The sequence below is a fragment of the Streptomyces paradoxus genome (assembly GCF_014202475.1).
GTDB lineage: Bacteria > Actinomycetota > Actinomycetes > Streptomycetales > Streptomycetaceae > Streptomyces > Streptomyces paradoxus.
In genome coordinates, this window is record NZ_JACHGV010000009.1 from 282,337 (window position 1) to 396,406 (window position 114,070).

A 114,070-nucleotide genomic window follows, 5' to 3' on the forward strand; every position below is an offset into this window, starting at 1 on the left:
ATCGACCTCACCTGGAACGCCATCGCCTGCGAGGTCGCCGCCGCGACGGAGCGCGCGCCCGAGACCGAGTCCGCCGTCCTCCCCCTGCGCGCCCGCATCTCCGTCCGCGCCGGCCTCGGCAACCTAGCCACCGGCCTGCGCCCGCCCGCCACGGGCCACGACAACCCGCACTACTTCGACGACGCCGCCTGCGTACGCGCCTGCGTCCTGGCCGTGGCCCACCCCGGAGACCCCCGGCGCGCCGCCGACCTCGCCGAGTTCGACGCCCGCTACACCCAGGACGGCGACGGCGTGCACGGCGCCCGCGCGATGGCGGCGGCTCTCGCCCTCGCCCTGGCCGGCGCGCACGTCGACGCCTGTGTCACCGCCGCGCTCGCCGAACTCCCCGAGGAGACGGAGATCGGCCGCAACGCCCGGCACGCCCTGCGGCTCGCCGCCGACGCGGACAGCGCCTTCGCCCTGGTGCCGCCCCTGGAGCACCAGATCGTCGACCACGTCTACAGCTACGGCATCGCCGCCGCCGAGACGGTCCCGGTCGCCCTCGCCCTGGCCACCGCGGCCCGCGGCCGCATCGCGGAGGCGATCCCCGCGGCGGCCTGCCTGTCCCGGGTCGCCGACTCCGCCCCGGCCCTGGCGGGCGCCCTCACCGGCGCCCTGGGCGGCGGCGCGTCGATCCCCGCCTCCTGGCGGGAGAGCTGCCGCACCCTCTCCGGCTGTGCCCTCCCCCGCCTCACCGGCACGGACCTCGTGGAACTCGCCGGACTGCTGGAAGCCGTACAACCGGCCTGCCCGGGTGGATGATGCGGCCATGCAGCCCAAAACACACCAAAGTACCCTCCTGGACGAGCGGATCAGCGGCGCCCTGGTCGGGGCCGCCGTCGGCGACGCTCTCGGCGGCCCCGTCGAGGGCTACTCGCCCGAGCAGATCCTCGAACGCCACGGCGGCCGCGTCCACGGCATCGTCGGCCCCTGGCACGGCGACGACTGGCGCACGGCCCGCCCCCTCGCCCCGTACCACAAGGGCGACGGCCACGTCACCGACGACACCTTGATGACACACGCCCTGGTCCGCGTCTACGCCCGGGTCCGCGACCACCTCGACGCCTACGCGATCGCCGGCCACCTGGTCCCGGACCTGATGACCGAGCCGCGCTGGATCCCGGAACTGGAGTCCGAGGCCCTCCCCCTCCAGCGGATCTTCCTGGCGGAGAAGTGGCTGGTGACGAGGATCCACTACGGCCACGCCGATCCGCGCGAGGCCGGCACCGGCAACATCGTCAACTGCGGGGCGGCGATGTACATGGCCCCGGTCGGCCTGGTCAACGCGGCGGATCCGCGGGCCGCGTACGCCGAGGCCCTCGACATCGCCGGCGCGCACCAGTCGTCGTACGGCCGTGAGGCGGCGGGCGTCCTGGCCGCGGCGGTGGCGGCGGCGTGCACGCCGGGCGCGACCCCCGACTCGGTCGTCGCGGCCTGCCTGTCCCTCGCGAAGGACGGCACCCGGGCCGCGATCGAGCGGGTCTGTGAGGAGGCGTCCCGCCACACGGACTTCGAGTCGGCCCTGCGCCCCTTGCGCGAGGCCGTGGCCCCCTACGACACGGTGGGCCCCGACTACCGCGCCCCCTCGCTCGGCGCCCGCCGCCCCTCCCGCCTGCACGCGATCGAGGAACTCCCGGTCGCGCTCGGCATGATGGTGGTGGCGCGGGGCGACTACCGGCACGCGGTCCTCGGCGCGGTGAACTACGGCCGGGACTGCGACTCCATCGCCACCATGGCCGGCGCTCTGGCGGGGGCCCTGGGCTCACCGGTCCCGGAGGACTGGGCCAAGACGGTCGCGGAAGCCAGCCGCCTGGATCTCTGGGAACCGGCGGCAAGCCTCACCACCGTGACCCGCGAGATCTTCGCCCGGGACGTGGCCCGCCGGCGCACCCACGAGCAGGCCTTCGCGTCCCTCGGAGGCCGGGAATGCTCCGACTGACCTGGGTCCAGCCGGAGGACCTGATCGGCCACGAACTGCGCCAGGCGGCCCAGGACGGCCGGCAGCCGAAGGCCGTCGCGGCCCGCTGGCGAGCGGCGGGCGGCCCGCAGGCTCCGGCCACCGCGGGCGCCTCCCCCACCCCGGCCTCCCGCTACCTGCGCCGGCTGGCGGAGGACCTCCTGGACGAACTGGCCGACCTGCCGAGCACACTGGCGGACGACGAACCGACGGACCTGGACCGGATCAGAGCCGCCTGCCCCGACTGGCCCGAGCACGCGGGCGCCCCGGCCACCACCACCCCGCACCGCCTCGAAGCCGCCTGGCTCGGCCGCGCCACCGGCTGCCTCCTCGGCAAACCGGTGGAAAAGCTCCCCCTCGACGCCGTCCGCCGACTCGCCCGGTCCACCGGCAACTGGCCCCTCACCACCTACTTCACCGCCCGGGGCGTCCCGCAGGAGCTTCTCGAAGAGCACCCCTGGAACCGCCGCTCGGCAGCCACCTCGCTCGCCGAGAACATCGACGGCATGCCCGAGGACGACGACCTCAACTACCCCCTGCTCAACCTCGTCCTCCTCCAGCGCCACGGCAGGGACTTCACCACCACCGACGTGGCCCGCACCTGGCTGGACGAGCTCCCCGCCGGCCGCATGTTCACCGCGGAACGCGTCGCCTACCGCAACCTGCTCAGCGGCCTGGAACCCCCGCACACCGCCCGCCACCGCAACCCGTTCCGCGAGTGGATCGGCGCCCTGATCCGCGCCGACGTCCACGGCTGGACCAACCCCGGCCACCCTGCCGAGGCGGCCGAACAGGCCCACCGGGACGCCACCCTCAGCCACACCGCCAACGGCGTCTACGCGGCCATGTTCACAGCGGCCGTCATCGCCACCGCGGCGACCGGCGCCCACGACGTCCACACCTGCCTGCGCACCGGCCTCACCGTCGTCCCGCCACGCTCCCGCCTGGCCCGGGCCGTCCGCCAGGCCCTGCGACTCGCGCACGAACACGCGGACTTCGACACGGTCGTCGACGAACTCCACGCCCTGCACGCCGGCACCCACCACTGGGTGCACGCCGTCCCCAACACCGCCCTCATCGCCGCCGCCCTCACCCACGCGGACGGCGACTTCGCCGGCTCCATCTGCCGTGCCGTGAGCGGCGGCTGGGACACCGACTCCAACGGCGCGACGGCCGGGAGCGTCGCCGGGCTCCTGGCCGGACACCCCGCGGCGCTCCCCGACCGCTGGACGGCCCCCCTGAAGAACCGGCTGTCGACGTCCGTCGGCGACTTCAACGGCACCGGCTTCGACACCCTCGCCCACCTCACGCACCGGGAGACCCTCCGCCCATGACCGCGCCCACGACCGCGCCCCTCACCGGCCTGCGCGTCCTCGACCTGGCCACCCTCTTCGCCGGCCCGATGGCCGCGACGCTGCTCGGCGACTTCGGCGCCGAGGTCGTCAAGATCGAGCACCCGGCGAAGCCGGACCCCTCCCGCGGCCACGGCCCCTCGAAGGACGGCGTGGGTCTGTGGTGGAAGATGCTCGGCCGCAACAAGCGCACCATGACCCTCGACCTGTCGAAGCCCGGCGGCCGCGCCACCCTCCTGCGCCTGGCCGCCGGAACCGACGTGATCATCGAGAACTTCCGCCCCGGCACCCTGGAGAAGTGGGACCTGGGCTGGCCGGAGCTGTCCGCCGTCAACCCCCGCCTGGTCCTGGCCCGGGTCACCGGCTTCGGCCAGTTCGGCCCCTACGCCCACCGCCCCGGCTTCGGCACCCTCGCCGAGGCGATGAGCGGCTTCGCCGCGATCACCGGCGAACCGGACGCGCCCCCGACCCTCCCGCCGTTCGGCCTGGCCGACTCCATCGCCGGCCTGACCACGGCGTACGCGGTGATGACGGCGCTCGCCGCACGCGAGCGCACCGGCGAGGGCCAGGTCGTCGACATGGCCCTGATCGAACCGATCCTGGCCGCCCTCGGCCCCCAGCCCCTCTGGTTCGACCAGCTCGGGCACGTCCAGCCCCGCACCGGCAACCGCTCCCCCAACAACGCCCCGCGCGGCGTCTACCGCACCGCGGACGGCACCTGGGTCGCCGTCTCCACCTCGGCCCAGTCGGTCGCGGAACGGGTGATGCGTCTGGTGGGCCGCCCGGAACTGATCGACGAGCCCTGGTTCGCCTCGGGCGCCGACCGCGCCCGGCACGCCGACGTCCTGGACGAGGCGGTCGGCGGCTGGATCGCCGCGCGCACCCGCACCGACGTCCTGGCCGCCTTCGAGAAGGCCGAGGCGGCGGTGGCCCCGGTCCAGGACGTCCGGGACGTGATGGCGGACCCGCAGTACCAGGCCCTGGACACCATCACCACCGTCGACGACCCCGAACTCGGCCCGCTGCGCATGCAGAACGTCCTCTTCCGGCTCTCCGCCACGCCCGGCGCGATCCGCTGGGCCGGCCGCCCGCACGGCGCCGACACCGACGAGGTCCTGACCGAACTGGGTCTCACCCCGGACGACGTCTCGGCGCTGCGCGCGGAGGGCGCCCTGTGACGGGGTTCCCGCTCACCTGGCTCTACGCCCCCGGCGACCGCCCCCACGTGGTGGCGAAGGCCCTCGCCTCCGGCGCCGACGTCGTCGTCATCGACCTGGAGGACGCGGTCGCCCCCGACCGCAAGGCCTACGCCCGCGCCGCCACTGCCGACCTGCTCGCAGCCCCGCCGGCCGTTCCCGTCCATGTCCGCGTCAACGCCCTGGACAGCCCCTGGGGCGGGCAGGACATCGCGGCACTGGCCCCGGCTCCCGGCCTCCGCGGGCTCCGACTCCCCAAGATCACCTCACCCTCCGAGGTCACCCGTGCCGCGCGCCGGGCCACGTCAGCCGATCTGTACGCCCTCCTGGAGACGGCCCTCGCCGTGGAGCAGGCGTACGCCATCGCGTCCGCCCATCCGCAGCTGCGCGGTATCGCCCTCGGCGAGGCCGACCTGCGGGCCGATCTCGGCGTGCGGGACGACACGGGCCTCGACTGGCCCCGCTCCCGGGTCGTGGTGGCGGCCCGGGCCGCCGGTCTGCCCCCGCCGCCCCAGTCCGTCCATCCGGACACCCGCGACCTGGACGGGCTGGCCGCCTCCTGCGCCCACGGCCGTGCCCTGGGCTTCCTGGGGCGCGCCGCGATCCACCCCCGCCAGCTCCCGGTGATCGAACGCGCCTACCTGCCCACCGAGGCCGACATCGAGCGGGCGGAGACGGTCCTCAAGGCGGCCGCCGCGGAGCAGGGTGCCCAGGCCCTCCCGGACGGCCGCTTCATCGACGCGGCGGTGGTGACGGCCGCCCGGCGCACCCTGTCCCTGGCGCGCCGGCGCTGACATGCCGAGAGCGCCCGGGACGACTCCCGGGCGCTCTCGGCATGTCACATGGGGCAGGCGGTCAGGTCTTCTTCCCGGACCCGGCCTCGTTCTTGGCATCGCTCTTGGCATCGCTCTCGGCCGTGTCGGCCTTGGACTCGTCCACGGCCTCGTCGTCCCGGCCGGCGTCCCCGGACTTCTCATCGCTGCCGGCGTCGTCACCGGTGGCCGCGGCGCCCGGTTCCACGACGTCCTCCCGCCCGGGCCGCTTCTTCGACGACAGCACCAGGTACGTCACCGCGAGCAGGAACACCAGGATCGCGGTCCAGACGTTCAGCCGGAGGCCCAGGATGTGGTGGGCGTCGTCGACGCGCATGTACTCGATCCACGCCCGGCCCGCGCAGTACGCGGCGACGTACAGCGCGAACGCCCGGCCGTGCCCGAGCCGGAAGCGTCGGTCCGCCCAGATGACCAGGAACGCGACGCCGATGCACCACAGCGACTCGTACAGGAACGTGGGGTGGTAGGTGCCCGGGACCCGGCCGTCCGCAGAGGAGGTGATCTCCAGGGCCCAGGGCAGATCGGTGGGCTTGCCGTACAGCTCCTGGTTGAACCAGTTGCCCCAGCGGCCGATCGCCTGGGCAAAGGCGATGCCCGGTGCGACGGCGTCGGCGTAGGCGGGCATCGGGATGCCGCGGCGCCGGCAGCCGATCCACGCGCCCAGCGCGCCCAACGCGATCGCGCCCCAGATGCCGAGGCCGCCCTCCCAGATCTTGAAGGCGTCCACCCAGTCGCGGCCCTCGCTGAAGTACAGCTCGTAGTCCGTGATCACGTGGTAGAGGCGGCCGCCGACGAGGCCGAAGGGCACGGCCCAGACAGCGATGTCGGCCACCGTGCCGGCCCGCCCGCCCCGGGCGATCCAGCGCTTGTTGCCGAGCCAGACCGCGACGAAGACGCCGATGATGATGCAGAACGCGTAGCCGCGCAGCGGAATGGGGCCGAGGTACAGCACCCCGCGCGACGGGCTGGGAATGAAGGCAAGTTCCATGGCAAGGTCGACGCTACCGTGCCGCACCGGGCCGGGGGCGGGCGGCCCGGCTACGGGTCCATAACGGGGGGCGTGAGAACGCCCTTTACCCCTGGTTCGCCTCCTGCACCATCTGCTTCAGCTTGGCCGGGGTCATCGTGCGGTCCTGGTAGATGTTCTTGCCGTCCAACAGCACGGTGGGCGTGCCCGAGAAGTCGCCCTTGTCGAAGGCCTGGTGGGACTTGGCGACCCAGCCGTTGTGCTTGCCGTCCTCGACGCACGCGCGGAAGGACGGGGTGTCCAGGCCGTCGACCTTGCCGGCCAGCTCGATCAGCTTGCCGTTGTCCGCGTAGGCGTCGTCGGCCTCCGGGGGCTGGTTGTCGAAGAGCACGTCGTGGTACGCGGGGAACTTCCCGGCGTCCTGGGCGCAGGCCGCGGCGTTGGCGGCATTGCGGGAGCCGGTGCCGCGCATGTTGCCGTCGATGAGGGTGACCAGGTGGTACTCGGCCTTCAGCTGACCGGCGTTCGTCAGCTCGTGGATCACCGGCCGGTACGCCGTCTCGAAGGACTTGCACGCGGGGCAGCGGAAGTCCTCCCAGACCGTGAGCGTGGACTTGGCGCTGTCCTTGCCGACCGGGATCGCCAGGCCGTCCTTGCCCTGCGCTCCCGAGGGGGCCACGACCGGGCCGGCGGTCTCGCTGTCGTCGTCCTTGCCGGCGTTGGCCGCGATGATGCCGATCACCGCCGCGAGTCCCAGGACGGCGACGACGGCGCCGCCCACGATCAGCGCGCGCCGGCGCTTGTCCGCGGCCCTCTGCTTCTCACGCTCGACCGCCAGCTTCTCCCGGGCGGTGCGCTTTCCCTCACGGTTCTTCTCGCTCACACCCCGGAAACGAACCGGGGAGGAGCACCGCGCCTCCCCGGCCCCAGGTCCACCCGTACGAGGGACCTGTATGACTTCCCGGCTTCTTACGCCTGTCCGCGCACGCCCTTGGCGAGGTCGCCGGCGAGCGCGCGCACGGCCTCCACACCGGCCGCGTCGTCCGGGGCGTCGAGCATCGCCTTGACGAAGGCCGAGCCGACGATCACGCCGTCGGCGAAGCCCGCGACCTCGGCGGCCTGGGCGGGGTTGGAGACGCCGAGCCCGACGCAGACCGGCAGGTCCGTCCCGGTGGAGCGGGTGCGATCCACCAGGTCCTTGGCCTGCGAGCTGACGCTGGCGCGGGTGCCGGTGACGCCCATGAGGGAGGCGGCGTAGACGAAGCCGCTGCCGGCGGCGGTGATCTGCGCGAGCCGCTCGTCCTTGCTGCTGGGCGCGACGACGAAGACGGTGGCGAGACCGTGCTTCTCGGCGTGCTCCCTCCACAGCGCCGACTCCTGCACGGGCAGGTCGGGCAGGATGCACCCGGCCCCGCCCGCCTCGGCGAGTTCGGCGGTGAACCGCTCGACGCCGTAGCGGTCGATGGGGTTCCAGTACGTCATGACGAGGATGGGCTTGCCGGTGGCGGCGTGCGCCTCACGGACCGTGCGCATCACGTCGGCGATCTTGACGCCGCCGCGCAGGGCGATGTCGTCGGCGGTCTGGATGACGGGGCCGTCCAGGACGGGGTCGCTGTGGGGCAGTCCCACCTCGACGACGTCCGCGCCGCCGTCGATGACGGCCTTGATCGCCTCGATGCCGCCGTCCACGGTCGGGAACCCGGCCGGGAGGTAGGCGATGAGGGCGGAGCGCCCCTCGGACCTCGCCGCGGCGAGGGTGTCGCTCAACAGCTGCAGGTTGCCGCTCACTTGGCGTCCCCCTCGATCTCGGCGGTGCCGGAGGCGTCCTCGGCGACCTCGGCGTCGGTGTCGTACAGGCCGAAGTAACGGGCGGCGGTGTCCATGTCCTTGTCGCCGCGGCCGGACAGGTTGACCACGATCAGCCCGTCCTTGCCCAGCTCCTTGCCGACCTCCAGGGCGCCGGCCAGCGCGTGGGCACTCTCGATGGCCGGGATGATGCCCTCGGTGCGCGACAGCAGGCGCAGGGCCTGCATCGCCGCGTCGTCCGTGACCGCGCGGTACTCGCCGCGGCCGGAATCCTTCAGGTACGAGTGCTCCGGGCCGATGCCCGGGTAGTCAAGACCGGCCGAGATCGAGTACGGCTCGGTGATCTGGCCCTCCTCGTCCTGGAGGACGTAGGAGCGTGAGCCGTGCAGGATGCCGGGCTCGCCGGCGGTGAGGGTCGCGGCGTGCTCACCGGTCTCGACGCCGTGCCCGGCCGGCTCGCAGCCGATGAGGCGGACGCCGGTGTCCGGGATGAAGGCGTGGAAGAGGCCGATGGCGTTGGAGCCGCCGCCGACGCAGGCGACCGCGGCGTCGGGCAGGCGCCCGGCCCGCTCCAGGAGCTGGCGGCGGGCCTCGACGCCGATGACCCGGTGGAAGTCGCGGACCATCGCCGGGAAGGGGTGCGGTCCGGCGACGGTGCCGAAGAGGTAGTGGGTGTGGTCGACGTTGGCGACCCAGTCGCGGAAGGCCTCGTTGATGGCGTCCTTCAGCGTGCGGCTGCCGGACTTCACGGCGATGACCTCGGCGCCGAGCATGCGCATCCGGGCCACGTTGAGGGCCTGGCGCTGGGTGTCGATCTCGCCCATGTAGATCGTGCATTCGAGGCCGAACAGCGCACAGGCGGTGGCCGTGGCGACGCCGTGCTGGCCGGCGCCGGTCTCGGCGATGACCCGGGTCTTGCCCATGCGCTTGGTGAGCAGGGCCTGGCCCAGGACGTTGTTGATCTTGTGGGAGCCGGTGTGGTTGAGGTCTTCCCGCTTCAGGAAGATCCGTGCGCCGCCCGCTTCCGCGGCGAAGCGGGGGACCTCGGTGAGCGCCGAGGGGCGGCCGGTGTAGTTGACCAGGAGGTCGTCGAGTTCCTTGGCGAACTCCGGGTCGTGCTTGGCCTTGTCGTACTCGACGGCCACCTCGTCGACGGCCGCGACGAGGGCCTCGGGGATGAACTTGCCGCCGAAGGCCCCGAAGTAGCCTTCGGGGTTGGGGGTTTGACCCTCCGGGTCGGGGATGAAGAACTGGCTGGGCATGCGAATACCTCACGGTGAGTGTGTGTGGAATGCACTAATCGCCGTGGGAGCGGGGACCTGTTGTCGGCCGCGGGCCGTCAGTGGCTTGTCGCGCAGTTCCCCGCGCCCCTGGAGGGGCGCTGCCATCGCATGCCGTTGACCTGCCCGGGTTCGTCACCGATGACGTACCGCACACGGCGGCCGTGGACCCGGCGGGCCGGGGCGCGGCAGCCGCGGGGGCGGCAGCCGCGCGCGAGGCGGGCGTACCGGTCCACGGTCGTCAGGGTGAGAGTCATCGGGGCAAGTTTAGCGGTGATCAGCTCCGGCCGTGCCGGAGTGCGGGATGCTCGCCGGCCGCGACGAGATCCGAGACGGCCGTCCTGGGGTCCTTGCCGGTGACCAGGGACTCGCCCACCAGCACCGCGTCGGCGCCGGCGTTGGCGTAGGCGATCAGGTCGTGCGGGCCGCGGACGCCGGACTCGGCGATCTTGATGATGTGGCCGGGGATCTCCGGTGCCACCCGCTCGAAGGTGCCGCGGTCGACCTCAAGGGTCTTGAGGTTGCGCGCGTTGACGCCGATCACCCGGGCGCCGGCGTCGACCGCGCGCTCGACCTCGTCCTCGTCGTGCACCTCGACGAGCGGGGTGAGCCCGATGGACTCGGCGCGCTCGATGAGCGACTCCAGGGCGGGCTGGTCGAGGGCGGCGACGATCAGCAGCACGACGTCGGCGCCGTAGGCGCGGGCCTCCCACAGCTGGTACGACGTGACGATGAAGTCCTTGCGCAGGACGGGGATGTCCACGCGGGCGCGGACCGCCTCCAGGTCGGCGAGCGAGCCGCCGAAGCGGCGCTCCTCGGTGAGGACGGAGATGACGGCCGCGCCGCCCGCCTCGTAGTCCGCGGCGAGTCCGGCCGGGTCGGCGATCGCGGCCAGCGCACCCTTGGACGGGCTGGAGCGCTTGACCTCGCAGATGACCTTGACGCCTTCGCCGCGCAGGGCGGCCGCGCCGTCCTTGGCCGCGGGAGCCTTCGCCGCGCGCTCCTTGAGCTCGTCGAGGCTGACGCGCGCCTGCCGCTCCGCGAGGTCGGCACGGACTCCGTCGATGATCTCGTCGAGCACACTCACGCGAGCGGCCCCCTTCCAGACTCTTGACAGTTCCAGCGACCGATCGGAAACCGATGGTCACTGCGATGGTATCCGCAGCGGGGCGTAGGCTTCGCATCCGGTTGACGCCGGTCCCACTACCTGGACATCAGCCCGTTGATCAAGGATGGAGCCAGCCGCCGAAGGGCAGGTTCCGGACCACTGTGAAGACCAGCAGCAACGCCCCGAGGCTCCACACCAGCCCCGGGCGCGGGTCGATCCGCAACGGTCGCCCGCGGACCGCGCGCACCACCCATACGGTCCACAGCACGGCGAAGCCCAGATAGCCGAGGGTCGCGAGCGCGTTGGCGTGCAGCGCCGCCAGGACGTCCCCGTGGACGAAGGCGTGCGCGCTGCGCAGGCCCCCGCAGCCGGGGCAGTAGAGGCCGGTGTAGCGCAGCAGCGGGCAGGCGGGGTAGTGGCCGGGTTCGTTGGGGTCCACGGCGCCCACGTAGGCGAACGCGGCGGCCACGGCCGCGAGCACCCCGGCGGGGACGGCCAGGCGGCTCGGGACGCTCGGCGTCACCCTTCGGCTCTCGGGGTTCACGGTACGCATTGTGCCCCGTACACGCGTGAGGGGCGGTTCCGGCACCCCTGTGCCGGCCGCCCCTCACGAGAGGACGTGCTGTGCCGCGGGGTCAGCTCCCGGCGCCGGCCGGCTCGCGGTCACCGGTCATCCGGTGCGGCTGGTGCGCTTCCTTGGGCTGGCCGAGGCCCATCATCCGCATGATGCCGCCGACGACACCGCCGAGCAGTACGACCACCATGCCCGCCCAGAAGCCCAGCGGCTGGTCCAGCACCATGAACGCGCCCGAGACGCAGAAACCGATGAAGGCGATCGTGACACCGGTCCAGGCGGCCGGGGTGTGACCGTGGCTGCTGCCCGCCATTGCTTGCTCCTCGTTGCTGTGTACGTGTTGAGCAGGACGCTCGGGCCCATTGTCCCGCACGGGCACCCGGGAGGTGACCGGGGGTGCTCCCTCGGATCACTCGTGCGGCTCAGGCCCCGGTCGGGTCCTCACCGCGGTCGAGTGCCTTCCACAGGTCCTCGGGCCGGTCGGGGTCGACGGCGGGGGCCCTGCGGCGCGGCTGGGGCGTGCCGGCCCGCTCGTAGCGGCCGGACATGGCGGGCCACAGCCGGCCGTAGCGCAGGGCGAGCAGCCCGGCCAGGAGGATCAGGACGCCGCCGAGGACCGCGACGTACGGCCAGGCGGTGTGACTGAGGGTGTCGACGGAGGCAGAGGTGTCGCCGGAGGCCTGCGCGGCCTGCTCGTCGAGCGCGGAGCTGTCCGAGGCGCCGAGCAGGGCCGCGGTGATGATGCCGGCACCCGAGAGCGCGAGCAGCGCGGCGACGGCGAAGCGGCCCGCTCGGCGGACGGCGAAGACGGCGACGAGCGCGGCGAGGCCCACTATGGCGAGCGCCGCGGGCACGCCCGTGACGTCGCTGCCCCTGGCGGTCAGGGGGAAGGCGCCGCCGGCCACCGTTGCGGTGCCCTGCGACCATTGCTGCCGGGTGGCGAGCAGCGCCAGGGCCGCGCCGAGCGCGCCGCTCAGCAGGGCGACGGCGAGGCTCAGGCGGCCGGCCCGGGCGGGTCCGGGGGCTTCGGAACGGGGGTGAGGTACAGCAGTCACGTACCCCACTATCGCCTGAAGCCCGGGCGAACCGTCACCCGGGGTTCATCTCAGGCCTTTCCGAGCCGGTTCGCCGTGTGGACGGCCCGCAGTACCGCGGCCGCCTTGTTGCGGCACTCGGTGTCCTCGGCGACCGGGTCGGAGTCGGCGACGATGCCCGCGCCGGCCTGGACGTAGGCGGTGCCGTCCCGCAGGAGGGCGGTGCGGATGGCGATGGCGGTGTCGGAGTCGCCGGCGAAGTCGAGGTAGCCGACGCAGCCGCCGTACAGCCCGCGCCGGGACGGTTCGAGCTCGTCGATGATCTGCATGGCGCGTGGCTTGGGGGCGCCGGAGAGGGTGCCGGCCGGGAAGCAGGCGGTGAGGACGTCGAAGGCCGTGCGGCCCTCGGCGACGCGGCCCGTCACCGTGGAGACGATGTGCATGACGTGCGAGTACCGCTCGACGGACATGAAGTCGACGACCTCGACCGAGCCGGGCTCGCACACCCGCCCCAGGTCGTTGCGGCCCAGGTCGACGAGCATGAGGTGCTCGGCGCGCTCCTTGGGGTCGGCGAGCAGTTCCTCGGCGAGGGCCTGGTCCTCCTGCGGGGTGGCGCCGCGCCAGCGGGTGCCGGCGATGGGGTGGACCATGGCCCGGCCGTCCTCGACCTTGACCAGGGCCTCGGGGGACGAGCCGACGACGTCGAACCCGTCGAAGCGGAACAGGTACATGTACGGGGACGGGTTGGTGGCCCGCAGGACCCGGTAGACGTCCAGCGCGCTTGCGGTGCAGCTCGTTTCGAAGCGCTGGGAGGGGACGACCTGGAAGGCCTCGCCCGCGCGGATGCGCTCCTTGATGTCCTCGACGGCCTCCTGGAAGTCGGGACCGCCCCAGAGCGCGGAGTACTCGGGGAGCTCGGAGGGCGGCAGGACGGCCGGGGGCTGGGCGACCGCGCGGGAGAGGTCCGCCTCCATGGCGTCGAGGCGGGCGACGGCGTCGGCGTGGGCCTCGTCGACGCCCGTGTCCAGGTCGTTGTGGTTGATCGCGTTGGCGATCAGCAGGACCGAGCCCTCCCAGTGGTCCATGACGGCCAGGTCGCTGGTGAGGAGCATGGTCAGCTCGGGCAGCTTCAGGTCGTCGCGCTCGCCGGGGCCGATCTTCTCCAGACGGCGGACGATGTCGTAGCCGAGGTAGCCGACCATGCCGCCGGTGAAGGGCGGCATGCCCTCCTGGTGGGGTGTGTGCAGGGCCTCGATGGTGGCGCGCAGGGCGGCGAGGGGGTCGCCGTCCGTGGGGACGCCGACGGGCGGGGCGCCGAGCCAGTGGGCCTGCCCGTCGCGTGCGGTCAGCGTGGCCGCGGACCGCACGCCGACGAAGGAGTACCGGGACCACGAGCGGCCGTTCTCCGCGGACTCCAGCAGGAAGGTGCCGGGGCGCTCGGCGGCGAGCTTGCGGTAGAGCGCGACCGGGGTGTCGCCGTCGGCGAGAAGCTTGCGGGTGACGGGGATGACCCGCCGGTCGGTGGCGAGCTTGCGGAAGGTCTCGAGGTCCATGGCGGCTGACCTTACTGATCCGTGGCGGAGCCGTCGGAACCGCCGTCCTTGAGCAGCACGTCGGTGTCGAAGCAGGTGCGCGCGCCGGTGTGGCAGGCGGCGCCGACTTGGTCGACCTTGACGAGCACCGTGTCGGCGTCGCAGTCCAGGGCGACGGACTTCACCCACTGGAAGTGGCCGGAGGTGTCGCCCTTGACCCAGTACTCACGGCGGCTGCGGGACCAGTACGTGCAGCGGCCGGTGGTCAGGGTGCGGTGCAGCGCCTCGTCGTCCATCCAGCCGAGCATGAGCACCTCTCCGGTGTCGTACTGCTGGGCGATGGCGGGCAGGAGGCCGTCAGGGCTGCGCTTGAGGCGCGCGGCGATCTCCGCATCGAGGCGACTGGTGCTGGTCATGGTGACCATTGTGCCGCGCGCCACTGACGCGCCTGGTGGAGTGTCCACTGGGCGGACCGGGGGGCCGGTCGTAGGCTGGGCCGCATGTCGACCCATGCCAAGCGTGAACGACTTCTCCTCGCCGACCTGTTGGAGACCGCGGGCCCGGACGCGCCCACCCTGTGCGAGGGCTGGACCACCCGGGACCTCGCCGCGCACGTGGTGGTGCGCGAACGCCGTCCGGACGCCGCCGGCGGGATGCTGATCAAGCAGCTCGCGCCGCGCCTGGACAAGGTGATGGCGGAGTACACCGACAAGCCGTACGAGGAGCTGATCCAGCTGATCCGTACGGGTCCTCCGCGTTTCTCCCCCTTCTCCCTCAAGCCGGTCGACGAGGCGTCGAACATCATCGAGTTCTACGTCCACACCGAGGACGTGCGCCGCGCCCAGCCCGACTGGTCGCCGCGCGACCTCGACCCGGTCTTCCAGGACGCCCTGTGGTCACGATTGGAGCGCACTGCCCGTCTGATGGGCCGCGGCGTCCCGACGGGCCTGGTCCTGCGCCGCCCCGACGGCCAGACGGCGGTCGCGCACCGCGGCACCCCGGTGGTCACCGTGACCGGCGAGCCGTCCGAACTGGTCCTGTTCTCCTACGGCCGGCAGAGCGCGGCCAAGGTCGGCCTGGACGGCGACGAGAACGCGATCGCGAAGCTCCACGAGACGAAGCAGCTCGGGATCTGAGGGACAGGGGAAAGCCCCGGCCGCATCGCGCGGCCGGGGCTCCCTCAGGGTGGGGTGGGTCACCGCACCGGCTGACCCGCCTCCCGCAGCGTCTCCTTGACCTGGCCGATCCGCAGGTCCCCGAAGTGGAACACCGACGCGGCCAGCACCGCGTCCGCGCCGGCCTCGACGGCCGGGGGGAAGTCGGTGAGCCGGCCGGCGCCGCCCGAGGCGATGACCGGGACCGTGACGTGCTTGCGGACGGCCCGGATCATCTCCAGGTCATAGCCGTCCTTGGTGCCGTCCGCGTCCATCGAGTTGAGCAGGATCTCGCCCGCGCCGAGTTCCGCGGCCCGGTGCGCCCATTCGACGGCGTCGATGCCGGTGCCCTTGCGGCCGCCGTGGGTGGTCACCTCGAAGGAGCCCGACCCGGTGCGGCGGGCGTCCACCGACAGGACCAGGACCTGGCGGCCGAAGCGCTCGGCGATCTCGCGGATCAGGTCGGGGCGGGCGATGGCGGCGGTGTTGACGCCGACCTTGTCCGCGCCCGCCCGCAGCAGCTTGTCCACGTCCTCGGGCGTGCGGACGCCGCCGCCGACCGTGAGCGGGATGAACACCTGCTCGGCGGTGCGGCGTACGACGTCGTACGTGGTCTCGCGGTTGCCCGACGAGGCGGTGATGTCCAGGAACGTCAGCTCGTCGGCGCCCTCGGCGTCGTACACCTTGGCCATCTCGACGGGGTCGCCCGCGTCGCGCAGGTTCTGGAAGTTGACGCCCTTGACGACCCGGCCGTTGTCCACGTCCAGGCAGGGGATGACTCGGACCGCCAGGGTCATGAATCGTGCTCCTCTAGTGTTCCTCTGAGGGTGTCCCTCTGAATGCTTCCACTTCCACCGACACCAGGACCCGGGAGTCGATGAAGCCCTGCACGACCAGCAGGGTCGTGACGGGGCGTACGGCGTCGAACAGCTCCTTGTGGGCCCGGCCCACCGCGTCGACGTCCCGGGCATGTGCCAGGCACACACGGGTGCGGATCACGGACTCGGGGCTGAGCCCGAACTCGGCGATCGCCTCCAGGGCGGTGGTGAAGGCCACCTTGGTCTGCTCGTACGGGTCGCCCTCGCCGTAGAGCACGTCGCCCTTGAAGGCGGTCGTGCCCGCCACCAGCACACGGTCGCCCGCCGCGACGGCGCGTGCAAAACCGAAGGACTCTTCCCAGGGACTTCCGCTCTGCACACGCCGTACGGTCATGACGACACAGCCTCCAAGGCCTCTTCCAGGGTGAACGCCTTCGCGTACAGCGCCTTCCCGACGATGGCGCCCTCGACACCGAGCGGAACGAGGTCGGCGATGGCCCGCAGGTCGGCGAGCGAGGAGACCCCGCCGGAGGCCACGACCGGGCGGTCGGTGGCGGCGCACACGTTGCGCAGCAGTTCCAGGTTGGGGCCCTGGAGCGTGCCGTCCTTGGCGATGTCGGTGACGACGTACCGGGCGCAGCCCTCCTTGTCGAGGCGCTCCAGCGTCTCGTAGAGGTCGCCGCCGTCGCGGGTCCAGCCGCGGCCGCGCAGGGTCGTGCCGCGGACGTCGAGACCGACGGCGATCTGGTCGCCGTGCTCGGCGATGACCTTGGCGACCCACTCCGGGGTCTCCAGGGCGGCCGTGCCCAGGTTGACGCGCTTGCAGCCGGTGGCGAGGGCGGCGGCGAGGGTGTCGTCGTCGCGGATGCCGCCGGACAGCTCCACCTTGATGTCCATCGCCCCCGCGACCTCGGCGATGAGCTCACGGTTGTTCCCGGTGCCGAACGCGGCGTCCAGGTCGACCAGGTGCAGCCACTCGGCGCCGGAGCGCTGCCAGGCGAGGGCGGCCTCCAGCGGGGAGCCGTAGGAGGTCTCCGAGCCGGACTCGCCGTGCACCAGGCGGACGGCCTGGCCGTCACGGACGTCGACGGCGGGGAGGAGTTCGAGCTTGCTCACAGTGTTCCGATCCAGTTGGTGAGGAGCTGGGCTCCGGCGTCGCCGGACTTCTCGGGGTGGAACTGCGTGGCCCACAGGGCGCCGTTCTCGACGGCCGCGACGAACGGCTTGCCGTGGGTGGACCAGGTGACCTTGGGGGCTTCGATCGCCGGGTTGAGCGTCTCCAGCGACCAGTCGTGCACGGCGTAGGAGTGCACGAAGTAGAAGCGGGCGTCCGGGTCGAGACCGGCGAACAGCTGCGAGCCGGGTGCCGCCTCGACGGTGTTCCAGCCCATGTGGGGCACGATCTCGGCCTGGAGCGGCTCGACCGAGCCGGGCCACTCGTCGAGACCCTCGCTCTCCACGCCGTGCTCGATGCCGCGCGCGAAGAGGATCTGCATGCCGACGCAGATGCCCATGACCGGGCGGCCGCCGGACAGCCGGCGGTCGACGATCCAGTCGCCGCGCGCCTCGCGCAGGCCCGTCATGCAGGAGGCGAAGGCGCCGACGCCGGGCACCAGCAGGCCGTCGGCGTTCATGGCCTTGTCGTAGTCACGCGTGATCTCGACGTCGGCTCCCGCGCGCGCGAGGGCGCGCTCGGCGGAACGGACGTTGCCGAAGCCGTAGTCGAAGACCACCACGTTCTTGCGGGGGGCGCTCAATTCCACACCTCCAGCCTCACGACACCCGCCACCAGGCACATCGCGGCGCCGATCGACAGCAGCACGATCAGGCCCTTGGGCATCTTCTGCTTGATGAAGGAGTAGATCCCGCCGACGAGGAAGAGGCCCACGACGATCAGCAGGGTGGAGATGCCGTTCACAGGGCGCCCTTCGTGGACGGGAGGATGCCGGCCGCGCGCGGGTCGCGCTCGGACGCGTACCGCAGGGCCCGGGCGAGCGCCTTGAACTGGCACTCCACGATGTGGTGCGCGTTGCGCCCGTAGGGCACGTGCACGTGCAGCGCGATCTGCGCCTGGGCCACGAAGGACTCCAGGATGTGCCGGGTCATGGTGGTGTCGTACTCGCCGATCATCGGCGCCATCTTCTCGGGCTCGGTGTGCACGAGGTAGGGGCGGCCGGACAGGTCGACGGTGACCTGGGCGAGGGACTCGTCCAGCGGGACCGTGCAGTTGCCGAAGCGGTAGATGCCCACCTTGTCGCCGAGGGCCTGCTTGAAGGCGGCGCCGAGGGCGAGGGCGGTGTCCTCGATGGTGTGGTGCGAGTCGATGTGCAGATCGCCCTCGGTCTTCACGGTGAGGTCGAACAGACCGTGCCGGCCGAGCTGGTCGAGCATGTGGTCGTAGAAGCCGACGCCGGTCTTGATGTCGGTCTTCCCGGTGCCGTCGAGGTCGATCTCGAGGAGGACCGAGGTCTCCTTGGTCACCCGCTCTATGCGGCCTACGCGGCTCATGTGCTCTGCTCCTTCATCAACTCACGTACCGCGTCGAGGAACGCGTCGTTCTCTTCGGGGGTTCCGGCGGTGACCCTCAGCCAGCCGGGCACGCCGTTGTCCCGGACCAGGACGCCCCGGTCGAGGATCTTCCGCCAGGTCTCGTGGGAGTCCTCGAACCGGCCGAACTGCACGAAGTTCGCGTCCGAGGCGGTCACCTCGTAGCCGATCGCGAGCAGTTCGGTGACCAGGCGGTCCCGTTCGGCCTTGAGCTGCTCGACGTAGCCCAGCAGCGTGCCGGTGTGCTCCAGGGCGGCCAGGGCGGTCGCCTGGGTGACGGCCGACAGGTGGTAGGGCAGCCGGACCAGCTGGACGGCGTCGACGACGGCGGGGTGCGCCGCGAGGTAGCCGAGGCGCAGGCCCGCCGCGCCGAACGCCTTCGACATCGTGCGGGAGACGACGAGGTTCGGGCGGCCCGCCAGCAGCGGCAGCAGCGAGTCGCCGTGGCTGAACTCGATGTACGCCTCGTCGACCACCACCATCGAGGGCTTCGCCGCCTGCGCGGCCTCGTACAGCGCGAGGACCGTCTCGGGCGGGACGGCGGTGCCCGTGGGGTTGTTGGGGGTCGTGATGAAGACGACGTCCGGCGGGTTCTCGGCGATGGCCTTCCGGGCGGCGGCGAGGTCGATCGTGAAGTCCTCGTTGCGGGGCCCGGAGATCCAGCCGGTGCCCGTGCCGCGCGCGATGAGGCCGTGCATCGAGTACGACGGCTCGAAGCCGATGGCGGTGCGGCCCGGTCCGCCGAAGGTCTGCAGCAGCTGCTGGATGACCTCGTTGGAGCCGTTGGCCGCCCAGACGTTGGCCACGCCGACCTCGTGGCCGGAGGTGTCGGTGAGGTACTTCGCCAGCTGCGTGCGCAGCTCGACCGCGTCCCGGTCCGGGTAGCGGTTGAGGTTGCGGGCCGCCTCGCGGACCCGCTCGGCGATCCGTTCGACCAGCGGCTCGGGCAGCGGGTAGGGGTTCTCATTGGTGTTCAGCCGTACGGGGACGTCCAGCTGGGGCGCGCCGTAGGGGGACTTGCCGCGCAGCTCGTCCCGTACGGGGAGATCATCGATGCGTACGTCGCTCACTTGCCCTCGGGAACCTTCCAGTCGAACCTCGCCTTGATCGCCGCGCCGTGCGCGGGCAGGTCCTCCGCTTCCGCCAGAGTCACCACGTGGGGCGCGACCTCGGCCAGCGCGTCGCGCGTGTAGTCGACGATGTGGATGCCGCGCAGGAAGGACTGGACGGACAGGCCCGAGGAGTGGCAGGCGCAGCCGCCGGTGGGCAGGACGTGGTTGGAGCCGGCCGCGTAGTCGCCGAGGGAGACCGGGGCCCAGGGGCCGATGAAGATCGCACCGGCGTTGCGGACCCGGTCGGCGACGGCGGCGGCGTCGGCCGTCTGGATCTCCAGGTGCTCGGCGCCGTACGCGTCGACCACCTTGAGGCCCTCCTCGACACCGTCGACCAGCACGATCGCGGACTGCCTGCCGGAGAGAGCCGGGACGATCCGGTCCTCTACGTGCTTGGTGGCCGCGACCTGCGGCTCCAGCTCCTTCTCGACCGCGTCGGCGAGTTCGACGGAGTCGGTGACGAGGACGGCGGCGGCCAGCGGGTCGTGCTCGGCCTGGCTGATCAGGTCGGAGGCGACGTGCACCGGGTCCGCGGTGTCGTCGGCGAGGACGGCGATCTCGGTCGGGCCGGCCTCGGCGTCGATGCCGATCCTGCCGGTGAAGTAGCGCTTGGCGGCGGCGACCCAGATGTTGCCGGGGCCGGTGACCATGTTCGCGGGGGCGCAGGACTCGGTGCCGTAGGCGAACATCGCGACGGCCGTGGCGCCGCCCGCGGCGTACACCTCGTCGACGCCGAGCAGCGCGCAGGCGGCGAGGATCGTGGGGTGCGGCAGGCCGCCGAAGTCGGCCTGGGCGGGTGAGGCGAGCGCGACGGACCCGACGCCGGCCTCCTGCGCGGGCACCACATTCATGATCACGGAGGACGGGTACACGGACCGGCCGCCGGGCGCGTAGAGCCCGACGCGATCGACCGGCACCCACTTCTCGGTGACGCTGCCGCCGGGCACGACCTGGGTGGTGTGCGTCCGGCGGCGCTGCTCGCGGTGGACGATCCGGGCGCGTCGGATGGACTCCTCCAGGGCCGCGCGCACGGCCGGGTCGAGCTCCTCCAGCGCGCGCTTGAGCGCTGCGGCCGGAACCCGCACCTGGTCGAGCCTGACCCCGTCGAACCGCTCGGCCGCGTCGATCAGCGCCGCGTCGCCCCGATGATGCACGTCCTCGCAGATCGGACGCACCTTCTCCAGGGCGGCCGCTACGTCGAAGTCGGCTCGGGGCAGCAGGTCGCGCAGGGCGGGGCCCTCGGGAAGGGCGTCGCCGCGCAGGTCGATTCGGGAGATCACGTGCTCAATTCTCTCAGACCCGGGTGAGGCGTCGTCCGCGCGTATCAATGGCTGATACAGAGTGTCGCCGGACCCCGGAAGATCCCCTTCACTTCGTGTGTTGGGGGCGTCACACAGCGGGAAAGAACAGGTGTACGAGGGAAGTGACCCGCGAGTATCCGGGGAGGATGAAAGAGCTGTGACCGAGGGGGCCGGCGTCCGTGCCGGGGAGCTGCCCGAGGACCTGACCGCGGCCGAGGCCGGCATGTGGCAGGCCTTCCGCAACGGCACCGTGTACGACCTGAGCAGCGGCGACGCCGTCGAGGACGATCCGCACGGCGGCCACCCCTGGGGCGAGGAGCGGACCGTCCGGGCCCGGATGGTGTGCTGGCTGCTCCTCGACGGCCCGCCCGCCCTGGCCGGCCGCGTGTCGTCACTGAAGCTGATCGGTGTGCAGGTCAGCGGCTCCCTGGACCTCGCGGGCGGCACCGTGGTGCCGTACGTCGAGATGCGCCGGTGCCGGTTCGAGCAGGACGTGCTGCTGCCGGAGGCCCGCTTCACGACCCTGCGGATGGTGGACTGCTCGGTGCCGCGGCTGGAGGCGGCCCGGGTGCACACGGAGGGCGATCTGCACCTGCCGCGCTGCCGCTTCCACCACGGCATCCGGCTCACGGACGCGCAGATCGGCACGGACCTGATGCTCAACCAGGCGATCGTGCACCGGGACCACAGCGGCCGGTCGGTCGCGGCGGACGGCCTGACCGTCGGCCAGGACTTACAGGCCGAGCTGCTGGAGTCGCACGGCGAGCTGAGCCTGCGCGCCGCCACCGTCGGCGTCTCCCTGAGCCTGCGCGGCGCGCGGCTGTCCAACCCCTACGAGCGGCTCGCGCTGAACGCCCCGCAGCTGACCGTCGAGCGCAGTCTGTATCTGACGCCCGCCGGGGTGGGCGCCCAGGCGATGAGCGGGATGACCCCGGCGCAGGGGACGCGGATCCAGCGCTTCGCGTGCGAGGGCGGGATCCGGCTGGACGACGGCCGGTTCGGCGACGCCGTCGACTTCGAGCGGGCCCGGTTCACCCTCACGGACGACCAGGAGCTGTCACTGCGCCGGGTGCAGACGCCGGAGCTGCGATTCCTCGGGGAGCAGCCGGCGCGCGGCCGGGTGGTGCTGTCCGGGGCGAAGGTCGTCAACCTGATGGACCGGGCGGAGGCCTGGCCGGGCCCCGGGCGGCTGCACATGGGCGGCTTCGCCTACGAGAACCTCGTGCCGCGCGGGCCGTTCCCGCTGGCCGAGCGGCTGGACTGGGTGGCCGCGGCGACGGCCGAGTACAACCCGGAGCCCTACGAGCGGCTCGCGGCCGTGCTGCGGGCCGGCGGCGAGGACGAGGACGCCCGGGAGGTGCTGCTCGCCAAGCAGCGCCGGCACCGCGAGAGCCTGCCGATGGCGGCCAAGCTGTGGGGGTACGCGCAGGACTGGACGGTCGCCTATGGATACCGGCCGGGCCGGGCCGCGGTGTGGATGGCGGTGCTGTGGGCGGCGGGGTCCCTCGCCTTCGCCCGGGCCGGGCATCCGCCGATGAAGCGGGGCGAGCACCCGGAGTGGAACCCAACGCTCTTCACCCTCGATCTGCTGCTGCCGGTCATCGACCTGGGCCAGGTGGGCTTCTGGCAGTTGCGCGGGGGCTGGCAGTGGCTGGCGGCGGCGATGATCCTGCTGGGCTGGATCCTGGCGACGACGGTGGCGGCGGGTGCGACGCGGCTGCTGCGGCGCAACTGATGGTGTTCGTGTGACCACAGTTATTGAACTGTCACGTTTTTACGTTCTCTTGACCATTGGATGTACAACTTTCCGTAGGTTCCATGAACAGTCTGGCGCCGTCATGACCAGCGGACTTTCAATGGTCGGCACGATGGCAATGCAGCTCCCGTTCATCCGCCCGAGCCGGATGACAAGGACCGCCCCCCACCTCGTCGGCGAGCCGTGCGCCGACGACGAGGTGCTGCTCGACGCGCCCGACGCCCGGCTGAGTCCGGCGCTGGTCGCCGCCGCCCGGGGCGATCACGGGCCGGCCGCCGCGCTGCTCCTGGCCACGCGCGCGGCCGCCGAGTGGGAGCGGCGCGACCGGTACGTGACCCGGCTGGCCGCCTTCGCGCGCTCGCGGCCCGAGTGGCTGGACGCCTGGCTCGCCACCGCCCCGCAGGACCCCGACGCGCTCCTGGTCGGGGCCCAGCTGGCGGTGGACCGCGCCTGGCAGTCGCCGGCCCGGGCCGAGCTGCTGCGCGAGGTGAGCCCGCTGATCACGGCCGCGGCCCGGGGCGACCAGCGGGACCCGGTGCCGTGGCGGCTCGCGCTCGACCACGCCCGGGGCGCACAGGCCGGGCACACCTACTTCGAGGAACTGTGGGCGGCGGCCGTCCGCCGCGCCCCGCACCACTACGGCTGCCATGTGGCGGCCCTGCGCTACCTGGCCACCTACTGGCACGGATCGCACCACGAGTGCTTCGACTTCGCCGACCGGGCCGCCCAGGACGCTCCCGCCGGCGCGCTCGTCCAGGCCCTGCCGCTGCGGGCGGCCTTCGGCTACCTCACCGACGACTGCGGACCCGAGATCCCGCGCGAGCGGCTGGACGCGGCCGCGGACAGGGCGATCGCGCTGTCCCCGCGGCTGCCGACGTCCGACCCCTGGCCGGCCCGGATGCGCAACCTGCTGATCTTCGTCCTGGTGTGCCTGGAGCGCTGGCCGGACGCCACCGAGCAGCTGCGCCTGAACGGCCCGTACGCCACCTCCTTCCCCTGGGACCGGGTGTCGGACGACCCCCTCGGGCACTTCCTGCGGGTGCGCCAGGACATCCGGGCCGGGGCGGCCGGGAGCCCGTCCGGGCATCCACGGAGTGAACGGGGCGGGCGAGTCCGTCCCGGCGACCATTAGGCTTTTGCGTCGTGACCACCGTCCGGCTCCCCCTCTTCCCCCTGAACTCGGTGCTGTTCCCGGGGCTCGTGCTCCCGCTCAACGTCTTCGAGGAGCGGTATCGCGCCATGATGCGCGAGCTGCTGAAGACGCCCGAGGACGAGCCGCGCCGGTTCGCCGTCGTGGCGATCCGCGACGGCCACGAGGTGGCCCCGAGCGCGCCCGGCATGCCCGACCCGACGGCCCTGCCCGAACGGGGACCGGCGGCCGGCTTCGGCACGGACCCGGTCAAGGCGTTCCACAAGGTGGGCTGTATCGCGGACGCGGCGACGATCCGGGAGCGCACCGACGGCTCCTTCGAGGTGCTGGCGACCGGCACGACCCGGGTGAAGCTGCTGTCGGTCGAGGCGTCCGGGCCCTTCCTGACGGCCGAGCTGGAGCCGCTGGAGGAGGAACCGGGCGACGAGGCCGCCCCGTTGGCCGAGGGGGTGCTGCGGTCCTTCCGCCAGTACCAGAAACGGCTGGCCGGGGCGCGGGAGCGGTCCCTGGCGACGGGGGCCGAACTGCCGGACGAGCCGGGCGTGGTGTCGTACCTCGTGGCGGCCGCGATGATGCTGGACACCCCGGCCAAGCAGCGTCTGCTCCAGGCCCCCGACACGGCGTCCCGCCTGCGCGACGAGCTGAAACTCCTTCGCTCCGAAACGGCGATCATCCGTAGTCTGCCGTCGTTGCCGGCGTCGGAGCTGACGCGCGGCCCGATGAGTCTCAACTGAGCGGACCGGTATGGCGAAGAAGTCGAAGAAGCAGCAGCAGCAGTCCGGCGGCACCCCCGCGACGGTGGCCCTCACGGCGGCGGGCACGGCGTACACGGTCCACTCCTACGACCACGACCCCGCGCACCCCTCCTACGGCGAGGAGGCGGCCGAGGCCATGGGCGTCTCCCCGGACCGCGTGTTCAAGACCCTGGTGGCGGACGTCGACGGCGCCCTGACGGTCGCGGTGGTCCCGGTGGCGGGCCAACTGGACCTGAAGGCCCTGGCGGCGGCCGTGGGCGGCAAGCGCGCGGCGATGGCCGACCCGGCCCTGGCGGAGCGCACGACGGGCTATGTCCGGGGCGGTATCTCGCCGCTGGGCCAGCGCAAGAAGCTGCCGACGGTCCTGGACGCCTCGGCCGCGGCGCACGCGACGATCTGTGTGTCGGCGGGCAGGAGGGGCCTGGAGGTGGAGCTCGCCCCGGAGGACCTGCGGCAGCTGACCGGGGCGGTCCTGGCGCCTATCGGCCGTTAGCGGCAGGGGACTCCTGGTAGGGCCCGGCCGCGAAGTCCGGTTCCGGATCCCGGGGTCCGAACAGCGCCATGAGCCCGAGGTGCAGCACCAGTGCGGCGAGCGGCCAGGCCAGCAACGCCCCCTTCGCGCCGAGCTTCAGGGGCGCGTCGAACGTCACGCCCCGCCCGACGGCCTGGGCGTGCGCGACCACGTCCTGGGCGGGCCCGAGCCACACCCCGACCCGCCAGGCGAGCAGCGAGCCGAGCAGCCCTCCGAGGGCCAGCCCCACCACCAGCGGCACACCTCCGCGCCGCCGCAGCAGGAAGACGACCAGCGCGCTGACGGCCCCGAAGCCCAGCCCGAGGAGCGTGAACGTGCCGTCGACCCCGATGGCCTGTTCCCCCTCGGTGTCCTTGAGGTAGACGACCCAGCTCTTTTCCACCACGTCGCCGACCAGCGGCACGTGCGGCGCGAGCCACCACCACAGCACTCCGAGCAGCACCCCGCCGAGCGCCACGGCCACCGCGATCACGGCGGCCTCCCGCAGTTCCGTCTTCATCCCGGGGCCGTCCTGTCCGTACCAGCCGTGCCCGGCGTACTCGGCGTGCTGGGACCCGGGAGCCGCGGGCCCGGCGGCCGGCGGCTGCCACGACCCCTGTGCGGAGTGATCGTGCGGCGGCGGTGGCGGAGTCAGTGGTGCGGTCACCCTGCCATCGTGCCAGGCCCGCTTGTGTGCCGCGTCACCGGACGATCCCTGCTCGCTCACCGGACGGCCGCCCGGCGGTAGGCCCAGGTCGCCACGGCCAGCGAGACGACGCCGACGACCCCGCACACGGCGAGGTCACCGAGCACGAAGGCCCAGTCGGGATGCGGTCCGAAGGTCCGCGCGAAGGCCTCCACGCCGTACGTCGACGGCAGCAGGTCCCGCGTGAAGCGCACGACCTCCGGCATCCGGTCCGCCGGCAGCACGCCCAGCAGCAGCGCCGCCGACATGCCCAGCTGCCCGAGCAGCGTGGCGAGTTCCGGCCGGGGTGCGAGCAGCCCCAGCGCGGCACCGAGCCCGGCCAGCGCGGCGCCCGCGAGCGGGATCACGGCCATGAGGATCCACAGATGGGCCATCGGCAGCCCGAACAGCACACAGCCGAACACCGCGGTCACGACGGTCCCGGGCACGGTGAACGACGCGTACGCGCCCGCCGCGCCCAGCACCACGGCCGCGGGCGGCACCGGCAGCGTGGCGTAGTGGTCGAGCCCGCCGCTGGCCCGCAGCTGCCCGAAGTACTGCGCGAGCAGGTTCAGCGCGACGAAGGCCACCACCAGGACCGAGGACCCGGCGACGACGGCCTGCGCCTCCGCCCCGTCGTCCACGACCCCGCGCATCAGGATCATGATCCCGACCGACTGGAAGGTCGCCACGAACAGCAGCGGGATCCGCGCCACCCTCGCCCGGGACAGCTGGGCCCGGTAGACGGCCGCCAGCGACGGCCACAGCCGCGCCCGAGGTCCGAGCTCGGCCGCGCACGCGGCGGGCTCCTCCACGGCCAGGGCACTGCCCGGCAGGACATCGGCGGGTACGACACTCACGTCGCGCTGCTCCCCTTCGCTCGGGTCCACTGCGGCGGTCGACTGTTCGGTACGGATGGGGCGGCCGGTCTGCTCACACCTTCACCAGCCCCTGCTGGACGGCACCGCCGAGGGCGAGGTACACGTCCTCCAGGCTCGGCGTGGCCAGGGTGAAGTCGTCCAGGGCGGCGAAGGCGGCCCCGCCGGTGACGGTCGCGACGACCGCCCGGGCCTCCTCGGGCCCGAGCCGGAGGGTCCAGCGGCGGCCCGACTCCACGACGCGGTCCTTCAGCGCGGCCACCTCGGGCACGTGCAGCGGAGCCGCCTCCCGCCACACCAGGTCGACGCGCACCTCACCGGCGACCTGCTCCTTGAGCCCGGCGGGGGTGTCGCAGGCGATCACCCGCCCCCGGTCGAGGACGGCCACCCGGTCCAGCACCGTCTCGGCCTCGATGACGTTGTGGGTGACGAGCAGCACGGTCGTCCCGCGCTCGGCCCGGCGCCGGTCGACGGCGGACCACACGGCCCGCCGCGCCACCGGGTCCATGCCGGTGGTCGGCTCGTCGAGCACGAGCAGCGGCCGCTCCCCCACCAGGGCCGCGGCGAAGCACGCCAGGCGCCGCTGGCCCCCGGAGAGTTTCTTCAGCGGCCGCCCGGCGAGCGGCGTGAGCCCCAGCTCGTCCAGGACGGCGTCCCGCTCGGCCCGCGCCCGCCGTACGTCCAGGCCGCGCAGCCGCCCGGTGGTCTCGGCGGCGAGCGACACGGTCAGCTCGTCGAGGGCGGTCGACTCCTGCCCGAGGTAGGCGAGGATCCGCGCGGCCCGCTCGGGGTGGCGCACGATGTCGTGCCCGAGGATCTCCACACCGCCGTGGTCGGGCCGCATCAGCCCGGTGAGCTGGCGTACGAGGGTGGACTTGCCGGCGCCGTTCGGCCCGAGCAGGCCGAAGATCTCGCCGCGGCGGATGTCGAGCGTCACGTCGTCCGTGGCCCGGACCTCGGGTGTTCCGGGCGTGCCGCGCCGGGCCCGGACCGCCGGGTAGGTCTTGGTCAGCCCGCGCACCGCGCACACGACGTCACCATCGTGCCGAAATGCCTGTGCCGCGCGCTTACTCACAAGGGACGAGACTACGGGGTCGGCGGCCCTGGTCCGCTCCCGGGTCCGTCCATACCGGGAAATCCGCCGGCAAAGGACTCAGAGGTCCTCAGTCGTCGAGGGGTGGGTGCTCCACGCCCGTGCGCACGCTGATCTCCCGCCAGAAGCCGGCCCGGATGGCGTAACGGTCCCGCTCGTCGATCTGGTCGTCCTTGTGGGCGAGCAGACCGAACCGGGCGGCGTAGCGCAGCAGCTCCCCGTCGACGCGGTGCGGGATGCGCGGGTACATCCCGGACAGTTTCTGCAGGTGGTTCTGGTCGCCGAGGCGCTCCACCCAGCGCCGCGCGAAGACCTGCCCCACCTCGAAGGGGTCACCGCCGACGGTGGTGATGTCCTCCTCGCGGTCGGCCCAGCGCTGTTCCGCCGTGGTCAGCTGGGCGAGCGTCGGCATCGAGGCGGCCTCGGGGGGCTCGGCCGTGGGCCGGTCGACCCAGCCTTTGTCGGAGGACCACCGGAGGGTGGCGGAGGCGGGGGGCTGGGCGGGCTGGGTGCCGGGGGCCCGCAGGGCGGCCAGGTCCTTGGGCGTGGGGACTCCTTTGGCGGCGGGCACCCGCTCCTCGGTGCCGTTCTGCCCGGGGCCGGCCACCGGGTGCCGGGGCTGCGGGGCGGGCCGTTCGGCGGCGGCGCCGAGCGCGGACTCGGGCAGCGGTGCTGAGAGGATCGCGGCGATCTCGGGCCGGGGTGCGGGCTGCGGCGCGCACGCCCCGGTGTAGTCCTTGGCGCGGACGGCCTTGGTGATCCACGTGCGGTCCAGGACGCGCCGCTCGTCGGCCTCGGCGACCAGGTCCTCGGACTGGTTGTAGTCGCCGTCGGCGGCCTGGACGGCCCACAGGTGGACGGCGACGCCGTGCTCCTTGGCGGCCATCATGCCGGGCAGCAGATCGCCGTCGCCGGTGACGAGGACGACGTCGGAGCAGGCGCGGTTGCGGGCCAGTTCGGTCAGCTCGGCGTGCATCGCCGCGTCCACGCCTTTCTGCGCCCAGCGGCCGTCGCTGCGGGTCAGCGCGCCCAGCCGGACGGTGACCCGGGGCATCACGCGCAGCCTGCGGTGCTCGGGTTGCGGGACGCGGTCGGGGGCGCCGTCGAACCAGTAGATGCGCAGCAGTGGCTGCTGTGTGTCGGATTCGGCGCGTTCGCGCAGCCCCTGGATGAGGGCGGTGTGGTCGACGGTGATCCGGGACCGCGAGGGCTCCCCGGCGAGGAGACTCGCCGCGGCTCCCAGCAGATACCCAGCGTCCACCAGGACGATGCAGCGGTCCACGCGACTCACCCTCTTCCCAGGAGGTTTGCTTCGGGCTTGCTTCGAGTCTGCCCGACGGCGCGGAGGTTAACGGCCGGAACTCGATCTTCGGCGTGGCGTTTCGGGACGTGCCGCTCCGACCACCCCTGTCACACACGGTAATTGTCCGACATGCGATCGTTGTCGGCCTGTGTGAATCTGGTCCCGGCCCTGGCCCCTAGTCCCCCACAGGAGGCATCACCATGGCCAAGAACAAGAACCGTGACCGTAAGCAGCAGCGTCCCACCGAGCGTGGCCAGCGGGCCGACCGCAGCCCCGCCTCGCAGACGGAGCCCCAGACCGAGGTCGAGGCGACCCCGGGCGAGATGGCGCCGTCCGGCAAGCGAAAGCGCAGCTTCGGCCACAACTGACGTCTGCGTGACGGGTTGTTGAGCCCACGCATACGCACGAGGGGCGTACCCGGTTCCGGGTACGCCCCTCAAGCGCATCGAGAGCCCTCCGTCATCCGGCCAGGCAGGACGGCCCGAGCAGCACCTTCAGGTCTCCGAAGAGCGCCGGGTCGGGCTTCACCCGGTGCCGGTCCAGCCGCAGCACGGTCGTCTTGGTCGGCCCCTGGAGCCTGATCCGGACCTCGCTGTCGCCCTTGTGGTGGCTGAGGACCTCGCCGAGGCGGCTGACCAGCGGCGGGGTGACCCGGGTGGCCGGGATGGTGAGGACCACCGGTGCGTTGGTGCCCGCGTTCGACAGGTCCGGCACCATCAGCTCCATCGCGACGAGCCGCGGGATGTCCTCGCGCTTGTCGAGGCGGCCCTTGACGAACACCACGGCGTCCTCGACGAGTTGGGTCGAGACGAGCTGGTAGGTCGCCGGGAAGAACATGCACTCGATCGAGCCGGCGAGGTCCTCGACGGTGGCGATGGCCCAGGCGTTGCCCTGCTTGGTCATCTTGCGCTGGAGGCCGGAGATGATGCCGCCGATGGTGACCACGGAGCCGTCGGAGTAGTCACCGCCGGTCAGCTGGGAGATGCCCGCGTCGGCCTTGTCCGACAGGATGTGCTCCAGGCCGAACAGTGGGTGGTCGGAGACGTACAGGCCGAGCATCTCCCGCTCCTGGGCGAGCAGATAGGTCTTGTCCCACTCGTCCGGGGAGAACTCCACGTCGAGCCCGAAACCCGGCTCGCTGGTCTCGGCCTCGCCCATTCCGCCGAAGAGGTCGAACTGGCCCTCGGCCTCCTTGCGCTTGACCGCGACCACGTTGTCGATCATCGGCTCGTAGTGCGCGGTGAGGCCCTTGCGGGTGTGGCCCATGGCGTCGAAGGCGCCGGCCTTGATCAGCGATTCGGTGGTGCGCTTGTTGCAGACCACCGCCTCCACCTTGTCGAGGTAGTCCGGGAAGGAGACGTACTTCCCCTTGGCCTTGCGGCACCTGATGATCGACTCGACCACGTTAGTACCGACGTTGCGGACGGCGGAGAGGCCGAAGAGGATCACGTCGTCGCCCTGGGCCGCGAAGTTGGACATCGACTCGTTGACGTCCGGCGGGAGCACCTTGATGCCCATGCGGCGGCACTCGTTGAGGTAGACGGCCGACTTGTCCTTGTCGTCCTTCACGGACGTGAGCAGCGCGGCCATGTACTCGGCGGGGTGGTTCGCCTTGAGGTACGCCGTCCAGTACGAGACGAGTCCGTACGCGGCGGAGTGCGCCTTGTTGAAGGCGTAGCCGGCGAAGGGGACCAGCACGTCCCACAGGGCCTGGATGGCCTCGTCGCTGAAGCCCTTCTTGCGGGCGCCCTCCTGGAAGAGGACGAAGTTCTTCGCCAGTTCCTCGGGCTTCTTCTTGCCCATCACGCGGCGGAGGATGTCGGCCTCGCCGAGCGAGTAGCCGGCGATGATCTGGGCGGCCTTCTGCACCTGCTCCTGGTAGACGATCAGGCCGTAGGTGACGTCCAGGACCTCCTTGAGGGGCTCTTCGAGCTCCTTGTGGATGGGCGTGATCTCCTGCTGGCCGTTCTTGCGCAGCGCGTAGTTCGTGTGGGAGTTCATGCCCATGGGGCCCGGGCGGTACAGGGCCGACACGGCGGAGATGTCTTCGAAGTTGTCCGGCTTCATCAGCCGGAGCAGGGAGCGCATGGGGCCGCCGTCGAACTGGAAGACGCCGAGGGTGTCGCCGCGCTGGAGCAGTTCGAAGGTCGTGGGGTCGTCGAGCGGGAGGCTCAGGAGATCGATGTCGATCCCCTTGTTGGACTTCACCATCTTGACGGCGTCGTCCATGATCGTCAGGTTGCGCAGGCCCAGGAAGTCCATCTTCAGCAGGCCGAGCGACTCACAGCTCGGGTAGTCCCACTGCGTGATGGTGACCTTGTCCGTGTGCCTGACCCAGACGGGGACGTGGTCGGTGATCGTCTCGCTGGACATGATCACGCCGGCGGCGTGCACGCCCATCTGCCGGACCAGGCCCTCGACGCCCTTGGCGGTGTCGATGACCTTCTTCACGTCCGGCTCGTTCTCGTACATCGCCCGGATCTCGCCGGCCTCCGAGTACCGGGGGTGCTCGGGGTTGGTGATGCCGTCGAGGTTGATGCCCTTGCCGAGGACGTCGGCGGGCATGGCCTTGGTGAGGCGGTCGCCCATCGCGTAGGGGTAGCCCAGCACGCGCGCGGAGTCCTTGATCGCGTTCTTGGCCTTGATGGTGCCGTACGTGCCGATCATGGCGACCTTGTCGGCGCCGTACTTCTCCGTCACGTAGCGGATCACCTCGACGCGCCGGCGCTCGTCGAAGTCGATGTCGACATCGGGCATGGAGATGCGCTCGGGGTTGAGGAACCGCTCGAAGATCAGGCCGTGCGGGATGGGGTCGAGGTCGGTGATGCCGAGGGCGTAGGCGACGATCGAGCCGGCCGCGGAACCACGGCCGGGGCCGACCGCGATGCCCTGCTTCTTGGCCCACATGATGAAGTCGGCGACCACGAGGAAGTAGCCCGGGAAGCCCATCGAGATGATGGTGTCCATCTCGTACTCGACCTGCTTCATGCGATCGTCCGGGATTCCGTCCGGGAAGCGGCGGTGCATGCCGCGCAGAGTCTCCTCGCGGAACCAGCTGACCTCGGTGTACCCCTCGGGGATGTCGAACTTCGGCATGAGGTCGCGCTTCTGGAACATGCCCGTGGTGTCGACCATCTCCGCGATCAGGCGGGTGTTGGCGCAGCCCTCCTGCCAGGCGTCCGAGGAGTCGATGGCGTACATCTCGTCCGTGGACTTCAGGTAGTAGCCGGTGCCGTCGAACCGGAAGCGGTCGGGGTCGGAGAGGTTCTTGCCCGTCTGGATGCACAGCAGCGCGTCGTGGGCGCTCGCCTCGTGCGAGTACGTGTAGTGCGAGTCGTTGGTGACCAGCGGGGGGATGCCGAGCTTCTTGCCGATCTCCAGGAGGCCGTCGCGGACCCGGTGCTCGATCTCGATGCCGTGGTCCATCAGCTCCAGGAAGTAGCGGTCCTTGCCGAAGATGTCCTGGTAGTCGGCGGCGGCCTTCAGGGCCTCGTCGAAGTGGCCGAGGCGCAGCCGGGTCTGGACCTCGCCGGAGGGGCAGCCGGTGGAGGCGACGATCCCCTCGGACCACTGGGCGATGGTCTCCTTGTCCATCCGGGGCCACTTCTGCAGCCAGCCCTCGGCGTACGCGTCGGAGGACAGCCGGAAGAGGTTGTGCAGGCCGGTGCTGTTGACGGCCCACATCGTCTTGTGGGTGTAACCGCCGGAGCCGGAGACGTCGTCCCGCTTCTGGTGCGGCTGGCCCCACTGGATCTTGCGCTTGTTGCGCCGGGACTCGGGCGCGACATACGCCTCGATCCCGATGATCGGGGTCACTCCGGACTTCTGGGCGGTGTGGAAGAAGTCGTAGGCGCCGTGGAGGTTGCCGTGGTCGGACATGGCGATGTGCGTCATGCCCATCTCGTTGCACGCGTTGAACATGTCCTTCAGCCGCGCGGCACCGTCCAGCAGCGAGTACTGGGTGTGGACGTGCAGGTGCGTGAACGGCGGCTTTGACACGGCTGCGGCCTCCAGAGAAAACGTACGACAAATGGGGCCCGGCAGGCTGCGGACAGTCTGGGGGACAGCGTCGAAGTCTATGCCTCGGCACTGACACCTGGAGGGCTGACCCGCGTACCTTCGTGCGAGGGTTCGCGGGCACTCCCGCGGACCGCCGCACGTTACGCAGAGGGCGGACCTGCCGCCCTGAAACGCATGCACCAGGAGGCACCCAGCGATGTCGTTCCCGCAGCTCGACGGCGAGCACCGCGGTGAGGAGATCCTCGCCGTCTTCGACACCGCCTTCGGCCAGCTCCTGGCCGCCGACCCGGCCGCGTTCCGCGTCAAGTTCCGCAAGATGGCGGCCTCGGCCTTCGCCTTCTACCGGGGCACGGCCGGCCTCTTCTACCACGACCTCGACGAGGAAAAGCGGGGCGGCCCGTACCTGGACGAGCGCACCTCGCGCGTGTGGATCCACGGCGACCTGCACGCGGAGAACTTCGGCACCTACATGGACGCCAACGGCCGCCTGATCTTCAACGTCAACGACTTCGACGAGGCCTACGTCGGCCCCTTCACCTGGGACCTCAAGCGCTTCGCCGCCTCCGTCGCGCTGATCGGCTACGCGAAGGCGCTCAGCGACGAGCAGATCTCCGAGCTGGTGACGATCTACGCGGTCGCCTACCGCGAGCGGATCCACGCCCTGGCCACGGGCGCGAAGAGCGACGAGGTGCCGCCGTTCACGCTGGACACCGCGCAGGGCCCGCTGCTGGACGCGCTGCGTGACGCCCGCTCGCTGACCCGCTTCGGCCTGCTGGACTCGATGACGGAGATCCGCGACTTCGAGCGCCGCTTCGCCTCCGGAGGCGGTTCGGTCGAGCTGGACGCGGCCACGCGCTACAAGGTCCTCGCCGCATTCGACGGCTACCTGGAGACGCTCCCGGACAGCTCGCTGGCCCGCCCGGACTCCTACCGCGTGAAGGACGTCGTGGGCCGGCGCGGCATCGGCATCGGCTCGGCGGGGCTGCCGTCGTACAACATCCTGCTGGAGGGGCACAGCGACGCCCTGGAGAACGACGTCGTGATCTACATCAAGCAGGCCCAGACCCCGGCCGTCTCCCGGCACATCACGGACCAGGCGATCCGCGGCTACTTCCAGCACGAGGGGCACCGCACGGTCATCTCCCAGCGCGCCCTGCAGGCGCACGCCGACCCCTGGCTGGGCTGGACCGAGCTGGACGGCGCGGGCCAGCTGGTCGCCGAGGTCTCGCCGTACGCGGTGGACCTCGACTGGGGCGACATCGACGACCCGGAGGAGATCGCCCAGGTGGTGGCCGACCTCGGCCGGGCGACGGCCACGATGCACTCGGCGGCGGACGACCAGTCCGGCGAGTCCCTGGTGCCGTTCTCCACGGAGCGGGCCATCGACGCGGCGATCGCGGCCGACGAGGAGGGCTTCGCCCCCCTGCTGGTCGACTTCGCGCACGCCTACGGCGCACGCGCGCGTGCCGACCACCAGACCTTCGTGGACCTGTTCCGCAACGGACGGATTCCGGGCCTGTGACGGGAAGGCCTGTGACGGGAAGGCCTCTCACAGGCATCCTTTAGGGGTCCCTTACCGGCCCTCATGACAGACTCTCCTTTCGCTATGGACATATCCGGGATCCCCCTCAGAGCCGTACGCGCGGCGCTGTTCACGGCCGTGGTCGTGACGCTCAGCACCGCGTCGCACGTGCTGCTGTCCCGGGTCCCGCTGCCGGTGGGCACGGTGGCCGCGGTCGCCGTCGGCGTGTTCGTGATCGCGTTCGCCCTGGCGGGCCGGGAGCGCTCCTTCGGGAGGATCGCGGCCCTGCTGATCCCGCTGGAACTGGCCGCCGACACGGTGTTCACCACCGGCCAGCACGCCTGTTACGGCCGCGCGGGCGGCCCGGTCGCCGGGCCCCTGCGCTCGGTCGGCCTGGACGTCCTCTGCGGCGGCGGAGAGGTCGGCACCCCCCTGGCGCGGATGGCCGGGGCCACCGGCACCGAGCGGCTGGCGGCCGCGGTCGCCCATGCCGAACCGGCCACGGCGTGGCTGCTGCTCGGCGCGCACATCGGTGTCGGGCTCCTCGCCGCCGTCTGGCTGCGCCGCGGCGAGCGGGCCCTGGCCCAGCTGCTGCGGGCGGTGACGGCGACGACGTTCCGGCCGCTACTGCTGGCGGTCGCCGCGGTCGCGGTGGAGCGGGCCCCGGCCGGGCGGCGCCTGCCGGCGCGTGCCGCCGACCGCACGCCCTCGGCGCGCGACCGGGTCCTCGCGCACTCCCTGGGGCGGCGTGGACCGCCGTGCTCGCCCGCCTTCGCGTAAGGCACGCACCGTCGCGGGAGGCTCCTGCGCCCCCCTGCGGCCCTTTCGAGCACCAGCAGTCCCTCATACGTATCCCGCACACACAGGTGTGCGCGTCCCCCACGGAGAACATCACCATGAGCAAGCGGAACAGCCAGGCGGCGAAGACGGCGGCCCGCGAGCGGCTGCGCGTCGAGCGTGAGCGCGAGGCCAAGCGGGCGAAGACCAAGCGGCAGGTCATCGTCGCCTGCTCGATCGTCGGCGTCCTGGCGATAGCCGGCGGCATCGGCTACGCCGTCGTCCAGGCCAACAAGCCCACCCACTGGGAGGCGGTCAAGGACGAGAAGGTCGTCACCCCGGCCAACACCACGGGCACCGACGGCACCACGGTCGTTATCGGCAAGGACTCGGCGAAGAAGACGCTGAAGATCTACGAGGACCCTCGCTGCCCCGTGTGCGCCCAGTTCGAGCAGACCGTCGGCCCGACCGTGAAGAAGGACATCGACGACGGCAAGTACAAGATGCAGTTCGTCGGCGCCACCTTCATCGACAACAAGGACAACGGCGAGGGCTCCAAGAACGCCATGAGCGCCCTGGGCGCCGCGCTGAACGTGAGCGACGCGGCGTTCCTCGACTACAAGGCCGCGCTGTACTCGGCGAAGTACCACCCCGAGGAGACGACCGACAAGTTCAAGGACGACAGCTACCTCATCAAGGTCGCGGACACCGTCCCCGAGCTGAAGGGCAACAAGAAGTTCCAGGACGCGGTCGAGAAGGGCACCTACGACGCCTGGGCGATGGCCATGTCGAAGACCTTCGACGACAACAAGGAGGGCGTGAAGGGCACCCCTGGCTTCGTCATGGACGGCAAGCAGCTCACCGCCGACAGCCAGGGCACACCGCTGATGACGGTGGCCGACTTCAACCGGGTCGTGGGCGAGGCCCTCAAGAAGTGACGGCAGGTCAGGCACCGGCCGGCATGTGAAGAGCGGGCGAACTTCCGGAGTTCGCCCGCTCCGCCGCATACCGACCAGTAACCTGATCGGTCGTGACCAGTCGATACAGATCATCGAATACGTCAGAGGGGCTCAACTCCCTCACCCCACGCCGCCGTACGGTCGTCAAGGCCGCGGCGGCGACCGCTGTCCTGGCCGGCCCGCTGGCGGCGACCCTGCCCGCGCGCGCCGTCGAGCAGGCTCCGGCCTTCCTGCACGGCGTCGCCTCCGGAGACCCGCTGCCGGACGGCGTCCTGCTGTGGACCCGCGTCACCCCGGTACCGGAGGCGATACCCGGCTCCGGAGCCGGCCCGGACACCGAGGTGAGCTGGGTCGTCGCCGAGGACAAGGCGTTCACCACCGTCGTCGCCAAGGGCTCGACCACCGCCACGGCCGCCTCCGACCACACCGTGAAGGCCGATGTCCGCGGCCTCAAGCCGGGCACCGACTACTGGTTCCGCTTCTCCGCCGGCGGCACCGACTCCCCCGCCGCACGCACCCGTACCGCCCCGGCCCACGACGCCGCCGTCCCGGGCCTGCGCTTCGGCGTGGTCTCCTGCGCCAACTGGGAAGCGGGCTTCTTCTCCTCGTACCGCCATCTCGCGGCCCGCGGTGACCTGGACGCCTGGCTGCACCTCGGCGACTACATCTACGAGTACGGCACCGGCGAGTACGGCACCCGCGGCAAGGTCGTCCGCCCGCACGCCCCGGCGCACGAGATCGTCACGCTGGCCGACTACCGCACCCGGCACGCGCGGTACAAGACCGACCCGGACCTCCAGGCGCTGCACGCCACGGCCCCGGTCGTCGCGATCTGGGACGACCACGAGTTCGCCAACGACGGCTGGGCGGGCGGCGCCGAGAACCACACTGAGGGCGCCGAGGGCACCTGGTCCGCCCGTCAGGCCGCCGCCAAGCAGGCCTACTTCGAGTGGATGCCGGTGCGCCCGGCGATCGCGGGCACCACCTACCGGCGGCTGCGCTTCGGCAAGCTCGCCGACCTGTCGCTGCTGGACCTGCGCTCCTTCCGCTCGCAGCAGGTCAAGGTCGGCAACGGCGAGGTCGACGACCCGGACCGCACCCTCACCGGCCGTGCCCAGCTGGACTGGCTCAAGGCGGGTCTGACGTCGTCCGACACCACCTGGCGGCTGGTCGGCAACTCGGTGATGATCTCGCCGTTCGCCATCGGCTCGCTCTCCGCCGACCTGCTGAAGCCGCTGGCCAAGCTGCTGGGCCTGCCGCAGGAGGGCCTCGCCCTCAACACCGACCAGTGGGACGGCTACACCGACGACCGCCGCGAGATCCTGGCGCACCTGCGGACGAACGCGATCCGCAACACCGTCTTCCTCACCGGCGACATCCACATGGCCTGGGCCAACGACGTGCCGGTGGACGCCGGTACGTACCCGCTGTCCCCGTCGGCCGCCACGGAATTCGTCGTCACGTCGGTGACCTCCGACAACCTCGACGACATCGTCAAGGTCCCGGAGGGCACGGTCTCCGCGGTCGCCGCGCCGGTCATCCGCGCGGCCAACCGCCATGTCCACTGGGTCGACACCGACCGGCACGGCTTCGGCGTCCTGGACATCACGGCCGAGCGCGCGCAGATGGACTACTACGTCGTCTCCGACCGCACGAAGCGCGACGCGACCGCCAAGTGGTCCCGCTCGTACCGCACCCGCAGCGGTACGCAGAAGGTCGAGCGCTCCTACGACCCGGTGTAACCGCCGCTACAGGGTTTCGAGGAAGCCGAGCGCCACCCGCCAGGTGGCCTCGGCGGCCTCCTCGTCGTAGTCCGGCAGGTCGGGGTCGGTGTAGAGGTGGCCGGCCCCGGCGTACCGGTACACCTCGACGTCGGCGCCGGTGCGGCCCATCTGGAGGTACCAGGCGCTGAGCCAGTCGTCCGTCTCGAAGGGGTCCGGCTCGGCCACGTGCAGCTGGACCGGCAGGTCCTCGGCCGTGACGTCGGGCGCGATGTCCGACGTGCCGTGCAGGAGCAGCAGGCCGCGCGCCTTGTCGTCGCCGAGGGCGAGGGTCTGGGCGATGGAGGCGCCGAGCGAGAACCCGGCGTACACCAGCCCGCGCTCGGAGTAGGGAGCGGCGGCCAGCACGGCGCGCTTCAGCAACTCCTCCTTGCCGATCTTCTCCTGCTGCTCCATGCCCTCCTCGACCGTGTCGAACGTACGCCCCTCGAAGAGGTCGGGCGTCCACACCTCGTGTCCGGCCGCGCGCAGTCTGTCAGCGGCCTGGAGCACCGCGGGCCGCAGACCCTGGGTCGAGTGGAACAGCATGATGTTCATGAGGCCATGGTGCCAGCCGGGTGTGACAAGCCGGGATCCCGGCACTACCCACGACGCAGCGGAAGTCACATGTTCATGCACCCCGATGGCCGGTTAGGTTCGGTGGCATGGAGAACCTGCTACGACCGCTGATCGTGGTCGGTGGCTCGGTCGTGCTCACGCTGGTGATCGGCTGGGCCACCGACTTCCTACTGCGCAAGGCCGACGAACGGCACCACGAGACCCCGCTGTGGGGTCTGCTCCGCCGTGGCCGCATCCCGTACATGCTCGTCTTGTTCGCGGCCCTGCTGAGAGGGTCCTACGACGAGGCGGACCTGCTGGAGAGCCGCGCCGAAGGAGTCGGCCGGACGCTGACCCTGATACTGATCGGGTCGGCCGCCTGGCTGGTCATCCGTATCGCGGCGGCGATCGTCGAGACGTCGTACAGCCGGTACGCCAACGCCCGGGCCCATCGCGACCCGGCGAGGGTCCGCCGGGTGCGCACCCAGGTGACGCTGATCATGCGGGTGGTGTCCGCGATCGTCGGCGTGGTGGCCGCGGCGTCGATGCTGCTGACCTTCCCGGCGTTCCGGGCGGCGGGCGCCTCACTGCTGGCCTCGGCCGGCATCCTCGGCATCGTCGCCGGTGTCGCCGCGCAGTCCACACTGAGCAACATGTTCGCGGGGTTCCAGATCGCCTTCGGCGACATGGTGCGCATCGGGGACACCGTGGTGGTGGACGGCGAGTGGGGCACGGTCGAGGAGATCACCCTGACCTTCCTGACCGTCCACACCTGGGACGAGCGGCGCATCACCATGCCGGTGTCGTACTTCACGTCCAAGCCGTTCGAGAACTGGTCGCGCGGCACCCCGCAGATGACGGGCATCGTCTTCTGGCACCTCGACCACTCCGCACCCGTGGAGGCGATGCGCGACAAGCTCCGCGACATCCTGCGCGAGTGCCCGGCCTGGGACGGCCGCGCCTACAACCTGTCGGTCACGGACACCACCCCGAGCACCATGCAGGTGCGCGCTCTGGTGACGGCCAAGGACGCGGACGACATCTGGACGGTGCGGGTCACGGTCCGCGAGCAGATGATCGGCTGGCTGGCCGACGAGCACCCGTACGCCCTGCCCCGGGTCAACACGGCCGACGCGATCCTTCCGCCGCTCTACAACGCCAACGGCCACCGCTCGTCCCCGGACGGCGTACCGGCCCAGCAGCGCCGCTACCACGGCAATCACGACTCGGGACGGCCGGAGCGCTGATCCCGGACACGGAAGGCAGGAGGGGCTCCCCGCGCCGCGGGGAGCCCCTCCTGCCTTCCGCCGGTCAGTGGCCGCGTTCGGCGCCTCCGTTGACCTGGATGATCTGCGAGGTGATGTGCCCGGCGCCCGGGGAGGCCAGCCAGTGCAGGGTCTCGGCGACGTCCCCCGGGGTGCCGGCCCGGCCGTTCGAGGTCTCACCGATGAGGCGCGCCCGCCGTTCCTCCGCCATCGCGTCCCCGAAGAACTCGGTGTCCTCGATGTACCCGGGCGCCACCACGTTCGCGGTGATGCCGCGCGGTCCCAGCTCCCGGGCCAGATCGTGGGCGTAGGGGTGCAGCCCCGCCTTGGCCGCCGCGTACGCCCCGCTCCCGGACCCCCGGTAGGCGGCGATGGAGCCGAGGAACAGCACCCGCCCGCCGGGCTCGGCGAGCCGCGGCTTCAGCGCCTCGGTGAGCAGTACCGCCGTCAGGGTGTTGAGCCGGAAGTTCACATTCCAGGTGTGCGCGACGGCCGCGAGCGGATCGTCCCCGGGGGCGTCCGGTTCGAGCAGCCCGTTGCCCCCGGCGCTGTGCACGAGCACGTCCACAGCCCCCAACTCCCGTTCCACGAAGGCCGCGACACCGCGCACGTCCTCCGGCTCGGCGAGATCGGCGGCGTACGTCAGCGCGCCGGGCACCCCGGCCTTCTCCAGCACGTCGGCCCGCCGCCCGAGCAGCAGCACCCGATCCCCGTCCGCGGCGAACACCCGGGCTGCCGCGAGCCCAATTCCCGTACCCCCGCCACTGATTACCACATTCCGTGCCATACGGCCGACCCTACGACTCCGCGACCACCCGCGGTCAAACCCGCAGCCGCGGCCGCCGGTGACTCACCGCAGGCTACGGACGTCGAGGTGCCGCAGAACCCGGTCGACCACCTCGGGATCCGCCCCAGGCTCGCTGCGCGCCGCCAGTACCTCGTGCCGCGCGGCGCTCAGCATCTCCTGCTGGATCCGACGCACCCGCTTCACCCGCCGGGCCCCCTCCCGGTACGCCTCCCGCCGCTCGTCCTCCGCCAGTTCGGGACTGATCCGCACCCCGATGTCGTAGGCCCGCCGCAGCATCTGCTCGGACAGCTCCTCCGGCAGTTCCTCGCTCCTCTCGATCTCCCGCAGCCGCTGCTTCGCCGCCTTGGCCGCGCGGATCGCCAGGTCCTTCGCGAACTCCTTCTCCTTGTCCGTGTCGGCCTTCACCCCGAGCCACCGCACCAGCCACGGCAGCGTCAGGCCCTGCAGCACCAGCGTCGCCATGATCACCCCGAACGCGATGAAGATGATCTCGTCCCGGCTGGGGAACGGTGTGCCCGCGTCGGTCTCCAGCGGAATGGCCAGCACCAGCGCGACCGAGGCCACCCCGCGCATCCCCGACCACCACATCACCACGGTCTCGCGCCAGCTCACCGGGATGTCCTCGTCGTAGTCCCGCCGCGCGTGCAGCCGTTTGGTCAGCCAGGTCGCCGGCAGCAGCCACAGCAGCCGGGCGAGCACGACGACGGCCACCACCACCGCCGCCCACCCCAGCAACTCGCCCCACCGCCCGGAGGCCGTGCGGATCGCGTTGTGCAGCTCCAGCCCGACCAGCCCGAACGCGACACCGGTGACGAGCGTGTCGACGATGTTCCAGAACGTGTGCCCGGCCAGCCGCGTCATGACGTCGTCGGCGTCCGAGCCGTACTCTGCGAGGAACAGCGCGGTGGTGAGCACGGCGAGCACCCCGGAGCCGTGCAACTCCTCGGCCATGACGTACGAGGCGTACGGCACCAGCAGGGTCAGCCCGATCTGCAGGGTCGCGTCGCCGAGCACCTCCATCAGCTTGTTCGCGCCCCAGCCCAGCGCGAGGCCCACGGCCACCGCCACCACGGCCGACAGCACCAGATCGAGCCCGGCCTTCCAGGGCGAGAACGTCCCGCTGACGGCCGCGGCGATCGCCACGTGGTAGAGGACGATGGCCGTCACGTCGTTGAACAGGCCCTCGCCCTCCAGGATCGACACCAGCCGGCGCGGCAGTCCCAGCTGCCCGGCCACGGCGGTCGCCGCGACCGGGTCCGGCGGCGCCACCAGCGCGCCCAGCGCGAACGCCGCGGCGAGCGGCAGCCCCGGCACGATCGCGTCGGCCACGGCGGCCACGCAGGCCATGGTGACGAACACCAGCGCCACGGCCAGCAGGAAGATCGGCCTCTTGTTCGCCGTGAACTGCCGCCAGGACGTGCGCCGCACGGCGGCGTACAGCAGGGGTGGCAACAGCAGAGGCAGGATCAGGTCCGGCGCGATCTCGACGTTCGGCACGAACGGCAGCAGCGCGAGGACTATCCCCAGGAGCGTCATCAGAACCGGCGCGGGCACCTTGAACCGGTCGCCCACGGGGACACTGATCACGGCCCCGAGCAGCAGCACGAACAGCAGGGCCAACTGATCCACGGTCAGCGCTCCGGGAGGTCAGACGTTCACACGGCTGACCTCAAGCCTGCCACGCAACTCCCGGGACAAACCGTTTCGGCACCCGGCACGCGGGGTCAAAGCGAGCGCCGCATCCCCTGGTGCGGAATGCCCGCCTCCATGTACTCGGGCCCGTACGGCTCATAGCCGAGCCGCGCGTAGAAGCCGAGCGCGTGCGTCTGCGCGTGCAGGTCCACGGCCGCGAGCCCCCGCGCGCGGGCCGCGTCCTCGACGGCCCGCACCAATGCGGCACCGACCCCGAGCCCGCGTGCGGCTCCCGTCACGGCGAGCCGGCCGAGGGAGCCCACGGACGGGCCTGCGCCGGTCTGCGCCACGGCCGCCTCCCCGTGCAGGAGCCGCCCCGTCCCGAGCGCCACGCCGTCCTGGCGGACCGCCAGCACATGGACCGCGCCGGCGTCGTACGCGTCGTACTCCAGGTCCTCCGGTACGCCCTGCTCGCCGACGAAGACCTCCTTGCGCACCGCGAAGCACGCCTCGCGGTCGGCCGGGTCCTCGGCGACCCGCACCACGTACGGGGTGCTCACGCGTACGTCTCCTCGCGGACCTGCTCCAGGGCCTTCTGCAGGTCCTCCGGGTAGTCGCAGGAGAACTCCGCCCACTGCCCGTCCCCGGGGTGCTCGAAGCCGAGCCGCACCGCGTGCAGCCACTGACGGGTCAGGCCCAGGCGCTTGGCGAGCGTCGGGTCGGCGCCGTAGGTGAGGTCGCCGACGCAGGGGTGCCGGTGGGCGGCCATGTGGACGCGGATCTGGTGCGTGCGGCCGGTCTCCAGCTTCACGTCCAGCAGGGAGGCCGCGCGGAACGCCTCGATGAGGTCGTAGTGCGTGACGGACGGCTTGCCCTCGGCGGTGACGGCCCACTTGTAGTCGTGCTGGGGGTGCCGGCCGATGGGCGCGTCGATGGTGCCGCTGGTCGGGTCGGGGTGGCCCTGGACGAGCGTGTGGTATCGCTTGTCGACCGTGCGCTCCTTGAACTGGCGCTTGAGCGAGGTGTAGGCGCGCTCCGACTTGGCGACCACCATGAGGCCCGAGGTGCCCACGTCGAGCCGGTGCACGATGCCCTGGCGCTCGGCGGCGCCGGAAGTGGAGATCCGGTACCCGGCGGCGGCCAGGCCCCCGATGACGGTGGGCCCGGTCCAGCCCGGCGAGGGGTGCGCGGCCACACCGACCGGCTTGACGATGACGACCACGTCATCGTCGTCGTGCACGATCTCCATGCCCTCGACCGGCTCGGCGACGACCTGCACCGGCGCGGGCGCCTGCGGCATCTCGACCTCCAGCCAGGCGCCGCCGTGCACGCGCTCCGACTTGCCGACCACCGACCCGTCGACCGTGACCTTCCCCGCGGCGGCGAGCTCGGCCGCCTTGGTACGGGAGAAGCCGAACATGCGGGAGATGGCGGCGTCGACGCGCTCGCCCTCCAGGCCGTCGGGCACGGGCAGGGTACGGATCTCGGGAAGCGTGCTCACCCGTCGAGTATGCCGGACGGCTCCGACAGGGCCGTACGCGCGCTCAGTCCTTGTGGACGGTCCCGTCCGGGTCGAGGCCCCTGAACGACAGCAGCACGATCAGGATGCCGCCGCACACGATCGCCGAGTCGGCCAGGTTGAAGACGGCGAAGTGCTTGGGTGCGATGAAGTCCACGACCGCGCCCTCGAAGACGCCCGGCGCCCGGAAGATCCGGTCCGTGAGGTTGCCCAGCGCACCGCCGAGCAGCAGGCCGAGCGCGATCGCCCAGGGCAGGCTGTAGAGCTTGCGGGCGAGGCGGGCGATCACCACGATCACCGCCGCCGCGATCATGGTGAAGATCACGGTGAAGGCCTCGCCGAAGCCGAAGGCCGCGCCCGCGTTGCGGATCGCCTCGAACTTCAGCCAGTCCCCGATGATCTCGATGGGCGGGTGGTGCTCCAGCTTGGCCACCACGATCATCTTGCTGATCAGGTCGAGGGCGTACGCGATCGAGGCGACGGCGAACAGCACCGCGATCCGGCGCCGGCCCCGGGGCCGCCCGGCGCCGGACTCCTCGGGCGGGGTGCCCTCGGAGTCGGGCCGTTCCCTGCCGCCCCCGGCCGCGTCCGGTGTGTCCGGCGTACCGATGATGCGCTCCGCCTCTGCCACGTGAGTCCCTCAACCTAGGTGCCTGACTGAGGACGAGGGTACGGCACACCCCGCACGTCCCACGTGCTCAGGAGACATTCGGCGGCCGGTCAGTACCGGCGCTCCTGCTTCTGCTTGCACTCCACGCAGAGCGTGGCCCGGGGGAAGGCCTGCATCCGCGCCTTGCCGATGGCGTTGCCGCAGTTCTCGCACAGGCCGTAGGTGCCCGCGTGCAGGCGTTCCAGGGCGCGCTCGGTCTGGATGAGCATTTCCCGTGCGTTGGCGGCGAGGGCCAGCTCGTGCTCACGGGTGATGTTCTTGGTGCCGGTGTCCGCCTGGTCGTCGCCCGCGCCGTCCCCGGAGTCCCGCATCAGACCGGCCAGCGACCGCTCCGACGACGTGATCTCCTCGCGCAGGCGGGTCTCCTCGGACGTCAGCTCGGACCGGGCCTCCTCGACCTCCTCCTCCGTCCAGGGGTCCTCGCCCGGGCGTACCGCCAGCTCACCGGGCTCCGCCGCGGCGATCCGCGCCTTCGGAACGGCGGTCTTCGCCGCCGTGGCCGTGCCAGGAGTCTTCTTAGCAACCACCGTCGTCGCTCCCGTCTGCCGGGCGGCCTCGGCCGCACCCGCCTTCTTGGCCGTGCTGCTCGCGGCCGTGTCCTGTGTGACCGCGCCGGTCCGGGCAGCGCCCTTGCCGGCCGCGCTCCTGGTGGTGCCCTTGCCTCCGGCGGCCTTCTGGGCCGGGGCCTTCTTGGCGCCGGCCTTCTTGGCCGCCGCCTTCCCCGCCGGGGCGGTCTTGCTGGCGGTGGCCTTTCCGGCAGTGGCCTTTCCGGCGGTGGCCTTTCCGGCCGAGGCGGTCTTCCGGACGGCCGCCTTCTTCCCCGCCGCCTTCCCGGCCGGTGCCCTGTCGGCCGATGCCTCGGCCGACTCCCCTGCGGCCTTGGCCGAAGCCTCATGGGCCGGCGCCTTGGCCCGCGCCTTCTTCCTCGCCGCCTCGGCCGGTGCCCCTTCCGCCGCCGTGGCCCGTGCCCTCTTCGCCGGTGCCTCGGCCGGTGGCCCGTCCGCCGATGTCTTGGCCCGTGCCTTCTTCGCCGGCGCCTTCACAGCTGATGCCTCATGGCCCGACGCCGTGGCCCGCGCCTTCTTCCTCGTCGCCTCCGCCGGTGCCCCGTCCGCCGAAGCCGCGGCCCGTGCCCTCTTCGCCGGTGCCTCGGCCGGTGGCCCGTCCGCCGACGCCTTCGCGCGTGCCTTCCCGGCCGGTTCCTTGGCCGTTGCCGCCCGGGTAGCGCTCTGCTGGGCCCCGGCCACTCCAGCCCCTGGCGGCTCAGGGCCGGATGACCGGGCTCCGGATGACCTGGTCCCGGATGGCTTGGCCGCGGCCTCGCGGCTCACGGCCCTCCTGCCCGCGGCCTGCCCCGTCGTGGTCCTCTCCTCGGCCGCCCTCCCCCGGCCCTCCTTCACCGCCCGCACAGCCGATCTGCCCTGCGTGGACTTCTTCCCGCCCACGTCCTTGGCCGCGCCGCCGGAGGCCTCCGCGGACCTGCCGGACGCCGGCTGCTGTACGGCGGTCTTCTTCGCCACCATGGCCGCGGCCCCTTCACATATTGTGACCTTGCACGCGAATCGTGCTGGGACGATAAATCGACTCGAGTCCCGCGGCAACGGGGCACACCGCCTGATTCGCCCACCTCGCGCACGCCGCGGCGAACCTGCATCCGTTGTGCCCAGCTCCCCGCCCGGTAATCCGCCGAGCCGGACGTCCCAGGATCCGAACACCTATACCACCCCATTAGGGTCATCAAACCCATTTCGCACTCCTCCCGGTACCCGCAGGCCCGGCGGCCCGGAAAACCGGTCGGCCGCCGTCCGCGCGGCGCCGTACACTGGGCGGAGCGAGAAGCGTGGATGGGGACGAGTAGCGACGTACGCAGCCCAGAGCGACCCGGGGACGGTGGAAGCCCGGGGGCCAGCGCGACGTGAAGATCACCCCGGAGCCGCCGGAAGAAAGCCGGAGCCACTGAGCGACGGCCGGTAGACCCGGCATCGCGACCCCAATGAGGGGGCTCACCGGCGCACACCCCGTGCCGGAGGGCCAAGGAGGGTGGTACCGCGGGAGCGCGCCGAAGGCGGCGCAGGCAGACGTAGCTCTCGTCCCTCCGGACGGAAGGCAGCAAGTCCGCCGGAGGAAGCCCGCTGATGACATCGCCGACGTACCGCCAGGTACCCGCCCAGGTCGACCTGCCCGCCCTCGAGCACGCCGTGCTCGACTTCTGGCGCGAGCAGAAGATCTTCGCCAAGAGCCTGGAGCAGTCCGAGGGCCGCCCCGAATGGGTGTTCTACGAGGGCCCGCCCACCGCCAACGGCATGCCGGGCGCCCACCACATCGAGGCCCGCGTCTTCAAGGACGTCTTCCCCCGCTTCCGCACCATGCGCGGCTACCACGTGGCCCGCAAGGCCGGCTGGGACTGCCACGGTCTCCCGGTGGAGCTCGCCGTCGAGAAGGAGCTCGGCTTCTCCGGCAAGCAGGACATCGAGGCGTACGGCATCGCGGAGTTCAACGAGAAGTGCCGCGAGTCGGTGACCCGGCACACGGACGCCTTCGAGGCGCTCACGACCCGCATGGGCTACTGGACGGACCTCCAGGACCCGTACCGCACGATGGACCCCGAGTACATCGAGTCGGTCTGGTGGTCGTTGAAGGAGATCTTCAACAAGGGCCTGCTGGTCCAGGACCACCGCGTCGCCCCCTGGTGCCCCCGCTGCGGCACGGGCCTGTCCGACCACGAGCTGGCGCAGGGCTACGAGACGGTCGTCGACCCGTCGGTCTTCGTCCGGTTCCCGCTCACCTCCGGCCCGCTGGCCGGCGAGGCAGCGCTCCTGGTGTGGACGACCACGCCCTGGACCCTGGTCTCCAACACGGCGGTCGCCGCACACCCCGAGGTCACCTACGTCGTCGCGACGAACGGCGAGGAGAAGCTCGTCGTCGCGGAGCCGCTGGTCGCCAAGGCCCTCGGCGAGGGCTGGGAGACCACCGGCCAGACCTTCACGGGCGCCGAGATGGAGCGCTGGACCTACCAGCGCCCGTTCGAGCTGGTCGAGTTCCCGGCCGAGGCCCACTTCGTCGTCAATGCCGAGTACGTCACCACCGAGGACGGCACGGGCCTGGTCCACCAGTCCCCCGCCTTCGGTGAGGACGACCTCAAGGTCTGCCGCTCCTACGGCCTGCCGGTCGTGAACCCGGTCCGCCCGGACGGGACCTTCGAGGAGGACGTCCCGCTCGTCGGCGGCGTCTTCTTCAAGAAGGCCGACGAGAAGCTCACCGCCGACCTCGACGAGCGCGGCCTGCTCTTCAAGCACATCCCCTACGAGCACAGCTACCCGCACTGCTGGCGCTGCCACACCGCGCTGCTCTACTACGCGCAGCCCTCCTGGTACATCCGCACCACGGCGCTCAAGGACCGCCTCCTCGCGGAGAACGAGCGCACCAACTGGTTCCCGGACACGGTCAAGAACGGCCGGTACGGCGACTGGCTGAACAACAACATCGACTGGGCCCTGTCCCGCAACCGCTACTGGGGTACTCCGCTGCCCATCTGGCGCTGCGAGGACGACCACCTCACCTGCGCCGGATCCCTCGCGGAGCTGACCGAGCTGACCGGCACGGACCAGTCGGGCCTGGATCCGCACCGCCCGTTCATCGACGACGTCACCTTCGCCTGCCCGCAGGGCGGCTGCGGAAAGACGGCCACGCGCGTACCCGAGGTGATCGACGCCTGGTACGACTCGGGTTCGATGCCGTTCGCGCAGTGGGGCTACCCGTACAAGAACAAGGAGCTGTTCGAGGCCCGCTACCCGGCGCAGTTCATCTGCGAGGCCATCGACCAGACCCGCGGCTGGTTCTACACGCTGATGGCGGTCGGCACGCTGGTCTTCGACAAGTCGTCCTACGAGAATGTCGTCTGCCTCGGCCACATCCTCGCCGAGGACGGCCGCAAGATGTCCAAGCACCTGGGCAACACCCTGGACCCGATCCCGCTCATGGACCGGCACGGCGCCGACGCGGTGCGCTGGTTCATGGCGGCCGGCGGCTCCCCCTGGGCGGCCCGCCGCGTGGGCCACGGCACCATCCAGGAGGTCGTCCGCAAGACCCTTCTGACGTACTGGAACACGGTCGCCTTCCAGGCCCTGTACGCCCGTACGTCGAACTGGGCCCCGTCCGGGGCCGACCCGGCCCCGGCCGACCGCCCGGTCCTGGACCGCTGGCTGCTGTCCGAACTGCACGCCCTCACCGACCAGGTCACCCAGGCGCTGGACGCCTACGACACCCAGCGCGCCGGCAAGCTGCTGTCCGCGTTCGTCGACGACCTGTCCAACTGGTACGTGCGCCGCTCGCGCCGCCGCTTCTGGCAGGGCGACAAGGCGGCGCTGCGCACCCTGCACGAGGTCGTCGAGACGGTCACGCAGCTGATGTCCCCGCTGACCCCGTTCATCACCGAGCGGGTCTGGCAGGACCTGATCGTCCCGGTCACCCCGGGCGCTCCGGAGTCGGTCCACCTGTCGTCCTGGCCGGAGGCGGACCTCACCGCCATCGACCCCGAGCTGTCGAAGCAGATGGTGCTGGTGCGCCGCCTGGTGGAGCTGGGCCGTGCCACGCGCGCGGAGTCGGGTGTCAAGACGCGCCAGCCGCTGTCCCGCGCGCTGATCGCGGCGACGGGCTTCGAGACGCTGGGCTCCGAACTGCGCACGCAGATCACGGAGGAGCTGAACGTCGAGTCGCTGGCGACCCTGAGCGAGGTCGGCGGCAGCCTGGTCGACACCACGGCGAAGGCCAACTTCCGCGCGCTGGGCAAGCGGTTCGGCAAGCGCGTCCAGGATGTGGCCAAGGCCGTCGCGAACGCGGACGCGGCCGCCCTGTCGCTGGCCCTGCGCGAGGGGACGGCGTCGGTCGAGGTGGACGGCGAGACCATCACGCTGGCCCCCGACGAGGTCATCATCACGGAGACCCCCCGCGAGGGCTGGTCGGTGGCCTCCGACTCGGGAGCGACGGTCGCCCTGGACCTGGAGATCACCGAGGAGCTCCGCCGCGCGGGTCTGGCCCGTGACGCGATCCGCCTGATCCAGGAGGCCCGCAAGAACAGCGGCCTCGACGTGGCCGACCGCATCGCACTGCGCTGGACGGCCACGGACCAGGCGACGGTGGCGGCCCTGACCGACCACGCCGGCCTGATCGCCGACGAGGTGCTGGCGACCGACTTCGCGCAGGGCGAGGCGGACGCCGGCTACGGCGCCCCGTTCACCGACGAGGGCCTCACCCTCACGTTCCGCCTGCGCAAGGCGTAACCCTCAAGCCGAAGGCCCGGACCCGCCAAAGATCTTGGTGGGTCCGGGCCTTCGGCGTTGCGTACGCACGAACGTGCGTGGCAAAAGGGCGGGGCCCCGGGTTCACACCCGGGGCCCCGCCCTGAACGCTGCCGACGTCTATGCCGTACTACTGGCCATCAGGCCGTCAGTTGTCATCCTCGTCGATCAGGAAGCCCCGCATGGGCGAGGGCGCCTGACCCATCGGCGACGGGCCCTGCGGACGCACCGGCGCCATCGGCTGGGTCATCGCCGGCGACATCTGCTGCTGGCCGCCGTAGGACGGGGCAGCCGGCGCGGGAGCGCCGCCCATCGTCGGGTTGCCGCCGCCGTAGGACGGGGCGCTCGCGCCGGCCGGAGCCATGGAGGGCGCCGGGGACGGCGGGAGGGACGCGGTCGCCGGGGTGCGCGGCGGGGCCAGCGAGTCGTCGGCCTGGGTCTCCAGCTGACGCAGCTGCGACTCCAGGTACGACTTCAGGCGCGTGCGGTACTCGCGCTCGAAGCCGCGCAGGTCCTCGACCTTGCGCTCCAGCGTGGCGCGGGCGGACTCCAGGGAGCCCATCGCGACGCGGTGCTTCTCCTGCGCGTCCCGCTCCAGGGCGTCGGCCTTGGCACGGGCGTCACGCTCCAGACCCTCGGCACGCGAACGCGCCTCGCCGACGATCTTGTTGGCCTCGGAACGGGCCTCGGCGATCGCCTGGTCGGCGGTCTGCTGGGCCAGCGAGAGGACACGGGCGGCGCTGTCGCCACCGGGGCCTCCCTGACCGGGGCCGCCCATCGGACCGCCCATGGGGCCGGGGCCGCCCATGGGGCCGCCCATCTGCTGCTGCATCGGGGGCTGGCCCATCGGACCCGGACCCTGGCCCATCGGGCCGGGACCCTGGGGTCCACCCTGACCGCCGGGACCGGCGGGCAGCTGCGGGGCACCGCTCGGCAGCTGGGGCGGACCACCCATGGGGCCACCCATCTGCTGCTGCGGCGGGCCCGATATGCCGGCGGGGACAGGACCACCCGGACCGCGCATGCCCTGCTGCTGTTGCTGCTGATCCTGCTGCGGCTCCGGAGGCTTGCGCATGTTCTGCTGGTTCTGCGCAGCAGCGCGCGTGGCCGCGGCCAGTTTGGCGCGCAGGTCCTCGTTCTCGCGGAGCAGGCGGGTCAGTTCGGCTTCGACCTCGTCGAGGAAGGCATCGACCTCGTCCTCGTCATAGCCTTCTCGGAGGCGGACGGTCGTGAACTGCTTGTTCCGCACGTCCTCGGGGGTCAACGGCATCTCTTCACCTCAACGTAGTCGTCGGCATTCGGCAAGACCGTATCTGTCACATCGCTCACATCGCGCTCCGCACGACGGTGATCAGGATGTAAACGATGATCATCAAAACGAAGAAGGACAGGTCGAGCGCCACGCCCCCGAGACGCAGCGGCGGGATGACCCGCCGCAGAAGCTTGAGCGGTGGATCAGTGGCAGTGTAGGTGGCCTCCAGAACGACCACCATCGCCTTGCCGGGTTGCCATGAGCGGGCGAACTGGAAGACGTAGTCCATGACCAACCGGAAAATGAGCACGATGAGGAAGACCATCAGCGCGATGTAGAGAACCTGCAGAACCACGCCCATGACCTGTTGCTTCCCTCTCCCCTGTGCCCTGCTGTGCACTGTTGTGCACTGTGCTTCCGGTGTTGCGTCTCAGCTCTGGTTGAAGAACCCGCCCTCTGCGATGCGGGCCTTGTCCTCCGCCGTGACATCGACGTTAGCAGGCGACAACAGGAACACCTTCTGCGTCACCCGCTCGATACTGCCGTGAAGACCAAACACCAGACCGGCCGCAAAGTCGACAAGTCGCTTCGCATCTGTGTCGTCCATCTCAGTCAAGTTCATGATCACCGGGGTGCCTTCACGGAAGTGTTCCCCGATGGTACGGGCCTCGTTGTAGGTCCGTGGGTGAAGCGTGGTGATCCGGTAAGGCTCTCGTTCGGACACGACCTTGGGCATGATCACCGGTGCGTTCTTCTCCAGACTTGCGCGTTCTTGTGTGATGGATGCCACGGGCGCGATGCGCGCCGGGCGGCTGGATTCCGCGGGGAGCGAAGCGGAGCGGGCGGCCGGTTCGCGGGGCGCGGGCGGCTGTACGACTCGTACCTCTTCGTCCCTTTGGGGCTGATGTGAGACGTGTGGCTGATGGGACGGCTCGTGCCGTCGGTGGTCCCGCTCGGGCTCCGGGTCCAGTTCGGGTTCGAAGTCGTCGTCGGGGTCGAATCCGCGGCCGTCGTACCCATCGTCCTCCACGAGGCCGAGGTAGACCGCCATCTTGCGCATCGCGCCGGCCATGCTCTGAGTCCTCCGCTCTGTGGTGGATCGGCTGACGACTGCCAAGTGCCCGCGATCCACGAGGTCCTTGAATCCGCCTATCGGCGGCAATGACCATATTTTCTGCTGTGGTCCGACTTCTTGGCGACGTTACCCGAGCCTGGGGCGGACTCCGAGTACCGCGCTGCCGACGCGCACATGTGTCGCTCCGGCCGTCACGGCCTGCTCGAGGTCCGTACTCATCCCTGCCGAGACCATGGTGGCAGCCGGATGACTCCGGCGCAGGTCGGTCGACAAAACCATCAGCCGCTCGAAGGCAGCCTGTTCGCGTCCCGCGTACTCCCCGGTGAGCGGCGCGACGGTCATCAGCCCGTCGAGCCGGAGCCCCGGGGCCCCGGCCACGAGATCGGCCAACTCCCCGATGCCGCCGGGCCCGGTCCCGCCCCGCTCGCCCCGGCCGCTCTCGCCGGCGTCGAGTGCGACCTGGAGGAGGCACCCCAGTTCCCGCCCGGCCCGGACCGCCTCCTTCGACAGGGCGGAGACGAGCCTGGAACGGTCGACGGACTGCACGAAATCCGCGTAACCGGCCACCGATCGCACCTTGTTGGTCTGGAGTTGACCCACAAAGTGCCAGGTGAGGGGCAGATCCGAGCAGGCTTCGGCCTTGGGGGCCGCGTCCTGGTCGCGATTCTCGGCGACGTGCCGCACGCCGAGTCCGGCGAGGATCCGCACGTCGCTCGCGGGGTAGGTCTTGGTGACCACGATGAGGGTCACCTCGTCGCGCGCCCGCCCCGCCGCGGTGCACGCGTCGGCGATACGCCGTTCCACTTTCGCCAGATTCGCGGCGATTTCGTCCTTACGGTCCGTCATGTCCTGTCAGTCCAGCCACACATAACCCGCGAGCCGACCGGTGGTGCGGTCGCGGCGGTACGAGAAGTGATCGCGCGACTCCAGCGTGCACACCGGCGACTGCTCCCGGTCGCGCACCCCGAGCCGTTCCAGCTGGGCGTGCACTCCGGCGCTCACGTCGACCGCCGGTGTGCCCCAACTCGTCTCGGCGTACGCCGCCGGCTCGACGGCGGACACCTCGGCGCGCATCGCCTCGGGCACTTCGTAACACCGGCCGCAGACGGTGGGCCCGGTACGGGCGACGATCCGGGACGGCTCGGCGCCCAGGTCCGTCATCGCGCGTAGCGCGGCCGGGACCACTCCGGCGATCATGCCGGGCCGGCCCGCGTGGGCCGCGGCGGCGACACCGGCGACGGGGTCGGCCAGCAGCACCGGCACGCAGTCGGCGGTGAGTACGGCAAGGGCGAGCCCCCGGCGCGTGGTGACGATCGCGTCGACCGACGGGATCGGGGCCGAAGATCCCCACGGCCCGTCCACCACCGCGACGTCGGCCCCGTGCACCTGGTTCATCCAGACCACCCGGTCCGGCTCGATGCCGAGCGACTTGGCGGCCAGGTCCCGGTTGGTGCGTACGGCGTCGGGATCGTCGCCGACCGCTCCGCCGAGGTTGAGCTCCTCATACGGAGCGGCGCTCACCCCGCCCCACCGGTCGGTGAAGCCGAAGTGCGCGCCGCTCGCGCTTTCGCGCTGTCCTATCACGACTGAAGGATCACTTGAGGAAGTCCGGTACGTCCAGTTCCTCGGCCGCGCTGTCCGAGTAGGTCCGCGGCGCCGGCGTGACCGGCGGGGCGACCGGGATGTCCTTGACCGGCTCCGGAGCGGGCTCCGGGTCCTCCTTCGGGGTCACGCTGCCGAGCGATCCGAAGGACGGGCGGCTCTCGGTCTGCCGCGCCGGGGCCGGCTCCTCGCGCTTGGCCGAGGAGGAGCCGAGGACGTTGTCCCGCTTGGCGGGCGGCTGTCCGCCGTCGAAGCCGGCCGCGATCACGGTGACCCGGACCTCGTCGCCGAGGGCGTCGTCGATCACCGCGCCGAAGATGATGTTGGCCTCGGGGTGGGCGGCCTCGCTCACCAGCTGGGCGGCCTCGTTGATCTCGAACAGACCGAGGTCGGAGCCACCGGAGATGGAGAGCAGGACACCGCGGGCGCCGTCGATGGACGCCTCCAGCAGCGGCGAGGAGATCGCCATCTCGGCCGCGGCCACCGCGCGGTCGTCGCCGCGGGCCGAGCCGATGCCCATCAGGGCCGAGCCGGCCTCGGACATGACCGACTTGACGTCGGCGAAGTCGAGGTTGATGAGGCCCGGGGTGGTGATGAGGTCGGTGATGCCCTGGACACCGGAGAGCAGTACCTGGTCGGCCGACTTGAAGGCGTCCAGCACCGAGACCTGGCGGTCGGAGATGGACAGCAGCCGGTCGTTCGGGATGACGATGAGGGTGTCGACCTCTTCGCGGAGTTCGGCGATGCCGTCCTCGGCCTGGTTCGCGCGGCGCCGTCCCTCGAAGGTGAACGGCCGCGTGACCACGCCGATGGTGAGGGCACCGAGCGAGCGGGCGATGTTGGCCACGACGGGCGCGCCGCCGGTGCCGGTGCCGCCGCCTTCACCGGCTGTCACGAAGACCATGTCGGCCCCCTTGAGGACCTCCTCGATCTCCTCGCGGTGGTCCTCGGCGGCCTTGCGGCCCACGGCCGGGTTGGCTCCGGCGCCGAGTCCGCGGGTGAGTTCACGGCCGACGTCCAGCTTGACGTCGGCGTCGCTCATCAACAGAGCTTGCGCGTCGGTGTTGATGGCGATGAACTCGACGCCCTTGAGACCGACCTCGATCATCCGGTTGATGGCATTGACACCACCGCCGCCGACACCGATGACTTTGATGACTGCGAGGTAGTTCTGCGGTGCTGCCACGTCGAAGGCCTCTCGCCTCGAGTTACGTGTCGCCGAATCACCGTGACGCTCTGCGCCCCGCGACCCGACGACTGATGCCGAATGGGACGGTCCGTATCGCCGACCCGAACCCTAACCCTGAAGTTTAGGGTTACCAGTGTGTCTGTTCCTTGGAGTCTTCTGAACAGGACACTAAGTCGACAAGTGGCGCACGTTCAACGAACACGCCGAACCTCCCGTTTTTCTTTTCACCCTATGTGATCAGCCGTAGCACTGCCCAACCAGGGTGCTGGCCTGCGCTGATGTGCGTCAACTCCCCGATGACGCCGGGGCGGTGGGCACACTCACGTCGAAGTACCCCGCATCGGGCGTTGCTTTCATCAGGGCGGTGAGGGTACGGGCCTTCGCGGCACCCTTCTCACTGCTCCCCCAGACGACCGTGCGGCCGTCCCTCAACTCCAGGGAGATGTCGTCGTAGGAACGGACCTTGACGGTCCGTGTCTCGCGCGCGACGGCGGCCGGAACCGCGCGGGCGACACCGACGGCCTCGCGCACCAGCCGGGACTCCCCGAAGCGGCGCAGGCTGGCGGCGGCGGTGCCGGACCGGGAGAGCGTCAATTCCAGTGCCGGGACGCCTTTCGGGGCTTCAGAAACCGTGGCGAAGCGGACACCTTCATCGTCCACTTCGACGAACTTTCCGCCCTTGTGGACAATCAGAACCGGAGTCCGCTCCACCACTTTCAGGTCGATTCCATGAGGCCAGGAACGGACCACGTCAACCGCGTCAATTCGGGGCAATTTCTGGCGCAATCGTGTCTCGATCGCACCGGTGTCGACGGAAATCAGCGGCTTCCCGAGCGGAACCTCCGCGGCGGACTCGACCTGAGCGGATGTCAGAACCCGGGTGCCGGACACGGAGACGCTCTCGGCGCGCAGCCAGTCGGAGCCGTAGAAGAGCCAGACCGTGGGGATGCCGAGGAAGACCAGGGCGAGGCCCAGGAGGGCGATCGCGCGGAGCCTGGCCCGCCTCGACCGCAGGCGGGGCGGCGGGCCGGACGACTCCTGCTGGCGTTCACCGCGTTCGGCGGTGGTCGATCCGGCCACGCTCCCTGCCTTCCGTCATACAGTCCTATCGGTGTGCACGACTGGCGGCGATCGCCTCGTACACCATGCCGACGAGCAGCTCGTCGGCGTCCCGGCGGCCGAACTCGGCGGCGGCCCGGGACATCTGGTACAGCCGGTGCGGGTCGGCGAGCACGGGCAGGACGTTCTGCTGGACCCACTCGGGGGTCAGCTCCGCGTCGTCGACCAGCAGTCCGCCGCCGGCCTTGACCACCGGCTGGGCGTTGAGCCGCTGTTCACCGTTGCCGATGGGCAGCGGGACGTAGGCGGCCGGAAGCCCGACGGCGGAGAGTTCGGCGACGGTCATCGCGCCCGCGCGGCAGAGCATCATGTCGGCCGCGGCGTATGCGAGGTCCATCCGGTCCAGGTAACTTACCGGGATGTAGGGGGGCATTCCCGGCATCTGGTGGACCTGCGGCAGTTCGTTCTTCGGGCCGACCGCGTGCAGGATCTGGATCCCGGCCTGCTGGAGCCAGGGCGCGACCTGCTGGACGACCTCGTTGAGTCTGCGGGCGCCCTGGGAGCCGCCGGTGACCAGCAGGGTGGGCAGGTTCGGGTCGAGGCCGAACGCGGCCCGGGCCTCGGGACGTACGGCGGCCCGGTCGAGCGTGGCGATGGAGCGGCGCAGCGGGATGCCGATGTAGCGGGCCCCCCGCAGCTTGCTGTCGGGCGTGGAGACGGCGACCTGACTGGCGTACCGCGAGCCGATCTTGTTGGCCAGGCCCGGTCGGGCGTTGGCCTCGTGGATCACGATCGGCACGCCCAGGCGCTTGGCGGCGAGGTAGCCGGGCAGGGCGACGTAGCCGCCGAAGCCGACCACGGCGTCCGCCCGGGTGCGCTCCAGGATCTGCTCGGTCGCCTTGATGGTGCCGCGCAGCCGGCCCGGGACGGTGATCAGTTCGGGGGTGGGCTTGCGCGGCAGCGGAACGGCGGGGATCAGCGCGAGTTCGTACCCGCGCTCGGGTACGAGACGGGTCTCGAGGCCGCGCTCCGTGCCCAGGGCCGTGATGCCCACGCTCGGGTCCTGCCTGCGCAGGGCGTCCGCGAGGGCGAGCGCGGGCTCGATGTGGCCCGCGGTTCCTCCGCCGGCGAGTACGACATGCACCGAAATTCACCGCTCTCCGGACGAGCGCGCCGCCGAGGCACGCCGTCGCATCGTGTTCCATCTCCGGGGGCTCCGGCCGGAACCGGTGCCCCCCGCCCCCCGCTTTCTACCAAAGCGGGGTTGCCGCATCGCAAGCGCCATCCGCGCAGCGGGGTCCTGACGCGCGAAGGCGATCAGCAGCCCGATGGCGAACATGGTCGGCAGCAGGGCGGATCCTCCGTAGGAGAACAGCGGGAGGGGGACGCCGGCGATCGGCAGCAGACCGAGCACCGCACCGATGTTGATCACGGCCTGGGCCGTGATCCAGGTGGTCACGCCTCCCGCGGCATACCTGACGAAGGGGTCCTCCGTGCGTCCGGCCACGCGGATACCCGCATAGCCTAGAGCCGCGAAGAGGGCGAGTACCGACAGCGTCCCCGCCAGGCCCAGTTCCTCACCGGTGACGGCGAAGATGAAGTCGGTGTGGGCTTCGGGGAGTTGGCCCCATTTCTCCACACTCGCACCCAGCCCGGAACCGAAGATTCCGCCCGAGGCGAGGGCGTAGATCCCGTGCACGGCCTGCCAGCAGTCGACGGGTCCCGACTGGGGCTCGGTGGCGCCCAGGCACTGCAGGCGGGCCATGCGGTTGGGGCTGGTCTTGATGAGGATCAGGCCGAGGACGGCGGCGATCGACAGCACCCCGGCGAACAGCCGCGTGGGGGCGCCGGCCAGCCAGAGCAGGCCGAACAGGATGGCCGTGAGGATGATCGCGGTGCCCATGTCGCCGCCGATCATGATCAGGCCGAGCAGCATGAACGCCGCCGGCACCAGCGGCACGAGCATGTGCTTCCACTGGGTCAGCAGCTTCCTGTCCTGCTTGCGGGCGAGCAGGTCCGCACCCCACAGCACGAGGGCGAGCTTGCCGAACTCGCTGGGCTGGATCTGGAAGGAGGCGCCGAGGGAGATCCAGTTCTGGTTGCCGTTGACCGACATCCCTATCCCCGGGATCTGGACCAGGACCATGAGGAAGACGGCGCCCGCGAGGATGGGGTAGGCGAGCGCCCGGTGCAGTCTCACCGGCATCCGGGAGGCCGCGAACAGCAGACCGGTGCCGATCCCCGCCGCGAGCAACTGCTTTCGGAAGAAGTACGAACCGGGCAGCGACATCTGCAGCGCGGTGATCTGGGAGGCCGAGTAGACCATCACCAGGCCGAGCACGGTGATCAGCAGACTGCCGCCGAGGATCAGGTAGTAGGCGGTCAGCGGCCGGTCCCAGCCCATGCGGGCTCGGGTGTAGAGGCTCAGGACGCGGTTCTCACGCGTGAGCCGGGGCGCGGCGGGGCGCTTGGGGGCGCGTGGGGTCGGAGGCCGTCCTGTGCGGCTGGTGGGCATAGCGGCTCACCTTGCCATGCCGGAGGCGGGCGCTGTGCGGCGCACGCCCCCTGGCCGCTCGGGCACCAGCCACATCCGTGTCACGCGTCCCTCCCAGGTACGCCCGGCACCGCCGCCGGGCGAGGCGGACCCGGGTCAGCCGTCGGCGGAGCCGAGCTCACGGACGGCGTCCGCGAAAGCGTCCCCGCGCTTGTTGTAGTTGGCGAACATGTCCATGGAGGCACAGGCCGGAGCCAGCAGCACCGTGTCGCCCGCCTGAGCGAGTTTCCGCGCCTCCCGGACCGCCGCGCGCATCGCCCCAGTGTCGTTCCGGTCGAGGTCGACGACGGGTACCTGCGGGGCGTGTCGCGCCAGGGCTTCCCGGATGAGCGCGCGGTCCGCGCCGATCAGCACGGCGCCCCGCAGCCGCTTCGCCGACTTGGCGACCAGTTCGTCGAAGGTCGCGCCCTTCGCGAGCCCGCCCGCGATCCACACGATCGGCTCGTACGCCGCCAACGAGGCTTCCGCGGCATGCGTGTTGGTGGCCTTGGAGTCGTCGACGTAGGCGACCCCGTCCACGTCGGCCACGTGCGCGATGCGGTGGGCGTCCGGGGTGAAGGCCCGCAGACCGTCCCGGACGGCCCTGGCGGGGACGCCGTAGGCGCGGGCGAGGGCCGCCGCCGCGAGGGCGTTGGCGATGTTGTGCGGGGCCGGCGGGTTCACGTCGGCGACCTCGGCGAGCTCCTGGGCGTTCTTCTGCCGGTTCTCGACGAAGGCGCGGTCGACCAGGATGCCCTCCACGACGCCGAGTTGGGACGGCGCCGGGGTACCGAGGGTGAAGCCGACGGCCCGGCAGCCCTCCTCGACGTCGGCCTCGCGGACCAGGTCCTCGGTGGACGGCTTGTCGGTGGCGTCCACGTTGTACACGCAGGCGACGCGATTGCCCTCGTAGATACGGCCCTTGTCGGCGGCGTACGCCTCCATGGAGCCGTGCCAGTCGAGGTGGTCGGGGGCGAGGTTCAGCACGGCCGCCGAGTGGGCGCGCAGGGAGGGCGCCCAGTGCAGCTGGTAGCTGGAGAGCTCCACCGCCAGGACGTCGTACTGCTCCTCGCCGAGCACCGCGTCCAGCAGGGAGACGCCGATGTTGCCGACGGCGGCCGTGCGCAGGCCCGCCGCCTTCAGGATGGATGCCAGCATCTGGACGGTGGTGGTCTTGCCGTTGGTGCCGGTGACGGCGAGCCAGGGAGCGGCGTCGGGACCGCGCAGGCGCCAGGCCAGTTCGACGTCGCCCCAGACGGGCACGCCCGCCTGCTCCGCCGCCGCGAACAGCGGCTTGTCCGGCTTCCAGCCGGGCGCGGTGACGATCAGCTCGGTGCCCTCCGGCAGGGTGTCGCCGTCACCGAGGCGCACGGTGACGCCGAGCGCCTCCAGGTCGGCCGCCTGCGCCCGCGCGCGCTCGTCGGCGCCGTCGTTGACGACCGTGACGATCGCGCCGAGGCCGTGCAGCGCCTTGGCCGCCGGGACGCCGGAGACGCCGAGCCCGGCGACGGTGACGTGCTTGCCCTGGAAGTCGAAGGGCTCCGAGGAGGTCACTTGTCCGCTGCCCATCCTGCATAGAAGAGGCCAAGTCCGACAATCACACAAATGCCCTGGATGATCCAGAAGCGGACCACGACGAGCACTTCGGACCAGCCCTTGAGTTCGAAGTGGTGCTGGAGTGGCGCCATCCGGAAGACACGCTTTCCGGTGAGGCGGAAGGAACCGACCTGGATCACCACGGACATGGTGATCAGGACGAACAGGCCGCCGAGGATGGCGAGCAGCAGTTCGGTGCGGGAGCAGATCGCGAGGCCGGCGAGCACACCGCCGAGCGCCAGCGAACCGGTGTCACCCATGAAGATCTTGGCCGGCGAGGTGTTCCACCACAGGAAGCCGAGACAGGCGCCCATCAGCGCGGAGGCCACCACCGCGAGGTCGAGGGGGTCCCGCACCTCGTAGCACGCGCCCGGGTTGGTCAGCGTCTGGGCGTTGGCGCAGGACTCCTGGAACTGCCAGACACCGATGAAGGTGTAGGCGCCGAAGACGAGCACGGAGGCGCCGGTGGCCAGACCGTCCAGACCGTCGGTCAGGTTCACGCCGTTCGACATCGCGAGGATCATGAACAGCGCCCAGACCACGAAGAGCACGGGGCCGATCGTCCAGCCGAAGTCCGTGATGAACGACAGCTTGGTGGAGGCCGGGGTGTTGCCGCGGTTGTCCGCGAACTGCAGCGACAGCACCGCGAAGCCGATGCCGACGATCAGCTGGCCGGCCATCTTCGCCTTGGCGCGCAGACCGAGTGAGCGCCGCTTGACGATCTTGATGTAGTCGTCGAGGAAGCCGACCAGGCCCATGCCGACCATCAGGCCGAGCACCAGCAGGCCCGAGAAGGTCGGCGCCGCGTCGACGTCCGGGTCCAGGTAACCCGTGATCACCTTGGCCAGGAAGTACGCGGCGACCGTCGCCAGGATGAAGGCGATGCCGCCCATGGTCGGCGTACCGCGCTTGCTGGCGTGCTCGCGCGGGCCGTCGTCGCGGATGTACTGGCCGTAGCCCTTGCGCGCGAGGAGCTTGATCAGCAGCGGGGTGCCGACCAGCGTGAGAAAGAGACCAATGACTCCTGCGAACAGGATCTGCTTCATCATCGGGCGGAAACCTCACCCTCGGCACCGGTCTCGACGAGCGCCTGCGCCACGCTCTCGAGGCCGACCGAACGGGACGCCTTCACGAGTACGACGTCCCCCGGGCGCAACTCGCTGCGCAACAGGTCGACCGCCGCCTGTGCGTCGGACACGTGCACCGACTCCTCACCCCACGAACCCTCGTTATATGCGCCCAGTTGCAGCCAGGCGGCTTCCCTGCCACCGACCGCGACGAGCTTGCTGACGTTGAGCCGGACGGCGAGCCGCCCGACCGCGTCGTGCTCGGCGAGAGCCTCGTCCCCGAGCTCGGCCATCTTGCCGAGCACCGCCCACGTACGACGCCCCTTGCCCATCGCCGCGAGCGCGCGCAGAGCGGCTCGCATGGACTCGGGGTTCGCGTTGTAGGCGTCGTTGACGACCGTCACGCCGTCCGGGCGCTCGGTGACCTCCATCCGCCAGCGGGAGAGGGAGCCCGCCTCGGAGAGCGCGACGGCGATCTCGTCAGCGGACATGCCCAACTCGTGGGCGACGGCGGCCGCGGCGAGCGCGTTCGACACGTGGTGCTCACCGTACAGGCGCATGGTCACATCGCTTGCACCGGAGGGTGTGTGAAGCCGGAACGAGGGCTGTCCGGTGTCCGTGAGTCGCACGTTCTCGGCGCGAACGTCCGCTTCGCCGGACTCTCCGAAAAGGAGCACCTTCGCCTTCGTACGGGAGGCCATGGCCCGTACGTAAGGGTCGTCCGCGTTGAGGACGGCCGTTCCGCCGTCGGCCTCGGCAGGGAGGGACTCGACGAGTTCGCCCTTGGCCTGGGCGATCTGCTCGCGGCCGCCGAACTCGCCGATGTGGGCGGATCCGACGTTGAGCACCAGGCCGATCTTCGGAGGGGTCAGTTCCGTGAGGTAGCGGATGTGCCCGATGCCGCGGGCGCCCATCTCCAGGACGAGGAACCTCGTCTCCTCGGTGGCGCTCAGCGCGGTCAGCGGCAGCCCGATCTCGTTGTTGAGGGAGCCGGGCGTGAACACCGTCGGGGCCTTGCGCCGGAGCACCTGCGCGATGAGGTCCTTGGTGCTGGTCTTGCCCGCCGAGCCGGTGAGGGCGACGAGGGTGGCGCCGAGGCGGCGTACGACGTGCCGGGCGAGAGCGCCGAGGGCGGTCTGGACGTCGTCCACGACGATCGCGGGCACGCCGACGGGCCGGGTGCCGAGCACGGCCACCGCTCCCGCCTCGACGACCGCCGCCGCGAAGTCGTGGCCGTCCACGCGCTCCCCGGCGAAGGCCACGAACAGGCTGCCCGGCCCCGCCTCGCGGGAGTCCCGGACGACCGGGCCGGTGACCTGGACAGACGGATCCGGTATGTCGTGCGTCTGCCCGCCGACGACTTCTGCGATCTCGGCGAGGGAGAGGGCGATCACAAGTTCATCCCCTGGGTCTTCTGGATGGCTTCGCGCAGCACCTGGCGGTCGTCGAAGGGACGGACCACCCCGGCGATGTCCTGGCCCTGCTCGTGGCCCTTGCCCGCCACCAGCACGGTGTCGCCGGGTTCGGCGCGGGCGACGGCGGCGGCGATCGCGGCGGCCCGGTCCTCGAAGACCTGCACCTCGCCGCGCTCGTGCGCGGGCACGGACGCCGCGCCCTGGAGCATCGTGGCGAGGATCGCGAGGGGGTCCTCGCCGCGCGGGTTGTCGGAGGTCAGTACGGCGGTGTCGGCGAGCCGCGCCGCGGCGGCGCCCATGGGCTCGCGCTTGGTCTTGTCCCGGTCGCCGCCGCAGCCGAGGACGATGTGCAGCCTGCCCTCGGTGACCTTGCGCAGGGCGCGCAGCACGGACTCGACGGCGTCGGTCTTGTGGGCGTAGTCGACGACCGCGAGGTAGGGCTGCCCCGCGTCCACCCGCTCCAGACGGCCCGGGACGCCGGGCACGGCGGCCACACCGTCGGCGGCGGCCTGCGGGTCGAGGCCGGCGACGGCGAGGGCGACGATCGCGGCCAGGGTGTTGGCCACGTTGAACGGGCCCGGCAGCGGCGACTTGGCGGCGATCCGCTCGCCCTTGGGACCGATGACGGTGAACGTCGAGTCGAGCCGGCCGACCTCGACGTCCTCGGCGCGCCAGTCGGCGTCGGGGTGGCCCTCGGCGGAGTAGGTGACGACCGGGACGGTGGCTTCCTTCGCCAGCCTGCGGCCGTACTCGTCGTCGACGTTGACCACGCCGAGTTTGCCCCGTTTCGGGGTGAACAGCTGCGCCTTCGCCTGGAAGTAGTCCTCCATGTCGGAGTGGAACTCCATGTGCTCCGGGCTGAGGTTGGTGAAGACGCCGATGTCGAAGACGCAGCCGTCGACCCGGCCGAGCACCAGGGCGTGACTGGAGACCTCCATGGCCACCGCGTCGACCCCGCGTTCGCGCATGACGGCGAACAGGGCCTGGAGGTCGGTGGCTTCGGGGGTGGTGCGCTCGGACTTGATGCGCTCGTCGCCGATGCGCATCTCGACCGTGCCGATCAGGCCGGTGGACCTGACCGTCCTCAGGCCGCCCTCGACGAGGTAGGCGGTGGTGGTCTTGCCGGAGGTGCCGGTGATGCCGATCTGGAGCAGGTCCCGGCCGGGGTGGCCGTAGATCGTGGCGGCCAGCTCGCCCATCCGCCCGCGCGGGTCGTCGACGACCAGCACCGGCAGTCCGGACGCGGCGGCGCGCTCGGCGCCCGTCGGGTCGGTCAGCACGGCGGCGGCGCCCAGGCCCGCGGCCTGGTTCACGAAGTCGGCGCCGTGCAGCCGGGCCCCCGGGAGGGCGGCGTACAGGTCACCGGGGCGTACGGCGCGCGAGTCGTGGGTGATGCCCGTGACCTCGGCGGCGGTCTCCGGCGTGGAGGCACCCAGCTGACCGGCGAGTTCCGCGAGGGGTGTGGCGGAGACCTGCGCCGGCCTGGGCGGCCCGGGGTATGTCACGGGATGGCCCTTCTGGGTGGTTTGGGACTGATCAGCGTGTGGCACGGCGGTGAGCGTACCGGGCGTACCCGCCTCCGGGCGAAGTGAGGGGCTGGGGCTGCTCTGATTCCCGGGCTGGGGGGTGATCGTTGTCACGGAGGCGGTCCTGGTGGCTCGGTGGGGCTGAGTGCTGATCAGGGCGGGTCGGCCCTGATCACTGCTTGAAGGAGACGGGCAGCTTCGCGGGTTTGGCGCCGGTCGGCGGGACCTGGAGGGACTTCAGTGCGAACTCCATGACCTTCTTGTAGACGGGTCCGCAGATCTGACCGCCGAAGTAGCTGCCCTGGGTGGCGTTCTGGATGGCGCAGTAGACGGTGACGCGGGGCTTGTCGGCGGGCGCGAACCCCGCGAACGACGAGGTGTAGCCGTGGTACTTGCCGGTGGCCGGATCCACGCGGTTGGCGGTACCCGTCTTGCCCGCGACGCGGTAGCCGGGGATGCGCGCCTTGGTGCCGGTGCCCTCCTCGTCGTCCACGACGGACTCCAGCATCCGGGCGAGCGTCTTCGCCGTCTTGGCGCTGACAACCCGGTTCTCGGCGGGTTTCGGGGCAGGTGTGAAGCGCCCGTCGGGTCCCTTGGTGCCGCGCACGAGGGTGGGTTCGATGCGGACCCCGCCGTTGGCGATGGTCGAGTACACGGAGGCGGCCTGCATGGCGTTGATGGAGACGCCCTGGCCGAAAGGGATCGTGTACTGCTGCGAGGTCGACCACTTGTCGGGCGGGGCGAGGATGCCCTTGGTCTCGCCGGGGAAGCCCAGCCCGGTGTAGCTGCCGAGGCCGAACTTGCGCAGGTAGTCGTAGAGGACCTTGTTGGCCTGGGCCTGGGTCTTGCCGAGCTGCCCGGTGGCGAGGATGGTGCCGATGTTGCTGGACTTGGCGAGGACGCCGTTGAGCGTCAGGTACCAGGTCGGGTGGTCGATGTCGTCCTTGAAGAGCCGGTCGCCGCGGTGCAGCCGGTTGGGCACGACCACGTGCGTCCCCGGTGTGGCGGCGTTCTCCTGGAGGACGGCCGCCATCGACATGACCTTGGCGGTGGAGCCGGGCTCGAAGGCGTCCTGGAGGGCGGCGTTGCCGAGGGCGGCCGGGTCCGCGTCCGACAGGTCGTTCGGGTCGAAGCCGGGCGAGTTGGCCATGGCCAGGATCTGCCCGGTGCGGGTGTCCTGGACGATGACGTAGCCGCGGTCGGCCGCGGACTCCTTCACCTGGTCGCTGATGGCGTTCTGGGCGGCCCACTGGATGTCGCGGTCGATGGTGAGCTCGACGTCGCTGCCGGGGACGGCCGGTGTCTCGGTGGAGCCCGCGGTGGGCACGAGACGGCCGCCGGACTGGGCGTAGCGGATCTTGCCGTCCTTGCCGGCGAGCTGCTTGTTCAGCTGCAGCTCGATGCCGCCGCCGGGCTTGCCCTCGCCGTTCACCCAGCCCAGTATCCCGGCGGCGAGGTCGCCGCCCGGGTACACGCGCTTGCTGGTGGCGACGGAGAACACGCCCGACAGGACGTTGGGCGTGGACGTGTCCGTCTCCGCCCGCTTGGCGAGCGCCGACTTGAGGTCCTTGATCTGCTTCCAGACCTGCGGGGTCTGCCGGGAGGCCAGTTTGACGTAGCGCAGGGCCTTGTTCTTCGGGCGCAGCTTCCCGACCAGGTCCTCCTGCTCCTGGCCGAGGATCGGCGCGAGGAGGGCGGCCGCCTGTTCGGGGCCGTCCCCGATCTTCAGCATCTTCGGGGCGAACATCGTGGGGTCGGCGGTGATGTCATAGGCGTCCTCGCTGGTCGCGAGCGCCACACCGGACCGGTCGGTGATCTCGCCCCGGTCCGCGGCCAGCACCTGCCCGACGTACCGGTTCTGCTCGGCCTTGGCGGCGTACGTGCTCGCGTCGACGGCCTGCACCTGGAACAGCCGCACGACGAAGGCGCCGAGGACCAGGGTCAGCGCGAGCCCGACCAGGCGCAGGCGGGGGCGGGGGCTGCCCAGACGCAGCGGCTTGGGCGCCGCCGGGCGGCCCTGCCCGGGCCTCCGGGCCGGACGGGCACCGGGGCCGGGGCGGCGCCGGGCGTCGGGGCGGGCGGGCCTGGCGGGGCCGGGCACGCGACGGCGTGGCGGTTCCCTGTCGGACACTTCCGTCACCTGCCGGGGGTCGGAGTAGGGCCGTCGGTCATGGCCTCCGGGGCGAGGACCCGGGGGGTCTGCGCGGAGGACCGCCCGGCGCCCGGGGCGGCGCCGGGTACGCCCTTGACGGTGCCGTCGGGAGCGAGGAAGGCGGGGTCGCCGCCGGGCACCATGCCGAGCTCGCGGGCGCGGCGCTGCAGGGCGTCGGGAGCGGAGTAGGCGTCGATGTCCCGCTGGAGGGCCTGCTCCTCGTCGGTGAGGTTCTTGGTCCCGCGCTGGAGGTCGTCGAGCTTGAACGCGCCCTCACTGAGGGCCGAGTTCAGCACCAGGAGGGCAATGAGACCGCCGCCGAGGAGGAGGACGACCAGGAGGACGAAGGGCGTGCGGGCCGCCTGCCCGGGGCCGGTCGGGAGGAGCCGCGCGAGCCGGGCCGCCCTCCCCTTCAGTTCGGGTTTGCCGCTCACGCACGCTCCCTCGGTCCGGCCTGCACACGCCTCACTCGACGTCCTCCCTGATGCGCTGGGCCCCGCGCAGCCGCGCCGGTGCCGCCCGCCGGTTCTCGGCGATCTCCTCCTCGGTGGGGAGTTCGGCACCGCGGGTGAGCAGCTTGAGCCGTGGCTGGTAGCGCTCGGGGACGACGGGCAGTCCGGGCGGGGCGGTGGTGGCGGCGCCCGCCGCGAAGACCTGCTTGACCAGCCGGTCCTCCAGCGAGTGGTACGACAGCACGGCGATCCGCCCGCCCACGTCGAGCGCCTTCACGGCGGCCGGGATCGCCCGCTCCAGGACGGAGAGCTCGCCGTTGACCTCGATGCGCAGGGCCTGGAAGGTGCGCTTGGCCGGGTTGCCGCCGGTGCGCTTGGCGGCCTGTGGCAGGGCGTCGCGGATCAGCTCGACCAGCCGCGCGCTGGTGCTGAACGGCTCCTTCGCCCGCTCGCGCACGATCGCGCTGACGATCCGCTTGGCCTGCTTCTCCTCGCCGTAGGCCCGCAGGATGCGCACCAGCTCGCCCGGCGGGTAGGTGTTGAGGACCTCGGCGGCGCTGACGCCGGTCGTCTGGTCCATGCGCATGTCGAGAGGGGCGTCCTGGGCGTAGGCGAAACCGCGGCCGGCCTCGTCGAGCTGCATGGAGGAGACGCCCAGGTCGAACAGGACGCCCTGCACGCGCGCGATGCCGAGCCGGTCGAGCACCTCGGGGAGTTCGTCGTAGACGGCGTGGACCAGGGTGGCGCGCTCACCGTAGGGGGCGAGGCGCTCGCCGGACAGGCGCAGGGCCTCCTTGTCGCGGTCGAGGGCGACGAGCCGGACGTCGGGGAACCGCTCCAGGAGTGCCTCGCTGTGCCCGCCGAGGCCGAGGGTGCAGTCGACGACCACCGCGTCCGGGCCCTCCAGGGCGGGTGCCAGCAGGTCCAGGCACCGCTGGAGCATCACCGGGACGTGTCGACTCTCGCTCAAGGGGCCCTCTCAGATCCGGCGCGGCCGTACGCACCGCCGGGTCCCCGCCCGTTCCCAGCTTCGCTGGGGGACCCCGGTGAAGGGGCGGCCCGCCGGCGCCGGAAGCCAGCCGGCCGGGAGCGGGAGGAGGCCGAGCCGTACGTACGCGCCGCGCACGCGGGGAGATCTCCGGTCGCCGGGGTCTCCGAAGAAATCAGTCCAGCGGGGAGAGTCTCGCCTCCCCCTTCGCGTCACTTTAGTCCACCCCGTGGCCCGGTCAATCAACCGGCCTGCGCGTCGCCGCCGTTCGCACGGAGACCGGGTCGCCACCCTTGTGGGTTACCTCACAACCGCCCCTCGGCGGCATTCTTTGTCCACTTCCACAGGAGGCCCGGACGGGGTGTGACCAGTAACGTCATACCTATGACGACTTCTGCATCGGTTCCCACAGGTTCGGAGAGCGCCATAGCGGCCGGCGGCACGGTCACCGACCGCCTCGTCGAGGCGAACGCCCGGTACGCCGACGCCTTCACGGACCCCGGGATGGACGCCCGACCCGTGCTGCAGGTCGCCGTCGTGGCCTGCATGGACGCCCGTCTCGACCTGCACGCCGCGCTCGGTCTGGAGCTGGGCGACTGCCACACGATCCGCAACGCGGGCGGCGTCGTCACCGACGACGTGATCCGCTCTCTCACCATCAGCCAGCGCAAGCTGGGGACCCGCAGCGTGGTGCTCATCCATCACACCGGCTGCGGTCTGGAGAGTCTCACCGAGGACTTCCGCAACGAGCTGGAGGCGGAGGTCGGCCAGCGCCCGGCGTGGGCGGTGGAGTCCTTCCGGGACGTCGACCAGGACGTGCGGCAGTCGATGCAGCGCGTGCGGACCTCGCCGTTCGTGCCGCACACCGACGACGTGCGCGGATTCGTGTTCGACGTGAAGACCGGCCTGCTGCGCGAGGTCGACCCGGCCTCCTGACCCGGCTCGCAGGCCTGGGCGCCGTGGGCCCCCGCCCCGGAAGACCACCTGCTGTAGCTGTCGAAAGCCTGTCAGTCACGCGTTCGAATGGTCGCAAGACCGACATATCGCGGCCAGTTGTCCACAGTCGAGTGACACGAAACGGTAACGGCAGCAAGAATGCGGGGGTGGCGTCACGCGGAACTTTTCACGCGTGGTGTCCGTGGTTCGGGGTGGGCCGGCCCGCGTCATGCGGCGTCGGCCCGGGAAAATGGGGTATCCCGTGCTCCTTGGGAGCACGGGAAAGGCCGAGGAGGGCCGGGTGACGACCTATGACGATCGAGCGAGCCTCACTGATCTGACCGCCGTGGTGGAGCGCGTGCGGGAGTCGGTGGAAGGCGTGATCGAGGGCAAGCCCGAGGTCGTACGGCTCTCGCTGACCGTACTGCTCGCCGAGGGACATCTGCTGATCGAGGACGTCCCGGGTGTCGGCAAGACGATGCTGGCCAAGGCGCTGGCGCGGTCCATCGACTGCTCGGTGCGGCGCATCCAGTTCACGCCGGACCTGCTGCCGTCGGACATCACCGGTGTGTCCATCTGGGACCAGCAGCGCCGTGACTTCGAGTTCAAGCCGGGCGCGATCTTCGCGCAGGTGGTGATCGGCGACGAGATCAACCGCGCCTCGCCCAAGACGCAGTCCGCGCTCCTGGAGTCGATGGAGGAGCGCCAGGTCACCATCGACGGCAAGACCTACGAGCTGCCCAGCCCCTTCATGGTGGTGGCGACGCAGAACCCGGTCGAGATGGAGGGCACCTACCCGCTGCCGGAGGCCCAGCGCGACCGCTTCATGGCCCGGGTGTCGGTCGGCTACCCGAGCGCGGAGGCCGAGCTGCAGATGCTGGACGTGCACGGCGGCGTCTCGCCGCTGGAGGACCTCCAGCCCGTGGCCCACGCGCACGAGATCCTCAAGCTGATCGAGGCGGTGCGCGGCGTGCACGTCGCCGAGCCGGTCCGGCGCTACGCGGTCGACCTGGTCGGCGCCACGCGCACGCACCCCGACCTGAGACTCGGCGCCTCCCCGCGCGCGACGCTGCACCTGCTGCGCGCGGCGAAGGCGTCCGCTGCCCTCAGCGGCCGGGAGTACGCGCTGCCGGACGACGTGCAGGCCCTCGCCGGCGCCGTCCTGGCCCACCGGCTGCTGCCCACCGCCCAGGCCCAGCTCAACCGGCGCACCGCCGAGCAGGTCGTCGACGAGATCCTGCAGCGCACCCCGGTGCCGACCGCGGCGCCGCAGCAGCAGAGCGGCTTCGGCGGCCTCGACCGTACGGCGCCGGCCTATCCCCAGCAGCCGCCGCGGAGGCTGTGATGAGCACCGCGGGGACGGGGCACGCGGAAGCCGACCGGGGCGAGAAGGGCGGCATCCGCACCGCCCTGGCCGGTCTGACCACCCGCGGACGCTCCTTCCTGGCCGCCGGTGTCGCGGCGGCGGTCTGCTCGTACGTGCTCGGGCAGGCGGATCTGCTGCGTGTGGGTCTGCTGCTGGCCGTGCTGCCGCTGGTGTGCGCGGCGGTGCTGTACCGCACGCGCTACCGGGTCGCGGGCAGCCGCCGGCTCTCCCCCGCGCGCGTGCCCGCGGGCAGCGAGGCCCGGGTCCACCTGCGGATGGACAACGTCTCGCGGCTGCCCACGGGCCTGCTGATGCTCCAGGACCGGGTGCCGTACGTGCTCGGCCCCCGGCCCCGCTTCGTGCTCGACCGGGTCGAGGCGGGCGGCCGGCGCGAGGTCTCCTACCGGGTGCGCTCCGACCTGCGCGGCCGGTACCCGCTGGGCCCGCTCCAGCTGCGCCTGACCGACCCGTTCGGCATGTGCGAGCTGACCCGGTCCTTCTCGACGTACGACACCCTCACGGTCATCCCGCGCGTGGAGCCGCTGGCGCCGGTGCGCCTCAGCGGTGAGGCCAAGGGGTACGGCGACGGCCGGCAGCGTTCACTCGCGCTGGCCGGCGAGGACGACGTGATCCCGCGCGGCTACCGCTACGGCGACGACCTGCGCCGCGTGCACTGGCGCTCCACCGCCCGCTACGGCGAGCTGATGGTGCGCCGCGAGGAGCAGCCGCAGCGCGCCCGCTGCACGGTGCTGCTGGACACCCGGGGCATCGCCTACCAGGGCGCGGGACCGGACGCGGCCTTCGAGTGGGCCGTGTCGGGCGCCGCGTCCGTGCTGGTGCACATGCTCGAACGGGGCTACTCCGTGCGGCTGCTGACGGACACCGGCAACGCCGTGCCCGGTGAGGGCGGTGACGGCTTCGCGGGCGCGAGCCAGGAGTCGGCGGACGCCGCCGGGCTGATGATGGACACCCTCGCGGTGATCGACCACTCCGACGGCGCGGGCCTGTCCCGGGCCTACGACGTACTGCGCGGCGGGAACGAGGGGCTGCTGGTGGCCTTCCTCGGCGACCTGGACGAGGACCAGGCGGCGGTGCTGGGCCGGATGCGGCAGCGCAGCCCGGGCGCGGTCGCCTTCGTGCTGGACAGTGAGAGCTGGGTGCGGGAACCGAGCGACGTGCCGGGTCCGTTGGACAGGAGCGAAGACCGGTTGCGCATGCTGCGGGAGGCCGGCTGGACGGCCCTGCGGGTGCCGCGGGGCGCCTCGGTGGACGAGGTGTGGCGGCAGGCCGACCGGGAGCGCAGGGGCGTGGCCGCCGCGAGCGGCGGGGAGGGACCGGGATGAGCGGGCGGGTACGACTGACGCTGGGCGCCTGGGCGGCCACGCTGATGGCCGCGTGCGCCCTGCTGCCCCTGGTCAAGCCGGCCACCTGGATCGTGCAGGCGGCCTTCCTGCTGGCCCTGCAGTCGGGCGTGGGTGCCGCTGCCCGCAGGGTTCCGCTGGCCCGGCCGCTGACCGTCGCGGCCCAGGCCGTGGTCACCGTGGTGCTGCTGACCTTCGTGTTCGCCCGTGAGCAGGCCCTGGCAGGGCTGATCCCCGGGCCGCAGGCGTTCGACCGCTTCGCGGTCCTGCTCCAGCAGGGCGGCGACGACATCGCCCGGTACGCCATCCCGGCTCCCCTGGAGTCCGACGGCATCCGGCTGATGCTCATAGGCGGGGTCCTGGTCATCGGGCTGCTGGTGGACACCCTCGCGGTGACCTTCCGCAGCGCCGCCCCGGCCGGGCTGCCCCTGCTCGCGCTGTACTCCGTGGCCGCCGGGCTGTCCGACGGCGGCACCGACTGGCTGTGGTTCCTGGTGGCGGCGGCCGGCTATCTGATGCTGCTCCTGGCCGAGGGCCGCGACCGGCTCTCGCAGTGGGGCAGGGTCTTCGGCGGCGCTCCGCGCACGTCCGGCGCGGAGCCGAGCGGCGCGGTCGCCCCGGTCCGCACCGGCCGGCGCATCGGTGTGGTCGCGCTGGGCATCGCCCTGGTGGTGCCGCTCGGCCTGCCCGCGATGAACGGCGGCCTGCTGGACTCCGTGGGAGCCGGTGCGGGCGGCGGCCCCGGCGGCGGGGGCACGATCTCCGCCGTGAACCCCCTGGTGTCGCTGCGGGACAGCCTGAACGCGGACGAGGACCAGCAGGTCCTGTCCGTGCGGACGAAGATGGAAGACGTCTCGGACCTCTATCTGCGGATCGTGTCCCTGGACGACTTCGACGGCACCACGTGGAAGCCGTCCCGGCGCTCCATCACCGCCGTCCCCGACGGCACCTTCCCGGACCCGGCCGGCCTCAGCCCGGACGTCAAGCGCAAAGAGGTCGACACCACGATCACGGCGGCCGACTGGTACGCCCAGGACTGGCTGCCCATGCCCTACCCGCCGAGCGGGGTGCGCATCAGCGGCAACTGGCGCTACGAGCCGGTGGGCATGACCCTGGTAGGCGACCACGGGCAGAACACGCGGGGCCTGACATACCAGGTCAAGAGCCTGGACATGCAGCCGACTGCGGAGCAGCTCGCCGCGGCGGGGCCGCCGCCCGCGGACATCGAGGGCGACTTCACCGAGCTGCCCGACTCGCTGCCGTCGGTGGTGGGCCGCACCGCCCGCCAGGTCACCGCGGGCGCCGCCAACCCGTACGACCAGGCGGTCAAGCTCCAGGACTGGTTCGCCGTGACCGGCGGCTTCGAGTACGACACGCAGGTGCAGGTGGGCAGCGGCTCGCAGGCCATCGCCCGCTTCCTCAAGGACAAGCAGGGCTTCTGCGTGCACTTCTCCTTCGCGATGGCGGCCATGGCCCGCTCCCTGGGCATACCGGCCCGGGTCGCGGTGGGCTTCGCGCCCGGCTCCCCGCAGGCGGACGGCTCGGTGTCGGTGGGGCTGCGCGACGCGCACGCCTGGCCGGAGCTGTACTTCGAGGGCGTGGGCTGGACCCGCTTCGAGCCCACCCCGAACCGCGGCTCGATCCCGTCGTACACCCTGCCGGACAGCCCGGACAACTCGGTGCCGGACCCGGCGCGGCCGTCCGAGACGACGTCCAGCGCGCCCTCCACGGCGCCGTCGGCGAGCGAGTCCTGCACCCCTGAGCAGAAGAAGCTGGAGGGCGGCTGCGCGAGCGAGTCGCCCGCAGCCGCGCTGCCCACGGACGACGACGGCCCGAAGTGGTACGCGTTCCTGGTGTGGGCCCTCGCCGGTCTCGCCGTCCTCGCACTCCCCCTGGCACCGATGCTGTGGCGGCTGCGCACGCGCACGGTACGGCTCGGGGCACACGGCCGCAGCGAGGCGGACGCGGCGGCGCACACGCTGGCCGTCTGGCAGGAGCTGACCGACTCGGCGTGGGACTTCGGCATCACGCCGGACGATTCGCAGACACCGCGCAAGGCGGCCGCGCGCATCGTCCGGCTGGGCGAACTCGACGCGACGGCGGCGGACTCGGTGCACCGGGTGGCGAACGCGGTGGAGCAGGTCCTGTACGCACCGCACCCCCGCCCGGTGGCGGGCCAGACGGACGATGTCCGCCGTGCGACGGCGGGCCTCCGTGCGGCGGCCGGCCGCCCCGCCCGGCTCCGGGCGCTCGTGGCCCCCCGCTCCACCGCACGGGTGGTGTGGGCGGTGTCGGCCTGGTGGACGGGGGTCCGGGAGCGCGCCGTGGCGATGCGGCCGACCTGGCGGAAGGCGTCGGGGCAGCAGGGCTGAGGGATACGAGCGGCTCAGGCCGGCCGGCGCGCATGCGCCGGCCGGCCTTCGCGTCCCCGGGGCCGGCCGTGTCGTGTCCGGTGCGGGCCGGTCCCCGCGCAGGCCTGGCCCGGCTACGGAAGCATGCGTCAGGGGGTGACCACCGGGTCGGTGGTCACCCCCTGACGTGCGTATGCGGTTGTAGGCCTGGAGAGGCTGCGCGGAGGGCTAGTGGCCGCCCTGCTCGTCGCGGCGCTTCTGCCAGCGCTGCTCGATGCGGTCCATCACGGAGCGGCGCTGCCGGCCCTGTCGGCGGGCCTGGGGCCCGGCGGCACCGCCGGCCTGTTCGCCCGGCTTGGGAGCCTTGCGCCAGCCGGTGACGGCGAGCACCGCACAGCCCAGCATGACGAGGAAGCCCACGACACTGAGCCAGACCTGCTTGGCGACCATTCCAGCCATGAGGAGCGCGATACCTACGAGGAAGCCGGCGACCGCCTGGTAGACCCGTCGCCGGGTGTACGTGCGCAGCCCGCTTCCCTCAAGCGCTGTCGCGAACTTGGGATCTTCGGCGTACAGCGCTCGCTCCATTTGCTCGAGCATGCGCTGCTCGTGCTCCGAGAGCGGCACGGAGTCCTCCTCATCGTGCAGTCGCCGGGGCGACCCGGGGGGTCCCTTCAGGATAGGCAGGGAATCGCCCCCGTGAAACCCGCCCCTCTGCGCCAATTGACCAACCGGACCCCGCCATGGGCGTCCCGGCTCGCTGAGGCTTGCATTCCCCGGCGGCCGACCCGTCATGCCGGAACGGTCTCCCTCGATCATACGGCGCGCCGCCCCCATTCGGGTGGCCTGTGGCGTACTCCATGCACAGCCAAGCCGCTGATCAGCGGCGGTACCTCACGAAGCGGCTCAGGCCTCGGCAGCCCCATCAGTCTCGACGACCCCACCTGTCGCACTGGTCCCACGCGTCTCACCGAGCACGTGCAATTGCGTGGCCACCGAGTGGAAGGCGGGGAGTTCGGCCGCGGCCTCCTCCAGCTTCAGCAGCGCTTCCAGCGCTCCGGGCTCGGTGTCCACGAGGACGCCGGGCACGAGGTCGGCGAAGACCCGCACGCCGTGCACGGCGCCGACGCGCAGACCCGCGGCCTCCACCAGACCCGTGAGCTGCTCGGCGGTGAAACGGCGCGGCACGGGGTCACCCGTGCCCCATCGTCCGTTCGGGTCGTCGAGGGCCTGCCGGGCCTCCTTGAAGTGCCCGGCGAGGGCGCGGGCCAGCACGGCACCGCCGAGGCCGGCGGCGAGCAGGCTGAGGACGCCCTCCGCGCGCAGGGCCGCAACCGCGTTGCGGACGCCTTCGGCCGGGTCGTCCACATACTCCAGGACGCCGTGGCACAGCACGACGTCGTAACCACCGCGCTCGGCCACGTCGAAGAGGCCGTGGGCGTCGCCCTGGACGCCCTTGACCCGCTCGGCGACACCGGCCTCGGCGGCGCGGCGCTCCAGGGCGAACAGCGCGTTGGGGCTGGGGTCGACGACGGTGACACGGTGACCGAGACGGGCGGCGGGCACCGCGAAGTTACCGCTGCCGCCTCCGGTGTCGAGGACGTCCAGCGACTCCCGACCCGTGGCCTTGACCCGGCGGTCCAGGGCGTCCTGGAGGACCTCCCAGACCACGGCGGTACGGAGTGAGGCACGGGGGCGCATCGGGTCCGACACGGCAGTTGACTCCTCGGCGCGGCACCGCCTCTTGCGCGGCGGCGTGAACGGGGCGTCTTCCCCGGCCCCGGCCGGCGGGGAGGGAAGACTTCAGGCGTCCCCCACCCTATTGCCTACGCCGAGGCGTCCGGATGACCCGGTGCCGGACGGACCTCGGGTCAGGCGCTCCCAGCCCGGGCTGCCGACCGGGCCCGGGCTGCCGGCCGGTCCAGGGCCGCCGGCCGGTCCAGGGCCGCTGTGCCGGTCCCCGGCCGCCGCTGCCCGGTCAGCCCGCGTCCGGCATGTCCCTCCCCGGGCCGGGGCCCTCCGGCTGGTCCTGGTCCGGGCGGGGCTGTGGGAGGACCGGCTGGAGGACCAGCATCCGCTCGACGAGGCGCAGGAACATCGCCACGTCGCGTATCAGGTCGTCGGCGTCCCGGCCGGTGGCGGCGCCCTGGATGCCGGCCTCGGCCCGGGCCCGGCGCCGGGCGCCCGCGGCGAACAGCGCGCTCCACTCGGTCAGTTCGGGCGCGATCTCGGGGAGCACTTCCCAGGCGCTCCGGATCTTGGCCCGGGCCCGGGGCGAGGTTTCCGGCCGACCCCGGGCGGCGAGTACCGCGGCGGCGGTGCGCAGGGCGGCGAGGTGGGCCGTGGCGTAGCGCTCGTTCGGTGTCTCCAGGGCGGTGGCCTCGTCGAGGCTGGCGCGGGCCTGGGCGAGCAGGTCGAGGGCGGCGGGCGGGGCCGTGGCGCGGCGCAGCACGGGGTGCACGTCGCTCGCCGGGCCGGTCAGTGAGGGGGCAGGGCCGGTGGCGCGGCGCCGGCGGGCGGCTGCTGCGTGGTAGCTGGCCATGACGAACCTCCTGTCGTCTGTGTGACGGCGCGTCCGGTCACGGAGTGCCGTATGTGACCCATCGTGAGGTATGGCACTGACAATCCGTTCTGACCTGCCGTTTTGCTTCGCTCGTAGGTTCGGGGTAGTTTTTGCACTGACCAGTCAGTTCAAATTCAGGGGAGACTCGTGGGGGAACAGGCGGGAGGGGTGCGGATCGCCGCCGAGGGCCTCGGGATCAAGGGGCCACGGGGATGGGCGGTCCGCGGGATCTCCGTCGACGCCGAGCCGGGTGCGCTCATCGCGGTCGAGGGCCCGTCCGGGTCCGGCCGTACGTGCCTGCTGCTCGCGCTGACGGGGCGGATGAAGGTCGCGGAGGGCACGGCCGCCGTGGGCGACGCGCGGCTGCCGAAGCAGATGGCGGCGGTGCGCGGCATCAGCGCGCTGGCGCACGTCCCGGGGGTCACCGACCTCGACCCGGCGCTGACCGTCGGTGAGCACCTGCGGGAGCGGGCACTGCTCCAGCAGCGGTTCGGCGCTTCCTTGCGCGCACTGCTGCGGCCCCGCAGCGAGCGGGCGGCCGAGGCCGGGCGGCGCGTCGAGCAGGCGCTCGAAGCCGCCGGGCTCGACCTGGAGGCCCTGCCCAAGGGGCCGCGCACAGCCGTACGGGATCTGGAACGCCTGGAGGCGCTGCGACTGTCGGTGGCGCTCGCCCTGGTCGGCGGGCCGCGGCTGCTCGGCATCGACGACACCGACCTCAAGCTCGCGGACGGTGAGCGCGAGGAGGTCTGGGCGCTGCTCAGGTCCCTGGCCGATGCCGGGACGACGGTCGTGGCGGTGTGCAGCGAGGCCCCCGGGGACGCCGTCAAGGTCTCCACCGCCGAGAACCCCGAAGAGCCGGCCCCCGAGGACGGCCGGGCCGATCAGGAAGCCGACCGGGCCGGTCGGGCCGACCAAGGAGAGGAGAAGGCCGATGCGCTCACCGAAACTGGCCGCGCTTGAGCTGCGCCGCTTCGGGCGGGGGAAGCTGCCGCGCGCCGCTCTGGTCGCGCTGCTGGTGCTGCCGCTGCTGTACGGCGCGCTGTACCTGTGGTCGTTCTGGGACCCGTACGGCCGTCTGGACAAGATCCCGGTGGCGCTGGTGAACGCCGACAAGGGGGCGACCGCCGACGGAAAGAAGATCACGGCGGGCGACGACATCACGAAGGGCCTGCACGACAGCAAGACCTTCGACTGGCGCGAGGTGAGCGCCGCCGAGGCCCGCAGGGGCGTCGAGGACGGCAGCTACTACCTGTCGCTCACCCTGCCCGCCGACTTCAGCGAGCGGATCGCCTCCAGCTCCGGCAACAGCCCCGAGACAGGCGCCCTTCAGGTGCACACGAACGACGCGAACAACTACATCGTCGGGCAGATCTCCCGGACGGTCTTCGGCGAGGTGCGCCAGGCGGCGTCCACGAAGACGTCCCGGTCGTTCCTGGACAAGATCTTCGTGTCGTTCTCGGACATCCACGGCAAGACCGTGAAGGCGGCGCAGGGGGCCGACCGGCTCAAGGGCGGCATCGGCAAGGCCGAGAAGGGCTCCAAGGACCTCGCCGACGGCCTGAAGGACGCCAAGGACGGCAGCGGCAAGCTCTCCACGGGCCTGAAGAAGCTCCACACCGGCGCGGGCGACCTGGAGGACGGCTCGAAGCAGGTCGCGGAGGGCACGCAGAAGCTCGCCGACCGGGTCAACGGCACCGCCGACAAGGTCGGCCCGTTCCTCAAGGGCAACGAGAAGACCATCGGCGACACAGCCCAGCTGGTCGCCGACTCCTCCGGGGTGATCCGCAAGCACCTGGACACCCTGGTGAAGAGGGCCCCGACCGCCGCCAAGGGCGCCCGCGCGGCGTCCGGCACGCTGAACGGCGTCTACGCCCGGCGCTGCGACGATCCCGTCCTGCCCGACGCAGCCTGCTCCGACCTGAAGAAGGCCAAGGACGCGGCCGCCGACGTGACGCTCATCGCGGACGACCTCAACACGCTGATCGCGGACCAGGACGGCGACCTGGACAAGCTCGACAAGAACCTCGCCACCCTCCAGAAGCAGTCCCAGGCCCTCGCCGACCGGGCACCGCACCTCTCCGAGGACCTCGCCGACGCCGTCAAGAAGATCAACAAGCTGAACGACGGTGCGGCCGAGGTCGCCGCCGGAGCGAAGAAGCTGCACAAGGGCATCGGCACGGCCAAGACCGGTGCCGTCGACCTGGACAAGGGCGTCGGCAAGCTGAAGACGGGCGCCGACGACCTCAACGGCGGCATCTTCAAGCTCGTCGGCGGCTCCGGGAAGCTCGCCGGAGGCCTGCACGACGGGGCCGAGAAGATCCCCGACTACGACGAGCAGGACCGCGACCGGCGCACCGAGGTCATGGCCGACCCCGTCCGGCTCGCCTCCCAGGACCTGCACAAGGCGCCCAACTACGGCACCGGCTTCGCGCCGTACTTCATCCCGCTGTCCCTGTGGGTGGGCGCGATGGTGGCGTACATGCTGATCGCGCCCATGAACCGGCGGGCGCTCGCGGCCGGAGCCCCGGCGTGGCGGATCGCGCTGGCGGGCTGGCTGCCGGTGGTGGCGATCGGGGTGCTGCAGACGGTGGCGCTGATGTCGGTGCTGCACTGGGCGGTCGGCCTGGAGATGGCACGGGCGGCCGGGACGGTGGGCTTCCTGTTCCTGGTGACGGCGTGCTTCGCGGCGATCGTGCAGTGGCTGAACGCGCGCTTCGGGGCGGCGGGCCGGATCCTGGTCCTCGCGCTGCTGATGCTCCAGCTGACCTCGGCGGGCGGCACGTACCCCGTGCAGACCAGCCCCGGGTTCTTCAACGCGCTCCACCCGTTCCTGCCGATGAGCTACGTCGTCGAGGCACTGAGGCGGCTCATCACCGGCGGTGGTCTCGAACCGGTGTGGCACGCGTGCGTGGTGCTGACGGCGTTCACCGCGGGCGCCCTGGCGCTGACCGCCGTGGCGGCCCGCCGGCGCCAGGTGTGGACGCTGGACCGGCTGCACCCGGAGCTGACGCTGTGAGCCCCACCGGCACATCTCCCGGAAAGGTTCCTGTGACAATCAGGGCCATGGAAAGCAGCAGTGCCGCGTCGGGCGGCAGCACGCGCCGCGAGGCCACCCGGCAGAAGCTCTACGAGGCGGCCGTCACGCTCATCGCCGAGCAGGGGTTCTCCGCCACGACCGTGGACGAGATCGCCGAGCGTGCCGGGGTCGCGAAGGGCACGGTCTACTACAACTTCGCGAGCAAGTCCGTCCTCTTCGAAGAACTGCTGCGGCACGGAGTGGGTCTGCTGACCGCCTCCCTGCGGGAAGCGGCCGAGCGGACCGCTCGGGAGGGCGGCAGCAAGGTCGACGCCCTGGACGCGATGATCCGCGCCGGGCTCGTCTTCATCGACCGCTACCCGGCCTTCACCCAGCTGTACGTGGCCGAGCTGTGGCGCACCAACCGGGCCTGGCAGTCCACGCTGATGGTGGTCCGGCAGCAGGCCGTCGCGGTCGTGGAGGACGTCCTGCGCGACGGCGTGGCGGGCGGTGAGTTCAGCGAGGAGATCGACGTGCCGCTGACGGCGGCGGCACTGGTCGGCATGGTCCTGGTCGCCGCGCTCGACTGGAAGTCGTTCCAGCCGGAGCGTTCCCTGGACGACGTCCACGCGGCCCTGTCGCGACTGCTCCAGGGGCGGGTGAGCGGCTGCCGCTGACCGCGCCTTCGGCCACCGTGCGAAAGCGCCGGTCCGCTGTGGCCGCGTCCCCCGCGGGCCACCTCGAACCGGCGCTTTCCCTGCTCCCCCGTTTTCCTGCTCCCCCGTACGTCCCCCCGCAGGACCCCCGTTCGGTCGTCCCCCGGTTCTCCCCCGTGCCTCGCTCCCGCCGACACCGCCGGCGGAAGGAGCGGATCGCGGGCCGGCTCCGTTCCGGCGCCCCGTGTCGCCGGTGCCGGAGCCGTGCCCCTCTCCGTGTCTCCACTCTCCCGTCCGCGCAGGTCGTCCCCCATCCGCGCGCGTACTCAACTCCCCGCCTGAGTACGGATACTCAGTCCTGCGCACGGGGCACCACAGCGCTCCGTCACCACCTGGTCACGATCGCCTCCGCGCCCGTACTCGGAGGCGGCGGACGGGGGCGTCGGCGGGGGCTGGCGGTGGGGGCTCTCGGTGGGGGCCGATAAAGTCGCCGGCATGGCACGGATTGCGGTGATCGGCGCCGGGATGGGCGCGCTGACGGCTGCCGCCCGGCTGGCCGTCGCGGGCCACCGGGTGGCGGTGTACGAGCGGACGGACACCTACGGCGGAGCGCTGCGCCGCTTCGAGCGCGACGGGTTCTCCTTCGACACCGGCCCCGCCCTGCTGCCGCTGCCGGCCGTCTACCGCGATCTGTTCGTCAAGACCGGCAAGGAGCCGCTGGAGTCCTGCGTCGAGCTGGTCCAGGTCGATCCGTCGTCCCGGCACGTGTTCGCGGACGGCACCGAGGTGTCGCTGCCGAACGCCTCCCGCGCGGGCGTCGTCGCGGCGCTGGACGACGGGCTCGGCGCGGACGCCGGGAAGCGCTGGGGCGACTTCCTGGTCCGGGCCCGCGAGGCCTGGGACCGGACGCGCCGGCCGCTGCTGGAGGAGCCGCTCTGGCCGGACTGGCAGGTGCTGGCCGAGCGCGAGCCCTACCCGTCGGTGCCGCACAAACGGCTGCTGCGCACCCGCCGGGCCGGCACACTCGCCGAGATCGGCGCCTGGGAGCTGCGCGACCCCCGGCTCGCGGCACTCCTGGAGAGCCACGCCCTCGGGTACGGCCTGGACCCCCGGATCGCCCCGGCGAGCGCGGCCGTCCTGCCGTACATGGAGCACGCCTTCGGCACCTGGTACGTGCGCGGCGGTCTGCGCGAGCTGGCGCGGGCGGTGTACGACCGGTGTCTGGCCCGCAGGGTCGAGTTCCGCTTCGGCGCCGAGGTCACCGGCGTGCTGGAGAAGGACGGCCGGGCGTCGGGGGTGGAACTCGCCGACGGGTCGGCCGCGGAGGCGGACTTCGTGGTCGCGGGCGTCGCGCCCGGCACCCTGGCCCGGCTGACGGCGGGCACGGTCGTGCGCGGCGAGGGCGAGGTCCCGTCGCAGCCCGCGGCGGCCGCCCGGCTGACCGTCCTGCTCGCCCTGCGCGGCTCCCGCCCCGAGGGCACGGCACACCGCACGGTGGTGCACACCCCGGACCGCGAGGCCGAGCTGGAGGCCCTGTTCGGCACGGCCCCCGGGAATCGCCGTCCGACGGTCACGGTGCTACGGCCCGACGACCCTCGCCCGGCCCCAGCGGACCACGAGGCGGTCACCCTCACGACGGCGGTGCCCGCCCGGCCCGGCCGGCCTCACGGCGAGCTCGTGGACGACATGATCACCGCCGCCGAACGCGCCGTACCCGGCCTGCGTGACCGCCTGCTCTGGCACGAGGCGCGCACCCCGGCCGACAACGCGGACGAGACGGGGGCGGAGGACGGGGCGGTACCGGTGCCGGCGCTGGCGGCGGCCGGCGGGCGGCTGCTGCATCCGTCCAACAGCACGCGGCTGCCCGGCCTGTTCACCGTGGGCGGCTGGGCCCACCCGGGCGGCGGACTGCCGCACGCGGGCATGTCGGGCGCGCTGGTCGCGGGACTGATCGTGGAGGGGCCGGAGTTCCGCGGCTCGCAGTGAGCGCGACGCCCCGGCGGGAGCCGGGCTTCAGAAACGGTACTGCTCGTCGAAGCCGTTGCCCTGCGGCTGCTGCCCGCCGCCCTGGTACGGGTACGGCTGCTCCGGCGGCAGCTCCTGCCCGTACTCGTCGGTGTTGCGCTGCTGCGGAACCCACACCCCGCCGGGCGGGGTCTCGCCGCCGTAGGTGCCGGTGCTGCCGGCGTACTGGTCCTGGCCGTAGCCCTGCTGGCCGTAGTACTGCTGGTCGCCGTAGGAGCCGTCGTACGTGCCCTGGCCGTAGTTCGAGGAGCCGATGTACGGGTCGGAGTAGGCGGCGTACTGCTGCTGACCGGTGGCGTCGTAGCCCTGCTGCCCGCCGTAGCCGGAGTAGTCGTAGGCGTAGGACTGGTCGGCGGCCTGGGCGGCGTACTGGTCGTGGGCCTGCTGTTCCGCGGCCTGGTACCCGTTGCCGTAGACGCCGTAGGAGCCGGTGTCCTCCGGCATGGGCTGCGGCTCGTAGACGGCCGTGGTCTCGGCGGCCGTCGGCTGGTGGGCGGGGCGGGTGGGGGTGAAGACGTCGTCGCGGTCGTAGTCGTCGTCCTGGCCGTAGGCGGCGGTGTCGCGGCGGTAGGCGCCCGCCTCGTCGTCGTAGCCGCCCTCGGCCTCCAGACCGGAGACCTCCAGGGTCGGCTCCTGACGGCCGCGCTCACCCCGGCGGCGCTTGCTGCCGCCCAGCGCGGGCGCGTTCATCGCCCAGCCGGCCGCGAAGCCGCTGCGGAACGACAGGGTGACGTAGGTCTGCCCGACCGCGAAGGCGGCCGCGCCGAGGCCGATCACGACGACCGACGGGATCAGGACGCCGACGACGACACCGAGGAAGCCGACGAAGGCCAGCAGCCGCCAGCGCAGCCGCGCCTTGTACTGCAGCAGCACCTCGCCCAGCAGCCACAGTGCGACGATGCCGAACGCGATGTAGAGGACCGCCCAGCCCATGTACGCCCCTCTCCCAGTGGCCGCTACGCAGTGTGTCGTATACCGGTGCGAACGGTCTAGGCCTGCGGTGACTGGTGCAGGCCAAGGTTTTCGTAGATTTCCAGTGTCGCAGTGGAGTTGTTGAGCGTGATGAAGTGCAAGCCGGGCACCCCCTCGGCGAGCAGCTGCGCACAGAACTCCGTGGCGAATTCGATACCGATGGAGCGTACAGCGGCCGGATCGTCTTTTGCTGTGAGGATCCGCTCTTTCAGGGCGGCCGGGAACGCGGCGTTGGTGAGCGACCCGATGCGCTCCAGCGTCTTCACGCTCGCGATCGGCATGACCTCGGGGATGATCGGGGTGTCACAGCCGGCGGCCGAGACCCGGTCGCGCAGCCGGAGGTAGTCCTCCGGCTGGAAGAACATCTGCGTGATGGCGTAGTCGGCGCCCGCCCGGCACTTGTCGACGAAGTGGCGGACGTCGGTGTCCCAGTCCAGGGAGCGCGGGTGCATCGCCGGGAAGGCGGCGACGCCCACGCAGAAGTCGCCGGACGCCTTGATCAGCTCGACGAGTTCGGCGGCGTAGGCGAGGCCCCGGGGGTGCGGCACCCAGTCGCCCATGGGGTCGCCCGGCGGGTCGCCGCGCAGGGCGAGCATGTTGCGGATCCCGGCGTCGGCGTACTGGCCGATGATGTTGCGCAGGTCGGCCACCGAATGGTCGACCGCGGTGAGGTGGGCGATCGGGGTGAGGGTGGTGTCGGAGGCGATCGCCTCGGTCGCCTTGACCGTGCCCGCGCGGGTGGAACCGCCGGCGCCGTAGGTCACGGAGACGAAGTCGGGCGCCACCGCCTCGACCCGGCGCAGCGCGTTCCACAGGTTCCGCTCGCCCTTCGGGGTCTTGGGGGCGTAGAACTCGAAGGAGTACGTCGTCTTGCCGTCCGCGAGCATGTCGCGGACGGTGCGGGCGTGGTCCGACCTGATGGATGCGGTGCCGAGGGCCATACCGGCAGGTTAGCCAGGGGAGGTCGGTCCCCCAACCGTGGGCCGCGATTTGACCGGATTGTCCACTTGTTGTCCACCCCTTGGACAACCCGTCTCGGCTCGAAGCCCCCTAGACCTGACGCAGCCGCTTCGCGAACTCGGCCGCCGCGGCCTCCGGGTCATCGGCCTCGGTGATCGCCCGTACGACGACGACGCGCCGGGCGCCCGCTTCCAGGACCTGGTCGAGGTTGCCGAGGTCGATGCCTCCGATGGCGAACCAGGGGCGGTCGGTGCCGAGAGCGGCGGTGTGGCGGACGAGGTCCAGGCCGGGCGCGTGCCGGCCGGGCTTGGTGGGGGTCGGCCAGCACGGGCCGGTGCAGAAGTAGTCCACGCCCTGCTCGACGGCGGCCGCGGCGGCCTCGGACTCGGCGTGGGTGGAGCGGCCGATCACGATGTCGTCGCCGAGGAGTGCGCGGGCTGCGGGGACCGGCAGGTCGCCCTGGCCGAGGTGCAGGACGTCGGAGCGGGCGGCGTGCGCGACGTCCGCCCGGTCGTTGACCGCGAGCAGCTTGCCGTGCCGGGCACAGGCGTCGGCGAAGACGGCCAGGTGCTCCAGCTCCTCACCGGCCTCCATGCCCTTGTCCCGCAGCTGCACGATGTCGACCCCGCCGGCCAGCACGGCGTCGAGGAACGCCCCGAGGTCGCCCTGCCGCTTGCGCGCGTCGGTACAGAGGTAGACCCGGGCGTCGGCGAGCTGGGCCCGGGCGGTGGCGGCGGCGGTGCCGGTCATGCGTGTCCCCCTGGGTGTCGTGGCGTACGGGCCGGTGGCCCGTACGTGCGCCGGCGGCGTGCGGGAGCGCACGCGCGGGTACCGGCGGCGTGCGGCGCGGGAGCGCCCTGTCCCGCTGCGAAACGCCTCGGGCACCCTACGCCTGCCAACGGGTCCCGCCGCGACGCGCGCAGTCGCCCCCGGGCCGTGGCCCCCTCGGGTCACGGCCCCACGTCGGGCGGCTGTTCAGGTCCGGCTCCGCTCGCACGGCACCGGACGGTTGTCCGGTCGGGGCCGGGTCAGACCGCGAGCGCCTGGGCGCGGCGCTTCACCTCCGTGCCGCGGTTCTCACTGAGCGCCTGCGCGGGCGTGCCGGGCAGGCTGGGGTCCGGGGTGAAGAGCCACTCCAGCATCTCTTCGTCCGTGAAGCCGTCGTCCCGCAGGAGCGTCAGGGTCCCGGACAGGCCCTTGACGACCTTGTCCCCGTCGATGAAGGCGGCGGGGACGTGCAGCGCGCGGTTCTCACCGCGGCGTACGGCGATGAGCTGGCCCTCCTTGACCAGCTGCCGCACACGCGTCACCTCGACGCCGAACTGTTCGGCGATGTCGGGGAGGGTGAGCCAGGCGGGGACGAGAGCATCGATCTTTGCGTCAATCTCGGTCACGGAAACCAGCCTGCCATCTGCCACTGACAGTCGGAAGTCGGCCCGGTCCACGCGGGCGGACGCGTCGGGCCCGGGCGGCTCCGCGAGAGCGTCGGAGCCTCAGGCCGTCGCGGCCTTCATGGGCCTGGCCGGATCCGCCAGCAGCACCGGGTTCATCGCGGTACCCGACTCGATCAGGCGGCGGCCCTGCGCCAGGTCCCGGGGCCGGCCCACCGCCAGCAGCGCGACCAGCCGCTCACCGCGTAGCCAGCAGACCGTCCAGGCCGGTCCGGCGGGGTCGCCCCGCCACAGGATCGTGTCCGCGGCCGCGTGGTGCCCCGCGTACTGGACGAACCGCCCGAACTGCTCGGACCAGAAGTACGGCACCGGGTCGTACACCGCCGGTGTCTCTCCCGTGGCCCGGCCGACGATGTTCACGGCGACCGTGCGCGGCCCCTGGAGGGCGTTGTCCCAGTGGTGGACCAGCAGGCGCTCGCCGTAGCGGCCCGAGGGGAAGGAGGCGCAGTCGCCGACGGCGTACACGTCGGGCACGGACGTGCGCAGATGCTCGTCGGCCACGATCTCGCCGTGTGGGCCGATATCGATCCTGGAGCCGGCCAGCCAGGCCGTCGCGGGGCGGGCGCCGATGCCGACGACGACCGCGCCCGCGGGCAGTCGCGAGCCGTCGTCCAGGAGTACCGCGCCCTTTTCGACGCGCTCCACGCGCGCGCGGGTCCGCAGCGCCACGCCCGCGTCGGCGTACCAGCCGGTCATCGGGGCGGCGACCTCGGCGGGCAGCGCTCCGGCGAGCGGCCGTTCGGCGGCCTCCACCACGGTCACCGCGCACCCCGCCTCGCGGGCGGCCGTGGCGAACTCGGCACCGATCCAGCCCGCGCCGACGACCACGATGTCGTGCTTGCGGGCCAGCACCGGCCGCAGCCGCTCGGCGTCGTCCAGGGTGCGCAGCAGGTGCACGCCGGGCACGCCCTCCGCGCCGGGCAGCCGGACCGGTTCGGCGCCGGTCGCGACGACCAGGACGTCGTACGGCACGGGCCCGTCCTCGGTGTCGAGCTCGTGGTCGGCGGGCCGCAGGCCCAGCACCTCGCAGCCGAGGCGCAGTTCGACGCCCAGGGCTTCGAAGTCGACGTCGAAGGCGGAGCCCTCGGACTTGCCGAGCAGGACGGCCTTGGACAACGGGGGCCGGTCGTAGGGCTGGTGGGGCTCGGCGCCGAGCAGGATCACGTCACCGGTGAAGCCGCGCTCGCGCAGGGCGACGGCGGTCTGCACCCCGGCCATGCCCGCACCCGCCACGACGACGCGCCGCGGCGCGGACGAACCTGGTTCCTGCGTCTGCTCGCTCACCTGATCACCATAGACACCTGACGAATTGTCAGTCAGTGCTCGTGCGCCGTGACCTGCTCCACAACGCTCGTGCCGCTGCCCGGCTGGGACTCCCACTCCCAGGTCTCCTCCAGCCGCACCCGCCCGTCGGGCAGCTCCACGACCGCCGACACGCAGTGCCCGGAGGAGGTGGTCCCGTCCCGCTTGAGCTGGACGTACCGGAAGTCCAGCCGGTCACCTTCCCGGGTACCCACGAGATGCCCGCGTACGACGTCGCCGCCCGTGTACTCGGCCCAGATCTCGCCCTCCCGCTCGTGGTAGGTGAACCGGGTGCGGGTGCCCACCTGGCCCGGTGCCTGGTCGGCGACCGGGGCGAGGACGAGACCGTCGAGGGATCGGGCCATGGGCGGAGGCTCCCTTACTGCGGCACGGGGCATCGGGCTAGGGTGGCCAACGTAAAGCACTCGCGGGAGCCCGGACGCACCGGGCTGAGAGGGAGGCTGGCGGCCTCCGACCGTACGAACCTGATCCGGGTCATGCCGGCGAAGGGAGGGGCTGGACGCCCATGTCGGCTACGTCCACATCGTCAGACGTCCTGGTCATCGGGGGCGGAATCATCGGCCTGGTCACGGCCTGGCGGGCCGCGCAGCGCGGGTTCGCCACGGCCGTCGTCGACCCCGAGCCGGGCGGCGGGGCCGCTCAGGTCGCGGCCGGCATGCTGGCCGCCGTCACGGAACTGCACTACGGCGAGCAGACCCTGCTCGGCCTGAACCTCGCCTCCGCCCGGCGCTACCCGGACTTCGCCGCCGAGCTCACCGAGCTGACCGGCCGGGACCTCGGCTACCGCCGCTGCGGCACGCTCGCCGTCGCCCTGGACGCCGACGACCGGGCCCACCTGCGCGAACTGCACGCCCTGCAGCAGCAGTCGGGCCTGGAGTCGCAGTGGCTGTCCGGGCGCGAGTGCCGGCGCCTGGAGCCGATGCTCGCGCCGGGCGTGCGCGGCGGGCTGCGGGTCGACGGCGACCACCAGATCGACCCCCGGCGGCTGGCCGGTGCCCTGGTCGCCGCCTGCGAGCGGGCGGGCGTGGTCTTCCACCGGGTGTGGGCGGAGCGGCTGACCGTCGTACGGGACCGGGTCACGGGTGCCGTCCTGGCCGACGGGACCGCCGTGGCCGCCGGGCAGCTGGTGCTCGCGGGAGGCAGCCTCAGCGGGCGGCTCGCCGGGGTCCCGGAGGACGTGCTGCCTCCCGTGCGGCCGGTGAAGGGGCAGGTCCTGCGGCTGACGATGCCGCCCCGGCACGGGCCGTTCCTGAGCCGGACCGTGCGCGCGGTGGTGCGCGGCAGCCACGTCTACCTGGTGCCGCGCGAGAGCGGCGAGCTGGTCGTCGGGGCCACCAGCGAGGAGCTGGGCTGGGACACCACCGTGACCGCGGGCGGTGTGTACGAGCTGCTGCGGGACGCGCACGAGTTGGTGCCGGGCATCACCGAGCTGCCGCTCACCGAGACCCGGGCCGGGCTGCGGCCCGGCTCCCCCGACAACGCGCCCCTGCTCGGCCCGACCGGCCTGGAGGGCCTGCTGCTGGCCACCGGGCACTACCGCAACGGCGTCCTGCTCACGCCGGTGACCGGGGACGCCCTGGCGCACGCCCTGGCCACGGGTGAACTCCCGGAGGAGGCCCGGCCCTTCACCCCGAAGCGTTTCAGTACCGCCACCGCACTCACGGAGCAGCCCGCATGAACATCTCCGTCAACGGCGAGCCCCGGGACGTCCGGCCCGGCACCGCTCTCGACACCGTCGTGAGGTCGCTCACCGCCTCGCCCTCGGGCGTGGCCGCCGCCCTCAACGAAACCGTCGTCCCGCGCACGCAGTGGCCCGCCACGCCCCTTTCCGAGGGAGACCGTGTGGAAGTCCTCACGGCCGTCCAGGGAGGCTGACCATGGCCGACGATCCGTTCGTCCTCGGCGGTACGTCCTTCACGTCCCGTCTGATCATGGGCACGGGCGGGGCGCCCAGCCTCGACGTGCTGGAGCGGTCGCTGGCCGCGTCCGGGACGGAGCTGACGACGGTCGCGATGCGCCGGGTGAACGCCTCGGTGCACGGCTCGGTGCTGTCCGTCCTGGACAAGCTCGGCATCCGGGTGCTGCCCAACACGGCCGGCTGCTTCACCGCCGGCGAGGCCGTCCTCACGGCCCGCCTCGCCCGCGAGGCCCTCGGCACCGACCTGATCAAACTGGAGGTCATCGCCGACGAGCGCACGCTGCTGCCGGACCCGATCGAGACGCTGGAGGCGGCCGAGACGCTGGTCGACGACGGCTTCACGGTGCTGCCGTACACCAACGACGACCCCGTGCTGGCGCGGAAGCTGGAGGACGCGGGCTGTGCGGCGATCATGCCGCTCGGCTCGCCGATCGGCTCCGGTCTCGGGATCCGCAACCCGCACAACTTCCAGCTGATCGTCGAGCACGCGCGCGTGCCGGTGATCCTGGACGCAGGTGCCGGTACGGCCTCGGACGCGGCCCTGGCGATGGAACTGGGGTGCGCGGGCGTGATGCTCGCCTCGGCGGTGACGCGGGCCCAGGAACCCGCGCTGATGGCCGACGCCATGCGGCACGCGGTGGAGGCGGGGCGGCTGGCGTACCGGGCCGGGCGGATCCCCCGGCGGCATTTCGCGGAGGCGTCGTCGCCGACGGAGGGAATGGCCGCCCTGGACCCCGAACGGCCCGCCTTCGCATAGTCGCTCGTCCACACGTCACAGGTCGGCTGCAGTCGCGCCCCGAAATCGGGCGGGGCGGGAGAGCTGTCGGTGCCGGCTCGTACACTCGCCTGCGTGGACACGACCCTTCAGGACCCCTTGGTCGGGCAGGTGCTCGACGGCCGGTACCGCATCGACGCGCGGATCGCGGTCGGCGGGATGGCCACGGTCTACCGGGCCGTGGACACCCGGCTCGACCGGGTCCTCGCGCTCAAGGTGATGCACCCCTCGCTCGCGGTCGACGCCTCGTTCGTCGAGCGGTTCATCCGCGAGGCGAAGTCGGTGGCCCGGCTGGCCCACCCGAACGTGGTGCAGGTCTTCGACCAGGGCACCGACGGCTCGTACGTGTACCTGGCGATGGAGTACGTCGCGGGTTGCACCCTGCGCGACGTGCTGCGCGAGCGCGGGGCCCTGCAGCCGCGCGCCGCCCTGGACATCCTGGAGCCGGTGCTGGCCGCGCTGGGCGCCGCCCACCGCGCCGGGTTCGTGCACCGCGACATGAAGCCCGAGAACGTCCTCATAGGGGACGACGGCCGGGTCAAGGTCGCCGACTTCGGTCTGGTCCGGGCGGTGGACACGGTGACGAACACCACCGGCACCGTCCTCGGCACGGTCTCGTACCTCGCCCCGGAACAGATAGAGGACGGCACCGCCGACACCCGCGTCGACGTGTACGCGTGCGGCGTGATGCTGTACGAGATGCTGACCGGCGACAAGCCGCACGACGGGGACTCCCCCGCCGTGATCCTCTACAAGCACCTGCACGAGGACGTGCCCCCGCCCTCGGCCGCCGTGCCCGGTCTGGCGTACGAGCTGGACGAGATGGTGGCCTCCGCGACAGCCCGCACCCCGGCCGTCCGCCCACACGACGCGGTGGCGCTGCTCGCGCAGGTCCGCGACGGACGCGGCCGGCTGAGCGAGGACCAGCTCGATGCCGTGCCGCCGCAGGCGCTCACGGTGGACCACGACAACGGCGACGACCGGACGACCGTGATCCCGCGCGCCCTGACCACGCCGCGCCCACTGCCGGTGAACGAGGACGACGAGGGCTCCGGTGCCGCGCTCGACCGCACCAGCCGGTTCGCCTCCCCGCCGCCGCCCCCGCCGTCCCGGCGCCGCCCGGGATCCCGGCGCGGACCGGCGGCGATCATCGTCGCCGTCCTGCTCGTGCTGGGCGTCGGTGCCGGTGTCTGGTACATCAACTCCGGCCAGTTCACCGAGGTCCCGCCCCTGCTGGCGAAGACCCAGGAACAGGCCGAGAACCGGCTGCGGGACGCCGGTCTCGAACTCGGCAAGGTCGAGCACGCCTACAGCGACACCGTGGAGCGCGGCCAGATCATCAGCAGCGACCCGAAGGCCGGGGCGCGCATCCGTGGCAACGACTCGGTGAGCATCACCGTCTCCGACGGCCCCGAGACCGTGCGGGTGCCGGCTCTGGCGGGCCAGAAGCTGGCCACCGCGCGGGCCCGGCTGAAGGAGGGCGGGCTGGAGCCGGGCATGGTCACGCGGGAGTTCAGTGAGGACGTGCCGCGCGGCTCGGTGGTCTCCGCGAGCCCGGCCGACGGCACGAAAGTGCGGGCGGGCACGGCCGTCGCGCTGGTCGTCAGCAAGGGCAGCCCCATCGACATCCCCGACGTCACCGGCTCGGACGAGGCCGACGCGAGGTCCGAGCTGACCGAGGCCGGGCTCAAGGTGAAGATCGCCACCGAGCGGGTCAACTCCTCCGAGTACGACAAGGGCCAGGTCGTCCGGCAGACGCCGGCACCCGGCGGCACGGCGGCCGAGGGCGACACCGTGACGCTGACGCTGTCGAAGGGCCCCGAGATGGTCGAGGTCCCGGACGTGGTCGGCGACAGCGTCGACGACGCCCGGCAGGCGCTGGAGGGCGCCGGGTTCCAGGTCGACGAGGACCGCGGTCTGCTCGGCCTGTTCGGCGACGAGGTCAAGAGCCAGTCCGTCGACGGCGGCGCGACCGCGCCCAAGGGCTCGACGATCACCATCAAGATCAGGTGAGGGGCCGCCCGGGCGGAGGCCCGTGGACGGGGCAGGGCCGGACGCATGACACCCTGAACGGGTGAACCATCAGCTGTCCGGCCCCTCCCGCAACCCCGTGGGCGGCCACGTCCCCGTGGCCGGCGGGCTCCACTCCGTAGGCCTGTCGTACGCCCGTGACCTGAAGGCGGAGGCCGTCCAGGTCTTCGTCGCCAACCCGCGCGGCTGGGCCACGCCGACCGGCAACCCGAAGCAGGACGAGGCGTTCCGCGCGGCGTGCGCGGACGGGTCGGTCCCGGCCTATGTGCACGCCCCCTACCTGATCAACTTCGGCTCGCACACCGAGGCGACCGTGGAACGCTCGGTGGAGTCGCTGCGGCACTCCCTGCGGCGCGGGCGCGAGATCGGGGCGCTCGGCGTGGTCGTGCACACGGGCAGCGCGACCGGCGGCCGGGAGCGGTCCGTGGCGCTGAAGCAGGTCCGGGAGCACCTGCTGCCGCTGCTGGACGAGCTGACCCGCGACGACGACCCGTTCCTGCTGCTGGAGTCGACCGCCGGCCAGGGCGCCTCGCTGTGCTCGCGGACATGGGACTTCGGCCCGTACTTCGAGGCGCTGGACGCCCACCCGATGCTCGGCGTGTGCCTGGACACCTGCCACATCTTCGCCGCCGGGCACGACCTGACCGGCCCGAGCGGCATGCACCGGACACTGGACCTCCTGGTGGACACGGTCGGCGAGGGCCGGCTGAAGCTGATCCACGCCAACGACTCCAAGGACGTGGTGGGCGCCCACAAGGACCGGCACGAGAACATCGGCGTCGGCCACATCGGCGAGGACCCGTTCCGTGCCCTGATGACCCACCCCGCGACTGAGGGCGTGCCGCTGATCGTCGAGACGCCGGGCGGCAAGCAGGGGCACGCGGCCGACGTGGAGCGGCTGAAGAAGCTGCGCGACGGCTGACGTCAGAGGTCGGGGCCGTCCCCGGGTTCCTCCTGGTACGAGTAGCGCTGCTCCCGCCAGGGGTCGCCGATGTTGTGGTAGCCGCGCTCCTCCCAGAAGCCCCGCCGGTCGGCGGTCATGTACTCCACGCCGCGCACCCACTTGGGGCCCTTCCACGCGTAGAGGTGGGGCACGATCAGGCGCAGCGGGAAGCCGTGCTCGGCGGTGAGGAGTTCGCCGTCCTTATGGGTGGCGAAGAGGACCTGCTCGTCGGCGAAGTCGGACAGCCGCAGGTTGGAGCTGAAGCCGTACTCGGCCCACACCATCACATGGGTGACGTCGTCGGCGGGCGGGGCGAGGTCGAGGAGCGTGCGCGCGGGGATGCCGCCCCACTCGGCGCCCAGCATGCTGAACTTCGTCACGCAGTGCAGATCGGCCACAACGGTGGTGTGGGGCAGTGCCGTGAACTCCTCGTGGGTCCAGCAGTGCTTGCCGCCGCCGGCGGTGGCGCCGAAGACCCGGAACTCCCAGCGCTCGGGCCGGAACTTGGGGACGGGCCCGTAGTGCGTGACCGGCCAGCCGCGTTGCAGCCGCTGTCCCGGGGGCAGCTCCGGCTGCGTCGCTCCTGCTGGATCGCGCCCTTCTCCCGATTGGTGTTCCAGCGGCTGACCCATGACTCCATCCTGACAGACCCCGGGTGATGCCCCTGACCGGGCTCACTTCGAAAAGGGACAAACTCAACTAAGCATGCCCTTACTTACTAAGTGGAGACTTACTGGACGATCTTCGTCACCAGTGGAATCATGCGGCGCAACCTGCCAGTTCCCCCCGCGCGGAAGGAGCCTCTGCGATGCAGGGCGACCCCGAGGTCCTCGAATTCCTCAACGAGCAGTTGACCGGCGAGCTGACGGCGATCAACCAGTACTGGCTGCATTACCGGATCCAGGACAACAAGGGCTGGACCAAGCTCGCCAAGTACACGCGTGAAGAGTCCATCGATGAGATGAAGCACGCGGACAAGATCACCGAACGCATTCTCATGCTGGACGGCCTGCCGAACTACCAGCGGCTCTTCCACGTACGGGTCGGCCAGACGGTCACCGAGATGTTCCAGGCGGACCGGCAGGTCGAGGTGGAGGCGATCGACCGGCTCAGGCGCGGTATCGAGGTGATGCGCAGCAAGGGCGACATCACGTCCGCGAACCTCTTCGAGTCGATCCTGGAGGACGAGGAGCACCACATCGACTATCTGGACACGCAGCTGGAGCTGATCGACAAGCTCGGTGAGGCGCTGTACATCGCGCAGCAGATCGAGCAGCCGAGCTAGGGCCTGCCGTCAGGCGGCGTCTTCCAGCTCCGTGAGCACCGGCTCGCCCCGGTCGGCCAGGTCGCGGCGAGGGCAGGCTCCCCTGCCCAGGATGGCCTGGATGCGGCGCACACAGGACCCGCAGTCCGTGCCCGCCTTGCAGGCGGAGGCTATCTGGCGGGGGGTGCAGGCGCCGCCGTCCGCGTGCTGCTTGACCTGCTGCTCGGTGATCCCGAAGCAACTGCAGACGTACACGCGGTTCACCTCCGACGGGTCGTTCTCAGATGTGCCGTCCCCGTTGATCGGTGAGGCTAACCTAACCTTACCCGTCGGGTCCGGAGCGCAAAAGTGGAGAGGGGCGCGGATCGTGTGATCCGCGCCCCAGTCCCTGCCCCGGTAACAGGCGGACCCGTCACTGGTCCCTGTACATCACTGGTCCCGGTACATCTCGGCCACGAGGAACGCCAGGTCGAGCGACTGGCTGCGGTTGAGCCGCGGGTCGCAGGCCGTCTCGTAGCGCTGGTGCAGGTCGTCGACGAAGATCTCGTCGCCGCCGCCGACGCACTCGGTGACGTCGTCGCCGGTGAGTTCCACGTGGATGCCGCCCGGGTGGGTGCCGAGGGCCTTGTGGACCTCGAAGAAGCCCTTGACCTCGTCGAGCACGTCGTCGAAGCGGCGGGTCTTGTGCCCGGAGGCCGCCTCGAAGGTGTTGCCGTGCATCGGGTCGGTCACCCAGGCCACGGTCGCGCCGGAGGCGGTGACCTTCTCGACCAGCTCGGGGAGCTTGTCGCGGACCTTGTCGGCACCCATCCGGACGATGAACGTCAGCCGGCCCGGCTCCCGCTCGGGGTCGAGGCGCTCGATGTACTGCAGCGCGTCCTCGGCGGTGGTCGTCGGACCCAGCTTGATGCCGATGGGGTTGCGGATCTTCGAGGCGAACTCGATGTGCGCGTGGTCCAGCTGCCGGGTGCGCTCACCGATCCACACCATGTGCCCGGAGACGTCGTACAGCTGCCCCGTGCGCGAGTCGACCCTGGTCAGGGCGGACTCGTAGTCGAGGAGCAGCGCCTCGTGCGAGGCGTAGAACTCGACCGTCTTGAACTCCTCCGGGTCGGCCCCGCAGGCGTGCATGAAGTTCAGCGCGTTGTCGATCTCGCGCGCCAGCTGCTCGTAGCGCTGCCCCGAGGGGGACGACTTCACGAAGTCCTGGTTCCAGGCGTGCACCTGGCGCAGGTCGGCGTAGCCGCCGGTGGTGAAGGCGCGCACCAGGTTCAGCGTGGAGGCCGACGCGTGGTACATCCGCTTCAGCCGCTCGGGGTCCGGGATGCGGGCCTCTTCGGTGAAGTCGAAGCCGTTGACGGAGTCACCGCGGTAGGTCGGCAGCGTCACGCCGTCGCGGGTCTCGGTCGGCTTGGAGCGCGGCTTGGAGTACTGGCCGGCGATGCGGCCGACCTTCACGACCGGCACGGACGCGGCGTACGTGAGCACGGCGCCCATCTGGAGCAGCGTCTTCAGCTTGTTGCGGATGTGGTCGGCGGACACCGCGTCGAAGGCCTCGGCGCAGTCGCCGCCCTGGAGGAGGAACGCCTCTCCCTTGGCGACGGCCGCCATCCGGGCGCGCAGCTGGTCGCACTCGCCCGCGAAGACGAGCGGCGGATACGACTCGAGGTCCGCAACGACTGCGCGCAGAGCCTCGGGGTCGGGGTACTCGGGCTGCTGCGCCGCGGGCAGGTCTCGCCAGGTGTTGCCAGCGGAGGCGCTGGTCTTAGCGTTCACGGTCACGACCCCAACATTACGGGGTCGTGTCGGGCGTCCTGACCCATGACCAGCAATTGAGACACCCCGAACACCCCTCGGACATGGGGTAGGGTGCGTCGCATGTTCGCGCATTCGACCCAGACCTGGTGGTGGACCGCTCATCCGGCGGCCCGCTGACTGCGCGTACTCAAGACTTCGCGAAGGCCGCCCGAGGGGCGGCCTTCGGTGTTTCCCGGGGTCCGTTCCTCTCTCACCGAGATGGAGCACGGACCCATGAACCTGCTCGGCTTGCTGGACGACCCCCGTCCGTTCGCCCTGCTGCGCCGCCGCACCCCGGGCCACGACCAGGAACGAGTCGAGGTCCTGATCGGCCCGGTCGCCCCGCACGAGCGCCTCGCCGACCTCCCCGACCGGAGCCTCGCGCTGGTGCCCTTCCGGCAGATCCGCGAGCGCGGCTTCGACGTCCGCGACGACGGCACGCCCCTGCTGGCACTCACGCCCCAGGAGTCGTACGACGTCCCGCTGGCCGACGCACTGAAGCAGCTCCCGGCGCACGACGTACACGTCGAGGGCGGTGGTTTCGACGTCGCCGACGAGGAGTACGGCGAGATCGTCGGACGTGTGCTGCGGGAGGAGATCGGGCGGGGCGAGGGCGCGAACTTCGTGATCCGCAGGACGTACGAGGGAGAGATCCCCGGGTTCGGACGGGCCGACGCGCTGGCCCTGTTCCGCCGGCTGCTGGAGGGCGAGCGGGGGGCGTACTGGACGTTCGTCGTGCACACCGGGGACCGCACGCTGGTCGGGGCCAGCCCCGAGGTGCATGTGCGGATGTCCGGCGGCACGGTCGTCATGAACCCGATCAGCGGCACCTACCGCTACCCCGCCGAGGGGCCCACGCCCGAGCACCTGCTCGACTTCCTCGCCGACGGCAAGGAGATCGAGGAGCTGTCGATGGTCGTCGACGAGGAGCTCAAGATGATGTGCACCGTCGGCGACATGGGCGGGGTCGTGATCGGGCCCCGGCTGAAGGAGATGGCGCACCTCGCGCACACCGAGTACGAGCTGCGCGGGAAGTCCTCGCTGGACGTGCGGGACGTGCTGAGGGAGACGATGTTCGCGGCCACCGTCACCGGCTCGCCCGTGCAGAACGCCTGCCGGGTCATCGAACGGCACGAGGCCGGGGGGCGGGGGTACTACGCGGGTGCGCTGGCCCTGATCGGCCGGGACTCCGGCGGCGCCCAGACCCTCGACTCCCCGATCCTCATCCGCACCGCCGACATCTCCTGCGACGGGCGGCTGCGCGTTCCGGTGGGCGCCACGCTCGTGCGCGGGTCCGACCCGCGGAGCGAGGTCGCCGAGACCCACGCGAAGGCGGCGGGTGTCCTGGCGGCCCTGGGCGTACGGCCCGGAAGGCCTCGCGAGGAGTCCGTGCGGCCGCGGCTGGCCGACGACCCCCGGGTGCGTGCCGCGCTCGACGGACGCCGCTCCTCGCTCGCGCCCTTCTGGCTGCGGATGCAGGAGCGCTCCGCGGAACTGACCGGACACGCCCTGGTCGTCGACGGTGAGGACACCTTCACGGCGATGCTCGCGCACGTGCTGCGCGCCGGCGGCCTGGAGGTGAGCGTGCTGCGGTACGACGAGCCGGGGCTGCGGGAGGCGGTGCTCGCACACGAGGGACCCGTCGTGCTCGGTCCAGGACCGGGCGACCCGTCCGACCTCGCCGATCCCAAGATGCGCTTCCTGCGCGGCCTGACCGCCGAGATGATCCGGAGCGAACGGCAGGGCGTGCTGGGGGTCTGCCTCGGGCACGAGCTGATCGCGGCCGAGCTGGGGCTGGACATCGTCCGGAAGGAAGTGCCGTACCAGGGGGCGCAGACGGAGATCGAGCTGTTCGGGCGGCGGGAGACCGTCGGCTTCTACAACAGCTTCGTGGCGCGCTGCGACGACGAGGCGGCGGCCGAGCTGTCGGCGCACGGGGTCGAGGTCGCGCGCGCCGCGAACGGGGAGGTGCACGCGCTGCGCGCTCGCGCCTTCGCCGGGGTGCAGTTCCACCCCGAGTCGGTGCTGACGCTGAACGGCGCGACGGTGGTGCGCGAGCTGGTGGCGCAGGTGCGCGGCACGGGCGCGCCCTCGGTCTGACACGGATCCGGCCGGGGCCGTTCGGCCCCGGCCGGCCCCGGGCGCCGGGCCGTCAGCCGAAGAACACCCCGACCTCCTCGTACAGCGCCGGATCCACCGTCTTCAGGCGGGAGGTGGCGTCCGCGATGGGGACGCGGACGATGTCGGTGCCGCGCAGGGCGACCATCCGGCCGAAGTCGCGGTCGCGGACGCAGTCGATGGCGTGCAGCCCGAAGCGGGTGGCGAGCCAGCGGTCGAAGGCGCTGGGGGTGCCGCCGCGCTGGACGTGGCCGAGGACCGTGGTGCGGGCCTCGTTGCCCGTGCGCTTCTCGACCTCCTTGGCGAGCCACTCGCCGACCCCGGACAGCCGGACGTGCCCGAACGAGTCCAGCGACTGGTCCTTGAGGACCATGTCGCCGTCCTTCGGCATGGCCCCCTCGGCGACGACCACGATCGGCGCGTACGACGCCCGGAAGCGGGAGGTCACCCAGGTGCATACCTGCTCGACGTCGAAGCGCTGCTCGGGGATGAGGATGACGTTGGCGCCGCCGGCCAGGCCGGAGTGCAGGGCGATCCAGCCGGCGTGCCGGCCCATCACCTCGACGACCAGGACGCGCATGTGGGACTCGGCTGTGGTGTGCAGCCGGTCGATGGCCTCGGTCGCGATGCCGACGGCGGTGTCGAAGCCGAAGGTGTAGTCGGTGGCGGACAGGTCGTTGTCGATCGTCTTCGGCACGCCCACGCAGGGCACGCCGTGCTCGTCGGAGAGGCGGGAGGCCACGCCCAGGGTGTCCTCCCCGCCGATGGTGATCAGCGCCTCGACCTCCAGCTCGCCGAGGGTCCGCTTGATCCGGCCGATGCCGTCCGCCACCTTCAGCGGGTTGGTCCGCGAGGAGCCGAGAATCGTGCCGCCGCGGGGCAGGATGCCGCGCACGGCGGGGATGTCGAGACGGACGGTGGAGTTCTCCAGGGGTCCTCGCCAGCCGTCCCGGAAGCCGGTGAAGTCATAGCCGTACTCCTGCACGCCCTTGCGGACGATGGCCCGGATGACGGCGTTGAGGCCGGGGCAGTCGCCGCCTCCGGTCAGTACTCCGACGCGCATGGAACAGTCCCTTCGCCGCAGGTGCCTGACGAAGGGTCAGTGTGACGGGCGTCTCACTCGTCGTCGAGGCCGCGCTCTATCGCGTACCTGACCAGTTCCACGCGGTTGTGCAGCTGGAGCTTGCCGAGGGTGTTCTGGACGTGGTTCTGCACCGTGCGGTGGGAGATGACCAGGCGTTCGGCGATCTGCTTGTAGCTCAGGCCCTTGGCGACCAGCCGCAGCACCTCCGTCTCGCGGTCGGTGAGCCGGGGCGCCTTGGGTTCGTCGGTGTCGGGGGCGGGGGCGGGCTCGGAGGCCAGACGGCGGTACTCGCCGAGGACCAGCCCGGCGAGGCCGGGGGTGAAGACCGGGTCGCCGACGGCCGTGCGGCGGACCGCGTCCTGGAGCTCGCCGGTGGAAGCCGACTTCAGCAGGTAGCCGGTCGCGCCGGACTTCACGGCCTCCAGGACGTCGGCGTGCTCGCCGCTCGCGGACAGCACGAGGACACGCAGCGCGGGGTTCTCACCGACGACCTCCTTGCAGACCTGGACGCCGGGCTTGCCGGGCAGGTTCAGGTCGAGCACGAGGACGTCGGGCGCGGCGGCCTTGGCGCGGCGTACGGCCTGGTCGCCGTCGCCCGCGGTGGCGACCACCTCGAAGCCCGACTCGGACAGGTCGCGGGCGACGGCGTCGCGCCACATGGGGTGGTCGTCGACGACCATGACCTTGATCGGGTCCCGCCGGTCCTCGGTGGTGTCCGTCATCGCTGCTCCGCCTTCCCCCGTGTGTCCGTCACGTCCTTCGGTACCTTCAGCTCGACCTCCGTGCCCTGGCCCGGCACCGAGATCAGTTCCGCGCTGCCGCCGAGGTCGCGCAGCCGGCCGCGGATGGAGAGGGCGACGCCGAGCCGCCCCTCGCCCTCGGCCTGGTCGAGCCGCCCCTCCGGGATGCCGGGGCCGTCGTCCCGGACGGTGACGATCACCTCGTCCGGCTCGTCCTCGACCAGGATCCACGCGCGCGCGTCCTGACCGGCATGCCGGCGGACGTTGTCCAGGGCGGCCCCGACGGCCGCGGCGACCTCCCGGGCGGCGGCCGGCGCCAGCGGCACGGGCGCGCCGGGCTCGGCGAGACTGACCCTGGCCCCGGCGTACGGCGCGAGCAGGGCGCGCAGGTCGACGGGGCCGCTCGGCTCGGGCTCCTCGTCGACGGCCCGGACGAGGGCGCCCTCGGCGGCGTCCTCCGAGACCCGGGAGACGGGCACCAGCCCGCCGGAGACCAGGGTGCGCAGCGCGACCTCCTGCTCACCGGCCATCCGGCCCAGCTCGGCCGCCTCTCCCCCGAGCACGGCCCCGCGGCGCTGCACCATCGCCAGCACCTGGAGCACGCTGTCGTGGATGTCCCGGGCGAGGCGCTCCCGCTCCCTCGTGGCGGCCTCGATCTCCAGGGCGCGGGCGAGGGTGCGCTCGGAGGCGCGGGCGACCTCGACGACGTAGCCGATGGCCACGGAGGCGATGCAGACCAGGATGACGTTGTGGACGGTGTCGCGGGCCGGGCTGCCGCGCTCGACCAGGTTGGCGACGGCCACGAGGCCGGAGGCGAGGGCCGCCCAGCGCCAGCCGCCCTTGATGGCGAAGGCGAGGACGGCACCGGCGGTCCATATCGAAGGCAGGGTCGGCCCGCCCGCCTGGACCCGCTCGTGGGCGTCGGCGACCGGCGTGAGCAGGATGCCGGTGACGGCGATGGTGAGGTCGGCGGCGAGGAACCACTTGGTGCAGCGGGCGGCGTTCGCGACGCGGGGCAGCGTGGCCAGGGTCCACACGCAGAGCACGGCGAAGTAGGCGACGGCGATCCAGGGGCGGGCGAACTCGTCGTAGGCGGTGGCGAACAGGCCGACCGCGTACAGCATCGTGAGCACCCGGTACCCGGTAAGGGCACGCCACAGCGGCTGCTCGACCGACATCCTCATGACTCGCTCGCGCTTGGCCATCTCCCCCGCCCCCCGACCCGAGCCCCGGCTAGGGCTCGGTCCGCCGCCGCTCCTGCTCGGCCTTCTCCTGCTTTTCCTTCTCGGCCTGTTCCTTCTCGGCCCGCGCGAGAGCGGCCCTGGCCGCCTTCTCGGCTTCCTTCTCCGCCTTCGCCGCTTCCGTGAGCTGCCGCTTCATGGCCGTGGCGTACATGTCGACGTACTCCTGGCCGGAGAGGTTCATGATCTCGTACATGACCTCGTCGGTCACCGCGCGCAGCACGAACCGGTCGTGCTCCATGCCCTGGTAGCGGCTGAAGTCCAGGGGCTTGCCGATCCGGATGCCGGGCCGCATCAGCTTCGGCACGACCTTCCCGGGAGGCTGGATCTTCTCCGTGTCGATCATGGCGACCGGGATGACCGGCGCGCCCGTCGCGAGCGCCACGCGCGCGAGGCCGCCCGGCTTGCCCCGGTAGAGCCGCCCGTCGGGCGAGCGCGTGCCCTCCGGGTAGATCCCGAACAGCTCACCGCGCTCCAGCACCTCGACGCCGCTCTTGATGGCGGCCTCGCCCGCGCCGCGCGCACCGGAGCGGTCCACGGGAAGCTGCCCGACCCCCTTGAAGAAGGCGGCCGTCAGCCGTCCCTTCACGCCGGGCGTGGTGAAGTACTCGGCCTTCGCGATGAAGGTGACCTTGCGGTCGAGGACGGCGGGCAGGAAGAAAGAGTCGGAGAACGACAGGTGATTGCTCGCCAGGATCGCAGCGCCCTCGGCGGGTACGTTCTCCAGGCCCTCCACCCAGGGTCTGAAGGCGAGCTTCAGCGGACCCCCGATGGTGACCTTCATCGCGCCGTACAACAACCGAGTGCCTCCTGTATGTGTCGATCAGACCTTAACCCGGAGCGCCGTCAAAGGCGCCGACGGCCCTGGTCGGTGTCAGTGCGGTCGCGTACGGTGAAGGTCCCGCGAACGCCGTGCGACCCCTTCCATGACGTTCCGTGACATTCCGTGATCGTGCCAGTCCCTTCTCACGACCAGGAGGCCGAAGGTGCCGGTCCTTGCCGGAGCCGAGCCGTTCCACCACGAGGGCGGAGAGGTCGCCGTCCTCCTCTGCCACGGCTTCACCGGATCACCGCAGTCGCTGCGCCCCTGGGCGGAGCACCTCGCCGAGCACGGCCTGACCGTCTCCCTGCCGCTGCTGCCCGGCCACGGCACGCGCTGGGAGGACCTGCGGATGACCGGCTGGCAGGACTGGTACGCGGAGGTGGACCGCGAGCTGCGTCTGCTGTGCGAGCGCCGCGAGACGGTCTTCGTCGCCGGTCTGTCCATGGGCGGCGCGCTGGCCCTGCGGCTGGCCGCCAAGCACGGCGACGCCGTCCGCGGTGTCATGGTCGTCAACCCCGCGAACAAGGTGCACGGCCTGGCCGCGCACGCCCTGCCGGTGGTGCGCCACCTCGTCCCCGCGACGAAGGGCATCGCCAGCGACATCGCCAAGCCGGGCAGCAGGGAGCTCGGCTACGACCGGGTGCCGCTGCACGCGGCGCACTCGCTGCGGCAGTTCTTCCAGGCCACCGACGGCGAGCTGCCGCAGGTCACCCAGCCGGTGCTGCTGATGCGCAGCCCGCAGGACCATGTGGTGCCGCCCGCCGACTCGGCCCGGATCCTCGGCCGTATCTCCTCGACGGACGTGAAAGAGGTCATCCTGGAACAGAGCTACCACGTCGCCACGTTGGACCATGACGCGGACCGGATCCACGAGGAGAGCCTCGCGTTCATCGGCCGCATCGCGTCCGGCCTCGGCAAGGAGCCCGGGCTCGGCAAGGAAGGGACGACCGCAGGTGGCTGAGCACGACTCCGACCGCGAGGGCCGGGAGCCGGAGGAGAAGGGCGTCCCCTTCGACGAGGAGGCCGCCTGGGCGGCGATCGTCGCCGGGTACGGCGAGGAGCCGCCGGACCCGCCGGGCGCAAAGCCCTTCAAGTCGGTCGAGGACCTGGCCCTGCCGGCGGCCGGGACCAACGACGCCGGGATCGACGGCGACCGCGGCGACACGGCCGTGAAGTCCGGGGACACCGTCAAGCCGGCCGAGCCGCAGGAGACCGAGGAGCCCGGGGACAAGGCCGTGAAGCCCCTGGGCGGCTCCGTCTCGTTCGCGCCGGGCGTCGGCCCGCGCGACTACACCACGCCCGAGCCCGCCGAGGACGACTTCGACGAGGACGACGAGGGCCACTTCGTGCCCCCGGAGCCGCCTCCGCTGCCCACCGGCGACCCGACCGCCAAGTTCGCCTGGCTCGGCGTACTCGGCGGGCCGGTGCTGCTCCTGCTGGCCGTGCTGCTCGGCTGGGACATGACCTGGTGGCTGGCCACGCTGGGGATCGGCGGGTTCCTCGGCGGGTTCGCGACGCTGGTGATGCGCATGCGCACGGACGACGAGGACGACGACGACCCCGGGCGGGGTGCGGTCGTGTAGTGCCTGCCGGGGGCACTAGGAAGCGGGGACTCTGAGGGCGGCCAGGACCGGAAGGTGGTCCGTGGCCGCCCTCAGGTCCGCGTCGGACACCCCCGGCAGGCCGGAGGGCACACCGCAGCCCAGGACCTCGATGCCCTTCGTCACGAAGATCGCGTCGATGCGCTGGTAGGGGTCGGCGGGCGTCCAGGTGTGCTCGCCTCCCCAGGGAGCCGCGGCCCGGCAGTCGGTCAGGCCGGCGGTCAGCCGGCGGAAAGCCGGGCCGTCGGGGCGTTCGTTGAGGTCGCCGCCGGCGATCAGGTGCTCCACACCCATGCCGGCGAGCCGGTCCAGGAGCATGCCGGACTGCTCGTAGCGCTCGTCCCTCTGGAGGGACAGGTGGCAGCTGAGCACGCCGAGGCGGGCACCGGCGATGCGGACGACCGCGGTGGCGAAGCCGCGGCGGTGCAGACCGGGGGTGGGCGGCAGGAGGATGTCCTCCGTGCGTTCGACACTCGCCCGGAGCGAGCTGAGGATGGCCGGTCCGGTGGTGGTGGCTCCGCCGGTGACGATCACGAGGTCGGAGGCGAGGGCCAGGCGGGCGAGTTTCTTGCGCCAGCGGAAGAAACGGGGGGCTTCCTGGATGAGGACGAGGTCGGGCTCGCACGCCCTGATGACCCGGGCCAGGGCGTCGGTGTCGTCGCGCATGGAGCGGATGTTGTAGCTGAGGACCCTGATGACTGCGGAACCGTCGGGTTCTGTACGCGAGTTGGGGAGCAGCGACATGTGATCAATTTACGCCCCATGGGTCGGGGCGCGGGGATTGTGCGCGAGTGCCGGTTGTCCGTGGCTCGTCGCGCGGTTCCCCGCGCCCCTGAGGCGCGTCCCCTGAGGGCGTTTTACATGATCGGGTCGGGTTCCCTCGCCAGGTCCGCCGCGCCCACCAGGCCTGCCTTGTTGCCCAGTTCCGCCGCGCGGACCTCGGCCACCGGGCGCCAGTTGCCGCCGACCAGCCAGCGCTTGTAGGACTTGCGGATCGGGCCCAGGACCAGTTCGCCCTCGTCGGAGAGACCGCCGCCGACGATGAACGCGGAGGGGTCGAAGAGGGAGGCCAGGTCGGCGAGGCCCGCGCCGACCCAGCGGGCCAGCTCGCGGTAGGAGTCGACGGCGACCCGGTCGCCCTGGCGGGCGGCCATGGAGATGTGCTTGCCCTCGATGCCGTCGGGCGTGCCGTTGCCCAGGCCGAGCAGGGTCTCGGCGTTCTCGGGGGTGGCGTTGGCGCGCTGCTTGGCGTACCTCACCAGGGCCCGGCCCGACGCGTACTGCTCCCAGCAGCCCTGCGAACCGCAGCCGCACAGCAGGCCGTCCGGCACCATGCGGATGTGACCGAACTCGGCGGCCACGCCGAAGTGCCCGCGGCGCAGCTTGTTGCCGATGATGATGCCGCCGCCGAGGCCGGTGCCCAGGGTGATGCAGATGACGTTGCGGTGGCCCTTGCCGGCACCGAACTTGTACTCGCCCCACGCCGCCGCGTTCGCGTCGTTCTCCACGACCACCGGGAGGCCGACGCGGGCCTCGACCTTCTGCTTGAGCGGCTCGTTGCGCCAGTGGATGTTGGGCGCGAAGTAGACCTCGGAGCGCTGCCGGTTCACGTAGCCGGCCGCGCCGATGCCCACGCCGACGATGTCGTGACCGACGCGTGCGCCGTCCACCGCCGAGGCGATGGCGTCCACGATGCCCTCAGCCGTGCCCGGGGTCGGCACCTTGTGGGTCGAGAGGATGTTGCCTTCCTCATCGACCACGCCGGCCGCGATCTTCGTGCCGCCGATGTCGACGCCGATGGTGAGTCCCATGAATCCCTCAGTTTCGGTCGAGCCCCGCTACGGATAACGGTACCCGAGGCCCTGCCGTCGGGTCGGCGGTCGTCCGTACGGTGGGCACCCCCGGCGGGCCGCGCCGGGCCCGCCGCTCGACCGGGGGGACTCAGTCCAGGTCGATGCGCTCCCCGGGGCCGGCGTCGTCGCCGCCGTCCCGGCGTCCACCCTGGTCACGGGGGTCGTCCTGATCGTCGCGGCCGGTCCAGCGGCGCTCCTGGGCCTGGACGGCGGAGCGGTAGGCGGCGAGCAGTTCGTTCCCGGCCGCCGCCAAGTGGTCGAAGACGTCCGGGTTGCGTTCGATGACGGGTTCCACGGCGTCCTTGGCCTGCTGGACGACCTGCCGGACGACCTGCTGCGCGGCGGGCCCCGCGACCGCGCCGAGCAGCGGGGACTGAACACCGGACAGCTTCTCCGCGACGGCGTCGACGAGCTTCTTCAGCTCGTCGGCCGCGGAGCCCGGCGGCGTGCCGTACTGGGTGCGGCGGCGGGCCTTCTCCGCCTGGAGGTCCTCGGCGCACGCGGTCGCCCAGGCGTCGGCGTCGCTCGCCCGCACCTCGTCCGCGGCCTCTTCGCGGGCGGCGTCGGACGGGGGGAGCTCTTCGCTCATGACGGACTCCTGACTACGGTTCGTCCTTACGACGTTACCCGAACGGGCGTACCGCGTTCACGGGCCGGGGCCGGCCGTTCCTCCCCGGTCCGGCGCCCGCCTCGTCACCGGGGCTGCGGCCACAGCCCGGGGTCGGGCACGAAGCGGATCCGCAGCTCGCCCTCGCGCAGGGCCGCCCCGTCGACGGTGCAGCGGCGCAGCGCGGAGGGCAGCGGGACGATCCGCCTGAACCGCCCGGCCGTGACGACGAGTTCGTCGCCGCGCCGGACGAGGTCCAGTTCCTCGCGTATGGCGCCGGGCAGCGGGATCCGCCAGACGAGGACGCCGTCCTCGCCGAGCCGGTCGGTCACGGGCCAGTCGGCCGCGGGGGGCGCCGGCCGGACGCCGGGCACGCCGAGCGCGGTGAGGTCGTCGGTGCCGCGCGGGTCGTGTCCGAGGTGGTGGACGGTGCGGACGTCGTACGACTCCCGCCACTCCTCCATTGATTTGCGCTGCTGGGCGACCGGGCCGGCGAGCCAGGTGTCCGGGGACGCCTCGGGCAGGACGCGGTTGGCGATCACGACGTCGGTGCGCAGACCGCGCAGGGCGAGGCCGAGACGGGCGGTGCGCAGCGCTTCGGCACCGGCCGGGCCGGGCTCGGCGACCAGGCGGACGACGGTGTCGCGGTCGGCGACGACCGCTTCGACGGCGGCCAGTTCCAGGTCCCAGCGGCCGGCCGTCTCGTAGAGCCACTCGGCGGGCATGGGGACTCCGGCGAGGCGGCCCAGGACGGGGCGCAGGGCGCGGGCGGCCTGCCGTTCGGGCGGGAGCAGCCGGCGCAGGTAGCGGCGGAGTTCCTCGGGCAGGGCGAGCAGGGCGAGGGCCTGCGGGGCCGGGGGGAGGTCGACGACGAGGGTGTCGTACTTCTCCGACAGCGCGGCGTCGCGCAGGGCGCGCAGCAGGGCGAGTTCCTCGGCGCCGGGCAGGGGGGTGAGTTCCTCGGGGTCGAGGCGGGAGGCGCCGAGGAGGTCCAGGGCGGTGGAGGCGCGGTCCTGGAGTGCGGTGAGGTCCCTGCGGAAGTCCTGGGCGGCGTCGGGACGCCAGGCGGTGAGGTGCGGGGCGGCTTCGACCGGGGCCGGGCCGGTCTCCACCCCCAGTGCGGCACCGAGGGTGTCCGTGCGGTCGGTGCCGAGGACGAGGGTGCGGGTGCCCTCGGCGGCCGCGGCCAGGGCGGTCGCGGCCGCGAGGGTGGTACGGCCGCTGCCGCCGGGGCCTGTGATCAGGATGGTGCGCATGAGGTCGAACGTACCTCGGGGCGGCCGACCGGGGGCGCGGGGCTGTTCTGAAGATGCGGCTCCGCCGCGTGGGCGCGACCGGCCACGACTACTTGCCCGCTTCGACCCGCTTCTTCAGCCCCGCCAGCGCCCGGTCGATGATGACCTTCTCCGCCTTGCGCTTGATCATGCCGAGCATGGGGATCTTGACGTCCACGGTCAGTACGTACGTGACCTCCGTACCCCCCGAGCCGGCCGGCTTGAGGATGTACGAGCCGTCCAGGGAGCGCAGCATCTGGGACTTCACCAGCGTCCAGGACACCTCGTTCTCGCCGGTCCAGGTGTACCCGAGGATTTGGTCGTCCTTGATCGCCCCCGCGTCCATGACGAGGCGGACCTGCTCGGCGCGGCCGTCGGCGTCGGTCTTGAGGACCTCCGCCTCCTTCACCTCGCCGGTCCAGTCCGGGTAGCGGGCGAAGTCGGAGATCACCGCCATGACGTCGGCCGGGGCGGCCTCGATGGTGATGCTCGAGCTGGTGTGTTCCGCCATCGCCGTGGCTCCTCCAGATAGGGCCGGTAAGACGTCGTCCTGCGCACGTGTGTGCAGCGTGAAGGCTACCGCGCACGGGGCTCGCGGATCTCACCCGACCTGGGACGTCCTCACCACTCCAGCGCCCACGGGGTCCCGGTCGCCGCGAAGTGCCCCACGTTCACGCACTCGGTCGCCCCGATCCGCATCCTCTTGACCAGCGGCTGGTGGACGTGCCCGAAGAGGGAGTAGCGGGGCCGGGTGCGGCGGATGGCGTCCAGCAGGGCCCGGCTGCCGCGCTCGAAGCGGCGGGCGACGGTGTCGTAGACCAGCTCGGGGACCTCGGGCGGGATGTGCGTACAGAGCACGTCGACCTCGCCGACGGCCTCGATCTTCGCCGCGTACTCCTCGTCGCTGATCTCGTACGGCGTCCGCATCGGGGTGCGCAGGCCGCCGCCGACGAAGCCGAAGACGCGGCCGCCGATCTCGGCGCGCTCGCCGTCGAGGACGGTCGTACCGGGGCCCGCGTACTCCCGCCACAGGGGCGGCATGTCGACGTTGCCGTAGGTGGCGTACGTAGGAGAGGGGAACGCGGCGAACATTTCGGCGTACTGCTTGCGTACCGCCTCCTCGATCACCGTGGCGCGGTCCTCCTGGAGGCCGGCCCACAGCTCGGCCCCGAGCACCCGGGCCTCCTCGAAGCGGCGGGCCGTGCGCAGCGCGACGAGGCGATCGGCGTTCTCGACGCCGAAGAGGTCGGGGAAGATGCCGCGCGAGTGGTCGGCGTAGTCGAGGAAGAGGACGAGGTCGCCCAGGCATACCAGGGCATCTGCGCCCTCGCCGGCCCTGGCCAGGTCGCGGGCGTTGCCGTGCACGTCACTGATCACGTGGACGCGCGTCCGGTGGTTTCCGACTGGTGTGGGTGCCATGACGATCAAGCGTAGGTCGAGCGCTGCACTTGTGAACAGTGGCGGCCCTACCTGTGGTTACTGGCCAGTCAGTTAGCCCGTGGACTACTGTGCGCGAAGGAATACCCAACTGTGTGACGCAGCGAACATCTCGACGGGACCCCCTGTCGAAGAAGCCATACCGGCGGGTAACGTCCGGGCCGTCCAGTCGTGCTCTGCATTTCAACAAGTGAATGCGCGAGCACCTCCCCGAGCCTTGGACCGCACCGTCGCAGCACACACCGTCGTGGCGCCGGCGCCCTATGAGGAGCAGCAGTCTTGCGCGAGTTCAGCCTTCCGGCTTTGTACGAGGTCCCTGCGGACGGAAATCTGACCGACATCGTCCGCAGAAACGCCGCGCAGCACCCGGACGTCGCCGTCATCGCCCGCAAGGTCGGCGGCAGCTGGCAGGACGTCACCGCCACCACCTTCCTCGCCGAGGTGCACACGGCGGCCAAGGGACTGATCGCCGCCGGGGTCCAGCCGGGCGACCGGGTGGGCCTGATGTCCCGCACCCGTTACGAGTGGACGCTGCTGGACTTCGCGATCTGGAGCGCGGGCGCGGTGACCGTGCCGGTGTACGAGACCAGTTCGCCGGAGCAGGTGCAGTGGATCCTCGGCGACTCGGGCGCGACCGCCTGCGTGGTGGAGTCGCAGGCCCACGCGGCCGCGGTCGAGTCGGTGCGCGACGGGCTGCCGGCGCTCAAGCACGTGTGGCAGATCGACGGCGGCGGCCTGGATGAGCTGGGCCGGCTCGGCCAGGACGTCACGGACGAGACGGTCGAGGAGCGCGGCTCGTTCGCCAAGGCCGACGACCCGGCGACGATCGTCTACACCTCCGGCACCACGGGCCGTCCCAAAGGCTGTGTGCTCACCCACCGCAGCTTCTTCGCCGAGTGCGGCAACATCGTCGAGCGGCTGCGTCCGCTGTTCCGCACCGGCGAGTGCTCGGTGCTGCTCTTCCTGCCGCTCGCGCACGTCTTCGGCCGGCTGGTGCAGATCGCCCCGATGATGGCGCCGATCAAGCTGGGCACGGTCCCGGACATCAAGGACCTCACCGACGAGCTGGCCGCGTTCCGCCCGACGCTGATCCTCGGTGTGCCGCGCGTCTTCGAGAAGGTCTACAACTCGGCGCGCGCCAAGGCCCAGGCCGACGGCAAGGGCAAGATCTTCGACAAGGCCGCCGACACCGCGATCGCCTACAGCAAGGCGCTGGACACCCCCTCGGGCCCGTCGTTCGGCCTGAAGATCAAGCACAAGACGTTCGACAAGCTCGTCTACAGCAAACTCCGGGCGGTCCTCGGCGGCCGGGGCGAGTACGCCATCTCCGGCGGCGCCCCGCTCGGCGAGCGCCTCGGCCACTTCTTCCGCGGCATCGGCTTCACGGTCCTGGAGGGCTACGGCCTGACCGAGTCCTGTGCGGCCACCGCGTTCAACCCCTGGGACCGGCAGAAGATCGGCACGGTCGGCCAGCCGCTGCCCGGCTCGGTGGTGCGGATCGCCGACGACGGCGAGGTGCTGCTGCACGGCGAGCACCTGTTCAAGGAGTACTGGAACAACCCCGGTGCGACCGCGGAGGCGCTGGCCGACGGCTGGTTCCACACCGGTGACATCGGCACCCTCGACGAGGACGGCTACCTCAGGATCACCGGCCGCAAGAAGGAGATCATCGTCACCGCGGGCGGCAAGAACGTCGCCCCAGCCGTGATCGAGGACCGCATCCGGGCGCACGCCCTGGTCGCGGAGTGCATGGTGGTGGGCGACGGGCGGCCGTTCGTCGGCGCGCTGGTCACCATCGACGAGGAGTTCCTGGGCCGTTGGTGCTCCGACCACGGCAAGCCGGCGGGTTCCACCGCGGCGTCGCTGAGCGAGGACCCGGACCTGCTGGCCGCGATCCAGGCGGCGATCGACGACGGCAACGCCGCGGTGTCGAAGGCGGAATCGGTGCGGAAGTTCCGCATTCTGTCCTCCCAGTTCACGGAGGAGTCGGGCCACCTGACCCCCTCGCTGAAGCTGAAGCGGAACGTGGTGGCGAAGGACTACGCGCACGAGGTCGAGGCGATCTACGCCAAGTAGTGCGCGTGCGGCGTCATGGCGCGGTGTCCTCCACGAGGACCCGCGCCATCGTGCGTTCGGCGAGCGCGGTGATGGTCACGAAGGGGTTCACCCCGAGCGACCCGGGCACGAGCGAGCCGTCGGTGACGTACAGCCGGGAGTACCCCTTCACCCGTCCGTAGCCGTCGGTCGCCCTGCCCAGCACGCAGCCGCCCAGCGGGTGGTAGGTGAAGTCGTCGGCGAAGACCTTGCTCTTCGAGCCGAACAGGTCGTACCGGTAGATCGTCGCGTTGGCCGCGTTGATCCGGTCGAAGAGCCTCCTGGCCATGGCGACGGAGACCGCGGAGTGGGCGGCCGTCCAGCCGAGCCGGAGCCGGTCCGAGCCGGTGTCGTAGGAGAAGGACGCCCGTTCCGGGTTCCTGGTGATCGCCAGGTAGAGGCTCACCCAGTGCTCCAGGCCCGTCGGCAGCGGGGCGATCTCGGCGAAGACCGGGTTGGCGGTGTTCGCCCAGTCGTCGATGCCCATGACCGGCATGGTCGACTGGTTCGCGCCGACCGTGTCCCACAGGTGGTTGGCCCGGCCGAGCATCACGTTGCCGTTGGTGCCCCAGCCGGCCCCGACACTGGCGTCGAGCGCGGGCAAGGTGCCCGTCTCCCGGGCGCGCAGCAGCAGTTCGGTGGTGCCGAGGCTGCCGCCGCCGAGGAAGAGGTACGTGCAGCCGTACTCCTTGGTCTCGACGACGCGGCCGGTTTCGTCGATGCGGTCGGCGGTCAGGACGTAGGTGCCGTCCGGCGCGCGGCTGATCGCGCGCACCTTCTCCAGGGTGTGGATGGTGACCTTGCCGGTGCCGAGGGCGGTGGCGAGGTAGGTCTTGTCGAGGCTGCGCTTGCCGTGGTTGTTGCCGTAGATGACCTCGCCGCCGAGCGCCGACTTCGGGGCGGTGCCGGCCGCCTCGCGCTGCATGTGGCCGAAGTCGTAGACGCTGGGCACGAAGGTGGTCCGCAGGCCGGTCTTCTCGGCGTGCTTGCGGGAGACGCGGCTGAAGCGGTACCACTCCGTCGACTCGAACCAGGCCGGGTCGACGGTGTTCACTCCCAGGGCTGCCCGGGCGCGCGGGAAGTACGTGCCGTACATCTCGTCGGCGTCGACGGTGGGGAACTGCTCGGCGAAGTACGACCGGGGCGGGGTGACCGCCATGCTTCCGTTGACCAGGGAGCCGCCGCCGACGCCCCGGCCGACGTACACCGACATGTGGTCGAAGTGCACCCGGTCCAGGACGCCCGGGTAGCGGCCGATGTCCCGGTTGACGATGTCCAGCCAGAGAAAGGTGCCGAGGGGGGCCTCGGTGCGGTCGCGGAACCACATGGAGCGGTGGTCGGGTGCGCTGGTGGTGCAGAAGACCTTGCCGTCGGGGCCGGTGGTGTTCCAGAGGCGTCCCATCTCCAGGACGATCGTGCGGATGCCGGCCTGGCCGAGACGGAGGGCGGCGACCGCTCCGCCGTAGCCGGAGCCGACGACGATCGCCGGGGCGGTGTCGACTGCGTCGGGCTGCGCGGCTCGGGCGCTTTCGAGGCCGATGCGGGTGAAGCCGAGAGTGGCTGCGGTCTGCAGGGCTGCCATGCCCAGAATTTGACGTCTTGTCAGATGACGATGCGTCAGGTTGGATGTCATGGGCGCAGCATCGGCGGATTTTCGGGTTCCGCCTAGTGGGGTGCCGCTTGATCCTTGTGGGCGGGTGCGGGTTGTTTGCGGTTCCTCGCGCAGTTCCCCGCGCCCTCAAGAAGGCAAGCTGCACTACAGCAAGCTTTTGAGGTGCTCCGCCAGCAGGTCCCAGCGCCACTTCTCCTCGACCCACTCCCGGCCACGCTCCCCCATCCTGCGACGCAGCTCGGCGTCGGCGAGGAGGACGGTGATGCGGTCGGCGGCCTCCTCGGCGGAGCCGCCTCGCACCACCCAGCCCGTCTCGCCGTCCAGGACCGCGTCCGGGGCGCCGCCCGAGTCGCCGGCCACGACCGGGAGGCCCGTCGCGGACGCCTCCAGGTAGACGATGCCGAGGCCCTCCACGTCCAGGCCGCCGCGGCGGGTGCGGCAGGGCATCGCGAAGACGTCGCCGGCGCCGTAGTGGGCGGGCAGCTCGGACCAGGGCACGGCCCCGGTGAAGCGTACGGCCGATGCGACGCCGGTCTCGTGCGCGAGCCGCCGCAGGTCCTTCTCGTAGGGGCCGCAGCCGACGATCAGCAGGACGGTGTCGGGCTCGGCCGCCAGGATGCGCGGCATGGCCCGGATCAGGGTGTCCTGGCCCTTGCGGCGCACCAGCCGGGAGACGCAGACCACGACCGGGCGGTCCGTCAGGCCCAGCCGGGCCCGTACCTCCTCGCCGCCCGAGCCGGGGTGGAAGGTCTTCTCGTCGACCCCGGGCGGCAGCTGCGCCATCCGGGCGGCCGCCCCGGGCGTCAGGGCGGAGGCGATCCGGGAGCGGGTGTACTCGCCGAGGTAGGTGATGGTGTCGGTGGAGTCCCCGATCCGCCGCAGCAGCTGCCGCGCGGCGGGCAGCTGCGCCCAGCCGGCCTCGTGCCCGTGCGTGGTGGCCACCAGCCGCTCGGCGCCCGCGGCGCGCAGCGCCGGTGCCATCAGGCCGAGCGGGGCCGCCGCCCCGAACCACACCGAGGTGCAGCCGTGCTCACGCAGCAGCCCGACGGCCCGCCGGGTGGCACCCGGCGTCGGCAGCAGCATGGTCGTACGGTCCCGTACGACGGTGAAGGGCTGCTCGGCGTCAAAGGCGCGGGTCGCCTCGACGCCCTCCCGCGTCCGCTTCCAGGTCGAGGCGTAGACGACCAGTTGCTGCGGGTCCAGCCGCAGCGCCATGTTGTGCAGGAACGCCTGGATGCCACCGGGCCGGGGCGGGAAGTCGTTGGTCACGATCAGGGTCTTGCGCACGCCGCCGACCCTACCGAACGGCCCTCACGGCCGTACGCGGCGGCGGGTATGGCACGCTCACAGCTGACGGGCCCATCATGGCCCCCTCGACACGGCGCGCGAACGGGCAGGGATCACGTGAAGACGACGGGCACGAGGCGGTCCCTGGCATGGCTGCCGGTGGTCTGGTGTCTCACGAGGCTGTTGCTGCTGCTGTTCGTCCTGAAGGTGTACGTCTTCCCGGGCCCGGACGTCACGAGTGACGTGCACGTGATCTACCGGGGCTGGTACGAGGTCCTCAGTGCCGGAACGTTCCCGCTGCGCGACGTCACCTGGCAGTACCCGCCCGCCGCAGCCCTGGCGATCCTCTCCCCCGGCCTGCTGCCCTTCCTGGACTACGGCACCGCGTTCTTCGTGCTCATCTGCGTCACCGACCTGGCCGTGCTGGCCCTGATGACGTACGCCGGACGCCGCCCGGGCCGCTCGCTGCGCGGCGCCTGGGTGTGGGTGACCGGCGTCCCGCTGCTCGGCCCGACGGTCTACGCCCGCTACGACGTGATGGTCACGGCGGTGGCCATGGCCGCACTGCTGGCGGGCGCCCGGCACCCGAAGGCGCTGGGGGCCCTGGCCGCCTTCGGCGCCCTGCTGAAGGTCTGGCCGGCGATGCTGCTGCTGGCCGCCCGCCGCCGCAGCGCCTGGGTGTCGGCCCTGGTGACGGGCATCGTGGTGACGGGCGCGTTCGCGCTGGCCATGCCGGGCGCGTTCGCGTTCCTGACCTTCCAGCGCGACCGGGGCACCGAGGTTGAGTCGCTGGGCGCGCTGGTCTTCCATGTCGCCCGGCACTTCGGCTGGCAGGGCGAGGTGAAGCTGAACTACGGCTCGATCGAGTTCATCGGGCCGTACGTGAGCGAGGTGAGCACGGGCGCGCTGTTCCTGACCGGGGCGGCCTTCGGCTGGCTGGTGCTGTGGCGGCTGCTGGCCCGGCACTTCGAAGAGCACACCCTCGTCGACGCGGCCTTCGTGGCGGTGCTGATGTTCACCACCACCAGCCGGGTGATCAGCCCGCAGTACATGGTGTGGCTGGTCGGACTGGCGGCGGTGTGCCTGTACTTCCCCGGGAGCCGGATGCGGCTGCCGGTCGTCCTGGTGCTGGTGGCGTGCTTCGTGACGGTGCTGGA

The 114,070-nt window shown here is 71.8% G+C and carries 108 protein-coding genes and 1 riboswitch (2 of these 109 running past the window's edge); of the genes, 37 read left to right on the forward strand and 71 right to left on the reverse strand.

Going from position 1 to position 114,070, the window contains the following annotated elements; genetic code table 11:
• The 5 genes in view from HNR57_RS28205 to HNR57_RS28225 are tightly spaced (at most 7 nt apart) and all read left to right on the forward strand, a layout consistent with a single transcriptional unit that may run on beyond the window.
• Positions 1-801, forward strand: partial view of an ADP-ribosylglycohydrolase family protein gene (locus HNR57_RS28205; protein WP_425583471.1) — the 3' portion only. 519 nt of this gene lie to the left of the window's left edge; only the last 801 of its 1,320 coding nucleotides appear in the window; its start codon lies off the left edge, out of view; it ends in the stop codon at positions 799-801.
• Positions 802-808: 7 nt separating this feature from the next.
• On the forward strand, positions 809-1,978 hold the full coding sequence (locus tag HNR57_RS28210) for an ADP-ribosylglycohydrolase family protein (protein WP_184564219.1): 1,170 nt from the start codon (positions 809-811) through the stop codon (positions 1,976-1,978).
• A complete protein-coding gene (locus tag HNR57_RS28215) occupies positions 1,966-3,330 on the forward strand; it encodes an ADP-ribosylglycohydrolase family protein (protein WP_184564221.1) in 1,365 nt (454 codons plus the stop codon). The genes HNR57_RS28210 and HNR57_RS28215 overlap by 13 nt, the downstream gene beginning before the upstream one ends.
• Entirely contained in the window at positions 3,327-4,526 is a 1,200-nt protein-coding gene (locus HNR57_RS28220) for a CaiB/BaiF CoA transferase family protein (protein WP_184564223.1), read from the forward strand. The genes HNR57_RS28215 and HNR57_RS28220 overlap by 4 nt, the downstream gene beginning before the upstream one ends.
• Positions 4,523-5,338 carry an HpcH/HpaI aldolase/citrate lyase family protein gene (locus HNR57_RS28225; RefSeq protein ID WP_184564224.1) on the forward strand — a complete coding sequence of 272 codons (816 nt, stop codon included), beginning with the start codon at positions 4,523-4,525 and terminating at the stop codon, positions 5,336-5,338. Before HNR57_RS28220 ends, HNR57_RS28225 begins: the two co-directional genes overlap by 4 nt.
• A 61-nt stretch (positions 5,339-5,399) precedes the next feature.
• On the opposite strand, the gene lgt is transcribed toward HNR57_RS28225, so the two are convergent.
• From lgt to hisI, 11 genes are all read right to left on the reverse strand, one after another.
• Entirely contained in the window at positions 5,400-6,365 is a 966-nt protein-coding gene (gene lgt, locus HNR57_RS28230) for a prolipoprotein diacylglyceryl transferase (protein WP_184564226.1), read from the reverse strand.
• An 85-nt stretch (positions 6,366-6,450) separates the two neighbouring features.
• Positions 6,451-7,227, reverse strand: coding sequence for a DsbA family protein (locus HNR57_RS28235; RefSeq protein WP_184564228.1), 777 nt, complete (start codon positions 7,225-7,227; stop codon positions 6,451-6,453).
• An 86-nt stretch (positions 7,228-7,313) separates the two neighbouring features.
• Positions 7,314-8,132: a tryptophan synthase subunit alpha gene (trpA, locus tag HNR57_RS28240; RefSeq protein WP_184564230.1), complete on the reverse strand. Its 819-nt coding sequence runs from the start codon at positions 8,130-8,132 to the stop codon at positions 7,314-7,316.
• On the reverse strand, positions 8,129-9,412 hold the full coding sequence (gene trpB / locus HNR57_RS28245; RefSeq protein ID WP_184564232.1) for a tryptophan synthase subunit beta: 1,284 nt from the start codon (positions 9,410-9,412) through the stop codon (positions 8,129-8,131). The genes trpA and trpB overlap by 4 nt, the downstream gene beginning before the upstream one ends.
• Before the next feature lie 77 nt (positions 9,413-9,489).
• Positions 9,490-9,687 (reverse strand): tryptophan biosynthesis modulator TrpM, encoded by a 198-nt coding sequence (trpM, locus tag HNR57_RS28250; RefSeq protein ID WP_184564234.1) that lies wholly within the window; start codon positions 9,685-9,687, stop codon positions 9,490-9,492.
• 20 nt (positions 9,688-9,707) lie between these two features.
• Entirely contained in the window at positions 9,708-10,517 is an 810-nt protein-coding gene (gene trpC / locus HNR57_RS28255; protein WP_184564236.1) for an indole-3-glycerol phosphate synthase TrpC, read from the reverse strand.
• A gap of 139 nt (positions 10,518-10,656) precedes the next feature.
• A complete protein-coding gene (locus tag HNR57_RS28260; protein WP_184564238.1) occupies positions 10,657-11,091 on the reverse strand; it encodes a DUF2752 domain-containing protein in 435 nt (144 codons plus the stop codon).
• Positions 11,092-11,173: 82 nt separating this feature from the next.
• Positions 11,174-11,425, reverse strand: a complete 252-nt coding sequence (locus HNR57_RS28265) for an HGxxPAAW family protein (protein WP_184564240.1) — start codon at positions 11,423-11,425, stop codon at positions 11,174-11,176.
• A gap of 109 nt (positions 11,426-11,534) precedes the next feature.
• On the reverse strand, positions 11,535-12,176 hold the full coding sequence (locus tag HNR57_RS28270) for a TIGR02234 family membrane protein (protein WP_184564242.1): 642 nt from the start codon (positions 12,174-12,176) through the stop codon (positions 11,535-11,537).
• Between the two features lie 41 nt (positions 12,177-12,217).
• Positions 12,218-13,699, reverse strand: a complete 1,482-nt coding sequence (locus HNR57_RS28275) for an anthranilate synthase component I (RefSeq protein WP_184564244.1) — start codon at positions 13,697-13,699, stop codon at positions 12,218-12,220.
• Between the two features lie 11 nt (positions 13,700-13,710).
• Positions 13,711-14,094 carry a phosphoribosyl-AMP cyclohydrolase gene (gene hisI, locus HNR57_RS28280; RefSeq protein WP_184564246.1) on the reverse strand — a complete coding sequence of 128 codons (384 nt, stop codon included), beginning with the start codon at positions 14,092-14,094 and terminating at the stop codon, positions 13,711-13,713.
• An 84-nt stretch (positions 14,095-14,178) separates the two neighbouring features.
• Between hisI and HNR57_RS28285 the strand changes: the two genes are divergently transcribed.
• On the forward strand, positions 14,179-14,814 hold the full coding sequence (locus HNR57_RS28285) for a TIGR03085 family metal-binding protein (RefSeq protein WP_184564248.1): 636 nt from the start codon (positions 14,179-14,181) through the stop codon (positions 14,812-14,814).
• Positions 14,815-14,873: 59 nt separating this feature from the next.
• Here the strand turns inward: HNR57_RS28285 and hisF are convergent, their stop codons facing one another.
• Genes hisF through hisD form a run of 8 tightly spaced genes read right to left on the reverse strand, consistent with a single transcriptional unit; the run spans position 14,874 to position 20,589 of the window.
• The gene (gene hisF, locus HNR57_RS28290; RefSeq protein ID WP_184564250.1) at positions 14,874-15,629 is read right to left on the reverse strand and encodes an imidazole glycerol phosphate synthase subunit HisF; all 756 of its coding nucleotides are present in this window, start codon (positions 15,627-15,629) and stop codon (positions 14,874-14,876) included.
• Positions 15,630-15,642: 13 nt separating this feature from the next.
• Positions 15,643-16,044, reverse strand: coding sequence for a RidA family protein (locus tag HNR57_RS28295; protein WP_184564252.1), 402 nt, complete (start codon positions 16,042-16,044; stop codon positions 15,643-15,645).
• The gene (gene priA, locus HNR57_RS28300) at positions 16,041-16,766 is read right to left on the reverse strand and encodes a bifunctional 1-(5-phosphoribosyl)-5-((5-phosphoribosylamino)methylideneamino)imidazole-4-carboxamide isomerase/phosphoribosylanthranilate isomerase PriA (protein WP_184564254.1); all 726 of its coding nucleotides are present in this window, start codon (positions 16,764-16,766) and stop codon (positions 16,041-16,043) included. The genes HNR57_RS28295 and priA overlap by 4 nt, the downstream gene beginning before the upstream one ends.
• Positions 16,763-17,407, reverse strand: a complete 645-nt coding sequence (hisH, locus tag HNR57_RS28305) for an imidazole glycerol phosphate synthase subunit HisH (protein ID WP_221343078.1) — start codon at positions 17,405-17,407, stop codon at positions 16,763-16,765. The genes priA and hisH overlap by 4 nt, the downstream gene beginning before the upstream one ends.
• Positions 17,404-17,568: a CG2302 family histidine operon protein gene (locus HNR57_RS28310; protein WP_033310524.1), complete on the reverse strand. Its 165-nt coding sequence runs from the start codon at positions 17,566-17,568 to the stop codon at positions 17,404-17,406. The genes hisH and HNR57_RS28310 overlap by 4 nt, the downstream gene beginning before the upstream one ends.
• Complete coding sequence (hisB, locus tag HNR57_RS28315) at positions 17,565-18,158, reverse strand: imidazoleglycerol-phosphate dehydratase HisB (protein ID WP_184564258.1); 594 nt, start codon at positions 18,156-18,158, stop codon at positions 17,565-17,567. The genes HNR57_RS28310 and hisB overlap by 4 nt, the downstream gene beginning before the upstream one ends.
• Positions 18,155-19,267, reverse strand: a complete 1,113-nt coding sequence (locus HNR57_RS28320) for a histidinol-phosphate transaminase (protein WP_184564260.1) — start codon at positions 19,265-19,267, stop codon at positions 18,155-18,157. The genes hisB and HNR57_RS28320 overlap by 4 nt, the downstream gene beginning before the upstream one ends.
• Positions 19,264-20,589 (reverse strand): histidinol dehydrogenase, encoded by a 1,326-nt coding sequence (gene hisD / locus HNR57_RS28325; RefSeq protein WP_184564262.1) that lies wholly within the window; start codon positions 20,587-20,589, stop codon positions 19,264-19,266. The genes HNR57_RS28320 and hisD overlap by 4 nt, the downstream gene beginning before the upstream one ends.
• Positions 20,590-20,767: 178 nt before the next feature.
• Between hisD and HNR57_RS28330 the strand changes: the two genes are divergently transcribed.
• From HNR57_RS28330 to ybaK, 4 genes are all read left to right on the forward strand, one after another.
• Entirely contained in the window at positions 20,768-22,345 is a 1,578-nt protein-coding gene (locus tag HNR57_RS28330; RefSeq protein WP_184564264.1) for an oxidoreductase, read from the forward strand.
• 121 nt (positions 22,346-22,466) lie between these two features.
• Positions 22,467-23,498 carry a hypothetical protein gene (locus HNR57_RS28335; RefSeq protein WP_184564459.1) on the forward strand — a complete coding sequence of 344 codons (1,032 nt, stop codon included), beginning with the start codon at positions 22,467-22,469 and terminating at the stop codon, positions 23,496-23,498.
• Positions 23,499-23,509: 11 nt separating this feature from the next.
• Positions 23,510-24,250 carry an LON peptidase substrate-binding domain-containing protein gene (locus HNR57_RS28340; RefSeq protein WP_184564266.1) on the forward strand — a complete coding sequence of 247 codons (741 nt, stop codon included), beginning with the start codon at positions 23,510-23,512 and terminating at the stop codon, positions 24,248-24,250.
• Positions 24,251-24,260: 10 nt separating this feature from the next.
• Positions 24,261-24,764 (forward strand): Cys-tRNA(Pro) deacylase, encoded by a 504-nt coding sequence (gene ybaK / locus HNR57_RS28345; RefSeq protein ID WP_184564268.1) that lies wholly within the window; start codon positions 24,261-24,263, stop codon positions 24,762-24,764.
• Here the strand turns inward: ybaK and HNR57_RS28350 are convergent.
• The 4 genes from HNR57_RS28350 to HNR57_RS28365 all read right to left on the reverse strand — a co-directional run bounded on the left by HNR57_RS28350 (position 24,751) and on the right by HNR57_RS28365 (position 28,720).
• Positions 24,751-25,449 carry an AAA family ATPase gene (locus HNR57_RS28350; protein WP_184564270.1) on the reverse strand — a complete coding sequence of 233 codons (699 nt, stop codon included), beginning with the start codon at positions 25,447-25,449 and terminating at the stop codon, positions 24,751-24,753. The genes ybaK and HNR57_RS28350 overlap by 14 nt on opposite strands.
• A gap of 56 nt (positions 25,450-25,505) precedes the next feature.
• Entirely contained in the window at positions 25,506-26,327 is an 822-nt protein-coding gene (locus HNR57_RS28355; protein ID WP_033312653.1) for an ABC transporter permease, read from the reverse strand.
• A gap of 73 nt (positions 26,328-26,400) precedes the next feature.
• Complete coding sequence (locus tag HNR57_RS28360) at positions 26,401-27,375, reverse strand: ABC transporter ATP-binding protein (RefSeq protein ID WP_184564272.1); 975 nt, start codon at positions 27,373-27,375, stop codon at positions 26,401-26,403.
• 133 nt (positions 27,376-27,508) lie between these two features.
• Positions 27,509-28,720, reverse strand: coding sequence for an NYN domain-containing protein (locus tag HNR57_RS28365; RefSeq protein ID WP_184564274.1), 1,212 nt, complete (start codon positions 28,718-28,720; stop codon positions 27,509-27,511).
• 221 nt (positions 28,721-28,941) lie between these two features.
• On the opposite strand from HNR57_RS28365, the gene HNR57_RS28370 reads away from it, so the two are divergent.
• Complete coding sequence (locus tag HNR57_RS28370) at positions 28,942-29,109, forward strand: hypothetical protein (RefSeq protein ID WP_167345932.1); 168 nt, start codon at positions 28,942-28,944, stop codon at positions 29,107-29,109.
• A 91-nt stretch (positions 29,110-29,200) separates the two neighbouring features.
• On the opposite strand, the gene dnaE is transcribed toward HNR57_RS28370, so the two are convergent.
• Entirely contained in the window at positions 29,201-32,740 is a 3,540-nt protein-coding gene (gene dnaE, locus HNR57_RS28375; RefSeq protein ID WP_184564276.1) for a DNA polymerase III subunit alpha, read from the reverse strand.
• 217 nt (positions 32,741-32,957) lie between these two features.
• On the opposite strand from dnaE, the gene HNR57_RS28380 reads away from it, so the two are divergent.
• From HNR57_RS28380 to HNR57_RS28395, 4 genes are all read left to right on the forward strand, one after another.
• Complete coding sequence (locus tag HNR57_RS28380) at positions 32,958-34,283, forward strand: DUF2252 domain-containing protein (protein WP_184564278.1); 1,326 nt, start codon at positions 32,958-32,960, stop codon at positions 34,281-34,283.
• 84 nt (positions 34,284-34,367) lie between these two features.
• On the forward strand, positions 34,368-35,063 hold the full coding sequence (locus tag HNR57_RS28385; protein ID WP_184564280.1) for a hypothetical protein: 696 nt from the start codon (positions 34,368-34,370) through the stop codon (positions 35,061-35,063).
• A 116-nt stretch (positions 35,064-35,179) separates the two neighbouring features.
• On the forward strand, positions 35,180-35,998 hold the full coding sequence (locus tag HNR57_RS28390) for a thioredoxin domain-containing protein (protein WP_184564282.1): 819 nt from the start codon (positions 35,180-35,182) through the stop codon (positions 35,996-35,998).
• 92 nt (positions 35,999-36,090) lie between these two features.
• Positions 36,091-37,761, forward strand: a complete 1,671-nt coding sequence (locus tag HNR57_RS28395) for an alkaline phosphatase D family protein (protein WP_184564284.1) — start codon at positions 36,091-36,093, stop codon at positions 37,759-37,761.
• A 6-nt stretch (positions 37,762-37,767) separates the two neighbouring features.
• On the opposite strand, the gene HNR57_RS28400 is transcribed toward HNR57_RS28395, so the two are convergent.
• Complete coding sequence (locus HNR57_RS28400) at positions 37,768-38,382, reverse strand: dienelactone hydrolase family protein (RefSeq protein ID WP_313674997.1); 615 nt, start codon at positions 38,380-38,382, stop codon at positions 37,768-37,770.
• A gap of 62 nt (positions 38,383-38,444) precedes the next feature.
• Here HNR57_RS28400 and HNR57_RS28405 point away from each other — a divergent pair, with 62 nt between their 5' ends.
• A complete protein-coding gene (locus HNR57_RS28405) occupies positions 38,445-39,584 on the forward strand; it encodes a mechanosensitive ion channel family protein (protein WP_184564288.1) in 1,140 nt (379 codons plus the stop codon).
• Positions 39,585-39,648: 64 nt separating this feature from the next.
• Here HNR57_RS28405 and HNR57_RS28410 read toward each other — a convergent pair whose 3' ends face one another.
• The 6 genes from HNR57_RS28410 to HNR57_RS28435 form a co-directional block, all read right to left on the reverse strand.
• Positions 39,649-40,389 (reverse strand): SDR family NAD(P)-dependent oxidoreductase, encoded by a 741-nt coding sequence (locus HNR57_RS28410; protein WP_184564290.1) that lies wholly within the window; start codon positions 40,387-40,389, stop codon positions 39,649-39,651.
• A 63-nt stretch (positions 40,390-40,452) separates the two neighbouring features.
• Positions 40,453-42,039 carry a Na+/H+ antiporter gene (locus tag HNR57_RS28415; RefSeq protein ID WP_184564292.1) on the reverse strand — a complete coding sequence of 529 codons (1,587 nt, stop codon included), beginning with the start codon at positions 42,037-42,039 and terminating at the stop codon, positions 40,453-40,455.
• Positions 42,040-42,134: 95 nt separating this feature from the next.
• The gene (locus tag HNR57_RS28420; RefSeq protein ID WP_184564294.1) at positions 42,135-42,602 is read right to left on the reverse strand and encodes a GNAT family N-acetyltransferase; all 468 of its coding nucleotides are present in this window, start codon (positions 42,600-42,602) and stop codon (positions 42,135-42,137) included.
• On the reverse strand, positions 42,599-43,543 hold the full coding sequence (locus HNR57_RS28425; protein WP_033312665.1) for an RluA family pseudouridine synthase: 945 nt from the start codon (positions 43,541-43,543) through the stop codon (positions 42,599-42,601). The genes HNR57_RS28420 and HNR57_RS28425 overlap by 4 nt, the downstream gene beginning before the upstream one ends.
• Positions 43,544-43,586: 43 nt before the next feature.
• Positions 43,587-44,192: a signal peptidase II gene (gene lspA, locus HNR57_RS28430; RefSeq protein WP_184564296.1), complete on the reverse strand. Its 606-nt coding sequence runs from the start codon at positions 44,190-44,192 to the stop codon at positions 43,587-43,589.
• Between the two features lie 89 nt (positions 44,193-44,281).
• Positions 44,282-45,754, reverse strand: coding sequence for a TraR/DksA family transcriptional regulator (locus HNR57_RS28435; RefSeq protein ID WP_221343080.1), 1,473 nt, complete (start codon positions 45,752-45,754; stop codon positions 44,282-44,284).
• Positions 45,755-46,366: 612 nt separating this feature from the next.
• Here HNR57_RS28435 and ileS point away from each other — a divergent pair.
• The gene (ileS, locus tag HNR57_RS28440; protein WP_184564298.1) at positions 46,367-49,510 is read left to right on the forward strand and encodes an isoleucine--tRNA ligase; all 3,144 of its coding nucleotides are present in this window, start codon (positions 46,367-46,369) and stop codon (positions 49,508-49,510) included.
• Positions 49,511-49,676: 166 nt separating this feature from the next.
• Here ileS and HNR57_RS28445 read toward each other — a convergent pair whose 3' ends face one another.
• From HNR57_RS28445 to rsmH, 16 genes are all read right to left on the reverse strand, one after another.
• Positions 49,677-50,798 (reverse strand): DivIVA domain-containing protein, encoded by a 1,122-nt coding sequence (locus tag HNR57_RS28445; RefSeq protein ID WP_184564300.1) that lies wholly within the window; start codon positions 50,796-50,798, stop codon positions 49,677-49,679.
• A gap of 55 nt (positions 50,799-50,853) precedes the next feature.
• On the reverse strand, positions 50,854-51,141 hold the full coding sequence (locus HNR57_RS28450; RefSeq protein ID WP_184564302.1) for a YggT family protein: 288 nt from the start codon (positions 51,139-51,141) through the stop codon (positions 50,854-50,856).
• A gap of 69 nt (positions 51,142-51,210) precedes the next feature.
• Positions 51,211-51,852 (reverse strand): cell division protein SepF, encoded by a 642-nt coding sequence (locus HNR57_RS28455; RefSeq protein ID WP_102907744.1) that lies wholly within the window; start codon positions 51,850-51,852, stop codon positions 51,211-51,213.
• Positions 51,853-51,981: 129 nt separating this feature from the next.
• On the reverse strand, positions 51,982-52,701 hold the full coding sequence (locus HNR57_RS28460) for a YggS family pyridoxal phosphate-dependent enzyme (RefSeq protein ID WP_184564304.1): 720 nt from the start codon (positions 52,699-52,701) through the stop codon (positions 51,982-51,984).
• A 6-nt stretch (positions 52,702-52,707) separates the two neighbouring features.
• Positions 52,708-53,439, reverse strand: a complete 732-nt coding sequence (gene pgeF, locus HNR57_RS28465; RefSeq protein WP_184564305.1) for a peptidoglycan editing factor PgeF — start codon at positions 53,437-53,439, stop codon at positions 52,708-52,710.
• 10 nt (positions 53,440-53,449) lie between these two features.
• Positions 53,450-54,643 (reverse strand): cell division protein FtsZ, encoded by a 1,194-nt coding sequence (gene ftsZ, locus HNR57_RS28470; RefSeq protein WP_033312673.1) that lies wholly within the window; start codon positions 54,641-54,643, stop codon positions 53,450-53,452.
• Positions 54,644-54,931: 288 nt separating this feature from the next.
• Complete coding sequence (locus HNR57_RS28475; RefSeq protein WP_184564307.1) at positions 54,932-55,726, reverse strand: cell division protein FtsQ/DivIB; 795 nt, start codon at positions 55,724-55,726, stop codon at positions 54,932-54,934.
• A gap of 25 nt (positions 55,727-55,751) precedes the next feature.
• Positions 55,752-56,849 (reverse strand): undecaprenyldiphospho-muramoylpentapeptide beta-N-acetylglucosaminyltransferase, encoded by a 1,098-nt coding sequence (gene murG / locus HNR57_RS28480; protein ID WP_062926343.1) that lies wholly within the window; start codon positions 56,847-56,849, stop codon positions 55,752-55,754.
• 6 nt (positions 56,850-56,855) lie between these two features.
• On the reverse strand, positions 56,856-58,220 hold the full coding sequence (gene ftsW, locus HNR57_RS28485) for a putative lipid II flippase FtsW (RefSeq protein WP_184564309.1): 1,365 nt from the start codon (positions 58,218-58,220) through the stop codon (positions 56,856-56,858).
• A 135-nt stretch (positions 58,221-58,355) separates the two neighbouring features.
• Positions 58,356-59,807: a UDP-N-acetylmuramoyl-L-alanine--D-glutamate ligase gene (gene murD, locus HNR57_RS28490; RefSeq protein ID WP_184564311.1), complete on the reverse strand. Its 1,452-nt coding sequence runs from the start codon at positions 59,805-59,807 to the stop codon at positions 58,356-58,358.
• The gene (gene mraY / locus HNR57_RS28495; RefSeq protein ID WP_010039348.1) at positions 59,789-60,880 is read right to left on the reverse strand and encodes a phospho-N-acetylmuramoyl-pentapeptide-transferase; all 1,092 of its coding nucleotides are present in this window, start codon (positions 60,878-60,880) and stop codon (positions 59,789-59,791) included. The genes murD and mraY overlap by 19 nt, the downstream gene beginning before the upstream one ends.
• Positions 60,880-62,295 (reverse strand): UDP-N-acetylmuramoyl-tripeptide--D-alanyl-D-alanine ligase, encoded by a 1,416-nt coding sequence (locus tag HNR57_RS28500; protein WP_184564313.1) that lies wholly within the window; start codon positions 62,293-62,295, stop codon positions 60,880-60,882. The genes mraY and HNR57_RS28500 overlap by 1 nt, the downstream gene beginning before the upstream one ends.
• The gene (locus tag HNR57_RS28505; protein WP_184564315.1) at positions 62,292-63,821 is read right to left on the reverse strand and encodes a UDP-N-acetylmuramoyl-L-alanyl-D-glutamate--2,6-diaminopimelate ligase; all 1,530 of its coding nucleotides are present in this window, start codon (positions 63,819-63,821) and stop codon (positions 62,292-62,294) included. The genes HNR57_RS28500 and HNR57_RS28505 overlap by 4 nt, the downstream gene beginning before the upstream one ends.
• Before the next feature lie 193 nt (positions 63,822-64,014).
• Positions 64,015-65,973, reverse strand: a complete 1,959-nt coding sequence (locus tag HNR57_RS28510; protein ID WP_313675012.1) for a peptidoglycan D,D-transpeptidase FtsI family protein — start codon at positions 65,971-65,973, stop codon at positions 64,015-64,017.
• A gap of 5 nt (positions 65,974-65,978) precedes the next feature.
• Complete coding sequence (gene ftsL, locus HNR57_RS28515) at positions 65,979-66,428, reverse strand: cell division protein FtsL (protein ID WP_184564319.1); 450 nt, start codon at positions 66,426-66,428, stop codon at positions 65,979-65,981.
• A 31-nt stretch (positions 66,429-66,459) separates the two neighbouring features.
• A complete protein-coding gene (rsmH, locus tag HNR57_RS28520) occupies positions 66,460-67,416 on the reverse strand; it encodes a 16S rRNA (cytosine(1402)-N(4))-methyltransferase RsmH (RefSeq protein ID WP_184564321.1) in 957 nt (318 codons plus the stop codon).
• A 402-nt stretch (positions 67,417-67,818) separates the two neighbouring features.
• On the opposite strand from rsmH, the gene HNR57_RS28525 reads away from it, so the two are divergent.
• The 4 genes from HNR57_RS28525 (at position 67,819) to HNR57_RS28540 (ending at position 73,469) form a co-directional block, all read left to right on the forward strand.
• Positions 67,819-68,370 carry a beta-class carbonic anhydrase gene (locus HNR57_RS28525; RefSeq protein ID WP_184564323.1) on the forward strand — a complete coding sequence of 184 codons (552 nt, stop codon included), beginning with the start codon at positions 67,819-67,821 and terminating at the stop codon, positions 68,368-68,370.
• A gap of 301 nt (positions 68,371-68,671) precedes the next feature.
• Positions 68,672-69,715: an AAA family ATPase gene (locus HNR57_RS28530; protein WP_184564324.1), complete on the forward strand. Its 1,044-nt coding sequence runs from the start codon at positions 68,672-68,674 to the stop codon at positions 69,713-69,715.
• Positions 69,715-71,079, forward strand: coding sequence for a DUF58 domain-containing protein (locus tag HNR57_RS28535; protein WP_184564326.1), 1,365 nt, complete (start codon positions 69,715-69,717; stop codon positions 71,077-71,079). The genes HNR57_RS28530 and HNR57_RS28535 overlap by 1 nt, the downstream gene beginning before the upstream one ends.
• Positions 71,076-73,469 carry a transglutaminase TgpA family protein gene (locus HNR57_RS28540; RefSeq protein WP_184564328.1) on the forward strand — a complete coding sequence of 798 codons (2,394 nt, stop codon included), beginning with the start codon at positions 71,076-71,078 and terminating at the stop codon, positions 73,467-73,469. Before HNR57_RS28535 ends, HNR57_RS28540 begins: the two co-directional genes overlap by 4 nt.
• A 207-nt stretch (positions 73,470-73,676) precedes the next feature.
• Here HNR57_RS28540 and HNR57_RS28545 read toward each other — a convergent pair whose 3' ends face one another.
• From HNR57_RS28545 to HNR57_RS28555, 3 genes are all read right to left on the reverse strand, one after another.
• On the reverse strand, positions 73,677-74,075 hold the full coding sequence (locus HNR57_RS28545) for an SCO2097 family morphological protein (RefSeq protein ID WP_031108527.1): 399 nt from the start codon (positions 74,073-74,075) through the stop codon (positions 73,677-73,679).
• Between the two features lie 279 nt (positions 74,076-74,354).
• Positions 74,355-75,161 (reverse strand): methyltransferase, encoded by an 807-nt coding sequence (locus HNR57_RS28550; protein WP_184564330.1) that lies wholly within the window; start codon positions 75,159-75,161, stop codon positions 74,355-74,357.
• Positions 75,162-75,426: 265 nt separating this feature from the next.
• Positions 75,427-75,990: an SAV_6107 family HEPN domain-containing protein gene (locus HNR57_RS28555; RefSeq protein ID WP_184564332.1), complete on the reverse strand. Its 564-nt coding sequence runs from the start codon at positions 75,988-75,990 to the stop codon at positions 75,427-75,429.
• Positions 75,991-76,158: 168 nt separating this feature from the next.
• On the opposite strand from HNR57_RS28555, the gene HNR57_RS28560 reads away from it, so the two are divergent.
• The 4 genes from HNR57_RS28560 (at position 76,159) to HNR57_RS28575 (ending at position 81,669) form a co-directional block, all read left to right on the forward strand.
• Positions 76,159-76,971 carry an ATP-binding cassette domain-containing protein gene (locus HNR57_RS28560; protein ID WP_313675017.1) on the forward strand — a complete coding sequence of 271 codons (813 nt, stop codon included), beginning with the start codon at positions 76,159-76,161 and terminating at the stop codon, positions 76,969-76,971.
• Complete coding sequence (locus HNR57_RS28565) at positions 76,943-79,027, forward strand: YhgE/Pip domain-containing protein (protein ID WP_184564335.1); 2,085 nt, start codon at positions 76,943-76,945, stop codon at positions 79,025-79,027. Before HNR57_RS28560 ends, HNR57_RS28565 begins: the two co-directional genes overlap by 29 nt.
• A 47-nt stretch (positions 79,028-79,074) precedes the next feature.
• Complete coding sequence (locus tag HNR57_RS28570) at positions 79,075-79,704, forward strand: TetR/AcrR family transcriptional regulator (protein WP_184564337.1); 630 nt, start codon at positions 79,075-79,077, stop codon at positions 79,702-79,704.
• A 474-nt stretch (positions 79,705-80,178) separates the two neighbouring features.
• Positions 80,179-81,669, forward strand: a complete 1,491-nt coding sequence (locus HNR57_RS28575) for a phytoene desaturase family protein (protein ID WP_184564339.1) — start codon at positions 80,179-80,181, stop codon at positions 81,667-81,669.
• A gap of 27 nt (positions 81,670-81,696) precedes the next feature.
• Here the strand turns inward: HNR57_RS28575 and HNR57_RS28580 are convergent, their stop codons facing one another.
• The 6 genes from HNR57_RS28580 to HNR57_RS28605 form a co-directional block, all read right to left on the reverse strand.
• Positions 81,697-82,641: an SCO2102 family sporulation regulator gene (locus HNR57_RS28580; protein ID WP_184564341.1), complete on the reverse strand. Its 945-nt coding sequence runs from the start codon at positions 82,639-82,641 to the stop codon at positions 81,697-81,699.
• A gap of 56 nt (positions 82,642-82,697) precedes the next feature.
• Complete coding sequence (gene metF / locus HNR57_RS28585; protein WP_184564343.1) at positions 82,698-83,621, reverse strand: methylenetetrahydrofolate reductase [NAD(P)H]; 924 nt, start codon at positions 83,619-83,621, stop codon at positions 82,698-82,700.
• 109 nt (positions 83,622-83,730) lie between these two features.
• The gene (thiE, locus tag HNR57_RS28590) at positions 83,731-84,390 is read right to left on the reverse strand and encodes a thiamine phosphate synthase (RefSeq protein ID WP_184564345.1); all 660 of its coding nucleotides are present in this window, start codon (positions 84,388-84,390) and stop codon (positions 83,731-83,733) included.
• A gap of 278 nt (positions 84,391-84,668) precedes the next feature.
• Positions 84,669-85,034 carry an Rv2175c family DNA-binding protein gene (locus HNR57_RS28595; protein ID WP_039932287.1) on the reverse strand — a complete coding sequence of 122 codons (366 nt, stop codon included), beginning with the start codon at positions 85,032-85,034 and terminating at the stop codon, positions 84,669-84,671.
• 99 nt (positions 85,035-85,133) lie between these two features.
• Positions 85,134-86,375 (reverse strand): NAD(P)/FAD-dependent oxidoreductase, encoded by a 1,242-nt coding sequence (locus HNR57_RS28600; protein ID WP_184564347.1) that lies wholly within the window; start codon positions 86,373-86,375, stop codon positions 85,134-85,136.
• Positions 86,376-86,407: 32 nt separating this feature from the next.
• Entirely contained in the window at positions 86,408-86,758 is a 351-nt protein-coding gene (locus HNR57_RS28605; RefSeq protein ID WP_184564349.1) for an avidin-fold protein, read from the reverse strand.
• A 52-nt stretch (positions 86,759-86,810) separates the two neighbouring features.
• Positions 86,811-86,922: riboswitch (TPP riboswitch) on the forward strand.
• Between HNR57_RS28605 and thiO the strand changes: the two genes are divergently transcribed.
• The 5 genes from thiO to HNR57_RS28630 all read left to right on the forward strand — a co-directional run bounded on the left by thiO (position 86,920) and on the right by HNR57_RS28630 (position 92,060).
• Positions 86,920-88,092: a glycine oxidase ThiO gene (thiO, locus tag HNR57_RS28610; protein ID WP_184564351.1), complete on the forward strand. Its 1,173-nt coding sequence runs from the start codon at positions 86,920-86,922 to the stop codon at positions 88,090-88,092. Its footprint overlaps the riboswitch before it by 3 nt.
• Entirely contained in the window at positions 88,089-88,289 is a 201-nt protein-coding gene (gene thiS, locus HNR57_RS28615; RefSeq protein ID WP_033312700.1) for a sulfur carrier protein ThiS, read from the forward strand. The genes thiO and thiS overlap by 4 nt, the downstream gene beginning before the upstream one ends.
• Positions 88,290-88,291: 2 nt before the next feature.
• Complete coding sequence (locus tag HNR57_RS28620; RefSeq protein ID WP_184564353.1) at positions 88,292-89,089, forward strand: thiazole synthase; 798 nt, start codon at positions 88,292-88,294, stop codon at positions 89,087-89,089.
• A 93-nt stretch (positions 89,090-89,182) separates the two neighbouring features.
• Positions 89,183-91,120, forward strand: a complete 1,938-nt coding sequence (gene pknB / locus HNR57_RS28625; RefSeq protein WP_184564355.1) for a Stk1 family PASTA domain-containing Ser/Thr kinase — start codon at positions 89,183-89,185, stop codon at positions 91,118-91,120.
• 61 nt (positions 91,121-91,181) lie between these two features.
• Positions 91,182-92,060, forward strand: a complete 879-nt coding sequence (locus HNR57_RS28630) for a deoxyribonuclease IV (RefSeq protein WP_184564357.1) — start codon at positions 91,182-91,184, stop codon at positions 92,058-92,060.
• A 2-nt stretch (positions 92,061-92,062) separates the two neighbouring features.
• On the opposite strand, the gene HNR57_RS28635 is transcribed toward HNR57_RS28630, so the two are convergent.
• Positions 92,063-92,713, reverse strand: coding sequence for a sulfite oxidase-like oxidoreductase (locus HNR57_RS28635; protein WP_184564359.1), 651 nt, complete (start codon positions 92,711-92,713; stop codon positions 92,063-92,065).
• Positions 92,714-92,889: 176 nt separating this feature from the next.
• On the opposite strand from HNR57_RS28635, the gene bfr reads away from it, so the two are divergent.
• On the forward strand, positions 92,890-93,366 hold the full coding sequence (gene bfr, locus HNR57_RS28640; protein WP_184564361.1) for a bacterioferritin: 477 nt from the start codon (positions 92,890-92,892) through the stop codon (positions 93,364-93,366).
• Positions 93,367-93,375: 9 nt separating this feature from the next.
• Here bfr and HNR57_RS28645 read toward each other — a convergent pair whose 3' ends face one another.
• A complete protein-coding gene (locus HNR57_RS28645) occupies positions 93,376-93,609 on the reverse strand; it encodes a (2Fe-2S)-binding protein (RefSeq protein WP_062931395.1) in 234 nt (77 codons plus the stop codon).
• 165 nt (positions 93,610-93,774) lie between these two features.
• Positions 93,775-95,127 carry a class II 3-deoxy-7-phosphoheptulonate synthase gene (locus HNR57_RS28650; protein ID WP_184564363.1) on the reverse strand — a complete coding sequence of 451 codons (1,353 nt, stop codon included), beginning with the start codon at positions 95,125-95,127 and terminating at the stop codon, positions 93,775-93,777.
• Between the two features lie 96 nt (positions 95,128-95,223).
• Here HNR57_RS28650 and HNR57_RS40935 point away from each other — a divergent pair, with 96 nt between their 5' ends.
• Together HNR57_RS40935 and HNR57_RS28660 are read left to right on the forward strand one after the other, a co-directional pair.
• A complete protein-coding gene (locus HNR57_RS40935) occupies positions 95,224-95,280 on the forward strand; it encodes a trp operon leader peptide (protein WP_078625594.1) in 57 nt (18 codons plus the stop codon).
• Between the two features lie 96 nt (positions 95,281-95,376).
• A complete protein-coding gene (locus HNR57_RS28660; RefSeq protein ID WP_184564365.1) occupies positions 95,377-97,242 on the forward strand; it encodes an anthranilate synthase family protein in 1,866 nt (621 codons plus the stop codon).
• A 52-nt stretch (positions 97,243-97,294) separates the two neighbouring features.
• Here HNR57_RS28660 and HNR57_RS28665 read toward each other — a convergent pair whose 3' ends face one another.
• From HNR57_RS28665 to HNR57_RS28680, 4 genes are read right to left on the reverse strand one after another with little or no spacing between them, the layout of a single operon-like run.
• Positions 97,295-98,323: a 6-phosphofructokinase gene (locus tag HNR57_RS28665; protein WP_184564367.1), complete on the reverse strand. Its 1,029-nt coding sequence runs from the start codon at positions 98,321-98,323 to the stop codon at positions 97,295-97,297.
• Positions 98,324-98,376: 53 nt separating this feature from the next.
• Positions 98,377-99,066, reverse strand: coding sequence for a response regulator (locus tag HNR57_RS28670; protein ID WP_184564369.1), 690 nt, complete (start codon positions 99,064-99,066; stop codon positions 98,377-98,379).
• Positions 99,063-100,289 (reverse strand): MacS family sensor histidine kinase, encoded by a 1,227-nt coding sequence (gene macS / locus HNR57_RS28675; RefSeq protein ID WP_184564371.1) that lies wholly within the window; start codon positions 100,287-100,289, stop codon positions 99,063-99,065. Before macS ends, HNR57_RS28670 begins: the two co-directional genes overlap by 4 nt.
• 28 nt (positions 100,290-100,317) lie before the next feature.
• A complete protein-coding gene (locus tag HNR57_RS28680; protein ID WP_184564465.1) occupies positions 100,318-101,109 on the reverse strand; it encodes a lysophospholipid acyltransferase family protein in 792 nt (263 codons plus the stop codon).
• Positions 101,110-101,311: 202 nt separating this feature from the next.
• Here HNR57_RS28680 and HNR57_RS28685 point away from each other — a divergent pair, with 202 nt between their 5' ends.
• Positions 101,312-102,109 (forward strand): alpha/beta hydrolase, encoded by a 798-nt coding sequence (locus tag HNR57_RS28685; protein ID WP_184564373.1) that lies wholly within the window; start codon positions 101,312-101,314, stop codon positions 102,107-102,109.
• Positions 102,102-102,731, forward strand: a complete 630-nt coding sequence (locus HNR57_RS28690) for a hypothetical protein (RefSeq protein WP_184564375.1) — start codon at positions 102,102-102,104, stop codon at positions 102,729-102,731. Before HNR57_RS28685 ends, HNR57_RS28690 begins: the two co-directional genes overlap by 8 nt.
• Positions 102,732-102,746: 15 nt before the next feature.
• Here HNR57_RS28690 and HNR57_RS28695 read toward each other — a convergent pair whose 3' ends face one another.
• From HNR57_RS28695 to HNR57_RS28720, 6 genes are all read right to left on the reverse strand, one after another.
• Positions 102,747-103,493, reverse strand: coding sequence for an endonuclease/exonuclease/phosphatase family protein (locus HNR57_RS28695; RefSeq protein WP_184564377.1), 747 nt, complete (start codon positions 103,491-103,493; stop codon positions 102,747-102,749).
• A gap of 113 nt (positions 103,494-103,606) precedes the next feature.
• Complete coding sequence (locus HNR57_RS28700; RefSeq protein ID WP_184564379.1) at positions 103,607-104,560, reverse strand: ROK family glucokinase; 954 nt, start codon at positions 104,558-104,560, stop codon at positions 103,607-103,609.
• Positions 104,561-104,690: 130 nt separating this feature from the next.
• Positions 104,691-105,191, reverse strand: coding sequence for a DUF5304 domain-containing protein (locus HNR57_RS28705; protein WP_184564381.1), 501 nt, complete (start codon positions 105,189-105,191; stop codon positions 104,691-104,693).
• Positions 105,192-105,295: 104 nt separating this feature from the next.
• Positions 105,296-106,465: an ArsA family ATPase gene (locus HNR57_RS28710; protein ID WP_184564383.1), complete on the reverse strand. Its 1,170-nt coding sequence runs from the start codon at positions 106,463-106,465 to the stop codon at positions 105,296-105,298.
• An 88-nt stretch (positions 106,466-106,553) separates the two neighbouring features.
• Complete coding sequence (locus HNR57_RS28715) at positions 106,554-106,994, reverse strand: SRPBCC family protein (protein ID WP_184564385.1); 441 nt, start codon at positions 106,992-106,994, stop codon at positions 106,554-106,556.
• Between the two features lie 110 nt (positions 106,995-107,104).
• Positions 107,105-107,902 carry a metallophosphoesterase family protein gene (locus tag HNR57_RS28720; protein WP_184564386.1) on the reverse strand — a complete coding sequence of 266 codons (798 nt, stop codon included), beginning with the start codon at positions 107,900-107,902 and terminating at the stop codon, positions 107,105-107,107.
• Between the two features lie 297 nt (positions 107,903-108,199).
• Between HNR57_RS28720 and HNR57_RS28725 the strand changes: the two genes are divergently transcribed.
• Positions 108,200-109,996: an AMP-dependent synthetase/ligase gene (locus HNR57_RS28725; RefSeq protein WP_184564388.1), complete on the forward strand. Its 1,797-nt coding sequence runs from the start codon at positions 108,200-108,202 to the stop codon at positions 109,994-109,996.
• Between the two features lie 13 nt (positions 109,997-110,009).
• On the opposite strand, the gene HNR57_RS28730 is transcribed toward HNR57_RS28725, so the two are convergent.
• On the reverse strand, positions 110,010-111,647 hold the full coding sequence (locus tag HNR57_RS28730; RefSeq protein WP_446696905.1) for a GMC oxidoreductase: 1,638 nt from the start codon (positions 111,645-111,647) through the stop codon (positions 110,010-110,012).
• A gap of 123 nt (positions 111,648-111,770) precedes the next feature.
• Complete coding sequence (locus HNR57_RS28735; protein WP_184564392.1) at positions 111,771-112,913, reverse strand: glycosyltransferase family 4 protein; 1,143 nt, start codon at positions 112,911-112,913, stop codon at positions 111,771-111,773.
• 117 nt (positions 112,914-113,030) lie between these two features.
• Between HNR57_RS28735 and HNR57_RS28740 the strand changes: the two genes are divergently transcribed.
• Positions 113,031-114,070 carry the 5' portion of a glycosyltransferase 87 family protein gene (locus HNR57_RS28740; RefSeq protein ID WP_184564394.1) on the forward strand. 196 nt of this gene lie beyond the right edge of the window, so only the first 1,040 of its 1,236 coding nucleotides appear in the window; the start codon lies at positions 113,031-113,033; the stop codon falls past the right edge of the window.

Excerpts from the sequence above, each read along its gene's own strand:
- HNR57_RS28715 (WP_184564385.1), bottom strand. The coding sequence starts at position 106,994 with ATGGCGGAACACACCAGCTCGAGCATCACCATCGAGGCCGCCCCGGCC.
- thiE (WP_184564345.1), bottom strand. The coding sequence starts at position 84,390 with ATGACCGGCACCGCCGCCGCCACCGCCCGGGCCCAGCTCGCCGACGCC.
- HNR57_RS28555 (WP_184564332.1), bottom strand. The coding sequence starts at position 75,990 with ATGGCCAGCTACCACGCAGCAGCCGCCCGCCGGCGCCGCGCCACCGGC.
- HNR57_RS28670 (WP_184564369.1), bottom strand. The coding sequence starts at position 99,066 with ATGACGGACACCACCGAGGACCGGCGGGACCCGATCAAGGTCATGGTC.
- HNR57_RS28665 (WP_184564367.1), bottom strand. The coding sequence starts at position 98,323 with ATGCGCGTCGGAGTACTGACCGGAGGCGGCGACTGCCCCGGCCTCAAC.
- HNR57_RS28335 (WP_184564459.1), top strand. The coding sequence starts at position 22,467 with ATGGTCGGCACGATGGCAATGCAGCTCCCGTTCATCCGCCCGAGCCGG.
- hisF (WP_184564250.1), bottom strand. The coding sequence starts at position 15,629 with ATGACCCTGGCGGTCCGAGTCATCCCCTGCCTGGACGTGGACAACGGC.
- HNR57_RS28540 (WP_184564328.1), top strand. The coding sequence starts at position 71,076 with ATGAGCGGGCGGGTACGACTGACGCTGGGCGCCTGGGCGGCCACGCTG.
- HNR57_RS28680 (WP_184564465.1), bottom strand. The coding sequence starts at position 101,109 with ATGAAGGTCACCATCGGGGGTCCGCTGAAGCTCGCCTTCAGACCCTGG.
- HNR57_RS28695 (WP_184564377.1), bottom strand. The coding sequence starts at position 103,493 with ATGTCGCTGCTCCCCAACTCGCGTACAGAACCCGACGGTTCCGCAGTC.
- HNR57_RS28220 (WP_184564223.1), top strand. The coding sequence starts at position 3,327 with ATGACCGCGCCCACGACCGCGCCCCTCACCGGCCTGCGCGTCCTCGAC.
- HNR57_RS28525 (WP_184564323.1), top strand. The coding sequence starts at position 67,819 with ATGACGACTTCTGCATCGGTTCCCACAGGTTCGGAGAGCGCCATAGCG.
- HNR57_RS28635 (WP_184564359.1), bottom strand. The coding sequence starts at position 92,713 with ATGGGTCAGCCGCTGGAACACCAATCGGGAGAAGGGCGCGATCCAGCA.
- HNR57_RS28385 (WP_184564280.1), top strand. The coding sequence starts at position 34,368 with ATGGACATATCCGGGATCCCCCTCAGAGCCGTACGCGCGGCGCTGTTC.
- HNR57_RS28410 (WP_184564290.1), bottom strand. The coding sequence starts at position 40,389 with ATGGCACGGAATGTGGTAATCAGTGGCGGGGGTACGGGAATTGGGCTC.
- HNR57_RS28575 (WP_184564339.1), top strand. The coding sequence starts at position 80,179 with ATGGCACGGATTGCGGTGATCGGCGCCGGGATGGGCGCGCTGACGGCT.
- HNR57_RS28710 (WP_184564383.1), bottom strand. The coding sequence starts at position 106,465 with ATGCGCACCATCCTGATCACAGGCCCCGGCGGCAGCGGCCGTACCACC.
- murD (WP_184564311.1), bottom strand. The coding sequence starts at position 59,807 with ATGGGCAGCGGACAAGTGACCTCCTCGGAGCCCTTCGACTTCCAGGGC.
- HNR57_RS28285 (WP_184564248.1), top strand. The coding sequence starts at position 14,179 with ATGTCGACCCATGCCAAGCGTGAACGACTTCTCCTCGCCGACCTGTTG.
- metF (WP_184564343.1), bottom strand. The coding sequence starts at position 83,621 with ATGGCCCTCGGCACCGCATCCATCAGGTCGGACCACGCCCGCACCGTC.
- HNR57_RS28260 (WP_184564238.1), bottom strand. The coding sequence starts at position 11,091 with ATGCGTACCGTGAACCCCGAGAGCCGAAGGGTGACGCCGAGCGTCCCG.
- HNR57_RS28265 (WP_184564240.1), bottom strand. The coding sequence starts at position 11,425 with ATGGCGGGCAGCAGCCACGGTCACACCCCGGCCGCCTGGACCGGTGTC.
- HNR57_RS28295 (WP_184564252.1), bottom strand. The coding sequence starts at position 16,044 with ATGACCGTACGGCGTGTGCAGAGCGGAAGTCCCTGGGAAGAGTCCTTC.
- thiO (WP_184564351.1), top strand. The coding sequence starts at position 86,920 with ATGTCGGCTACGTCCACATCGTCAGACGTCCTGGTCATCGGGGGCGGA.
- HNR57_RS28215 (WP_184564221.1), top strand. The coding sequence starts at position 1,966 with ATGCTCCGACTGACCTGGGTCCAGCCGGAGGACCTGATCGGCCACGAA.
- mraY (WP_010039348.1), bottom strand. The coding sequence starts at position 60,880 with ATGAAGCAGATCCTGTTCGCAGGAGTCATTGGTCTCTTTCTCACGCTG.
- HNR57_RS28605 (WP_184564349.1), bottom strand. The coding sequence starts at position 86,758 with ATGGCCCGATCCCTCGACGGTCTCGTCCTCGCCCCGGTCGCCGACCAG.
- HNR57_RS28660 (WP_184564365.1), top strand. The coding sequence starts at position 95,377 with ATGAACCTGCTCGGCTTGCTGGACGACCCCCGTCCGTTCGCCCTGCTG.
- lgt (WP_184564226.1), bottom strand. The coding sequence starts at position 6,365 with ATGGAACTTGCCTTCATTCCCAGCCCGTCGCGCGGGGTGCTGTACCTC.
- HNR57_RS28730 (WP_446696905.1), bottom strand. The coding sequence starts at position 111,647 with ATGACATCCAACCTGACGCATCGTCATCTGACAAGACGTCAAATTCTG.
- HNR57_RS28705 (WP_184564381.1), bottom strand. The coding sequence starts at position 105,191 with ATGAGCGAAGAGCTCCCCCCGTCCGACGCCGCCCGCGAAGAGGCCGCG.
- HNR57_RS28700 (WP_184564379.1), bottom strand. The coding sequence starts at position 104,560 with ATGGGACTCACCATCGGCGTCGACATCGGCGGCACGAAGATCGCGGCC.
- HNR57_RS28380 (WP_184564278.1), top strand. The coding sequence starts at position 32,958 with ATGTCGTTCCCGCAGCTCGACGGCGAGCACCGCGGTGAGGAGATCCTC.
- HNR57_RS28580 (WP_184564341.1), bottom strand. The coding sequence starts at position 82,641 with ATGGGCTGGGCGGTCCTCTACATCGCGTTCGGCATCGTCGCACTGTGG.
- ybaK (WP_184564268.1), top strand. The coding sequence starts at position 24,261 with ATGGCGAAGAAGTCGAAGAAGCAGCAGCAGCAGTCCGGCGGCACCCCC.
- ileS (WP_184564298.1), top strand. The coding sequence starts at position 46,367 with ATGACATCGCCGACGTACCGCCAGGTACCCGCCCAGGTCGACCTGCCC.
- HNR57_RS28460 (WP_184564304.1), bottom strand. The coding sequence starts at position 52,701 with ATGACGGACCGTAAGGACGAAATCGCCGCGAATCTGGCGAAAGTGGAA.
- HNR57_RS28720 (WP_184564386.1), bottom strand. The coding sequence starts at position 107,902 with ATGGCACCCACACCAGTCGGAAACCACCGGACGCGCGTCCACGTGATC.
- trpM (WP_184564234.1), bottom strand. The coding sequence starts at position 9,687 with ATGACTCTCACCCTGACGACCGTGGACCGGTACGCCCGCCTCGCGCGC.
- bfr (WP_184564361.1), top strand. The coding sequence starts at position 92,890 with ATGCAGGGCGACCCCGAGGTCCTCGAATTCCTCAACGAGCAGTTGACC.
- HNR57_RS28570 (WP_184564337.1), top strand. The coding sequence starts at position 79,075 with ATGGAAAGCAGCAGTGCCGCGTCGGGCGGCAGCACGCGCCGCGAGGCC.
- ftsW (WP_184564309.1), bottom strand. The coding sequence starts at position 58,220 with ATGCCCACCAGCCGCACAGGACGGCCTCCGACCCCACGCGCCCCCAAG.
- hisB (WP_184564258.1), bottom strand. The coding sequence starts at position 18,158 with ATGAGCCGCGTAGGCCGCATAGAGCGGGTGACCAAGGAGACCTCGGTC.
- macS (WP_184564371.1), bottom strand. The coding sequence starts at position 100,289 with ATGGCCAAGCGCGAGCGAGTCATGAGGATGTCGGTCGAGCAGCCGCTG.
- HNR57_RS28405 (WP_184564288.1), top strand. The coding sequence starts at position 38,445 with ATGGAGAACCTGCTACGACCGCTGATCGTGGTCGGTGGCTCGGTCGTG.
- HNR57_RS28445 (WP_184564300.1), bottom strand. The coding sequence starts at position 50,798 with ATGCCGTTGACCCCCGAGGACGTGCGGAACAAGCAGTTCACGACCGTC.
- trpB (WP_184564232.1), bottom strand. The coding sequence starts at position 9,412 with ATGCCCAGCCAGTTCTTCATCCCCGACCCGGAGGGTCAAACCCCCAAC.
- HNR57_RS28535 (WP_184564326.1), top strand. The coding sequence starts at position 69,715 with ATGAGCACCGCGGGGACGGGGCACGCGGAAGCCGACCGGGGCGAGAAG.
- HNR57_RS28370 (WP_167345932.1), top strand. The coding sequence starts at position 28,942 with ATGGCCAAGAACAAGAACCGTGACCGTAAGCAGCAGCGTCCCACCGAG.
- HNR57_RS28565 (WP_184564335.1), top strand. The coding sequence starts at position 76,943 with ATGCGCTCACCGAAACTGGCCGCGCTTGAGCTGCGCCGCTTCGGGCGG.
- HNR57_RS28450 (WP_184564302.1), bottom strand. The coding sequence starts at position 51,141 with ATGGGCGTGGTTCTGCAGGTTCTCTACATCGCGCTGATGGTCTTCCTC.
- HNR57_RS28210 (WP_184564219.1), top strand. The coding sequence starts at position 809 with ATGCAGCCCAAAACACACCAAAGTACCCTCCTGGACGAGCGGATCAGC.
- HNR57_RS28275 (WP_184564244.1), bottom strand. The coding sequence starts at position 13,699 with ATGGACCTCGAGACCTTCCGCAAGCTCGCCACCGACCGGCGGGTCATC.
- HNR57_RS28435 (WP_221343080.1), bottom strand. The coding sequence starts at position 45,754 with ATGGTGGCGAAGAAGACCGCCGTACAGCAGCCGGCGTCCGGCAGGTCC.
- HNR57_RS28390 (WP_184564282.1), top strand. The coding sequence starts at position 35,180 with ATGAGCAAGCGGAACAGCCAGGCGGCGAAGACGGCGGCCCGCGAGCGG.
- HNR57_RS28620 (WP_184564353.1), top strand. The coding sequence starts at position 88,292 with ATGGCCGACGATCCGTTCGTCCTCGGCGGTACGTCCTTCACGTCCCGT.
- thiS (WP_033312700.1), top strand. The coding sequence starts at position 88,089 with ATGAACATCTCCGTCAACGGCGAGCCCCGGGACGTCCGGCCCGGCACC.
- HNR57_RS28455 (WP_102907744.1), bottom strand. The coding sequence starts at position 51,852 with ATGGCCGGCGCGATGCGCAAGATGGCGGTCTACCTCGGCCTCGTGGAG.
- hisI (WP_184564246.1), bottom strand. The coding sequence starts at position 14,094 with ATGACCAGCACCAGTCGCCTCGATGCGGAGATCGCCGCGCGCCTCAAG.